This is a genomic window from Streptomyces sp. NPDC008163, from assembly GCF_042956885.1.
GTDB lineage: Bacteria > Actinomycetota > Actinomycetes > Streptomycetales > Streptomycetaceae > Streptomyces > Streptomyces drozdowiczii_A.
On record NZ_JBIBHG010000018.1, the window covers coordinates 1 to 103,123 of the forward strand.

Below are 103,123 nucleotides of genomic sequence, written 5' to 3' on the forward strand. Positions count from 1 at the left end.
CCCCGCGGAGCGGGTACCCCATCGCTGCGCGATGGGAAAGCGAACCGGGTTGCTTCGCAACCCGGTCGCAGTGCTGGAAAGCCGCTTCGCGTCTTTCGGATCTCCGCTTCGCTCCAATCCACGGGCCTCCGCTCCGCTACGGCCCGAACTGCGGGGCGGGTCCGCTTCGCTCCCCCGCCCTGGTTCCGGCTTCGCCGGAACGGCTGGCTACACGATGATGATGCATCACCGCTGGTCTGTGTAGCATCCTGAGAACACGGACACCCCCGAACCATGACACCCCATCACCCCGGCTCGAGTGCCGGCCCCCGAGCGACAGGCGCGGATTCCGCTGCGCTCCACCCGCACCGAACAGTCCGTCACCCACATCCGGCAGTGTCTCACCCGCAGTTCGAGACGGCCTGAAACTTCCCCGGGTGGAACACCGACCCGCTACGATGATACCCGTGCATCGACCGCACATGAGCCGCATCATGAATCACTGATGTGCTGTGTAGCATCCCGAACAGATCACCACCTCCTCCAGAGCCTTCGACCCCCCTCTTGGATTCCCGGAGATCCGATATGCCGAGTGCACAGAAATCCACGCTCCGACCTCACCAGATCTAAGCTGTCGATGCTGTCGTGCGCGGCCTCGATATCCCGCCGGGGAAGAAGATTCCGCAGGCCGGTCTACGGGCTACTGTGGTGGCCGCCTGCGGCACGGGGAAGACGTTCATCCCGCGCACTCCGCGCTCCGGCTGGCCCGTAACGGGCGGGTCCTGGTCCTGCTGCCGACTCTCGATCTGCTGACGCAGACGGTGCGGGAATGGCAGGCCGCCGGCCACCACGGGCCGGCCGTCGCGGTCTGTTCGCTGGAGGACGACCCGCACCTGTGAGACCTCAAGGTCCGCTCCACGACGTCCGCGCCGCAGCTGGCGTTGTGGCACGGACGCGGACCAGTCACCGTATACGCCAGCTACGCCTCTCTCCGCCGGAGCCTGAACCAGCCAGGAGCCCCGCGACATCAACACCGGCGCCCATCCCACCCCGCGACGCACCCCGACATCAACCGACCGAACATTCCGCATGCTCAGACGGCCCCACGACGGCCAAGGAAGACAAAGGAGGTACGAGGAACGCGACACCGCCTGATACAGCTTCACGTCACGTCAATGTCCGGGGAACTGTCACCATGATCGACCCGGCCAATGAGCCTTGAACAGCATCGCATCAGTGCCACACGAAGCCGAACATTCCAGTGACATCACAACCGAACTTCACAGGTGGTTCGGTGCCGGGGCCCGGGGCGTCTGCGGAGGTAACGAGCTCAGGCCGAAGTCCGAGGCGGATGTGAACAGGGCGAGGTCGGCGAAGGCGCGGGCGGCTTCCGGGCGGTCCATGTCCAGGGCTTCGTTGGCGTGCCGGGTGAACTCGCGGGCACTGGCCATGTCGTTTGCGCCCGGCTCGGGCTGCTGAGTGTCCATGGCGGGCTCAACGAGCTGGCCTGCATCTCGGCACGAGTCCCAAGCCGCGATGGAGAAGTGGGAAGGGCGCTCTTCCCCTCCAGGGAAGGTACGCGTGCACAATGTGCAAGGGGCCTCGGTGGGTCCGCGGAGCAGCCGTCGGCGAGCGCCGGCCAGAAGGTCTCGGCGACCTCGCCACGGCGGCCCGGACGGATGCGCGGACGAGGGCCTGGTCACCGGGCCAGACTGGCCGCGTGACGCACGCACCCCGGGTCTCCGGCAGTGACGGCGAGGTGGACACCGGACCCGAGCCCGGCCACGACTACGCGAACTCGTGAGACGAGCGTCTGAGTTGGCGAGTGAGCGCCTGAGCTGGCGGCTCAAAGTCTTGGGCGCACGGCCCTTGATCGACCTGGATTGCTCGAGTGCGCAGCAGTCGGCCTGGATAAGCTAGGTCTTTGATCAGACGTGAGCCGGGGGCGGGTACTTGCATGTCGGATGAGAGTGGCAATCAGTCCCCACCAGATGACCCGTTGGCGCTTGTATGGGCTGTCATGGGCCTCCTGGTCGGTGGCGTTCTCGCCTTCAAGGTGCTGTCCGCTATGGGCGTGCGTGAGGGCGAACACCTCTCTCTGACGGAGCTCGCGATCATGCTGGCCCTCGGCCTGGGTCCGTTCTGGATGATTGCGACGGCTGCAGAGCATCTACGTAAAGACGTCGGAACTGGAAAAATCACCTTCGCTACGTACTGGACGACGATCGGAGGGATCTGCGTCGCTGCACTCGCGCTAGTCGGCGTCACAAGCATTGACGACCTCGTCGGCCTGGCCGAATAGCACAGAACCACCAGCGCATCGATTGAGGTGGTGACTGAGCCTTTGGCGCACAACGTCGCCCAACTGCTGCGCGAAAAACTGGACGCTGCAATCGCCAGCTGAAGCGCTCATCCGCCAACGGGGGCGTTCAGTCGCAGCTCGTGGGCGGGCCGCTGGAAAGGCAGCTGCTCGACGTCACCGGCTGAGACCCGGGCATCCTCGCCTTCAGGGCTTGCCTCGCCGCCCCGCACAGCGCGGGCGGGCCCGCCCGCGAGCCGTCTCAGGCACCGGGCGGGCCGTTCGTCCGGGGGCGACGTCCCCTGACGCCGGCCGCGCACCCTGGCCAAGGGCCAGTGCTTCCGGGAGCGAAGCTGCTCTGGGGCAGTGGCCGTTCCTGCGGTGCAGGGTTCGGCGGTCACCGCCCGCCGAACCACACGCCCGCTCCGAGCGCGCTGACCGCACTGCCGATCATGGCGAGCAGCCGGTAGGGGACGCGCTCGACAACCACGTGCACTCCGCCCCAGTGCAGTTCCAGGAACGAGTGAGCGGGCTCGCGCAGCGGGCGTTCCAGTGTCATGAGGGCCTCCGGATCGTGAGGTGGTGGATCCTCTGCCGTGAACGATCCGTGACTTCCACGGTGTACCTGAGAGCCCTTCTGGGGCAAACCCTGAGAATAGGAGCACGCAATGCCTGTCAGTGAATTCAGCGAGAGCCATTCCGTCGTCGCGAGAAATAAATACTTTGAGATCCTTCGGCGACTGTGTTTCAAAGCCGATCGAAGCCCACTTCGGACCCCTGCGGCAGTTCACCCTCGCCAACTCGAACCACCCCAGTCACACCGTCCAGACGCGGAACCTGCATTCCTAACTGCGTCGGCGCAACCAGAACGCCCGCCATCCTGCTGACGGCACCGGCAACACTGATGCCATGACCGTTGATCGTGAAGCCCTTCAGGCCAGCTGGAAGCAGACCCGTGGCCACCTCGACTCTGCTCGGGCCCACCTCACGGGCCTGCCGGACATCGATCTCTCAGCAACGTTGGAGTTCTTGGAGCACAACGAGCTGGGACTCGCCTTCGACTGCCTGGTCGATCTCGGTGACGACCTCGACCTGCCCCTCAGTTTCTGGCGGCACCTGGACCGAGCAGCCCGTGAGATGCGCACATCCGCCGACTTCTGCCGCCGTCACCTCGCCACTGCCTCCGAGCAGGAGTGACCCGCCAACCCGGCGAGCCTCGCCAGTCACAGCACTAGGCCGTTTCTTTCGGATCATCAGATCGTTGGTCTGGGTGTGTCGTTGACTGACGCCCAGTGGGCTCGCATCGAGCCGTTGCTGCCGGACCGCTCGGCGGGGTGGGCGGTGGCGGGATCACAGGCCGATGATCCAAAAGAAACAGCTTAGGGCCGGACGTCGCCGCCCCTAACCATGCTCAGCGCCGGAGTCGAGCGGCGCATGCGGCTCGTGTGGCCCTGGGCCTGGACCACGATGCGGACGGGGAGGGCTGGCTTTGTTCACGGGTTTGGGCTCTGGCGCAACCTTCGCGGTGGCGAGCCGAGGCTCGGTGCCCGAGGCCGAAGCGTCCCGGGAACCGGCAGGTCAGGGGCTTGCCAAGAGGGAGACGGATGCCCGGTGGGCGTAACTCCACAGAAGTTGGACCAGAACCCGAAGTCGTCGATAACCGGTGTCGGCTCTCAGGTTCTGGCTCAAGTTCTGTGGTGCCGTCACCCCGAGTGGTCCGTCTGCCCTCGAATATTCGAGGCGGCGGAGCACTGAGGCTCGTATGATCCCCGGCGGGATGGGGCTCGTAGCGCAGTGGCTGTCGCGCCTTCACCGCAGGTGGGAGGACGCCGGTTCGAATCCAGCCGGCCCCATCCTGCTTGTTCTCCGGAAGCTTCCTGCGACATTCAGAAGCACCCCGGCCGATACTCAGAGTGGCCAGCCATAGAAGTTGTGCCAGAGTCTGAGAACGGGAGGCACCAGGCGGTTCGGGCTGCTCGGGGGCGCCGCACTCCGGCCTTGCCCCCAGTCACGACCCTTCCGCCAGCCGTTGGATCGTCCTCCAGCGCGGGGCCTCGTCGTCAGGGACGTCCGGAGACGCGAAGTGGAAAGGCACGCGAAGGTGGCCGGCCAGCGCCCGGCCGGCCTCGGCCGCGGCAGCACCAGGAGGAGGGCCGTCAGATCGGTGGTACACGGTCGCCAGGTGGCCTTCCCCATCTGGGGCGTCCAGGACCGCGACCAGGAGCACGAACCAGTCGTGCACCGTATCGCCGTCCCAGAGCGCCTCCACTGCCGCCACGCGGCCTGGGAGAGCCGCGGCGCGGGCTGCGAGCGAGGGGAGGTCCAGCGGATCGGGCAGGGTGGGCTGTACACGGTCGCCCAGAGCCTCGTATCGCGCGTGGACCACCCGCTCGGCTTCGTGCAGGCCCACTCCCAACGGGCGCAGCGCCTCCCAGACGGACCTGACCGCCGGCAGCCAGCGGTCGCGCAGCACATCAGCATCGACCTCTCGGCGGGTCCGTTCCTCCAAGTAGGCCCACCAGCCGCTCACTGGGCCACCAGTCGCGATCTTCTCAGGGTGCGCGTCATGGGCTCGAACGTACGTCAGGGCTCGGTGCCCGCCCCGGCCACCCCCCGCCCTGGTCTCCTGGGCTGCCCGCCTCCCGAATCGGTGACGAAGTGCTGTCCGGTCTCGGGCTCTGGCACACTTCTGTAGAGTTACGCCCACCGGGCATCCGTCTCTCTCTTGGCAAGCCCCTGACCTGCCGGTTCCCGGGACGCTTCGGCCGCGCTGACCGGACCGCCCCCGTGAATCGCGGACTGCGGGATAGAGGAGCACGCTGGATGGATGAGCGCGCCTATCGTCATCCACCGTCCGTCCGCGACCGGTGGGCGGCGGGTCACCATCCGCGGGCAGATCGTCGGACTCGCTCACGACGACGTCGACGTCGTGGAGTTTTTGCGCCGTGCCGGCCTGCCCGACGCCGAACAGCTCCTCGACGATCCCTCGTGGGTGCAGTGGCGCGGCGGCCGCGCGCACCGGTACGAGGCCGCGTGATGCCTTCGCATGTGCGGCGGATGTTCCTCCAAGTCGCCGAACGCGTCCGCTCGACGTACACCAGACGTATGGGAGACGAGCAGCAAACGTGGCGGCCCGGGGAGATCGTGCCCGAGAGCGGAATCTACGAGTGCGACTGCGGGGCCGGCCACCACTGGAGCACCGACGTCAAGGGCCACCGCTTCCCTCCGCTTCCAGCCGGCTGTCCTGGTGGGGCGTGGGCGCTGAAGACGGACGCCCACCCGGACACCTGATGTGACACTGCGGCCTCCGCTGGAGCCGATGCTCGCCCAGGCCCGCGACGCCCTCCGAGCCCCGGCCCGGGAGGCGCGGCCGCAGAGCTGAAGTTCGACGGCTACCGGGCCCTGCTGTTCACCACTGACGCCCAGGGTGGGCAGCTGCTGGTGCAGTCGCGGCACGGCACGATGCTGCGGTCCCGCTTCCCCGACCTCGTCTCCGCGGCCGGCCAGCTGTCTGCCGTCCTGGTTCTCGACGGCGAGCTCGTCGTGCTCGACGAGAACGGGCAGCTCTCCTTCCCAGCGCTGCAGCGCCGCGCAGCGACGGTACGCGGTACTCAGGGCTCTTGTCGCCGCCCTGCCGACACACTTCATCGCTTTCGAAGTCCTCCAGATCGAGGGCCGCGAGCTTGCTGGACGAGCCGTACGCCGCGTCCTTCTGGAGGCCCTGTTCGTCGAGCGCGGGGTGACGCCGCCGTGGACGCTGTCGGAGTGGCTGGGCAAAAGCGCTGGCTACGGGGCCAGGCATGGCGGGGGTTCTCATCGTGTGCGCGTGAAGGGTTGGTTGCTGGGGGCCGGCGGGGCCAGGTCGCTTCGGGGGCGTCCGAACCAGGCTGCGAGGGTTCCTTCGAGTGCGGGAAGAAGGAGAGTCGAGGCCCCGCCTACGGGTGCGGCCCAGGCAATATGGCCGTCGGGGCGGATCAGGATGGCGTCGGCCGGCCGGTCGGTGTTGTCTGCCGTGTGTATGTCGATGCGGTGTGCCCAGCGCTCGGCGGCTTCGCGCAGGTCCGGGCGGTCCGCGAGATCGAGAAACAGAGGTCGGGCTGGGCGCATGAGTTGCGCGACGCTGGTCGTGCCGTGTGCGGTGTCCAGGGCCAGGTCGGGTGCGAAGGTACCGTTCAGAGCGTGCCTCGCACTGTCGGGCTGTGGGTAACGGATGTCAGCTCCTGCGACCAGTGCTCCGATACGACGCAATGGGGCTTCATCGCTGAGCACTTCCTGGAAGACCTCACGAAGTGCTTGCGCGGCGGCGTCGTGTCCCCGTCGCAGCGCCATCTGGGCCCGGGTGTGCAGCAGTGTCCGCTGGGCTGCTGCACGGCGTTCGCTGTCATAGGTGTCCAAGAGCCCGGGGGGAGCCCAGCCTTGGACTTCGGCGGCGAGTTTCCACGCGAGGTTCGCCGCGTCGATCATGCCGGCGTTGAGCGCGACTCCTGTCGCGGGGAACTGGTGGGCCGCGTCGCCTGCCAGTAGGACGCGCCCTTCGCGGTAGCGGTCGGCCTGCCGGTCCTGGAACTGGTACCGCGACAGGCGAAGCGGTTCGCCCAGGGGCAGACGTACACCGAGGATGCGGCGGATGCTGTCGTGCAGCTCGTCCAGCGTCATCGGTTCGTCGTCCTGGTAGGTGCTGTCCTTCTCGTCCTCGGTAGTGGATATCAGCAGTACCTGGGAAGTGAGCCATCCGAACCCGAACGCCCCCCGGTCGGTACGCGTGAATCCCTGGCGCAATCTGCCCAGTCCGGGAACGTCGAGGTCCCCGTCGTCCCGCCTTACGGCTTCATCGGCGAGCGTGACCTGGCTCAGCCGGTTGACTTCGGGGCTGGTGGTCCCGGGAAAGGCAATGCCTGCCATCTCGCGCACAGTGCTGCGCGCGCCGTCACAGGCGACCAGGTATGTGGCCCTCACCCGGTAAGGACCGTCCACGCCCCTGACTTCGGCGCTCACGCCGTCCGGGTCCTGCATGACTGCGGCCACTTCGTGACCGCGGCGGATCCGGGCGCCCAGATCCGCAGCGCATTCCTCCAGCAGACGCTCAAGCCGTGGCTGCGGGATCTGGACGGCCTGCATCGGCGGATCAGCCAGGTCACTGAGGTCCAGGTGCACGCCTCCGAAAGGAAACCGGGGGGCAGGGTGCGGATCCGTGGCGGCTGCTTCAAGGTGGGTCAGCATGCCCCGGTAGCGCAGCAGTTCCAGGATCTGCCCGCCGAGGCCATTGGCCCGCGGTGTCTCGCGCAGCTGCTGCTGTCGTTCCAACAGGAGAGCATCGGCGCCGGCTCGCCGCAGCTCACCGGCCAGCATCATGCCTGTGGGCCCCGCGCCCACGATAATCACATCAGCGTCCATGCATCCGTCCTTCCACGAGGAACACGACGGGTGCCGTGCCCTTTGGCGCATCGCCCGGACCGAGTCCGGGGGTGGACCGGTTCGTGATGTCAACGCCCCCTTCACCGTTGCCGTGTTCGAGGCGTGACCGCGTCCGTAGTCATGCGGGCCAAGAGCCGTGCCGTGCCCGGTCATGGCCCACAGATGGGCGGTGCGCCTGAGAACCTAAAGCAGTTTGCGGCTGCGTTAGGAGGACAATAGGGCGCACCGCCCGACAAACGCAAGTGACACCTGCATTAATCTGCCCGAGACAACGAACCACAGGGCGCCGATACCGACGTAGCGCCTGCGTCGGCGCCAGCAGGTGGGAGTGATGGACGGCGGCGGAAAGGGGCGGGATTGGATGGGGCAACCGGGGCGGTCTGCCACCACTTGCCGCGGCCGCAATGCGCGGACAAGCATCACCAGGCGGGGCCGGGGAGGGTGGATCGTCCGTCGGCGTACGGACTTTTCTCCCCTGGTGCGTACGGACGAACGGGCCCGGCGCTGATCTTGTGATGCTCGGACGTCCGAAATGGGTGGACGCGACCGGGATACTGCTTGTCAGCGCTCGCGTGCTCGCCGCATGGACTCGGCGAACGCCTGGACCTGCGGCCGCAGCGGGAGCGGGTTGGCATCGATGCACCGTCGGCGAAAGCTCCAGCGGTTGCTTCAGCTGAGGTTGTAGGTGAGGATCACCACTCCGCTGGCCAGGACGGTGTGGTCGCGTACGGCGAAGCGGCGGCGCGAGGCCTGACTCCGGCCGGTGAACAGCGGGATGCCGGTACCGGAGGCGACGGGGTTGACCTTGACGACGATCTCGTCGATCTCCTCGAACAGTTCGCCTGCCAATGCGGCGCCTCCGACGAGCCAGAGGCCGCGGCCGGGCTCGGCCTTGAGCTTGCGCACCGTGGCGGCGGGGTCGTCGGCGACCACTTCCACACCTGGGTCGGGGCTGTCGGCGAGGGTGCGGGAGAACACCAGGTGCCGCAGGTGCGCATAGGCGTTGGTGATGCCGGCGTCCAGGCCGAGCTGGTAGGAGCGGCGGCCCTCCAGCACGGTGTCGAACCGGGTGCCGGGATCGGTGACGCCGAAGGCCTGGCGGGCGCCGGTGGGCAGCGTTTCGGGATAGTTGGCGATGGCGTAATCCAGGTAGTCCTGGCCGACGTCGAAGAGCGTGCCGGTGGGATCGACGCCGCCGGATTCGGCGATGTGGCCGTCCAGGGTGGCTGCCACGAGGTAGGTCAGAGTACGCATACGGTTGTTCCCTCGGTTTCGTGAGAAGTGCAGGATTCGCGGGGCAGACTGCGCGGTGGTGTCCGTCTGAGCCGCCGTCGCTCGGATAGTGGGTGCGGGGCGAGGAGTATCCGGCGGGAAGTCTGCCGTCCGCGGTCGGTGTTGCCGTCAACAGCTCTTCGCGGATGCCCTGTTCGAGGTGGTGACCACCGCATCCGGCTCGGCGGGAAGGTGCGTCGCCCTCGAGCCTTCCGCGGGCTGCGACTTCGTCAGCCACAGGCCGGTGAGCACGGCGGCGCCCACGGTGATGGCGCCGGCTGCGGTGAAGGCGCTGTTGAGACCGGCCTCGAACGAGGCGCCGCCGGACTGCCGGCTGCGGACGACGGCTCCGAGCACTGCCACACCGAGCACCGCGCCGATCTGGCGGGTGGTGCTGCTGATCCCCGAAGCCAGGCCACTTTCCTGTGGGCTGACGGCTTGGATGGCGGCTCCCGTCAGAGGGGACAAGGTCAGGGCGAAGCCCGTGCCAACCAGGGCCAGGCGCCACCACACGTTCGCATAGCCGCTGTGGGCGTGCACCTCGCCGAGCGCCAGTAGGCCCACGCCGGCCAGGGTCAGGCCGGCGGTGATCACGACGCGGAAGCCGTACCGGGCGGCGAGCCGGCCCGCGATCGGGCTGACGACCACCATCGCGAGGGACATCGGCAGTGTCTGGAGACCGGCGCGCAGGATCGAGCTGCCCTGGACGTACACGAAGTACTGGGAGAAGAAGAACGACGAGCCCGTCAGCGCGAACCCCACCACGACCATGGCGGCGTTGGACACAGTGAACAGCCGTTGGCGAAACAGTCGCAGCGGCATCATCGGTGCGGGGCGACGCGCTTCGACGGCGACGAAGGCGGCGAGGAGGACCGCCGCGGCGGCGAAGCTGCCGAGGATGACCGGCGAGGTCCAGCCGCGCGCACCGCCTTCGATCAGCCCGTAGGTCAGCATTCCCACCGCCAGGACGGACAACACGGTGCCCGGGACGTCGATAGCGGGGGCGTTCGGATTGCGGGACTCACCCAGGTGGCGCAGTCCGGCCAGCAGAAGGATCGCCCCGATGGGCAGGTTGACCAGGAAGATGGCGGGCCAGCCGAAGGTGTCGGTCAGCACGCCGCCAGCGACGGGGCCCGCGGCCAGGCCGATTCCGCTGAACCCGGCCCACAGCCCGATCGCCCTGACGCGTTCCCCCGGCACCGGGTACGCAGCGGTGAGCAGAGCCAGCGACGCGGGCGCCAGCGCCGCGGCCCCGACGCCCTGCAGCGCTCGACCGGCAATCAGCCAACCGGCCGAGGGTGCGAGGCTGCACAGCGCCGACGCGGCGGTAAACACCACGACCCCGCTCAGGTACACCCGCTTGCGGCCGAACCGATCGCCGAAGATGCCGCCGGACAGCAGGAGCATCGCGAGCAGCAGCACGTACGCGTCGACGATCCACTGCAGGCCGGTCAGCTGAGTGTGCAGCCGGTGCTGCATATCGGGCAGCGCCGCTCCGACGATCGTGTTGTCCAGCAGGACCATGAACTGGCCCAGGCAGGTCACCGTGAGCAGCACGCCCCGGTTCGCTCGACCGCCTGCGGCCACTTGCGATGCAGTCACGCGGGTTCCCCTTCGTTGGTGATTGCGCCCAGTCGCTGCACCCTGCCGCGGTCAACGCGCGGCGATGCAGCCGAGCGCACTAACGCAGCCAGCGACTGCATTAGATGACTGTAGAGAGGGTCGACCACAAACGCAAGTCCAGGCTGCGTTAAGATGACGGGCATGAGCGAGCAACAGCGAGCCCGGCGGCCCGGCGGGCGCAGCGCCCGCGTCGGCGCGCAGGTGCACCAGGCCGTGACCGACCTGATCAACGAGTGCGGCTACGGAAATTTCAGCATCGGCGAGGTCGCGGTCCGCGCGGGCGTGGCCGACAGCAGCATCTACCGCCGGTGGGGCGATCTGGAGACCCTGCTCAGCGATGTGGCGCTCACCCGCCTCAACGCGCAGTCGCCGATGCCCGACACCGGAAGCCTGAGCGGTGACCTGCGCACCTATGCGGCCCAGGTGGCCCGCGAGATCACCGGACCCGACGGCCTGCTGCTCGTACGCCTGGCCGTCGCCCTGTCGCACGGCGGCCGGCCGGGCCTGCGGGCTGCTGACGCCCTCCGCGCCGAACGAACCCAGCAGTTGCAGGCCATGCTTGACCGCGCGGGCGAACGAGGCGAGCAAGCACCCGACGTTCTCGACGTGCTGGACCACATCCTGGCCCCGATGTACATCCGCGTCCTGTTCGACGTGAGCCCGCTCTCCCCGGACTACATCGACAGGCTGGTCAACCGACTGCTGTGAGCCCCAGCTCGGTGGTGGACTCGGGGGTGCTGAGGATGCCGTCGCATGCGTCGACGACCATGTTCGCGGCCCTGATGCTGTCCGAGAGTGCGCTGTCCGGCCGGATCGGCACCATGAGAGCGTTCGGCCGTGGCCCTGACAAGTCGGGGCCGGGAGCCGGCCCGGACTGCACGGGCAGAGCTGACCGCTCCTGCCGTGAAATCTCAGGCTAGGCGCTGGTCGGGGCGACGTCGAGGACGGCCTGGACGAGGGCCCGCAGCTCGGCCGAGCGGTTCTCGTCCCGCCACATCAGCGCGTACGTGATCGGATCCGCGTCCTCGAACGGCACGTAAGCGATGTCAGGCCGGACGTAGTACCTCCCGGCTCTGACCGTGGCCACCGTGGCCCCCTTCCCCGCGCCGACCAGCGAAAGTACCCCCTGCCAGCCGCCGGCTGTGGGACCGCGCGCGATGTACCGTCCCAGCGGTGTGCGCTGCGGGAAGAGCTCCTCGCTCCATGCCGTCGAGATCCCCCCGGTGGTCACCAACGGCAGCAGTGCGAGATCCTCCAGCGTCACCGTGTCCTTCTGGGCCAAGGGGTGGCGGGCGGGCACCACGAGTGCACGGGGCTCGCAGAACACCACCGGACCCACGACCACGTCCGGTTCTTGAACGGGCGGCTCGGCGATCAGGAGGTCGACGTGCTTCGCCCGCAGTGCCGCGATGGCGGTGTCGTTGTAGGACACGTCCAGAAGTTCGACCGTGCAGTGGGGATACCGGGCGGACAACAGGTCTCCTGCCTGCAGGACGATCTCACCGGACCACGCAGCGGTGAAGCCGACACGCAGGAGACCACGGATGTCCGCGCAGGCGCCCTGGGCATCGGCGACCGCTCGCTGCATCTGCCGGTACGCGGGCAGCAGATCGTCGCGGAACTGCCGGCCGACCTGAGTCAGGGCAACGTGCCGGCTGCTGCGCTCGAACAGTGCGCCGCCGATGCGCCGCTCAAGCGCCTTGACCGTCTGGCTGACCCTGCCGGGAGAGACCTTCAGCCGCTCGGCGGTCCGTGCGAAATGCAACTCTTCGGCCAGCGCAAGGAAGGTCTCGATCTCGTACCGTTCCACCGCGCCCCCCGTCCGCAACCGCACAGCTTACTGTCACCCGCGCTGTACTCCGCGAGCTGTCAAGGCTCCGCCCAGCGACCGAGCGGCGTCGCCCGGCGCTCTCGGACTAGGCACCCGCGATGGCGACCGCCTGCCCGCTCACCCGCACTCGCGGGTCCGCCGCCGACGCCTCCACCCGGAGCAGGCTGGGCCGGCCGAGGTCCTCCCCCTGGCGGATGCTGAAGGCACCGGAGGGCGGGAGGGCTCCGAGGGTGCGCAGGTAGCCGCCGAGGGCGGCGGCCGCGGCGCCGGTGGCGGGATCCTCGACGACACCGCCGATCGGGAAGGGGTTACGGGCGTGGAAGAGGTCCTGGGTCTCGCGCCACACCAGTTGGAGGGTGGTCCAGGCGTGACGGCGCATCACCTCGGCCAGGGCGTCGAAGTCGTAGTCGAGGGCCGCGAGGCGTTCGCGGCTGGCCACGGCCAGGACCAGGTGCTCGTTTCCGCCGAATGCGACGTGCGGTGGGAGCGCCGTGTCGAGGTCCTCCGGGGACCAGCGCAGGGCCGCGAGGGAGGCACGCAGTTCCTCCTGGTCCGCGGGGCGGGAGGAGGTGGGGACGCTGGTGAGCGTCGCCGTCACGGTGCCCCCCGTCTCCGCGGATGTGTCCAGGGCGATCTCGCCGACCGGCGTGTCGAAGACGAGCGGTCCCGGGCCGATCCGATCGGCAAGGGCCACCGCCGTGGCGACCGTCGCATGGCCGCAGAAGGCGACCTCGGCGAGCGGGCTGAAGAAGCGCAGCCCGAACCGGCGCGCCTCGTGGTCCGCGGCGGTGACGAACGCGGTCTCGGAATAGCCGACTTCGGCGGCAGTCGCGAGCATGGCCGCATCCTCCAGCGCGGAGGCGTCGAGGACGACACCGGCCGGATTGCCGCCTGCGGGAGAGGTGGTGAAGGCGGTGTAGCGCAGGATTTCGGGGCGCGTCTTCAGGTTCATGCCCTTACCGTTGCACCGCCCGGACATCCGCACAAACGATGTATACCGATCGTGGGCATCGCTGTTTCCGATGGCATTGCTATCGTCGACCGCATGGACACCCGGCTGTTGATCACCTTCACCACTGTCGCCCGGACCGGGAGCCTTACGGCCGCTGCGGAGCGCCTGCACCTCGTCCAGTCCACCGTCACCGCCCAGGTCAAGGCGCTGGAGAAGGAACTCGGTCTGCGCCTGTTCGACAGGCTGCCGCGCGGGGTGGTGCTCACCGGCGCGGGACGCGAGGTGATGACGCACGCCGAGGCGGTGCTGGAAGCCGAGTCCCGGCTGCGGGTGGTCGCCGCCTCGTCCGGCGGCACGAGCGGCCAGGTGACCGGACGGGTGGTGCTCTCGGCCGGCGAGACACTGGTGTCCGCACGGCTGCCGGGAGTCATCGCCGCGCTGCGGCGCAGCCACCCCGGGATCGAGGTGGACCTGCGCACGATGGGAACCACTGCCGCCGTCGCCGAGCTCCGCACCGGCGAGCTGGACCTCGCCCTGCTGCTGGAGGACGAGGCGGCCTTCCGGGACATCGAGTGCACGCCGCTGGCCCGCGAACCGCTGGTGATCGTCTGCTCCCCCGACCACCCCGCCGCCCGCCGCGCCACCGACCCGCCCGCCGGCTGGACGGAACTGGCCCGCGAGGACTACTTCTTGCACGAACAGGGCTGCTCGTACAGCGACCGCTTCATCGAACGGCTGCTCATTGCCGCCGAGGACGCGCCGCCCCGCATCACGCGCTTCGGCAGCCTGGAGGCCGCCAGATCCTGCGTGACCGCCGGCCTCGGACTCAGCTTGCTGGCGCGCGCCAACGTCGCGGAAGCACTCGCGTCGGGCCGCCTGACACAGGTGCCCGGCCCGCAGCTTCCCGACGTCACCGTCCAGCTGGCCCGCCACCGCCGACGCTGGCTCTCACCCGCCGCAGCCGCGCTCACCGCTGAGCTACCACGCCATTTTCCGCGCTGAGCGCTGCTGCGGCCGACGCCGTCCAGTTCGGCTACATCCGCATCCGCAGGTCGCCGGGCCGATTCGCTTCCCTCTCCGTAGAACGCTGTTGCCGGGACGGCAGTGCCCGGTGCCGGGGTCGAGCCGCTGCAAGCCCGTCAGGGGCCTGGAGGCCGCCGTCATCTACGCCCGCGAACACCGCCACCTCCGTGTCCCGTTCACCTTCCGGGTGCTCGCCGCCGTCGACGACCCAGAGGCGGAAGGCGCGGGGTGGCCGGCCTCGCTCGCCAACTTCACGCTGGGGCAGTGGGATGCCGAGTTTGAACAGCGGCGTGCGGAAGGGCTGCCGGTGGAGTCGTCGGCCGGGGCGCTGTCGGGCGAGCGGCGTGAGCAGCTGGAGGAGATCGACGATGGCGAGCCGCCCCGCAGTCACGCCACGACAGCGGTCGAGGCGCTGAGCAGAAGAAAGAGCGCGAGAAGGGCGAATGTCGTCGCGGTTACCAGGTTCACCACCAGCCCCGTGCGTCGCCCCTGTGCAAACCCTCGCCCCAGCCATCCGGCGCACAGGCCGATCAGACTGTCCCAGACAAATCCTACGACGAGGAAGAGCAGTCCCAGGATGAGCAGTTGAGCCCACAGCGGACCGTTTGCAGGGGTCGTGAAGCGAGGCAGGAAGGCCGCAAAGAACAGCACGGTCTTCGGATTGAGCACATTGGTGAGCACGGCTCGGCGCAGGACCCGGCCTCCGGGCGCCGTGCTGGAAACCGCGGGCGGCGCCGTTCGGGCCGACCGGACCGTGGTCACCGCCAGCCAGCCGAGGTAGAGACCGCCGGCCAGTTCCACCATGTGCTGAGCAGCGGGGATCGAGCGGAGCAGAGCGGCGAGTCCCAGTGCGGCGGCCATGACATGAGCGACCATCCCCATGGCCATCCCCAAGGCCGAGAGCAGGCCGGCTCGCGGGCCGCGTTCCAATGCCACGGCCACGATGTAGGCGGAGTCCGGACCCGGAGCAATGGTGATGATCGCGACCGCGGCGAGAAAGGCGGGCAGAAGCGTGAGGTCGGGCATGTTTGCCTCCCTGCTCGGACACCCCAACGCGTAACGTACATTTGATTCTCAACACGTTACCGAGGACGCGAGGCAGTTGCAACGCCCAGTGCCCGCTCTACGCGTTACACTTGCGCCATGGCAGCCACCTTCACCGAGCTCCCCGTAGAAGAGCTGACGGAGTTCATCAATGCGTGGGGCACGCTGCCGCGTGAAGCCGCAGGCCGTAGCGCCCCTTCGCAGCACGTCGGCATCGCAGCGCACCTCGGCCTGCCCGCGGACGTCGACGCGAAGCTGACTGCCGGGGCACTCACCCGGACCGCCGACCGCCTGCATGCCGTCTTCGCCGCGGAGAGCAGCGAAAAGGGCGCGCAACAGTTGACGGACATGCTTGCCGACACGGGAGCCCGCCCCGTCCTGGAGGTTGCGGCCCATGGCTCCCTGAACGCCGCGTGGCGCGTCAATGACCTCGACCAGCTGCTTCTGGCGTCCTCGGCCCTCGCCCTGCGCGCATACGTGGCCGCCCACGGCTTCAACCGCATCGGGATCTGCACGGGTGACCGTTGCGTGGACGTCTACATCGACCGCTCCCCCGGTGGCCGGCGCCGGTTCTGCTCTGTGACCTGCCAAAACCGCACACGCGTGGCCGCGTTCCGCAGACGTAGAGCAGCACCCGACGGATGAAGGCCGGGCCGGCGCGGGGCTGAACACGAGCGGCACGCATCACCCACGTGGTCGTGGTCCTCGGCGAGCTGAACCAGTCGGCAGTCACGGGACGGTGGCGCGGGGAACGTACCCCCTGAGCTCTGTGCCGCCGAGGCTGTGGCTCCGCCACTCGCACCGGGGTGGCGGACGCTTGCGGTGCTCACTCGGAGACGTCGGCTCCGTCCCGGGCCGCGTCCATTGAGTAGGTCAGGAACACCGTCCTCGTAGCGTGGCGGTCGTACGCGGCTCGCGGCCGGTAACTGTCCTCGGCTGTCCGCCGGCGGACGTTGGGCCACCTTTTGGCTCCGGCAGCTCGGCAAAGTTCGGCCAGAAGGGCGCACGTCAGGCCGGAGAGAGGCCGGCATCCGGACAGCCCAGCCCTGGGCAGCGCAGATGAGCCGGAAGGAGCAGACGCTTGCCGGGGTCGAGCCAGGGACCTGTCAGGGGTCTGTCAGGGATCTTCCTCATGTGCCGGGCCCTCCCCCGGCGGGAGTCTGAGAGGCATGGAGAAAAGCGGGGGACGACGGCGGCTGAGACGCGTACTCATCACGTTCACGGTGGTGCTGGCGGTGCTGGTAGCAGCGATCGGGAGCGGCTTCGCCTGGCTGTGGACGCGGGCCGACGTCAACACCGTCGGGAAAGTCCGGTTCAGCAGGCCGCTGGCTGTGCCGCCCCTGGCGGAATCGACCGTGGAAGCGGACGGCACACGGGTCTTCGACCTGCGGATGCAGTCGGGCACGACCGAGTTCAAGGACGGCGTCCGAACCCCGACCTGGGGCTTCAACGGCAGCTACCTCGGGCCGACGCTGCGCGCCGAGCGCGGCGAGCGGGTCGAGGTGCGGGTGCGCAACGCCTTGGACGAGGCGTCCAGCGTGCACTGGCACGGCATGCACCTGCCCGCCGCGATGGACGGCGGGCCGCACCAGATGGTGGCGGCCGGCGGAGAGTGGGCCCCTCATTGGAAGATCGACCAGCCGGCCGCCACGCTCTGGTACCACCCTCATCCTCACGGGGCGACCGAGGACCAGGTGCAGCGCGGTCTGGCCGGCATGTTCCTCCTCGACGACGCACGCTCCAAGCAGCTGAAGCTGCCCGCCAAGTATGGCGTGGACGACGTCCCGGTCATCGTCCAGGACGTCACATTCGACGGGTCACGCTTCGACCACGACCACGCCTTCCTCGCCAACACCGGCTTCCTGGGAAAGCAGACACTGGTGAACGGCACGCTGGACCCGTATCTGCAGGTTGATGACGAACGCGTCCGACTGCGGCTGCTGAACGCCTCCACCGCCCGCATCTACACCTTCGGTTTCGACGACGACCGTCCATTCGACCTCATCGGGACCGACGGCGGGCTGCTCGAGAAACCGACGCCGATGAACCGAGTACAGCTCTCCCCCGGCGAACGGGCTGAGATCGTCGTCCGGATGCGGCCGGGCCAGCGGACCGTGCTGCGCAGCTATCCATGGCGCGAGGGCGGGGCCTGGGAGAAACGGTTCAACGGCGGCGACGACTCATTCGACGTCATGGAACTGCGCGCCGCGCAGCGGCTGCGCCCGTCGCCCGCGCTCCCGGCCGAGCTGGGCAAGCTCGAACTGCCGGACCCCAAGGACACCACACAGGGAAGGTTCTTCGAATTGCGCAGGTCGGGCATCAACGGCAAACCGATGGCCATGGACCGGGTGGACGACGTCGTGACGCGAGGGACGACCGAGACATGGACGCTGCGTAACGGCGGTGACATGACCCACAACTTCCACGTCCACGACGTGCAGTTCAGGGTGCTGGAGGTGAACGGCCGCGAGCCCGAGCCCGCGTTGCGTGGTCGCAAGGACACCGTCGCAGTACCGATGGGAATCACCATGAAGATCGTGCTGCGGTTCGACGGGCCCGCCGATCCGGACACCCCGTACATGTACCACTGCCACCTGCTGGACCACGAGGACCACGGAATGATGGGTCAGTTCGTCGTCGTCGAACCCGGACAGCATGCCGGCAGCCCCAAGACACATGCGGGACACTGAGGCTGCCCCCCGGACGCTTCACGCCGAGGCGTCTGGCGTAGCGCATGCGCGGGTCAGCGGGCGGTGAGGAAAACGCATGGGGCCTTGCGCCACCGCGCGCCGTACCCGCCGAAACCGGCCTGACGGGGCGGAGAGCAGTCGGCATGCCTGGAGATGGGCGGTCCGGTCGGTGGCGGCGCGGCGGCGCCCCCGGACGGCTGTGATCGAGCGAGTGTCGGGCATCGGGCTGAGTCCCGCGGGTGGAAGGTCGCAAGCGAGAGCCGCCGGGGTCGGGGCGGGCCGGTTGGGAAGTGACGGATGGCCAGGCGTCTGAGGGGCGCGGCTGAGCGCTATTTCAGGGGCTGAGGCGTTCGATGCCTTCCTGGGCTTCCCGGATCACACTCCGGTGCCCGCCTTGTTCACCGATGTCCACGGCGTGCATGTAGTGCTCGCGGGCCTGTCCGTGGTCGCCTTCGCGTTCCGTGCAACGGGCGAGCAGCACGAGGCTGTGTCCTGCGAAAGAGCCGTTCCCCGAATCAAGACCGGCTTGCGCAGCCTGCGTGTAGTGCTTCTGTTCTCGTTCGGGGTCTTGCTGGTCGCGCGCCAGTTCGGCCATTTCGCGATGGGTCCAGCCTGCGGCTGCGTAGCAGCGATGCTCGTTCGCCACCGTCAAGGCTTGCTCGAAGAAGTTCTTGGCGATTGCGGGCGAGTGGGCACGGCGCCAGTAGAGGCCGAGGTTGTACAGGCACCATGCCTGCAGCGAGAAGTCATTGATGTCCTGGGCGACGACGTAGGCCCGGGTGAAGTACGTCAGTGCTGTCTCGTGGTCGTCTCCTCGCCAGCGGCATGATCCCAGTCCGTCCCAGGCCCAGCCCTGCTGACGTCTGGCCCGGTGCCGGGTGGCGAGGTCGAGGGCCTCCCAGTAGTCCTGCTCGGCCTGCGGCAACGCGCCGATGCCGCGCATTTGTCCTGCGCGCTGGAGCAGGCTTTCGATCTCGGCGACCTCGGCGTCCGAGGCGTGTCGTGCTGCTGCGGCAGCGTTCTCCAGGAACGCCACGCGTTTCGCGAGCGCGTCCCGTTCGCGGATGAGGTCGGGAAGTTGAGCCGCGGTAACGAGTTCGGCGTGCGCCTCTGATCCGCGTGATTCGTCTGATTCCTGTGATCCGTCTGATTCCTGCGATCCGTGTGATTCCTGCGATCCGTCTGGTCCGCCTCGTCCTTCTGAGCTGTCCGGTCCTTCTGGTCCCGGCGGCTCCGGTTCCGCGTGTGACGGCGACTTGTAGCGGTCCTTGGCCTTCTGGATTTCTACCCACCGGTTGCGCCACCGTTCGACCCGCGCGTCGTCTCTGCGCACCGCACGGCCGTCCTCGAAGGCGAGCAGGGTCCGCACCAGCTCGATCAGGAAGTCGCGGCTCGGCAGGCGTTTGCCCGCCAATGCCTCGCTGACGGCCGCTGTCGACAGGGGCCGCGAGCTCGATGCCGCCTTACGGATCTGGCTCAGTGAGGGCTTGCCGCAGGAGATGCGCAAATGGCGCAGTTGCTCGGCGAAGGCACGCAACTGCTGCTCGTATTCGGTCGGGACCGGTGGTACGGCGTCGCTTCTCGGTTCCGTCACGTGCGCCCCCTGACGATGCGTGAGGACCACGGTAGGTCCGGTTGCGCGGGGCGGCACCGAAAACTGCCGAACAGCTGCGAACGGGTTCGCTGTTCGGCCGAACAGGGGCGGTGTACGGCGCGTGAGCAGCATCGTTCGCGTACGCACGAGACCATTCGGTCCGTGGCGGGACGGGGCTGAGGCAGCGCTCCACTGGTGGACATGAGAAACCACGACATCACCCCGACCACCGAAGCATCCTCCGCACCCGTCGCCGGGGAAGACATGATCCGTCCCGCACCCGAGCGCCCGGCGAGCACGCCGGCCTCGATGAGGGGGCGTGTGCTGGACCTGATCGCATTCGTCGTCCTGCTCACGGTGGCGGCCTGCGTGTTCGCCATCGCCGGGCCGGCTGCCTTCACCACGGTCACCAGCGTGGGCATGGTCATGTATTCGACCTGGCGCTCGACCCAGCAGCGCCCACCCAGCCGCTGAGCGCCGGTTACGTGCCGCCGCCCGGGCGGCGGCCCTCGTCCAGCGGGACGGCGGCGGCTGCCCCTGATGACAGCGAGGTGAGCTCAGGCCCGCCTCCCGCGCTGGGGTGTGCCCGGGCAGCCGGAGCGGCGTCCGGGCACGTACCCAACCGCGCGGTGGCCGGGCGTACGTCGAAGGCGTGCCACACACGCGAACGTGGCGGCACCTCACCGCTTTGAGCCGGTTCTCCCTTCGAGTAGGGGTCAGCCATGGCGGGTGATCTGCCGGGAAAGCCCCTCGAAGAAGTCCTGAAGGCCGGCCGCAGCAAGGTCGAACTGGTCGGACCACGAAGCGGTGGTCGACCTCCAGACCCGTCCGGAGTCTGCCAGTGCGAACAGATGGCCGCTCCCGTCGCCGGCGAATACCAGGGCAGGCTCTTCCCCGTCGATCTGCACGGCCCCGTACGCGCGGAAGTGGTCCGCGACCAGCGCGGCCGGGTGGACGAAGCAGCCGTTCTCCACATCGGGCAAGGAGACCTCAGCGATCACCCAGTACATCGTGGTCAGGTCCGAGGGGATGGGCGTCAGCTCCACAAGCGCCTCGGTGGCCTGATGGCTCGCCGCCGAAGCGCGCACCACCACGTTGCTGCCGGGCTCGAAGCCATGCCGTGCGTGGAACGCCTCCATCAGCTTCGGGAGCGCCGCGTCCGCCTGCCTGCACCAGCCGCGAAGCCACTCGGCATCAAGCCTTTCGTCAGCCACGGTCACTCCCTCTTGCTTCCGCCGCGGGAGAAGGGGGTGGCGACGCCTTTCACCCCTCAGGCAGTTCCGTGCTTGAGGCCCAGGCCGCCACGGAATCCCATGTCGTCAGGCCCCTCGGGCACCGATGCGTCCGGGCGCCAGCGGTCGACGGGCACTACGCCCGGCTCCAGCAGTTCCAGCCCCGTGAAGAACGCCTCGATCTGCTTCTGAGTGCGCAGCACCACGGGCTTGGAGACCTTGTTCTGCCGGTAGAAGGCCGATGCCTCCGCTGCCCTGACGGGGTCCGCGTCACCACAGGCATGGGACAACGCGACATACGATCCGGCCGGAAGTGCGTCCACGAGAACCCGCAGGACGCCCGCCGGGTCCTCCTCTTCGTCGAGGAAGTGAAGGATCGCGGCCAGGACCAGGCCCACCGGACGTGTCATGTCGAGTGTCTCGGTCACCTCGGGTGATTCCAGTACCGCGCGCGGGTCACGCAAGTCGGCTTGCAAATAGGTCGAGCGGCCCTCCGGTGATATCGGTGTGAGCAGCGCCTCGGCGTGCCGCAGCACCACGGGGTCGTTGTCCACGTAGACGATCCGGGCCGAGGGCGCCATGCCTTGAGCGATTTCGTGCAGGTTGGGCCGGGTGGGGATGCCGGTGCCGATGTCCAGGAACTGTGTGACACCGCCCTCTTTCACCATGTGCCGTACGGCGCGCGCCATCCATGCCCGGTTCTGCTGCGCGCTGCGCTGGATCTCCGGCCAGCGCTGGGCGATGCCTTCCGCGACGGCTTGGTCCACCGGGTAGTTGTCCTTGCCACCGAGGAGGCTGTCGTAGACCCGCGCCGGGTGCGGCTTTCCCTGTTCGAATGACCCGCTGGGGAACACACGATCTCCTTCACGCGATGGCACGTTCGGTTCACACAACAAAGCTCTGGCCAGAGCCATTTGAACATACTGGCCCGTACGAACCTCCCTTTGCTCCTGGGTGGTTTCCGCCTGACTCATCACGTCGCAGGGGCGGGTGCCTGCCCTCGCGGTGCGGCCTCGCGGACCTCGGGACGACCGATGACTGGCGTCGGCTTCTGCGTAAGGATGACCACATGACGCAGATCGACAACCCGCTTCCTCGTCAAGTCGCCGACGCATACGTCGACGCCCTCATCGTGCTTGACCCGATCACGGGTACTTTCCTCGGTGTGCCGGAGAGTGCCGGCCGCTTGCCCGACACTTCGCCGGCCGGTGCGGACGGCCTCGCGGCCCTCGCGCGGGAGACCCTCGCTCGCCTCACCGAGGCCGAGCGCCTGCCCGGTGCCGACAGCGGGTCCGAACGCCGCTGCGCTCGGCTGTTGCGCGAACGCCTTACTGCGGAACTCGCTGTTCACGACGCCGGTGAGCACCTGCGCGCCGTAGGCAACATAGCGACGCCGCCGCACTTCGTCCGTGATGTGTTCACGGCGATGCCGACGCGGACCGAGGACGACTGGGCAGCCGTCGCCGAGCGCCTGCGGGCCGTGCCCCGGGCGCTGGCCGGGTACCGCGAGTGCCTGGCCCTCGGTCTGCGGCGCGAGCTGTACGCGGCTCCCCGCCCCACCGCCACGTTCGCCGGTCAGCTCGATCAGTGGGTCGACTCCGACGGCCAAGGGCGAGGCTGGTTCGAAGAGTTCGCGGCCGGTGGTCCCGACGCTCTGCGCGGTGAGCTGGACGAGGCGGCCCGTGCCGCCACTGCCGCCGTCGCCGGGCTGCGGGACTGGATCCGCGCGGAGTACGAACCCGCCGTGCAAGGCGCCCCGGACGCCGTCGGCCGCGAGCGCTACGCCCGCTGGGCCCGTTACTACAACGGCACCGACCTCGACCTCGACGAGGCGTACGCCTACGGCTGGTCGGAGTTCCATCGTCTGCTCGCCGAGATGCGGGCCGAGGCCGAACGCGTCCTCCCCGGCGCCGACACCCCCTGGACCGCGCTGGCCGGGTTGCGCGAGCACGGCCGGCACATCGAGGGCGAGGAGGAGGTCTGTGCCTGGCTCCAGGGCCTGATGGACCAGGCGATCAACGCCCTGGACGGCACGCATTTCGAACTCGCCGACCGGGTCAGGCGTGTGGAGTCCCGTATCGCGCCGTCCGGCGGCGGCGGAGGCCCGTACTACACCCCGCCCTCCGAGGACTTCTCGCGGCCCGGCCGCACCTGGCTGCCGACCATGGGCGAGACCCGCTTCCCGGTGTACGACCTGGTGTCCACCTGGTATCACGAGGGCGTTCCCGGCCACCACCTCCAGCTCGCCCAGTGGATACACGTCTCGGGAGACCTCTCCCGCTACCAGGCGACCGTCGGCATGGTCAGCGCCAATATCGAGGGCTGGGCCCTCTACGCCGAGCGTCTGATGGACGAACTCGGATTCCTGAAGGAGGCCGAGGAACGGCTCGGCTATCTGGACGCGCAGATGATGCGCGCCTGCCGGGTGATCGTCGATATCGGCATGCACCTGGAGCTCGACATCCCGGCCGACTCCCCGTTCCGTCCGGGTGAGCGGTGGACGCCCCGCCTCGCCCAGGAGTTCATCGGCGCGTACAGCAGCCGCCCGGCGGACTACGTGGAGAGCCAGCTCATCCGCTATCTGACGATGCCCGGGCAGGCGATCGGCTACAAGCTCGGGGAACGGGCCTGGCTGCTCGGCCGGGAAAGGGCGATGGAGCGCCGGGGCGATGCCTTCGACCTGAAGGCCTGGCACATGGCCGCCCTCTCTCAGGGCTCCCTGGGCCTGGACGACCTGATCGACGAGCTCTCCCGGCTCTGACGGGCGGGCCCAGTCGCGCCCCGAACGCGGCGATCCATGCCGCTCGTCGCCGAACCGGCCCGCGAGGCCCTCGCCGCCCACGTGGACGCCCACCGCGCTGGGCGTCTCCGAGGCCGGCCTCTCGAAGCGGTGGCCCCGTACGGACACCGGCGCCCTTGTGTCCGCGTCCGTCCTCGCTGAGCTGCGTCATCCTGTGGCGATCCTGCCGAGGGGCGCCCGAGGGCGCCTGTCCGGCATGAGTGGACGGGGCGCGCCGCCGTCACCGCTCGTCGGCGTCGACGAAATGGTTGTCGTGGTCTTCGTGAAGCCGGCTCAACTCCTCCTCGTTGATGGTGGCGAGCTGTGCGAAGTACTCCTCCCGGGGCACACCTGGCGAGAGTGCCATCAGGAGGGTGGCTGGTTCGGCGCGTTCCTTCCGCAGGGCGTGGACGTCGCCCCTCGAAGCGTGCGCGGTGTCGCCGGGCCGCAGTGTTCGCCATGCCTGCCCGTCGAAGTAGTCGACTTCGCCTTCTTCCACGATGAAGGTCTCGCTGAAGGTCGTGTGGAAGTGCGGGGCAGGTCCGCGGCTGGAGGGCGACATGCGCCACCGGTAGATGCTCACCGTCCCGCTGGTCTCCGCCGGAGCGGCGAGGACTTCGATGGTCGATCCGCCGACGCCCAGCCGGATCGTTCGCGTCTGTCGGGCTCGCTCGGATTGCTGGGAACGCCGGGCACTCGATTCCGTGTCGGTCATGGCCCGAGTCTCAGGGTTCGGCCGTTCTGCTCGCGCTCACTTCGGCGGTGGCCTAACAATGCGGGGATGATCCGCTACCGATTGGGTGCCGGCGCTGCGAGTGTGCGGTGGGCGATGTCACCGATCCACGAAGTGGTCAGTCTTGCGCAGCTGTTGACCGAACCGCGGCGTCACGCCATGTTCCGTCCGTGGCTTCGCCGTCGCCACCTCCATCTCTCGCACCCGGACCTGCGGGCGCTCACCGTCTTCATGGCCGACGGCGCGTATCGGCCCGACTTCCTCGACCCCTCGCCGATGACCAGTGAGCCCACGTTCGAGGAAGGTATGGATGCCCTCCTCTCCGCACCGGCGGACCAGACGTACGCGGAACTGGTCGACGCCGTGCGGGGACGCGGAGCCGCCATGGGCCGCCGACTGCTCGACGACCCCGAGCGAGCCAGGTCCGAGGCCGCCGGTGCGTTGCGCCGCCTCTGGGACACAGTGGTGGAACCGGAGTGGGTGGGCATGCGGCAGGCGCTGCGTGCCGAGTTGCTGGACCGCGCCATCCAGGTAAACCGCGAGGGACTACGCGCAGTCCTTCCGCGCCTGCACCCCTCCGCGGCGTGCGAGGACGACACCGTCACCGTCGAGAAGCCGGTGGACATCGACGTCGACTGCCCGCAGGGGCTCATCCTCGTTCCGTCGCTGTTCATCACCGACCGGGTGCAATGCACCACCTCGGACCGATGGACTCCGGCCATCTATTACCCGGCGTCCGGACGGTACCTATGGGCGGCACCCCCCACCCCGAGATCCCTCCACCGTCTCCTGGGCGCGACCCGGGCGAGAATTCTTACCGCGCTCACCACGCCGCTGCAGACGACGGCGGTGGCCGCACTGGTGAACGTCTCCGTTCCGACGGCCAGCGAACACCTGGCAATCCTGCGGGACGCCGGGCTGGTCGATTGCAGCCGGGCCGGCCGCACGGCCGTGTACGAGCTCACCGAGGCTGGGCGCACTCTCCTGACTGCGGCCTCGCCACGGCCATGACAGGCCGGGGAGCTACGGCGCCCCGGCAAGGCGCGGCGCCTGGCGCGACCAGGGCCGTCGGCGGGAAAGAGTCATGCTGCACCGGCTCTGCCTCCCGGGGGCTACCGCACTGTGGGCAGGGAGCGCGGCGGACGCGACCGTACAGCCGGTGCTCCATCCCCGCGCCCAGGGGAAGCAGGTCGGTCTTCCGGCTGTTGCCCGTCACAAGGGCTTCGGCGACGCCGAGAGGTCGACTCGGGTGATAAGGAGCGGAGTTCGACGCGTTCAGCCGCCTCGCACGATCACGGCTATGCCGCCGACGGGCCGCTCGTCGCGGTACTGGGCGATCTGGAGGGGTGCGAAGGCTTCGCTGCCCACCTCGTCGGTGACGACGAGCAGCAGTTCCATGGCGCGCTGCTCCATCGGGCCCAGCGTGAGCGTGTGGTCGGTGATGACCCACCGGTTCTTGGGTGTCGGTGCCCACCGGACGAGATCCGCGACGGGTGTGGTCGGGCCGCCGGTGCGGTGCGCATTCCCTGCGGCCGAGCGGGCTCTTCGATCGCACGTTGCGGAATTCTCGAAATGGCCTGTGCCACCAGCATCGCGCCGTTCCGTGCACCCGGCAACTCAGTCGTGGGCCGGCCGCCGGCCGTGCCGCCACGGGTGCGGTCCGCGTCGGCACGTCGGTCAACTGCCTTGTAGGCGAGTGCTGTTCGTATCTGCCTCGTCCGGGTTACGGGGCCTCGTCCTTCATGAAGTGGGCGGCGGAGTCGGTCAGATCCGATGGGGCGGCCATCGCCGTGCCCAGAACGAATGCCGTGGTGAACAGAACGGTTGCGATGAGCTTCGTCAAAGTCTCTGTATTCCTCATAACTGACGGGAAGGCCGACCGCCTGGTCTAGGCGCGGCGAATCGTTCCTGCCTGCCTCTTCATCACGCGGACGATCGTTTCTGCGTGGGGCGGTTCACCGAAGAGCGGAGCGAAGGGGCCGGAGAACCCTTTCTCCTCGCCGGTCCGCACGGGCTCGGCGGACGGGTACTCGTCGGTCCAGAGCGGTCGCAGCCCGAGCGGGTACCGAATCTCCTCGAACTTGTCCGCGTGCGAAGTGTGCGCGCATTCGGTGCCGGCGCTCGGCACCCGGGCGGGCCACGCCTCCCGTTCGATGTCCTCCAGGCGTCTGCGGAAGTCGACATGCAGCTCGTCCATCGTGTCGAAGAAGCTCTCCAGCAGAGAGCACATTCCATACCTCCTGTAGCCACGCCGGCCGTCGGCCCCCACTGCGCCGATTTCGATCGTGATCGTTTACGGGATTCCAGAGTCCCCAACGACTCCCGCCCCCTGAAGGAACGTTCCAATCGGGTGATGCCGAGGCACGGGCGACCTCCTGACCTTGGACAGCAGCCGTGTATACATCGCGTGTATACATATTGCGTATAGTGCTCGGACCGGCACTCCGAAGGAAGGCGAGACATGACATACGCGGCGCCCCGACAAGAGCCTGCGCAGCGCAGGGAGTGGGCGCGTCCGCTGCTTCCGTTTCTCCTGGCGGCGGCCGGGGGGCTCCTCTTCGGGATCCTGACCAACCTGACCCAGGGGTGGCTTCCCGGCAGTTGGGGCCAGATCGCGAACTCGGGGGCCGTGTGGTGTGTGGCCGCCTTTACGGCGGGAGCACTGGCCCGGCGCGGGTCGGCCCGGGCGCCGGTGCCGGCCGGCCTGCTGGCCGAGACGTGCCTCGTCGTCGGTTACTACGGCTATGCGGAGTTCGGCCGCGACGGCATGGGGAGCCCGTTCTTCCCCCTGGTCTGGCTGGCTCTGGCCTGCGTCGCGGGGCCTCTCATGGGCTTGGCCGGCTCCTGGTGGCGCCGGGGCCGCACCCCCGGCCGCCGGATCACAGGTCTGGCCGCCCTCCCCGGGGTCTTCGGCATGGAGGGCATCCACTACGCCTGGACCCTCCACTACGCCGCCGAGGCCACCGCCTGTTTCGTCCTCCTCGCCGTACTCCCCTGCCTGGGCCGCTCGTGGCGCGAACGCCTGGCGGCTCTGGCGGTCGCGACGGCCTTCGCGGTGGCGGCGTACGGGTTGGTGGAGCTGCCGCTGAACGGCCTGTCCGCATGAGCACCACCGGTACGCACCGCCGCCACCGGGCCGGTCAGTGCCGGGACGGGACGGCGCACCGGAAGCCGGGGGCGTGGCCCTTGTAGCGGGGCATCTCGGGATAACGGCACAGGTCGCGCTCGACCGGCTTGCCGTCGGCGGTGATCAGGGTGGCGGGCAGCGTCTCGGGGGCCTTGCCGTGCTCGACCCAGGCGGTCAGCGCGGCAAGGCCGTCTGCCGAACCGTCCTGGCCGTCGAGCCCGCAGTGGCTGGTGCCCGGGGCCAGGAAGACGCGGTAGAAGGTGTCGACCGCCTTGGTGCCGCCCAGTTCCCGCTCGACCCGCTCGCGGTACTCGACGGTGCCCCGGGTCGGGATGAACTGGTCGTCCTGGCCGTGCCAGGTCAGCAGCCTGCCGCCGGACCTGCGGAACCCGGACAGGTCGGGATCGTCCGTGCCGATGAGCTTGTCGTACTCGGCCCGGGACTGCTGGAACAGCCGGGTGAACTCGCTATAGGTGATCTTGGACACGTCGTAGGACGGGTCCTTCTTCAGCCAGTTGGTGACCCAGAACTCCGGGACCGAGAAGGGAGCGCCCACGACGGTGCCGTCCGGAGTGGTCGCGGTGCCCGCCAGGCCCTTGAGGCCGGCCGTGACCGGGAGGCCGGACCACAGCCTCTTGCCGGTGGTGGTGCGCGGGCCGTCCCAGATCTTTCGGACGACGGACGCGTCGGCGGCGGTGACGGTCAGCTCCTTGCCGTCGCACACGACCTTGGTTCCGATCAGGCGGCGCGGGTCGAAGTCGCATCGGGACGGGTCATCGACCAGGCCGTCCTCGGCACCGTCGAGCGTGTCGCAGGACTTGACGGCGGCGTTGGTGAAGGCGTCCAGCTCGCAGCCGGTGGGGTAGGTCTTCTCGTTGTTCATGACGACCTGTGGCCACAGCGTGGCGACCTCGAACTCGTCCCAGTTGACCGCGGGCGCGTCGGCGAGGATGCCGTCGTAGTCGTCGGGGTGGCGCTGCGCCTCCGCATAGCCCTGGCGGCCGCCGGTGGAGCAGCCGGTGAAGTAGGAGTACGCGGCGCGCTCGGCGTAGACCGAGGCGACGGCCTGCTTGCCGACCACGGCCGCCTCGTGCTGGGAGCGGTAGGAGAAATTCTTCAGCGACGTGGTGTTGACCGTGCCGTCACTCTTCAGCGCCCAGCTCACGTCGAGGACGTCGCCGACACCGGCGTCCGTGGTGGTCGCCGCGTAGCCGCTCCTGACGGCGTTGCCCATGCCGACACCGTTGTCCCCGGCGAGGTAGGCGCTGCCGCCCAGTGCCTGGAAGCGGCCGTTCCAGCCCTTCTCCGGCAGCCAGTTGGAGATCGTCACGTGGTCGCCCTCGCCCGGGTGGGTGAGGGTGACGGTCACCTTGCAGAAGGCGGGGACGTCCTTGGCCTCGCCGCCGAGAAGGCCGGTGCCCTTGATCGTTCCGCCCGCGTCGCGGACCGCCGTCACGGACTCCACCTCGGCGCCCGCCGGCGCCTCGACCGGAGGCTGGGCGCAGTGGAACGCCGTGGTCGATGCGGGCGGCCGGCCCTCGGCGGAGGCGGCCGGCAGCCAGACCGCCGCGGCCAGGGGCACACCGGCCGCGATCGCGGTCAGAAGTCGTCGTTTCATGAGCGTCCGTCCAGGAAGTAGGGGCGTACGGGGCGAGGTGTCGACACACGTGTGCCGAAGGGAGGAGCGGAACCGGCGACAACGGGAGCCACGGGGGCACCGTGCGGCGGAGGATGAGCGGGACAGTATCACCGGTTAGACCGGTGACGAAAGAGGTGGGGGCCGGCGCTCCGGCCACCGGTCCGGGGGCCGGAGCACTGGTCGCCGACGGCGCCGCCGGGTGGGAGGGCCCTGGCGCGCACCCCTGACCGCGGGCGGAGTACCGTGCGTCTACGCGTCGCCGGTGGCGGCACGCCGGGACCGGGCAACCCCTCCGGGCAGGGGTACCGGCTCGAACGATGGCGCGTTCTTGCACCTCGGCACGGTCACCTGTCAAAATGGTGACGTGAATCTTGACCATGTCTTCGTCTGCGGGAACCCGGCGCTCGACTTCGCGGCCACCCTCCGGGCCCGGCGGTCGACGCGCTTCGAGATGTTCGTGACTCCGGACCGGCTCAACGCCTGGTACCTGGAGTCCGGGCTCGTGGACACGATCACCCCCGGCACCGAGGACGACGTCCGGGCAGCGGTCACCGTGCGCGAGGCCGCCTACCGGCTGATCACCGGCCGGCGCCTCGGCGAGGGGTTCGACCGCGAGGCACTCGCCGTGCTCAATGCCGCCGCGCGCGGGCTTCCGGTGACGCCTCAGCTCACCCCGGCGGGCCGGCACACCGAGGCGACGCCCGCCCAGGCCCTGGCCACCGTCGCCCAGCGAACGGTCGAGCTGCTCAGCGGCCCGGACGTGCCCCTGCTGAAGGAGTGCGGCAACCCCGAGTGCACCCGCGTCTACATCGACCGGTCCCGGGGCATGCGACGGCAGTGGTGCGGCATGGAGTCCTGCGGCAACAAGTACAAGGCCGCCGCCTACCGGGCCCGCAAGAAGTCCGCGGCGGCGGACGCCGCGAGCTGACCGGCCGCCGACGGGATGACGGGCAGGTTGCCGGGTGCTCCCCGCGTTCGACCCAACCCGCCTGACAGGAACCGGGATTAGGGTGTGTGCGGCTCGCAGCGAGCGGGCCGCCCCGGGCCACGTACGGCGGCCCCGGGATGCCGAAAAACCGGGGGCGGACACACATGGCGGACGAGACGGGCACAGCCGTAAGAGGCACACTCCGGACGGAAGCCGCCGGCTCCCTCCCCCCGCCGGACCGACGCGTCCTCGCCGTCGCCGGCGGGGTCTTCGCCGTACTCATGGCGCTGTCCACGCGCTACGGCTTCCACATCGACGAGCTGTACTTCCTCGACTGCGCCCGGCACCTCCAGGCGAGCTACGTGGACCAGCCGTTGCTGGCGCCGCTGCTGGCACGGGTCTCGCTGGAGCTGTTCGGCGTGTCGGAGGCCGGGCTGCGGCTGTGGCCCGCGCTCGCCGCGGCGGGCACGGTCGTCGTGGGCGGGCTGACGGCGCGGGAGTTCGGCGGCGCCCGGCGGGCGCAGCTCCTCGCGGCGGTCGCGACCGCCGCCATGCCCGTGCTCCTGGGCGGCGCGCACGTCGCCAACACGACGGCGTACGAGGTGCTGGCCTGGGCGGGGATCGCGCTCGTGGTCGTACGGATCGGCCGTACCGGCGACACCCGCTGGTGGCTCGCGGCCGGGGCGCTCGTCGGGATCGGCGCCGAGTTCAACCACCTCGCCGGGATCTTCGGGGTCGTCCTGATGGCCGCCGTCCTGCTCGGCCCGGCCCGCCGTACGGCGGCCGACCGGTGGCTCCTGGCGGGGGCCGCGCTCGCCGTGCTGCTCGTGCTGCCGGACCTGTGGTGGCAGGCGCACCACGACTGGGCGATGTTCGAGATGACCCGGGCGCTCAACGAGAAGAACGGCGGCCCGGGGCACATCCCCACCTGGATCGTCGGCCAGCTCGCGACGGCCGGGTTCGCCACGGCGATCGTGTGGTTCGCCGGCCTGCGCTTCCTGTGGCGCTCCGGCCGGCCCCTGTGGCGGTGCCTGGTCGCCGCGTACGCCGTGCTGTTCGTGCTGTTCGCCGTGACCACGGGCGCCCAGATCTACTACCTGGGCGGTCTGTACGTGTGCCTGCTGGCGGCCGGTGCCGTCGGGCTCGACGGGTGGCTGCGCGCCCGCCGGGACCGCCTGCGGGACCTCATGATCGCGACGGCGGCCTCGACCGCGGTGCTCGCCGTCATCGTCCTGCCCGTCCTGCCGCCGGGCGCGGTCGCCTGGACGTACGGCGTCAGCACGAACGCGGGCGAGACCCTGGGCTGGCCCCAACTCGTCGGCACCGTGAGCCGGGTGTGGGACGGGCTGCCGCAGGAGCAGCGCGCACACGCGGTGATCTACACGGCCGACTACGGGGAAGCGGGCGCCCTCAACGAACTCGGGCGCGGCACCGGCCTGCCGCACGCCGTGAGCGCCCACAACACCGACTGGTGGTGGGGCCCCGGCGACCCGGCCGCCACCACCGTCGTGGCCGTCGCCCCCGGACCGGAGCACGCCCCGGGCTACGAGGCCCAGCTGCGCCGGTACTTCCGGCACGTCGCCGTGGCCGCCGGTCTCACCAATCCGTACGGCATGCACAACGTGGAGTCGGGCGGTCACGTCTACGTCTGTACGGGGCCCCGTCACGCCTGGGGTGAGATGTGGCCGCAACTCCGCCACTACGGATGAGGCGTGCGGGACACGGCCTAGCGTGGACCCATGCATCCCTTTTCGCGTTCCTGGACAGCTCTGCTCGACGCCGTGGCCGCTCTTCCCGACGAGGACTTCGGGAAACCTTCCGGTTGTACGGGATGGCTCGTCCGGGACCTGGTGTGCCACCTCGTCATCGACGCGCAGGACGTCCTGATCACCTTGGTCACCCCCGCCGACGAGCCCGCCACGGCCGACGCGCCCGGCTACTGGACGTTGCTCCCCGAACCCCCGACGGGCGACGACCCGCTCGACGCGCTGATCCCACGGCTGGCGAAGGCGTACGGCGAACCGCGCTGGCTCAAGCACCACATCGACGACGTCGGCACGGCCGCCGTCCGTGCCGCCGGTCTCGCGGACCCGGCCGCCCGGGTCCGTACGCAGGACATGGTCCTCACGGTCGCCGATTACCTCTCGGCGTACGTCCTCGAAGGCACCCTGCACCACCTCGACCTCGTGGCCCACCTGCCCGCCGCCCCCGAACCGCCCGCGGAAACGCTGGCCGTGGCGCGCACCGCGCTGGAGGCCGTCGCCGGCGCGGCGTTCCCCGCCACGTTCTCGGACAGCGACGCCCTGCGCATCGGCACGGGCCGCGGCACGCCGACTCCCGCGCAGTCGGCGGAACTGGGCGCCCTGGTGGCGAAGCTCCCGCTCATTCTCGGCTGAAGGCCTCGCGTGGGGGCGCCCCGGCTCCACGATCATCTTGCGCCGGTCGTCGGGGGACGGTGCGCGGCGTACGTACCCCGCCGCTTCCAGCCGGTCGATCAGGCGGGTGGTGGGGCCGGTGGTCAGCCCGGTGCGCGCGCTCTTCTCCATAGTGGCCTTCGTGGGGCGGCGCGGAGTGCGGTGCGGTCTCCCGGAGTGCGCCGAGGGGACCGAACGGTGCTGCTACAGGCCCAGGTCGAGGGCGACGCACGAGTAGAACTTCCATGAGTTCTCGGGGGTGTAGGCGTCTCCCCCGGCACCCGGCGTGGCTTCCACCTCCGCCGTCATGTCCTCGCTGCGGATCCGCTCGGGGAGCTTGCCGAAGCGCATGTGCCTCACCGCCGCGTCGGCGTCCATGGCGACTTCCTTGTTCATGGCTCTGCCCCACTTCCTCGGTCGGGGATCATGTCGTGTCCGTCGCCCCGGGCGGCTACAGCCAGCATGCACCACCGTGCGTCACCCGTCAAACCGGTGACGAAGGGCGGAGCCCGCGCCTGGTGGCGTGACGTGCGGCACTGGAGACCGGGCGACCGGACATCGGCAAGGTCTTCCCCCCGACCCACCGGACCCCGGCACGCGGTCCACGCCGGTACTCCCTTGCCAACAGCCTCCTTCGGATCACCCGGGCCGCCGCCGCAGCGGCGCCGCCACGCGCATGGCGTCACCTGTTGGACAGGTGACGATTCTCTGTGCAAGGGTCACCATGCCCTCGCGGCCCGGCACTTCCGTACGGCAGGTGCAAGCGCCACCGCAGGCAGTGCAAGCCGGACAACGTATGAACGCTCAAACGTATGAAGGAAGGTTTGACATGATCAACAGGCGCACTTTCAGCAAGGCCGTCGGCCTGGGCACCGGCGCGACCGCGGTCTCGCTGTCGGGCCCGGGGAGCGACGCGTTCGCCTCCACCGCCTCGCACGGGCGGCCGGGCGGCGGCTCGCAGGTTCCCACCGTCCCGGCCGTCACCCCGGGCACCCACACGTCCTTCGACGAGATCAAGCAGGTCAAGGCAGGTGTCCTGAACGTCGGCTATGCCGAGGCCGGCCCCGCCCACGGCCCGGTGGTCATCCTGCTGCACGGCTGGCCGTACGACATCCACAGCTACGTCGACGTCGCCCCGCTCCTCGCCGACCTGGGCCATCGCGTCATCGTCCCGTACCTGCGCGGACACGGCAGCACCACCTTCCTGTCCGACCGCACTCCGCGCACGGCCGAGCAGTCCGCCATCGCGCTGGACGTCATCGCCCTGATGGACGCCCTGAAGATCGAGAAGGCCGCGCTGGCCGGCTTCGACTGGGGCTCGCGCACCGCCGACATCATCGCCGCCCTGTGGCCGGAGCGGGTCACCTCCATGGTCTCCACCAGCGGCTACCTCATCACCGACCGCAGGATGCAGGCCGCACCCGCCGACCCGGCTGTCGAGCGCACCTGGTGGTACCAGTGGTATTTCGCCACCCCGCGCGGCAAGGCGGCCATGGAGGCCGAGGAAAGCCGCCTCGCGCTGTGCCGCTACGTGTGGACCCTGGTCTCCCCCAACTGGGACTTCGACGACGCCATTTACAACCGCACGGCGGAGGCGTTCAAGAACCCGGACTACGCGGCCATCGTGCTCTTCAACTACCGCTGGCGCATCGGCCTGGTCGACACGGATCCCCGGTACGCGCGCCACGAGAAGCTGCTCGCCGCCCAGCCCGCCATCCACGTGCCCACCGTCACCCTCGACGCCGCGCTCGACCCCTTCACCCCGCCGCCCGGCGACGGTTCGGGCTACCGCTTCCACTTCACCGGCCCCTACGCGCACCGCACGGTCGCGAACATCGGCCACAACCTGCCGCAGGAGGCGCCCACCGCATTCGCCCAGGCCGTGGTCGACGCCGGCCACCTCTGACGGGGCGCGGGTCCGCCTCGCCCACGGCGAGCGTCTGCGGCGGTTGCGAGCCACGTCGGAGGCCCGGGTGCAGATCGCCGGGCGGCCGGTCCTGTCGCACCGCGCATCGGCACGCACCTGTACCGGCTCCACCCCAAGCTGGGCATCACCTCGCGGGCCGCACTGCGGAACGTGCTCTCCGCGCTCGATGGACCCGCGAGCGGCTGACCGAAAATGTCGTACTCGGGCCGGCGGCCCTTCCCCGAACCGCTCTCGGGTCCCCGGTCAGTCAGCGCTTCAGCCGGTGGGGATGCGCCGGGTAGACGCCCAGGATGCGCACCTCGGAGGAGAAGAACCGCAGTTCCTCCAGGGCCAGGGCGACCCGCTGCTCGTCGGGGTGGCCCTCGGCCTCGACGTAAAAGCGGCTGGCGTTGAGCCCCGCGCCGATCTGATAGCTCTCGATCTTGGTGAGGTTCACCCCGCCGGTGGCGAAGCCGCCGAGTGCCTTGTAGAGCGCGCTCGGGATGTTGCGCACGCTGAAGAACAGGCTCGTCATGGTCGGCTGCCCCGGGTCCGGGGCGGGAGCGGGCGTGCGGGACAGGACGACGAACCGCGTGGTGTTCTCCGGGTCGTCCTCGACTCCGGCGCGCAGGACGTCGAGACCGTGCAGCCCGGCCGCGGCGGGGGGCGCGAGTGCCGCGTGCCGCGCGTCGCCCAGCTCGGCCACCTCGCGCGCCGCGCCGGCGGTGTCGTCGCAGACCAGGGTCCGCCAGCCGCCTTCCCGCAGCAGCTTGCGGCACTGCCCCAGGGCGTGCACGTGGCTGCGGACGCACTCCACCTGGTCGAGGATGGCGCCGGCGACGCCCATCAGGTCGAAACGGATGGCGAGGAAGTACTCGCCGACGATGAACAGCCCGGACTCCGGCAGCAGGTGGTGCACGTCGGCGACGCGTCCGGCCGCGGAGTTGTCCACCGGAATCACGGCAAGGTCCGCGTCGCCGAGGGCCACGGCGTCGAGGGCCTGCTCGAAGCCGGTGCAGGGGTGCTCAGAGGCGTCCGGGAACAGGGCGCGCGCGGCGGTCGCCGAGTTGGAGCCGGGTTCACCCTGATATGCGACGGTCGTCACCGCGTTCAGCCTTCCTGAGGAAAATCCTGTCGTGGGGCGGCAGACGTTCTGTTGCGTACCGCGCCCGCTGAAGTATCGGTGAACTCGCCTCTCTCACTCTCACCTGGGGTTGCCTCCCGGGAGAGCCCGGCCGGCTACGCCGCCGGGCTCTCCCCCGACCCCAAGGTCCACCCGGACCTCATGCTCCGGCGGCCGCCCACCGCGTCCTCGGGCCGCCTCGACGTCCCCTCAGCGCCCCGGCCAGGCGAGGTCGTCCACGGCGAGGAACGGTTCGGCGGCCAGCCCCGCCGGGGTGGCCCCGGTGAACGCCATGACGTCGCGGTGCAGGTGGGACTGGTCGGCGTACCCCGCGTCGGCGGCCACCCGGGCCGGGCCCTCGCCCGCGACCAGGCGGTGGGCGGCGTGGTCGAAGCGGACCAGGGTCGCCGCGCGCTTGGGCGGCAGGCCGAGCTGGGAGCGGAAGCGGGACCACAGCCGCTTGCGGCTCCAGCCGACGTCGGCGGCGAGCTCCTCGACCCGGGGCAGGCCGCGCCCGTCGGTGAGCCGCTGCCAGGCCCGCGCCACCTCCGGGTCCACCGGGGCCCCGGCCGCGTACCTGCGGGTGATCAGGGCGTCCGCGAGCGCGAAGCGGGCCTGCCAGGACGGGGCTTCGCCGAGCCGTTCGCGGATCCGGGACGCCTCGCGGCCCCACAGGGCATCCAGCGGGACGACGGCACCGTCGAGCTCGGAGGGCTCCACACCGAGGACCGCGCGGGCGATCACCGGGGAGAGCCGCACCTGCACGCACTCCACGTTCTCCCCGCGCACCCGCACCGCTCCTCCGGCCCCGAGGCCGGGCCCGGCGACGAGGCACCCGCGCCGCTGCTCACCGGTGGCGCGGTCGAGGACGGGCGTACCGGCGCCGAATTCGAGGAGCAGCGTGACCGCAGGGTGCGGGACCATGCGCAACGCGTCCAGGTCGTGCACGCCGAACCCGGCCATGGCGACTCCTGCCACCCGGCTCGGCCGCTGCGGACGGGCGACGTCCCACACAGCCGTACCGTGCATGAACGTGGGCACCCCTCCATGCTACGAGGACGCCACGACGGGGAAGCCGGACCGGCCGGAACATTCGTTCAATACGCGGGCGGCGCCGGTCGGGACAGTGGGGGCATGACTGCTTCCGGGACCACCGATTCATCGCTCCTCACGCTGGACGACGGCGACACCCTCCATGTGTGCCAGGACGGACCGCGCGAGGCCCCCACGCTCCTGCTGATCCACGGCTCGGCATCCTCGGCGCGTTCGTGGGACGCGCTCGTGCCCCTGCTGACGGCGTCCGGGGCCCACCGCGTCGTCCGGGTCGATCTGCTCGGGCACGGCCGGTCGGACAAGCCGGACGAGGACCGTTACGCGATCCCGGACCAGGCGCGGCGGGCCGGCGAGGTGCTGGACCGGCTCGGTGCCGGGCGGGCCGTGGTGGTGGGCCATTCCAGCGGCGGGGTGACCGCGACGGCCCTCGCCGAAGAGCGCCCCGAACTGGTGTCCGCGCTCGTGCTCGTCAACACCGGGCCGAGCCTGGGCGCGTTCATCGCCACCGGCTCCGGCGCCGCCGCCCCCGCGCAGTGGCCGCCGAGCGACGAGCAGATCCGGCAGTTCGCCAGTACGGGCTTCAGCCGCCCCGGCTACCGGGTGCCGGACGCGCTCCTCGGCGAGGTGCGCGCCATGACGCCGCACTCCTTCGCGGCCACCATGCGGGCCACCCGCGCCTATCTGGAGGAGCGGGCGCTGCCGGAGCGCCTGGCGGTGCCCGGAAAGCCGCTGCTGGTGCTCTTCGGCGAGGACGACCGCCGCTGGCGCTCCTCGTCCGCCGCCGACTACCGCGCCGTCCCGGGCGCCCGGGTGGAGCTGCTGCCGGGTCTTGGGCACTCGCCGATCCTGGAGGACCCGCCCCGGGTCGCCGGGCCCCTGCTCGACTTCGCCGCGCTCCACGGGTGAGGGGAGGGCGTCGTGCGGATTCTCGTCTCCGGGGCCGGGATCGCCGGTCCGGTGCTGGCCCACTGGCTCACCCGGTACGGCTTCGAGGTGGCCGTCGTGGAGCGCGCCCCGGCGCCGCGCACGACCGGCGGCCACGCGGTCGATCTGTTCCGGCCCGCCGTAGACATCTCGGAGCGGATGGGGCTGCTGCCGCGCATCGAGGAGCGGGCCACCGGCACCGAACGGCTGAGGCCGTCCTCGAAGAGGTGCGGGCCGCCGCCGAGGAAGACCGGGAAGACGGTGACGGCGAGGCGGTCGACCTGGTCGGCCGCCAGCAGGGCCTTGATGACGCTCGCGCTGGAGAGCACGAGGATGTCGCCGCCCTCGGCGGCCCTGAGGTCCTCCACCACCTCGGCGGCCGGCCGGTCGGCGACCGTCGTCCGCTCCCACGGGGCCTCGCCGAGGGTGGCGGAGAGCACCACCTTGTCGGTGTCCACGAGCCACTTGGCGAAGCCCTCGTCGCGCGGGTCGGCGCCCTCCATGCCGATGACGGTCGGCCAGAAGCCGAGGAAGCCCTCCGCGTTGACCCGGCCGAGCAGGGCCGTCGTCGCGGGCTCCCAGAGGCTGGTGAGGTGGTCGCGGGCCACGTCGGTCACGGCGTAGGGCATCACCCAGCTCATGTCCTGCGGGTTGTCCGGCGCCGCGTAGCGGCCGTCGAGGGAGAGGGCGATGTTGGTGACCACCCGGCGGCACCCGGCCCGGTGTCCTGGCCGGCGTCGTCGGCGAGCCGGCCGAGCGCCGCCGCGAGGTCGCGCAGGGGGCCGGGCCGCAGGGCGTAGATCCTGCGCTGACCGGTGCGCCGCGATGTCACGACACCGGCGCGCTCAAGCGTCTGGAGGTGCTTGGTCGTCTGCGGCTGGCGTGCGTCCGCGAGCTGGGCGAGCACGCCGACCGAGCGGGGCTGTTCGGCCAGCAGACCGACCAGCCGCCAGCGCGCCGGATCGGCGAGTGCGGTGAGCGCGGCCAGGAGGGGATCGTCTTCCATGACAACGAGTATTCTCCCAAACGAATATTCTTGTCAAGGAATGTATCGAGCCTCTTTGATCCTGCCGCGTGTGGCGCACACCACATTCGAGCCATGTCACATCCGCACCCCCCGCCCCCATCCCCTGGTCGTCAGCACACAGCGAGGGAAGGACCGGCCATGAGCACACAGCGGAAGACCCGTACGGAGAACACCCACCACGTGGTGGTTCTCGGTGCCGGATACGCGGGCATGGCCGCCGCCGTGCAACTGGCGGCCCGGACCGGGAAGCGGAGCGGCGCGGTGCGGGTGACCGTGGTGAACGCGGGGGAACGGTTCACCGAGCGGATGCGGCTGCACATGACCGCCGCCGGCCACCCGCTCGACTCGCTGAGCGTCCCGGAGATGCTGGCGGGCACGGGCGCACGGTTCATACGGGGCTGGGTGACGGCGGTGGACGCCGGGGCCAGGACCGTACGCATCGACGACGAGCGCGTCCTGTCCTACGACACGCTGGTGTACGCGCTGGGCGGGACCGCCGACACCTCGGCGGTCCCGGGCGCCGACGACCACGCGTACACGCTGAACGGCGCGCAGGACGCGCAACTGCTCGCCGACCGGCTGAACGCCCTCGACGGCGAAGGCGGCGGAGGCAGCGAAGGCGACGGAGGCCGCGAGCGCGGCACCGGCACCGTGGTCGTCGTCGGCACCGGACTCACCGGCGTCGAGTCGGCGGCGGAGATCGCCGAGCAGTACCCCCGCCTCGACGTCGTCCTGCTCGGCGGCGAGGAGCCCGGCGCGGCGATGAACGCCAAGGCGGCGGCACATGTGAGGGCCGCGCTCGACCGGCTCGGCGTGCGGGTGCGCAGCGGCGTTCGCGCGGCGAAGGTGCTCGCCGGTTCGGTGGAGCTGGCGGGCGGCGAGAGCATCGCGGCCGACGCGGTCCTGTGGACGGGCGGCACCCGGGTGGCACCGCTCGCCGCAGCGGCCGGCCTGGAGGTGGACGAGCACGGACGCGTCGTCACCGACCGCGCGCTGCGCTCCGTTTCGCACCCCGAGGTGTACGTGGTCGGCGACGCGGCCGCGATCCGCCAGGGCTACGGGGTCATGCACGGCACCTGCCAGGGCGGCATGCCGACCGGGGTGCACGCCGCGCTGTCCATCGACCGGGTCCTCATGGGCAAGCAGCCGAAGCCCTTCCGGTTCGGCTACTACCACACGCCGGTGAGCCTGGGCCGGGGCGACGCGGTCGTGCAGTTCACCCGGCCCGACGACAGCCCGCGCCGGATCTGCCTGGTGGGGGCGGTGGCCGTCCGGTACAAGGAGACCGTGACAGCCTCGCCCTGGCCGACGTACGGCCGTATGAAGAAGATGCCCGCGTCGGGAGCGTTCTGGCCGCGCGGAGGGCGCTTCACCCGTATCCGAGGAGACAAGTGAACAGCACCACCGACCGTTCCCCTCATCCCGGCCAGCACGTCTTCCTGGAGTACCGGCGGCTGCTGTTCTCCGTGGCGTACCGCGTCCTCGGCACCGCCGCCGATGCCGAGGACTGCGTCCAGGACACCTGGCTCAAGTGGTCCGCCGCCGACCGTTCGCAGGTGGCCGACCCCAAGGCGTATCTGACCCGGATCGTGACGAACCAGGCGCTGGAGCGGCTGCGTTCCGCGAGGTACAAGCGGGAGACGTACGTCGGACCGTGGCTGCCGGAGCCCATCCTGACCGGCGGCGGCCCCTCCGAGCCCGTCCCGGACGCCGAATCGGCCGCGCTGGGCGCCGAGTCGGTGTCGATGGCCATGCTGGTGGTCCTCGAAACGCTCAGCCCGCTGGAGCGCGCGGTGTTCGTGCTGAAGGAGGTGTTCGCCTTCAGCCACGCCGAGATCGCCGAGGCGGTGGAGCGTTCCGAGGCGGCGGTGCGGCAGGCCGCGCACCGCGCCCGTGAGCATGTGCGGGCCCGGCGCCCGCGCTTCGAGGCGGACCGGGCGCGGCAGCGCGAGGCGGCGGAACGTTTCCACGCCGCCGCGACGGGCGGTGACGTCAACGCGCTCCTCGAACTCCTCTCCCCCGACGTCACCCTGTGGACCGACGGCGGCGGCAAGGTCCGCCAGGCGCTGCGCCCGGTGACCGGCGCGGCGACGGTGGCCGGCTGGTTCTCGGCGATCGGCACGGTCGCCTACCAGGGCGTCGAGCCGGCGGACATGCGGGCCGAACTCGTCGAGGTCAACGGCGGTCCGGGCATGGTGTTCAGCGGCCCGGACCGTGTCATCGCCACGGTGACCTTCGACTTCGACGCGCGGGGGCGCATCACCGCGATCCACAACGTGGCCAACCCGGACAAGCTGCGGGCGGTCGCCGAGGGGGTCACGTACGACGTCGGGGCACGGTAGCCGTCGCCCTCGCCCGATCGGGTCGAAAACCGGCGGCGCCGCTCCGCCTGCCGCGCCCGCCGGTGCCACGGCTACAAGATCGTCAACGAGTCGCCACCGGCTCGGCGGAGCGCGCCCGTTCGTCACGGCGCCACGTCACCGACACGGCCGGGCCCCGGCCCGGACACGTACGAAGGAGATCCCGTGATCGCACAGGGCAAGCGGATCCTCGGCTCCCTGGCCATGGCATTCACCGCCGCGGCCTCGCTGACCGTCGCCGTCCCCGTAGGGTCCGCCTACGCCATCGACCACGTGGAGTGCGTCGGCGGCGCGGACTTCCTGAAGATCTACTCCCACCTCGACGGCCGTCAGAGCGTCGACTGCTACGCCAACGCGGGCCGGACCGACTTCGGCGGCTGGTGGGCCGACCGGATCGTCACCGGCAACAACGACCTCATCTACTACGACGTCAACGGGGACTCGGTCCGGATCAACCGCTGGACGGACATCACGTTCCCGAACAACCCGCCCCGGATCAAGAGCATTCAGATCCTCTGAGCACCCGGAAGAGCACCCGGGGCGAACCGACGGTCACCGCCGTGCGCGAGCGGCGGTGACCGTGGCCGTCACACCACGTCGAACTCATTGCCCTCCGGGTCCCGCATGGCGGTGGCGTAGAACTCCATGCCGGGCAGGTCCCTGACCTCCGTCACCGTGGCACCGGCCCCGACCAGCCGCGCCACCGTGGCGTCGACCCGCTCCTTGCGGACGTCGAGCGGGACGTCACGGCCCCCGCCCACCTTGAGGTCGAAGTGCCACCGGTTCTTGACCGCCTTCACCTCCGGGACCTTCTGGAACCACACCCGCGGCCCGTGCCCGGCGGGGTCGACGATCGACTCCGGTACGTCCCCGGCACCGGGCGGCAGTTCCTCCTCGGGCACCCCCATGTCCTCCCAGTAGGCACGCCAGCTGGCATGCCCCTCCGGCGGCGGCTCGGGGACGTACCCCAGGGCCTCGGTCCAGAAGGCCACCATCCGCCGCGGATCGGCACAGTCGATCGTCAGCTGCACCGTCATCCCGGGCACCGTCTGGGTCTCCGTCTCCATACCCGGAGCATCCCAGGGGGGTCTGACAACGCAGCGCCTTGACCTCAAGTCCGCTTGAGAGGTGAGGCTTGTGCCATGGATACCGAAGAAGCGCGGCGGCGGCTGCGACACCTGACCGACCGTGCCGAGATCACCGATCTCCTGGACCGCTACCTCCGTTCCCTGGACCACGGAGTCCTTGACGACGAGTGGGCTCGCGCTTTCCACACCGAGGACGTCACCGCCGAGATGCCCGTGGGCACCGTCCACGGGCGCGATGCCGTGCTGGACCGGGTGCGAAAGGGCATGGCGCTCTTCGACCGGACCGTGCATTTCGGTACGAACGGTGTCATCGAGATCGACGGCGACCGGGCGACGGTTCGTGGTGCCCAGCTGAGCACCCATGTCCTCGCGGGCGGCCCGGACGATGTCTTCGTCTCCGCCGGGCACGCGGAGACCGAGCTGGTCAGGACGGCCGACGGCTGGCGGATCTCCGCCAGCGCGCTGCGGATCGTGTGGACACAGGGGACTCCGCCGCGGCTGCCGGAGGAGTTCGCGCCGACCGCCGCCGTCTGACGCCCGCCCGGTGTGGCGGGGGTCACGGGAACCCGCCGCACCGGGCGGAGAGGTAGAGGTGTGAGATGTGATGATCAGGAGGACCGGGAGCGTATGCGCACACGCATCAGGGCGGGCGACCGCCAGGCGTTCGCCGCGCTCTACGAGGAGTACGCGCGGCCGGTCTACAACCATGCCTACCGGCTGACGGGCGACTGGTCGGCGGCCGAGGAGGTCATGTCCGAGACCTTCCTCGCCGCCTGGCGCACCCGGCAGTCCGTCGAGCCGGAGGGCGATTCGCTGCTGCCGTGGCTGCTCGGCATCGCCACCAACAAGGCGCGCAACGCCAACCGGGGCACCGGCCGGCGCCTCGCCTTCCTGGCCCGCCGCCCCGCCCCGGAGCCCGTCGCGGACATCGCCGACGCCACGGCCGGCCAGGTGGACGACGCCCGGCGGCTCGCCGCCGTCCGGCAGGCGCTGGACGGACTGCGCCGCCAGGACCGCGAGGTGCTGGCCCTCTGCGTCTGGTCCGGCCTGGATTACGCGGAGGCCGCCGAGGCGCTCGGCGTCCCGGTGGGCACGGTGCGGTCGCGGCTGTCCCGCGCCCGCGAACGGCTGCGGCGGCTCACTGACGACCGGCTGGCCCGGGAACGCAACGACAACGCCGGGGAACCCCGCCCCCGTCGCGGAGAGGTACAGGGCAGGGCCGCGTTCGTGGCCCTGCCCATCCAGGAGGAAGCCCGATGAACGACCGTCCCTCCGGCCCCACCGGGGCCGAACGCGAGGAACTGGCCCGGCTGCTGCCGGCCCCGGCCGAACGGGATCTGCCCCCGGGGCGCCATCTCCACCACAAGGAAACACTGATGCAGCTGATCGACCAGGACGGCGACCGCGCCACCGCCCGCCCCCGCCTCCTGCGCCCCGCCGTCCTGCTGCCCGCCGCCGGGCTGGCCCTGGGCGGGGTCCTGTTCACCACCCTCGCCGTGACCGGCCGGGACGAGGCCCCCCGCACCGCCGCCACGGCCCCGGCCCCGCGTGGCGCGACCGTGCTGCTGGACCGGATCGCCACGGTCGCGTCGAAGAGCGACGCGATCGAGGTCACCGACGCGCAGTACGTGTACGTCAGGACGTTGCAGGCCGAGAACACGGGCACGTTCGGCGGGCCGGTGAAGCTGGGCAGGCCGGGTGAGCGCGAGGTCTGGATGGCGCAGAAGTCCGGACCGGTGATCCACGAGGGGCTGATCCACCAGGACGGCAGGTACTACCCGATCGAGGTCGGCGTCCCGGACGGCGAGAAGCCCGTCGGCTACCCGGCGGGCCTCAACCGGCCCACGTACACCTGGCTCGCCTCCCTGCCCACCGACCCCGACGCCCTCCTCCGCAGGCTCGGCGCCGAGATCACCGCGGACCAGGACGCCCGCGACACCCCGGCCGACGAGCGGGACCCGGACCAGGACGCCTTCGAGGCCATCGGCGAGCTGCTGCGGGAGACCCTGATGCCGCCGAGGACCGCGGCCGCGCTGTACAAGGCCGCGGCCAGGATCCCGGGCGTGAGCGTGGACTCGGACGCGGTGGACGCGGCCGGCCGGCACGGCATCGGCGTGGCCCGCGACAACGAGCGCGCCGGCTGGCGCACCGCCTGGATCTTCGACGCGAAGAGCCTGGCGTACCTGGGCGAGCGGACCTACCTCGTCCGGGACACCGCCATGGGCCGGAAGGGCACCGTCACGAACACCTCGGCGGTCCTGGAGCGCGCGGTGGTCGACGCCCTGCGCGAAAAGCCTTCGACCACGGCGTGACCCCGGGCCCTACCCTGACGGCATGACAGACGCGGTACGGGGAAGCGGCGAGGCGGCGCCCTGGCGTCCCGAAGGGGAACCGGGCGGGGCGCCCCTCGCCGTGCCGAACGCGCTCGGCGGGCTGTGGGCGGTCCGGCACGGGCAGAGCACCGCCAACGTCGCCTTCGCCGGGGCGGGCGCGGCGCCTCTGGAGGGCCGGGACCGCGACGTACCGCTGTCCGCCCTCGGTCAGGCACAGGCACGGGCGCTCGGGCGGTGGCTCGTGGAGTACGCCGGTGAGCTGGACCTCGTCGTCTGCTCGCCGTACGTACGGGCCCGGCAGACCTGGCAGGCGATGGCCGGGTACGCGGCCGGTGAGGGCGTCGCTCCGCTTCCGCTTCTGGTGGACGAGCGGTTGCGGGACCGGGAGATGGGCGTCTTCGAGCTGTACCCGCCGGCCGCGCAGGCGGCGCGGGACCCGGAGGAGGCCGCCCGCCGGGACCGCCTGGGCGAGTGGTTCTACCGCCCGCCCGGCGGGGAATCGCTCGCCGATGTCGCCCTGCGGGTGCGCGGGTTCCTCGCCGATCTGGAGCGGGCCGCTCCCGGGCGGCGCGTGCTGCTCGTCGCGCACGACGCGGCGGTCGTCGCCGTCCGCTTCGCCCTGGCGGGCCTCGGCACGCCGGCTCCCGAGGCCGTGCCGCCGGTGCCCAACGCCTCGCTCTCCCACTGGGAGGGCGACGGCCGCCGCATGGACCTGCGGCTGTGGGGCGGGACCGCACACCTGGAAAGCGAGGGGACGGCATGACGGGCGACGATGTGCTGGAGATCCTGGACCTGCTGCGGGAGGCCGGTGCGGAGGTCTGGGTCGGCGGGGGCTGGGGCATCGACGCCCTGGTGGGGCGCCGGACCCGGGAGCACCGGGATCTGGACCTGATGCACCGCCTGGAGCAGGAGCCGGCGGTCCTCGCCGCTCTTGCCGCGGCCGGGTTCGCCGAAACGCTCGACTGGCGGCCCGTGCGGTTCGTCGTCTCGGATGCGAGGGGACGTCAGATCGATCTGCATCCGCTCGTGTTCGGCGTCGGCGGGGGAGCCCTCCAGGAGTCGCTGGAGCCCGGGGAGCCGTTCGTGTATCCGGCCGACTGCTTTGTCACGGGCAGCGTCGGGGGCCGCCCCGTGCCCTGCCTGTCCGCCGCGCAGCAGGTCTTTTTCCACCAGGGTTACGAGCCCAGGGACCGGGATCTCCACGACATGGCGCAGCTCCGCGAGGCGTTCGGGATCAGCACGCACTTCTGATCCCGGAGTCGGGCGGGACCGACCGTCCGACCGCGTACGAGACGCGCTCGAAGGCGGCTTGAGGCCCGCTCGCGAAGTTCCCCGGCGAGCTGCGTGAAACGCCGTTGCGCACGGGACCTGGTGCTTGAATGGCCGCGATCAATACGGTATTCGACCCAGGGGGCGAACTCCGCCATGCGGAAGTCGTATTACGCAGCACACGTCTACATGATCGTCGGAGTGATCTCGGGGCTGTTCTACCGGGAGTTCACGAAAATCAAGGACTTCCACGGCGATACGCAACTGGCGCTCATGCACACGCACCTGCTGGCGCTGGGCATGCTCGTCTTCCTGATCGTCCTCGCGCTGGACAAGGTCTTCGGACTGTCCGGCTCGAAGCTGTTCACCGCGTTCTTCTGGTTCTACAACATCGGCATCGCGATCTCGACGGCGATGATGGGCGTCCACGGCATCCTGACGGTGCTCGGCCGCGACGAGGACCACATCGCGGAGGCCGTGCCGCTGACCGCCGGGCTCGGCCACATCCTGCTGACCGTGGGGCTGATCCTGCTCTTCATCCTGCTCGGCAAGCGCGTCAACGAGCACGTCAAGCCGGCTGCCGCACCGAACGAGCCGACCGCGGAGACGGCGGGCGCCGTCTGATCCCGCGCCCGGGGACCTCGATTATTACGGCGTAATAATCGAGGTCCCCGCGTCGCGCGACCGCTCGCTACCGCGCGGGCGCCTGGAACGCCACCTCCGGATTGCCCGGCGTCGGGCCGTCGAGCAGACGCTGCGGTACGCCCTTGAGGTGGAGGTCGAAGAAGGCGGCGACGTAGTCGCGGGTGATGGCGCCGGACCGGTCGGCGGGCAGCGGTGCGGAGGGGTCGTCAATGCCCAACTGCGCACCGAGCAAAGGCAGGTCGGTGAACGTGAAGTGGCCGGCTCCGGCCACCGTGAGCCACCTCTTCCAGCCGTCCAGGCGCGCCCAGTCGCGGTCCCACGTGGTGTCGGAGGTGCCGCCGGACGCGTGGTCCGCCTCGGTGCCGAGCATCATGAACGGGCGGCCCCGGAGCCCTGCGGCGGGGACCGGATCGAAGAAGGTCCCGTCCATGTTCACGCCCGCGCGCACGCGCCGGTCGGCGGCCATCGTGGACGCGGCGGAGTTGCCGCCGATGGAGTGCCCGGCCATGCCGATGCGCCGCCGGTCGATCATCGAGGCGTACCGCCAGGCGGGGTGAGCGCCCGTCAGCCGGTCCAGCAGGAACGGGACGTCCTTGGCCCGGTTCCGTGCGACCTCCGCATATCCCTCGTAACCGGCCCGCTCCACGTAGTCGCAGGCGGCGCAGGGCAGGGCGCGCCCGCCCGGGAAGACGGTGGTGAGGGATTCGTGGGCGTGGTCGACCGCCGCGACGACGTACCCCCGGGACGCCAGGTCCGTCGCGAGGGCCGTCAGCGTGGAGCGGCCCTGCCCGAACCCGGGCGACAGCACGACGAGCGGAAACCGCCCGCGCGCGGGCGCCGCACCGGTACGCGCGTACGTCTCGGTGGCCCCGATCACCCCGGGCGCGACGGCGCCACCCAACCCCTTGGACTCCAGGAGCAGTTCCGCCTCCCGCACGCTCATGTACGGGGCACGCACCCCGGTCCCGGCCCGCGCCGGATAGAACACGGACACCAGCAGCTCGCGTGCGCCCGCCTCCGGTGCGTACGGGTCGGCGCGGCCGGTGTCCCGCAGGTGCACGGTGTCCTCGCCGACGGCGTGCGGCCCGGACGGGGCGGGGAGCCGAAGCCGCGGGGCGGGGACGCCGGACACGGTCGCGCCGGAGGCGGGTTGCGGGGCGGCGACGGCCGGGACGGCGGCTGTGGCCCCCAGGGCGAGGACGAGGAGCGAGGCGGCCAGGGCGCGGTGACGAGTTCTCATGCCCCGAACGCTAGGCGGGGGTCCGACACCCCAACATCCGTCCCTGGGATGCGACGTGGTCCCTCCACGGTCGCATGGGCGGGGCGCGACTCGTACTACGGGCCGACGCCCTTCACAAAGAGTTGTTCGCAAAGATTTCTTCGCGAATGACTCTTTGCGAAGAACTCTTTGCGGTCTATCGTGTGCCGCATGGCTGATGTGGCGAAGGGGCCGGACGACCCGGCCGTCGACAAGGACTCCGTCGTTCTGGACGCCAAGGGACTGCGCGCCCTGGCCCACCCGGTTCGCGTACAACTGATCGGACTGCTGCGGAAGTACGGTCCCTCCACGGCGACCCGGCTCGCGGAGCGGCTGGGGGTGAACTCGGGGACGGCCAGTTACCACCTGCGGCAGCTGGGCGCGACGGGCTTCGTGGAGGAGGACGCCGGACTCGGCAACGCGCGCGAGCGCTGGTGGCGTTCGGTGCACCGCACCATCTGGTTCAACGACCCGGAGCTGGCCGACCGGGAGCCGGAAGCGGTCCTGGCCTATCTTCAGTCCGTCGCGGCCATCCACACCCTCCGCCTGCAGCAGACGCTGAACGAGCTTCTGACGATGCCCCCGGCATGGCGCAACTCCTTCGACATGAGCGACTGGGCGCTGCGGCTCACGCCCGAGGAATCCGGTTCCCTGGAGCGGGAGTTGAAGGAGGTCGTCGCGCGCTACCGGCGGGACGACCCGGGTGCCGCGGCAAGCGCCCCCGAAGGTGCCGAGCGGGTCGCCGTGATCGCGTATGTCCTGCCCGAACTGGACGCGCCCGGCGCGTCGCCGTACCCCGTGCCCCCGGAAGCGGAAGACGGACCCGCGTCATGACCGGGGGCTCGTCGGAGAGCGGCGGCATATCGGCCACAAGGTCCTTACGGCCGCTCGTCGGGGTGCTGGCGGCCATGGCGATGTCGCTGACCGGCACACGGATCTCCGTCGTGGCGCTGCCCTGGTTCGTCCTCGTCACGACCGGCAGCCCCGGCCGCACCGGGCTCGTCGCCTTCTGCGAGATGGCCCCCTACGTGGTGGTCAAGGCGTTCACCGGACCGCTGGTGGACCGGACCGGGCCGCGGGCCGTTTCCTGGACCACCGACCTGGCCAGCGCGACCGCCGCCGTCGCGATTCCCGTTCTGCACGTCCTGGTCGTGCTCTCCTTCCCGCTGCTGCTGGGGCTGGTCGCGCTGATCGGGGCGGCCCGGGGCCCCGGCGACCTGGCCAAGGAAGTGATGGTTCCGGAAGCGGCCGAGCGCGGCCGGGTGCCGCTGGAGCGCGCCACGGGCCTGTCCGGTGTGATCGAGCGGCTCGCCTCCACGGTCGGCATGGCGCTCGGCGGCGCCCTGGTGGCACTGCTGGGCCCGCTGGCCGCGCTCGCCGTCAACGCGGGCTGCTTCGCCCTGGGGTCGGTGGTCATCCGGATCGCGCTGCCGCGTGGTGCGGGGCGCACCGCCGACGATGCCCCCGACGCGCCCGAGGAGTCGGAGCCGGGCTACTGGCGGCGCTTCGGTGAGGGCTTCAGTTTCTTGCGCGGTGAGCCGCTCCTGCTCACGGCCATCGTCATGATCGGCGTCACCAACCTGCTGGACGCGGCGTTCACCTCGGTCCTCGCTCCGGTCTGGGCCAGGGAGTTGCCAGCGCGGCCACAGCCCGTCCGAGATAGGCCGGGGTCTCCGAGTAGGCGAAGTGCGCGTCCTTGGCCGCGCCGTCCCGCCAGTTGGCCTCGGTGACACCGAAGCCTTCCAGCATCGCCTCCGAACGCAGGAAGCCCGGCGTGATCGCCACGGCGGCGACGCCATGTGCCTTCAGCTCGGCAGCCTGAGCGACGGCAAGGCGGATCACCGCCGACTTGGCGAGATCGTAGAAGAACGAGCCCCGGTAGCGGGCGGTGTTACCGTCCGTGACCTCCACCACGAGACCGCTCCTGCGGGCGACCATCAGCGGCAGCGCGAAGCGGCTGGTGATCACATGGGTCTCCACGGCCCGCCGCATGAGCCGGAGGCCCGTGTCGAGGTCCTGTTCCCACAGCGGACGCTCCCAGTCGGTCAGTGGATCTCCGCCCCAGACGGAGTTGACCAGGATGTCGAGCCGCCCGCCCTGTTCGGCCGCGATCCGGTCGACCAGCGCGCGCACCTCGTCCGGGCGGCTGTGGTCCGTACGGACCGGGATGCCGCGTCCGCCGACGGCGGCGATCATCTCGACGGTCTCCTCGATGGTCTCCGGACGGTCCAGGTCGGAGCGTCCGGCCGCGCTGCTGCGGCCGGTGACGTACACCGTCGCGCCCGCGGCCCCGAGTTCGACAGCGATGCCCCGCCCGCCGCCTCGGGTGCCACCGGCGACCAGGGCCACCCGCCCGGCCAGCGGTTGTGCGTCGATGGTCATGCTTCCTCCGTATCGGAGCGTCGGTAAGGGGACAACAGGTGGTCGAGCTCCGCACGGACTCGCTGGGCGAGCGTTCCCCTGCGGTCGAGGGCCCACAACAGGCCGGCACCGGAGGTGATCGCCTGTACGGACCCCGCCAGGGCCCTGGTATCCGTTCCGGCGCGGAGTTCCCCCGCGCGCAGGGCCTCCGCGAGGAGCCCTTCGACGGCCCGGCTCTGGGCCTGGTGGATGGTCAGTGCGTGCCGGCGGAACTCCGGATCCGTCAGATCGATGCACAGAAATGCCAGATGGTTGGCGTATGTCTCGGGCGTGTCCATCAACGCCATCGGCTCTAGGATCAGCGCCGCGAGCGCGCCGAGCGCCGATTCGTGCGCCCCGCGTCCCGTGCCGGACCGCGCCTCCGCATCCTTCGCGGACCGCTCGGCGAGGGCCAGAAGCAGCCCGCGCTTGGAGCCGAAGCGCTGCACGAGCGTTCCGGGCACCAGCCCCACCTCACGCGCCACCACGGCCAGGGTCAGCCCCGCAGGACCCACCCGGCCGATCACCTCGGCCGTCGCACGCAGGATCACCGCATCCTCGATCCCTCGGGGGCGCCCCATCGCTCACAGCTCCTCATTAATAAATGCTCGTTCATTCATTAAATACCTCGGCCGGCTGGAAGACAACCCGGACCGCGGCAGGGGGTTTTCCCCACCGGACATCCGGATGATCGCCTCATCGTGGCGGCCGGGGCCGTTCGGACATCGTGAGGTCACACGGAAGACGGCCTCGCGGTGACGGGGTCGCGCGACGGAGGAGACCCATGATCAAGCACAAGCGGACGCTGTCCGGCGCAGTCGCCCTGGCCGTGGCTTTCGGCGTGGCGGCGGGAACGCAGTCGGGCGGTGCGGCGGTCGCGGCGGAGCGGCCCGCCGCAGCGGCCACCGCCCGGCTCCCCGCCGTCCTGCACCGGCTGACCACCGTCGACGGCGCCCCCGGGGCGCTGGCCGAAGCGCGCGGCCGACGCGGCAACACCGTACTGACCGGCGGTGTCGCGGACATCGACAGCGGGGCGCCGGTGCGCGGGGACAGCCGCTTCCGGATCGGCAGCATGACCAAGCCCTTCGTGGCCACGGTGGTGCTCCAGCTCGTCGGCGAAGACCGCGTCGCCCTCGACGCGCCCGTGGAGCGGTACCTTCCGGACGTCGTCCGCGACCACCCCGGCGACTGGCGGGGCGTCACCGTACGGCGGCTGCTCCAGCACACCAGCGGCCTGCCCGACTATCTCGACTTCCTCAACCCGCAGGACGTCCTGGCCGACCCGCTCGCCCACCACGACACCCGCGACCTGGTGGACCTGGCGCTCGACCAGCCCCGTACGTTCCGGCCCGGGCACGGCTGGGACTACTCCAACACGAACTACCTGCTGTCCGGGATGCTCATCGAGAAGGTGACGGGCCGTCCGTACGGGGAGGAGATCCGCCGCCGCATCATCGAGCCGCTCGGCCTGACGGCGACCTCCGTGCCCGGTGACGACCCGGCGATCCCCGGCCCGCATCCGCGCGGTTACGTACGCCCGGGCGAGGAAGCGCCGCTCATGGACGCCACCGCGATCAACCCGTCGGTCGCGGGCGCGTCCGGCGAGATGGTCTCCAGCGCCTCCGACCTCAACCGGTTCCTGGGGGCCCTCCTGGGCGGCCGGCTGCTGGAACCGGCGCAGCTCGGGGAGATGATGAAGGCCCGTCCGGTGGGCGACGGCCGGGCGTACGGCCTGGGCCTGGAGCGCCGGTGGCTGCCGTGCGGCGGCTCCTACTGGGGCCACGGCGGCGACATCTTCGGCTTCCAGACCGCCGGGGGCGCCACCGTGGACGGCCGGCAGACCTCGGTCATGGTGAACCTCGACCCGGGCGGCACGGAGGCCCAGGACGACGATGTCGAGGCCGCGGTGGAGGCGGGGCTGTGCGGGGCGCGGGGCTGACGGTGCCCAGCGGGCGCCCGTAGCCTGCTCCGTATGTCTGGTACCACCACGCCCGCACCCCGCGACGACAGCCCCGAGGACTCCCTGCGGGAACAGCTGCGGCAGACGTTCGACGAGGACGCGGAGCTGTACGACCGGGCCAGGCCGGGATATCCGGCGGCGCTCTACGACGACCTCGCGGAGCTCGCCGGGGCGCGGGCCGGCAGCCGTGTTCTGGAGGTGGGCTGCGGGACCGGGCAGGCCACGGTGCCGCTGGCCGGGCGGGGGTGCCGGATCACCGCCGTCGAGGCGGGTCCGAGCATGGCCGCGGTCGCCCGGCGCAATCTGGCCGGGGCGCCGGACGTGGAGGTGGTGACGGCCGCGTTCGAAAGCTGGCCGCTGCCTGCGGAGCCGTACGACACCGTGCTCGTCGTCACCGCGTTCCACTGGATCGACCCCGCGGTGCGCGTGCCGAAGGCGGCCGAGGCACTGCGGGCGGGCGGGGCGCTCGCCGTGGTGCGCACCCAGCATGTGCGGGGCGGCACCGAGGAGTTCTTCGTGGAGGTCCAGCGCTGCTACGAACGCTTCGACCCCGCGACGAAGCCCGGGACGCGGCCTCCCACCGCCGCCGAGGTCGGCAACGCGGACCACGCGGAGGAGGTGGCGCACAGCGGCCGCTTCGGCCCGACGGTCTTCCGGCGTTACGAGCACGACGTCACGTACACCACGGCCCAGTACCTGGACGTCCTCCGCACGTACTCCGGTCACCGGGCGCTCCCCGAGGCCGCCCGGCGCGGGCTGCTGGACTGCATCGCGGAGCTGATCGACGGGCGGTACGGGGGCCGGGTGACGAAGCGCTACCTGATCGAGCTGGGAGTCTCGCGCAGGCGCTGAACGCTCATTCGCTCAGGCCCGCGATCCCCCAGCCCCGGCGGGCGGCCTCGGCCAGGACTCCGCCCCAGTCGGTCAGGAGGCGCACGAAGGCGTCGACGTCGCTGAACCGGGACGCCACGTCGCTCTCCCCGGATGACGCGCGGAGCTCGTCGAGCCGGGGCCGTACGCGCTCCCAGGTCGCGTGCAGTCCCCGTACGCCCTCCGGGGACTGCGCGACCAGCAGGCCGTAGCCCCCGGAGAAGAAGGCGTGGCCCTCGCCCGGCTCCTCGTCATCGAAGTCCGGCCCGTCCCAGAACAGCCCGCCGAGCAGCGCGTCCAGCTCCGCCCGCACGTCCGCGTCGACGTGGTCGCGGGCCTTCTCCCACGCCTGGCCCGCCCAGAAGTGCGGCTTGTACGAGCCGAGGGTGCCCGGAAATTCGTACACGCCGAAGTGCGCGCTGTGCGGCCCGCGCGGCCACTCCCACCCGCCGCCGGTCCCGTGCTCGTCGCAGTCCCACAACCCGGTCGCCTCGTCGTACCAGGCGTTCCGCAGCCGCACCAGCCGTTCCGGGGGCGGGACCTCGGCCAGCCAGGACCAGTCGGCGATCAGTGTGGTGAGGTCGACGCCCATGGCCCGACCCTACGCGCCCTCCGGCGAGGTCACCCGGGCCAGGGCCACGCCCCCGACGATCAGGGCGAGTGCGGCGATACGGCCCGCCGAGACCGGGTCCTTGTGGACGAGGATGCCCAGGGTGATCGCCCCGAGCGCGCCGATCCCGGTGAAGACCGCGTACGCCGTGCCGACCGGCAGGTTCCGCATCGCCAGGGACAGCAGGTAGACCGCGCCGGCGGCGAGCACGAAGCAGACCAGGGTCGGCAGCGGGCGGGTGAAACCGGCCGTGGGCTTGATGCTCTGCGACCAGGCGACCTCCACCAGCCCCGCCGCGAGGAGCAGCAGCCAGCTCACCACGCTCCCCCGATCTTCCGGGCCGCCGCCAACGCGGCCTCGCGGGACGCGTCGTGGGCGGAACGGCGGGCGGCGAGCGCGGGATCGACGCGGGCGTTGACCAGCTCGGTGCCGAGGAAGTCCATCGCCTCGTCCGGGATGGCGAAGTGCCCGGCGAAGAAGTCGCGCAGGTAGCGCTCCTGGTGGTCGTACGGGTGGCGCGGCGTGCCCGGCCCGTACGCCCCGCCCCGTGCGTACGCCACGACGAAGCGGCGTCCGGCCAGGGACATCTTGGGGAAGGTCACCTGGTCGATCCATGCCTTGAGCGAGGCGGGGACCGAGAAGTTGTACATGGGCGTGGCGATGAGGACGGTGTCGGCGGCGACGAGTTCGGCGAGCAGCGGCTCGACGACCGCCCAGGCGGCGGCCTGCTCCGGCGTGCGGACCGCTTCGCGGTAGCGGCCGGGGTCGGTGATGCCGTGCTCCAGGATGTGGTCGCACAGCTCGGTCCACGCCTCGGTTATCTGCGGGACCGGAGTGAGTGCGAGGTCGCGATGGAGGTACGTGGAGCCGGGGTGGGCGGTGCGCCAGGCACCGGCGACGGCGTCGCCGAGCTCGCGGCTGAAGGAGTGGCGGCGGGCGCTGGCATCGAGGTGGAGGAGGGTCGGGGATGTCATGGAGGCGTTCTCCCTCTGGAGCAGGGTCAAACGGACGGCGTGTCCACTTACAACGACGATCGCGACCCTACCAACGAACCGGACGCGGTGTCCGCTTGTTTCGGGGACTGCCGTAGGCTGAGGCCGTGGTGGAGATGAGGGAACGCGCGGACGCGGCACGCAATCGCGCCAAGGTGCTCGCGGCGGCGGCCCGGCTGTTCGAGACCGGGGACCCCCTGACCGTCACGATGGAGGACATCGCCCGCACGGCCGGCGTCGGCCGGGGCACGCTCTACCGTCGCTACCCGGACGTGACGTCCATCGCGGCGGCGCTCCTGGACGAGCACGAACGCCTCCTCCAGGAGGAACTGCTGCGCGGCGCCCCGCCCCTGGGCCCCGGCGCCCCGCCCCACGAACGGCTCGCCGCCTTCTTCTCGGCCATGGTCGACCTGCTGGACCGGCACAGCCACCTGATCCTGGGCGCCGAATCCGGCGCGAAGCGCCTCACGGTGGGCGCGTACGGCTTCTGGCGCGCCCACGTGCTGACCCTCCTCCGCCAGGCGGGCACCCCGGACCCGGAGGCCTTGGCGGACACCCTGCTCGCGCCGCTGGCCGCGGAGGTGTTCCTGCACCAGCGGGAGCGGGGGGTCACGCCGGACCGGATCAAGGCGGGGTTGGGGCGGCTGGCGGAGGTGGCGACGGGGGCGGGCACCCCCGGCTGAGTCGTCCTCAGCGCTCCGCCGATCGCCGGGGCCGGAGGATCACTTCGCTGCCGATCGGAGTGAATCCGGAGGCCAGAAAGGCCCGGAGCGACCGGGCGTTGCCCGGGGACACGGCGGCGAAGAGCGGTTCGCCCGCCGGCACGAGCGTGAGGGCGTCCGTCAGGAGGCCACGTCCGTGGCCGTGGCTGCCGTGGTGAGGGGCATGCAGTTCGATGCTCAGTTCATGCCGTCCGGCGAGGCCGTCTGCCAACGTGATCAGCCCCCGCTCGTCGCCGTAGACCTTGATGTCGGTCCTCAGCTCGCGGGCGTGCAGGACGCGTGGGTGATCGTGTGCCTCGTCCCCCAGCTCGGCGAGTCGGGGCGTTCCACCGGCGCCGCGGGCCGTCAGGGTGGCGTCGGTGACGCCGATGGTCCCCTCGGTGCCTGCGAGGTGGCGGAGGATGCCGGGGGCCAGGGAGGCACCGAAGCCGTCGGGTCTCAGGGCGAGCACTTCAGCGGGGTCGAGTGCGGTGGCGATCACCGCGTGCCCCGTGAAGGCGACCGATGCCTCCAGGCCGCCGGACAGCGGCGGCAACACCGTCACGCCGCCGTCGCAGGGCGGAAAATGACCGTGCGCGGCGTCGGTGAAGTAGGCGAGGAGCGGGTGCGGCTCAGTCACCGCTGGCCACTCGGGTGGTGAGGAAGTCCAGCAGAGCGGCGTTGAAGGACTCGGCCTGCTCGGCGCCGGGCAGGTGGCCGGCCTTTTCCACGACGGCCAGGGTCGCGTGGGGAACGAGGTCGCGGATCGCCTCGGCGTCCGCGACCGGGGTGTAGACGTCGTCCGCACCGACCACGACCAGCACCGGCTTCCGGACCGCCGCCAACGTGTCCCGGTAGTCGGGGCGTTCGGCCCGCCCGCGCAGGGCTGCCGCCGCGCCGTGGGGATCCGTGGCACGCATCATGCCCAGGACGCGCCCGGCGACCTCCGGCATCGCCGCGACGTTGTACGCGGCGAGCATCTTGTCGATCACCTCGTTCGCGTAACCGTCCATGCCCTCGGCGAGAAGCCGGTCGGCCAAGCGGTTACGGAACGCCTTGCCGTCCTCGGTCTCGGCGGGGGCGGAGGTGTCGGACAGGACCAGGGCGCGCACTCGCCGCGGGTGCAGGCGCTGGAACTCCATGGCGATCTGACCGCCCATCGAGACGCCGCCGACCACGGCCCGCTCGATGCCCAGGTGGTCGAGGAGCGCCGCGAGATCATCGGCGAAGTCGGAGAGGAACACCTTCCCCCGGGTGACGCTGCTGTCGCCGTAACCCCGCAGATCAGGGGTGACGACCCGATACCCCGCCTCGGCCAGCGCCTCGCTCTGGGGCGCCCACAGTGTGCGGTTGAACGGATGCCCGTGAACCAACAGGACCGGCAGTCCTGCGGAGGGCCCGAGGTCGTCGTAGTGAATCGTGGCACCGCGCAGCGCTATGGCGTTCATGCCGGGCACCTTAGCCGGGTGATCGAGGGGGACGCGGAGGCGTTCCGCCTGTCGGCAGGGCCTGGACCGGCGACACGGTCAATCACCGCACCAACGGCAACGTCCTCGGCCAAGGCTGAGCGCTCAGCCGCTGCCCGTTCAGCGCTCGATCACCCACCCCGGCACCCAGCTCCCCGCCGCCCCCCACTCCCCCGCCGCGCCCGCGTACGACCGGAGCGTCGCCAGGCCGGGGTGCGGGTTGTCGCGGTGCCAGAGGAGGGAGTGGGGGTAGACCGGGGTCGGGCCGGTGATCGGGATGCGGCGGAGGGCGTGGGTCTCGGGCCAAATGAGGCGGGAGTGTTCGCCCATGAACGTGGCCAGGGCCGGGGTGTCCGCGATGGTGTCCAGCAGGACGTCCGAGCCGAAGTTCGGGCCCGTCGCCTCGATCGTGAGGGCGAACTCCGCCGACAGGTCGTCGTAGTAGGCGCCCCACTCCGTGCCCGGGGCGACGCCGGGCATCCAGATGCGGTGGCCCGCCAGGTCGGTGAGGGTCACCGAGGGGGCGTCGGCCAGGGCGTGGGCGGGGCCGGTGAGGAGCTGGAGGGGTTCGTCCAGGACGCGGGCGGACGCGATGTCCTCGGGGAGGGGGTGGCCGGGGGCGGCCACCGCGCGGAACGTCGCGTCGAGTTCGCCGGTGCGGAGCGCGGCCACGGCCGTGTCCATGCTGACCAGCATCATCACGTCGAGGGGGATGGCGGGGTGCGCCCGGTGGAAGGCGCGCATCAGGCTCGACTGCGCGGTGCGGGACGCGATCACGTCGACGCGGAGCGGGCGGTGCCCGGGGCGTACGGACGCGCTCGCGCGCTCGGCCGCGCGCAGCAGTTCGTGTGCGTGGGGCAGGAACGCCCGGCCGTCGATGGTGAGCTCGGCGCCGCGCGGGGCGCGCGTGAAGAGGCGTACGCCGAGGGCCGCCTCCAGCGTGGCGATGCGCTTGGAGACGGCCTGCTGGGTGACCGACAGGTCGGCCGCGGCCTTCTGGAAGCCGCCCGCTTCCGTGATGGCGACGAACGTGCGCACTGCTTGGAGGTCCATGGCAGGGCAGCCTAGTGAACAACCGCTGGTTGTGCTTCTGCCCGTCGATGGTTGTTTGACCTGCGGTTCCGTCGAGCGGTTAGCTCTCACCCGGCTATTTCGGGTTGTACGGGTGAGGCGGCATGGGCAGAAGAGCGTTGGGGCGGCCGTTCGGCTGGCTGTGGGCCGCCTACGCCGTGAGTGCGTACGGGTCGGGCCTCGGGTTCGGCGCCCTGCCGCTGCTCGCCGTGCTGGTGCTGGACGCCGGGCCCGCCCAGGTGTCCGCGTTGGCGGCGGTCGGGCCCGCCGTGGGGGCGCTGATCGCGATGCCACTCGCGCCGTGGGTGGAGTTCCGGCGTAAGCGGCCCGTCATGATCGGGATGGACCTGGTCCGGTTCGCGGCCATGGCGTCGGTCCCGGTCGCGTACGCCTTCGGGCTGCTCGGGTTCGTCCAGCTGCTGGTCGTGTCGGCCGTGGTCGCCGCGGCGAAGATCGCGTTCGGCGCGGCGAGCGGCGCGTATCTGAAGACGCTCGTCCGGCAGGAGGACCTGCTCGTCGCCAACGCGCGCTTCGAGTCCACGAACTGGAGCTCCATCGCGGTCGGCCCGCCCCTCGGCGGCGCGGCGATCGGGGTCCTCGGGCCGGTCACCACCGTGGTGGCCGACGCGCTCAGCTATCTGCTCTCCGCGCTCGGCATCACCGCGATCCGGGGCAAGGAGGACGCGCCGGGCCCGGCGGACCGGAGCCCGCTGCGGGCGGGCGCGCTGCTCGCCGGCTGGCGGCACATCCTGGGGCACCCCGTGCTGCGGGCGCTCTACCTCAACCAGGTCCTCGTCGGCGGCCTGATCATGGCCACCGAACCGCTGCTGGCGGTCCTCCTGCTGCGCCGGCTCGGGTTTCCGCCCTGGCAGTACGGTCTCGCCTTCGCCGCTCCGTGTCTCGGCGGCCTCATCGGCTCCCGGCTGGCCCGCCGGGTCGTCGCCCGCTACGGCCGCGACCGGGTCTTCCGGACCGTGGGCACCCTGCGCGCGGTCTGGCTGATCGGGCTGGTGTTCGTACGACCGGGTGTCGTCGGGCTCCTCACGGTCATGGCCGTCGAGCTGGCCATCATCGTCAACATGAGCCTGTACGGGCCGGTGCTCTCCACGTACCGGCTGGAACACACGCCCAAGCACCTCGTCGCCCGCATGCTCACGGCCTGGTCGATCGGGCAGCAGGCGTCCATCGCCGTGCTCACCGCGCTCGCCGGGCTGCTCGCGGACGTCACCGGACCGCGCCCGGCCCTCGCGGTGGCGGGGGTGCTCATCCTGGGCACGCCGTTCCTGCTGCCGGGGCGGCGGAGCCGTACGGCACACCCCGGGGCCGGGGTCGTCCCCAGCCGTTCCTGAGGACCCGGGCGAGGCCCCGGTCCGCGGAGTGCGGCACGGGACCTCGCCGGTCGCGGGTGTCCTCAGCGCGACGCGTCACCGAAGCTGATCGGTGCGCCGGATCCGTTGACCGCGCGAAGGGCGCCCGGAAGGGCCTCCACGCTCCGGCCGTCCCAACCGGTGAGGGTGATGTCCACGCTTTCCCCGGGCAGCAGCGTCACCAAGCCGCGGTCGGCACGGGCCTCGGGGTGCAGGCGGTCGGCCTGGAGCAGCAGATCCCGTACCAGGGTGTGCGCGGTCACCGTCACCTGAGCGCCGCCCTCCTGCGGGGTGACCTTGACGACGGCCTCGGCCGGCGGGTACGCGAACTCCCGGTCCGGGACCGCGAAGTGCAGCGCGCGCAGGCCGTCCGCGTCGGCGACGAGCAACTCCCGTCGCGGGTCCTGCGCCGTGGTCAGGGCGGCGGGGATCTCCAGATCGGTCACCCCGCGCGCGGGGACGTCGAGTGCGACGCGCTGCTCGGCCCCCACCGCGCCGTTGACGTCGAGCCGGCGCAGGGAGACCTCACAGCTCCAGGGCGTGCCGCTCTGGTTGACCGCGGTCAGGGCCGGGCGGCCGTCGATGTGCCTGAAGGTGAGAAGGCGGTCGGCGAAGAGGCGGCCGAGGGCGTGGTAGAGCGGCTTCTCGCGTTCGTCGCCGTCGATGGCGGCCCAGCTGGTGACCGGCCAGCAGTCGTTGAGCTGCCAGAGGATCACTCCGGCGCAGTGCGGCCAGTGAGCGCGCCAGTGCTCGACACCGGTGGTGACGGCGCGTACCTGGTTGACCTGGGTCAGGTAGTGCCAGGTGTCGTAGTCGGTGGGGGCAGCGAAGTGCGGGGCGAGCCCCCGGGCGAGCTTGCCGTTGCCGTCCTCGGCCTTCTGGTGGTGCAGGACGCCGGGGGAGTCGGGCGTCAGGGGGTCGTCGGTGACCGCACGCCTCAGCGTGGCGTGGGCCGGAGGAGCCTGCCAGCCGAACTCGGCGACGAAGCGGGGCACGTCGTCGCGGTAGGCGGCGTGGTCGAGGCGGTTCCACACCTCCCAGGAGTGGCTGGTCCCGTGGCCGGGATCGTTGGGGTGCAGGTCGCGCGAGCCGGACCAGGGGCTGCCCGCCCAGTAGGGCCGCGTCGGGTCGGTGGCGGCGACGACGCGCGGCAGGACGTCCAGGTAATAGCCTTCGCCCCAGGTCGCACCGGCCAGCTCGGGCTCCCAGTCCCAGTCGCGGAAGCCCCACAGGTTCTCGTTGTTGCCGTTCCACAGGACCAGAGAGGCGTGCGGCATGAGGCGGACGACGTTCTCGCGGGCCTCCGCCTCGACCTCCGAGCGCAGCGGCTCCTCCTCGGGGTAGGCGGCGCAGGCGAAGAGAAAGTCCTGCCAGACCATCAGGCCCAGCTCGTCGCAGATGTCGTAGAAGGCCTCGCTCTCGTAGACGCCGCCGCCCCAGACGCGTACGAGATCCACGCCCGCGTCCGCGGCCCGGGTCAGGCGGCGCCGGTAGCGGGCGGCGTCGACGCGCGTGATCAGGGCGTCGTCGGGGATCCAGTTCACGCCGCGCACGAAGGTCCGCACGCCGTTGACCACGAGGGTGAAGCCGCTGCCCGCGGCGTCGGGGGACGTGTCCAGCTCGACGGTGCGGAAGCCGACCCGGCGCTCCCACCGGTCCAGCGCCTCGGTGGGCGCTTCGGCGTCGGTGAGGTGCAGCGTGCAGGTGTACAGATGCTGTTCCCCGTAGCCGCGCGGCCACCAGAGGTCGGGGTCCGGCACCTCGGCCTCGACGGTGGCCGTCGTGGAGCCCGGCGGCAGGTGGACGCCCGTCTCGACGCCCGCGATGTCCAGCACGGCGTGCAGGTCGCGCTCGGCGCCGCGCGCGGAGCGCTCGACCCGCAGGTGCAGCCGTACCCGCCCGGTGCCGTCGGGGGCCACAGTGACCTCCGGGCGGACTTCGGCGATCCGGGCCACCGACCAGTGCTCCAGGCGTGCCTGCCGCCAGATACCAGCGGTGACCAGCGTGGGCCCCCAGTCCCATCCGAATGAACTCGCCATCTTGCGGACGAAGTTGAAGGGCTCGGGGTAGGCGTTCGGACGTGGTCCCAGCAGGTCCCGTACGCGTTCCGCTTCCTGGTAGGCGGAGGTGAAGTCGACCTGGAGAGGCGTCTCCCGTCCGGGGTCCGTCCTGCCGGTGATGTCGTACCGGTAGGAACGGTGCATGTTGCGTGTGGTGCCGAGCAGCCGGCCGTCGAGGCGGACCTCGGCGACCGTGTCCAGACCGTCGAACACGAGATCGGTGCGCTCGTGTCCGGTCGCGTCCGCCGTCGTGTTCAGACCGGTGCGGTAGGACCAGTCGGCACGGCCGACCCAGGCGACCTCCGTCTCGTTGAGGTCCACGAAAGGGTCCGGGATCAGCCCGGCGTCCAGCAGGTCCGTGTGCACGCAGCCCGGCACGGTCGCGGGCAGCCGGGCCGCCTCGCGCAGGGCATCGGGAGCCTCGTCGGGGACGTGCCGGGCCGGGTCGAGGCTCAGGGTCCAGCCGCTGGTGAGGGGCGTGCTGACCTTCATGCGTACTCCTTGATCGCTCATTTGGTCGCGCCGGCGGCGAAGCCGTTGTAGATGAATCGCTGGAGCGCCAGGAAGACGGCGAGGCTGGGCACGATGACGAGTGCCGCACCCGCGGAGATGACTTCCCAGTGGGCGCCGTAGGGGCCCTTGAAGCGGAACAGCGAGGTGGAGATGGTGCCGAGGCCGTCACTCGGCATGTAGAGGAAGGGGATGTAGAAGTCGTTGTAGACGGCGACGCCCTTGACGATGACCACGGTGGCGACAGCCGGCTTCAGGAGCGGCAGGATGACGCGCCGGTAGATCGTGAAGGAGTTCGCGCCGTCCAGCCGGGCCGCCTCGTCGAGCGAGACCGGGATGGACCGGATGAACTGGAGGAAGATGTAGATCGACACGATGTCGGTGCCCATGTAGAGCAGGACGGGCGCCCACCGGGTGTCCATCACTCCCATCCCGTTGACGATCTGGTAGGTCGCGACCTGCGTGGTCACGCTGGGCACCAGCGAAGCGACCAGGAACAGCCCCATGACCAGCTTCTTGAACGGGAAGTGGAAGCGGTCGATGGCATAGGCGGTCATGGACCCGATCAGGACGGTGCCCAGGACCGAGAAGACCAGGATGAACGTGGTGTTCCCCAGGGCGCGCAGCATGTGGCCGTCGGTGAAGGCGACCGCGTAGTTGTGCACGTTCAGCCAGTTGCCGGGCAGGGCCAGCGCGCCGTCCTGCGCCATCTCCCCGCTGCTGCGCAGCGAGGTGAGGAGAACGGCGGCGAGAGGCACCAGGACCACGGCGCTCGCGAGGACCAGGGAGAGGTACTTGAGGAATGAGGCGATGCGGCTGCGCAACGGCGTGTTCGCCCTGCGGGGGGCCGGAGCCGACTCGGTGACCGTGATCATGACCGCTCCGCCTTCTCGTCCGGGAAAAGCGCCCGCTGCAACCAGGTGATCAGCAGGACGAGCACCAGCAGGACGACGGCCGCGGCCGAGGCCAGGCCCGTCTTGTTGAAGTTGAACGCCAGCTTGATGGTCTGGATGACGAAGGTCTGGCTGTTGTTGGCGCCGCCGGTCATCACGTACGGGATCTCGAACACCGACAGAGCTCCGGAGACCGCGAGGATGACGCTGAGCGAGAGGATGGGGCGGATGCTCGGCGCGATGATGTGCCGGAACTGCTGCCAGCGGCTCGCCCCGTCCAGCGCGGCGGCTTCGTACAGCTCCGGCGGAATGGACTGGATGGCGCCGATGAACAGCACCATGTTCAGCCCCATGAAGCGCCACACCGAGACACCCGCGAGCGAGGTGTTGACCAGGTCGGGGTCGCCCAGCCACAGGTGGGGGCCGGCGCCGAACCAGTGCAGCACCGTGTCCAGGGTGCCGCCGGGCTGGAAGAAGTAGAGGAACACGAAGCCGATCGCCACGCCGTTGATCAGGTAGGGGAAGAAGAGGATGCCCTTGAAGAGGTTGCGCAGCCGGGTGTGGAAACTGAGCACGGTGGCGAAGTAGAGCGCCAGGCCGATCTGGACGGCTGATCCGGCGAGGTAGAAGAGGCTGACCCAGAAGACGCGGAAGAGCTGCGGCCTGGTGAACAGTTCCGTGTAGTTGTCCAGACCCACATAGGTGCTCGTCGGGCTCAGCCCGTCCCAGTCGGTGAGGCTGTACGAGAAGAGGCTGACCACCGGCACGCAGGTGAACGTCACCAGGAAGGCGAGCGGCACGGCCAGGTAGAGCCACGGGGTGAACCAACGGTTTCCGCGGCCGCGGCGCGCCCGGGCGGGGGGCTTGTGCCGCACGGCCTTACGAGGGAGTGCGGCGGGCACATCCGGCGGCGCCGGGTTACGAGCGGGAGGTGTGCGGCCCGCAGTGCGCGGTGCGCTCATCCGGTCCTTCTTCCGATCGCCGCTGCGGTGAGCGGCACAGGTGGGCTGCGTACGGTGGGGGCCCGCCGGTGGCCGGCCGCGCCCGGAGATGTCGTCGGCGCTCCGGGCGCGGCCGCTGCGGGAGTCCCCGGTCTCTGCGGGTGGCCGGTCAGCCGATGGCCGCCTGGGCCTCCGACCACCTCTGGTTGAGGTCCTTCAGGACGCTGTCCAGGCTGCCCCCGGTGGTGCCGCGCGCCGTGTCGACGATGCGCTGCGGGTAGTCCTGGGCGTTCAGACCGACCTCGGACGCCTTGTCGATCTCGTCCACCTGGGCCGTCTTCTCGTTGACGAGGTGGACGAACTCGACGCCTGCGGCCTCGAAGGGCTTCAGGGGGGCGGGCAGTGCGGTGCCCTTGACCGAGGAGATGGACAGGGCCGCCTGGGCGTCACCGGACTTGTTGATGTACCAGTCCAGCCAGGCCCTCGCGGCCGCCTTGTTCTTGGAGTGGGCGCTGACGCCGTACTGGTAGTCGGGCCGCACCACCGAGCAGAAGTGGCCGTCCTTCTGGGTGGGGAAGGGCATGAAGCCGATGTCGTCGGGATTCCTGCCCGCCTCCTTCGCGGCGGCCTGCATCTGCACCACGGCCCAGGAGCCGAGCCACATGGTGGCGACCTTGCCGGTGCCGATCAGCTTCTTGGAGTTCTCCCAGTTGGTGGTGGTCGGATCGGCTTCGGCGAGCTTGTCGTGCACGATGTCGTACAGCAGCGAGTCCACGGTGTGCAGATCCTGCCCGGCCGCCCAGGGTTCCTTGGTGGTGGCCAGTTTGTCGTTGGCCGCCGGGTCGCAGCTGGGCGAACCGAGGGCGTTGCCCCAGTTCGTCATCGGCCACCCGTCGTGGTAGTTCGTGTAGTAGGGCGTCGCCCCGGTCTTGTCCTTGATGGCCTGCAGCGCGTCGATGAATTCCTTCGGTGTGGTCGGCCAGTCGGTGACGCCGGCCTGCTTCCAGACGGCTTTGTTGTAGACGAAGCCGTTGGCGGTACCGATGTTGGCGATGCCGTAGACCTTGCCGTCGACGGTGGCGCGGTCGGTGAAGTCGTACGTCTTCGACAGTTCGGCGGCGGAGCCGAGGGGAGCGAAGAAGGTCGGGTACTGCTTGAGCGGTACCGCGTTGGGGATGGACAGGACGTCGCCGTAGTTCTCGCTGTTCAGGCGGATCTTGACGTCGCCCTCGTAGTCGGTGAGGCCCTGGAACTTCACCGTGACGTTCGGGTACTCCTTCTTGAACCGCTCGGCGTAGCCCTTGAGCGTGCCGTCCTGCACCTGGTCGGTGCGGTTGGTGAGGACCGTGATGGTGCCGGAGACCTTCGCGGAGTCCTTGGGCGCGGTGGCCGTGTCGGACGAGGAAGATCCGCCGCCCGATCCGGCACACGCCGTGAGGGTCAGTGCGAGGACGGCTCCGCCGGCGGCCAGGACTGTTCTTCGCATGCCGGATCCAACTCCTTGTGCTTGAGCTGTGCTTGATGGGACACGCCGCACGGGAGGCCACGCGGCGACGGTGTCCCGTCGTCGGGCGAAGGCGGCTGACAGGTGCCCAACGTAGAGGGAACATCGACCTGTGTCCATAGAACGTTTTAGTTCATCTTTTACGAGGTGGACACGGGGAGGACTTACGAACGACGGGGAGTCGTCCAGATCGTTCGAGTAGCGGCCGAGGCGGTCAGGGCATGGGGTGCCGCTGGAAGAAGTCCCACATGAGGTCGTTGGCGCTGATCTCGTGGGTGACCTTCCCGTTGCCGTTGTCCTGGGGCGAGTCCGGCCAGGTGTGCCCGCCGTCGGAGACGGTGTACAGCTCCACGTCGCCCTGGCCCCGGCAACTGCTGTAGACGCTGCGCTGTACGTGTGCGGTGACCTGCGTGACCGCGGGGCCCGCGGTGCAGCCGTTCAGTGCCGCCCAGCGCTGTTGCGCCACGGGAACCGAGTAGCGCCAGGCGGTGTTGTCCCCGCCGCCGTCGTAGGGGTTGGTGGTGTCCTGCCTGCCGTGGAAGGCGATGACCGGCACCGACCGCGAGGGCGTGCAGCTCGCGGGATCGGGCCGGCCGCCGTTCGCCGGGTCGGGCCGCCCGGCGCGCAGACCGGCAACCGGTGCGATGGCGGCGATCCGGTCGGACAGCAGGCAGCCCAGCGCCGAGGTCATACGGCCGCCGCCGGAGTAGCCCGTGGCGTAGATCCGGCTGGGGTCGAGACAGGCGGACCCGGTGAGTGTGTCGATGACCTGACGCAGGAAGCCGACGTCGTCCCGGGTGGCGCCGGACGTCACGTACGGCACGTTCCAGATGTAGCCGCTGCCGCTGGGCGTCGCCCCGGTCGGCGCCGCGACGACGAACCCCTTCGCGTCCGCGACGGGCGCCAGGTTGCTGTACGACAACTGCCCGGGGCCGGTGGACTGGCTGCCGTGGAGGTCGAGGACGAGCGGCAGCCTGGCGCCCGCGGCGCGCTGCGGCACGTGGACGCGTACCTGATACGTCTTGCCGCCGAAGGTGACGGGGGTGTCGTACTGGCCGCTGCCGAGTGCCGGTGCGCACGAGCCCGGTGGCGGAGTGGTGCCGTCGGGGAGGTGCCAGGTCTGCCAGGGGTTGGTGTTGCGGTCCCAGATCTGCAGGCGGGTGCCGTTGGCGGTGCTGCCGCCGGGGACGTCGAGGTACCGGCCGGACTGGGGGTTCTTCAGGTGTCCGTCGGACTCGGCGCTCCACTGCTGGGCGCCCGAGCCGTTGCAGTCCCACAGTTGCAGCTTGGTGCCGTTGGCGGTGCCCTGTCCGGTCACGTCCAGGCACTTGCCCAGGGCGCGGATTGTGCCGTCCGTTCCTACCGTCCACTTCTGCGCGTTCGAGCCGTTGCAGTCGTACAACTGCACCGCGGTCCCGTTCCCGGTCCCGGCCGCGGCCACGTCGGCACACTTGCCGCCCACCCCCACAACCGGCCCTGCGGCAAGCGCGGAGGCGGACGCGGCGGGTGGGGTGCAGACGGCGAGCAAGGCGGTGATCGCCAGGGCGGCGGCTGTGGCCGCCATGGATGTACGCATGGTGAGGAGCCTTTCCGTTGAGGGGCGGAGGGGTGCGCGGGCCGGGCGGACGCGGGGAGTTGCGGGGCCGGCGAGGGGTCGCGTCACCGTAGGACGGGGAAAGAGCCGTGTCCATAGACCGTTCAAGTAGAGGGAGCGCTCCCACCTGGTCACCGCAGGGCCCCGATCAACCTTTCACCAGCAGAGAAGCGCCGAACGACCGGTTCGACAGGTCGATCAGAGGAACTAGTGCGTTTTATATAAGAGTCGTCGAATGCATTGACACGCCCCGCACCCCGCCCTAGCTTCCAGGCGTCGCTCCTCCCCCATCCGCCGCGCAGGACATCGATGTCATGCGCGCCCCCCGAGAGGGCCCCCCTTTGAGATCGCAGATCTTCACGCGCAAGCACCTGGCCGCACTCACGGCCCTTCCTCTGGCCGTCGCCGGCTGGCTGGCCGCCGCCCCCTCACAGGCCGCCGTGCCGCCCGCGCCGACAGCGAAGGCCGCCGGTCCTTCCACGCCCCAGGCGGTGGTCGACTACCTGAAGCAGATCAGCGGCAATCACGTGGTGAGCGGTGTCCACAACAAGGAGCCGCTCAGCAATCCGTCGCAGTACACCGCGCAGGCGCACTCCCTCACCGGTAAATGGCCGGGCCTGTGGGGCGGTGAACTGGGATTCCGCGCCACCGACGTGGCCAACCGCCAGACTCTCGTCAACCAGGCCAAAACCGAGTGGGACAACGGCTCGCTCGTCAGTCTGACCTGGCACATGTGCCGCCCGGACGTGGCGAGCTGCGAGTTCGAGGGCGGCATCAACGGCAGCCGGCTCTCGGACTCCGAGTGGCAGCAACTGATCACCGACGGCACGTCTCTGAACACCGCCTACAAGAACAAGCTGGAAGGGGCCGTCTCCTACCTGCGGCAGCTCAAGGACGCCGGCATCCCGGTCCTCTTCCGCCCGCTGCACGAAATGAACGAGGGCTGGGCCTGGTGGGGCGGCCGCTCCGGTGCCAACGGCAGCGCCCGGCTGTTCCGGATCACCCACGACTACCTGACGTCCAAGGGCCTGGACAACATCGTCTGGGTGTGGAACGTCAAGGACACCGACGCCAACAACGGCTCCGCAGGCGTGTCCGGCTTCTACCCGGGCGACGACTACGTCGACGTCGCGAGCCTCGACCCGTGGAACAAGGGCTATCCGACGAACGACTGGTACCAGGCTCTGGTCAACGTCTCCCACGGAAAGCCCATCTCCCTGGCCGAGGTGGGCACTGTCCCGACACCGGCCCAGCTCGCCGCGCAGCCGCGCTGGGCCTGGTTCATGATCTGGGCCGAGTACCTCACATCCGCCAACTCCGCCTCCGGCCTCCAGACCACCTTCAACGACTCCCGTGTCCTGAGCCAGGGTCAGGTCAGCATCCCGGCCGGCGGCGGGGGCCCCACCACGCCGCCCACGGACCGCACCGGACCGGTTGTGGGGGTGGGCGGCAAGTGTGCCGACGTGGCCGCGGCCGGGACCGGGAACGGGACCGCGGTGCAGTTGTACGACTGCAACGGCTCGAACGCGCAGAAGTGGACGGTAGGAACGGACGGCACAATCCGCGCCCTGGGCAAGTGCCTGGACGTGACCGGACAGGGCACCGCCAACGGCACCAAGCTGCAACTGTGGGACTGCAACGGCTCGGGCGCCCAGCAGTGGAGCGCCGAGTCCGACGGACACCTGAAGAACCCCCAGTCCGGCCGGTACCTCGACGTCCCCGGCGGCAGCACCGCCAACGGCACCCGCCTGCAGATCTGGGACCGCAACACCAACCCCTGGCAGACCTGGCACCTCCCCACCTGATCCGGCCGCATCTCCCCGAGCCCCGGGCCCGTACGGCACCGAGCTCCCGCTCGGTGCCGTACGGGCACCGCCGCCGGCTAGCGAGCGTCGGCCGGGTGCCGGCCGGCGGCGAGGAACGCGGCTCCGACCAGACCGGCGTCAGCACGGAGGGCGGCACGCTCGACCCGCACTCCGGCAGCGAACGGAAGCGCGGCGTAGGCGGCCAGGTGCTCCTTCAGCGGCGGGAACAGCACGTCGTGCGCCTCGGCCACACCGCCCCCGATCACCGCCACCTCGATCTCGACAAGTGTCGCGACCGCCGCGATGCCCGCGGCCAAGGCCCGCCCGGCGGTGTCGAAGGCGGCGAGAGCGGCACCGATTCCGGCTCGCGCGTCCGCGGCCAGCGCCGCGCCGTCGGCCGGGCCCGACGGGCGCCAGCCGCCCCGAAGAGCCTGCCGGGTGAGTGCCGTACCGCTGGCCAACTGCTCCACGCAGCCGCGCGACCCGCAGGCGCACTCGTCACCGAGGAGGTCCACACATATGTGCCCGAGGTGCCCGGCGTTACCGGTGGGGCCGTTGCGGACCTCCCCGTCCAGCACGAGTCCGGCGCCGACACCGGTGGACACCACCAGGCACAGGGCGTCCCGGCAGCCGCGCGCCGCGCCGATCCAGTGCTCCGCGGCGGTCATCGCGACCGCGTCCCCGCACAGCAGGACCTCAAGGCCGGTCACCGCGGGCAGGGCACGCACCTGTTCGACCAGGGAGAAGTCCCGCCAGCCGGGAATGTTGACCGGGCTCACCCGGCCCCGGGCGATGTCGACGGGACCGGCGCTGGCGATCCCCAGCGTCTCCACCCGCCCCCACTCGGGCGTCGCGGCCAGCTCCTCCAGCACCGCGCCCACAGCCCCGAACACCCGCGGAGCGGCGTCGGACGCCGGGGTCCGCCGCTCGGCCCGGCACAGCACCGTGCCGCGGGTGTCCAGCACGGCACCGGCGATCTTCGTGCCACCGATGTCGAGGGCGGCCAGGAGGCGGTCGTGGACCGGCTCCCGAGAAGTGGCCGGTGTGTCAAAGGTGCCGATGGCCATGACTGTTCTCCGTCCGGAAGGAAGGGCCTCCGCAGAAGCGCGGGAGCGGGAGGTGGCGAGAGTGGAGTATAGCGTTTTAGTTGCGCAGAACCGGGACAGGACTGACTTTCAGATGCATCATCACTAGAACGTTCTACCAACTGGGAGTGACATGATCCGCAGCATGACCGCCGACCGCCGCCGGGCCGCCGTACTGGCTGCCGGCTGTGCACTGCTGACCGTCCTGACGGCCACCCACCCCGCCGGCGCACGGGCGCCGGGCGCGGAAGCCGCCGCCGGGGTCCGGCAGTGGACGACCGATGCCCGTACCACCGGGGCGCAACTGGGCGCGCCCGCCGCCGTGACACCGGCGTCCGGACCCGCCGACACCACCGTCTACGTCGAGCCGGACCTGCGCTTCCAGAAGCTCACCGGCTTCGGCGCGTCCATCACGGACTCCTCGGCGGCCGTGCTCCATCGCCTCGGCAAGAAGGACCGGGACGCGCTGATGAAGCAGTTGTTCAGCCCCCGGGAGGGCAACGGCTTCAGCATGTTGCGCCAGCCCCTGGGCGCTTCGGACTTCGCCACCTCGCAGTACAGCTTCGACGACATGCCGCCCGGGCGGACCGACTTCGGCCTCACCCACTTCTCCGTCGCCCACGACCGCGCCCAGATCCTGCCCCTCATCCGGCAGGCGAAGGCGCTCAACCCGCGTCTGCGGATCATCGCCAGTCCGTGGAGCCCGCCCGGCTGGATGAAGACCAACGGCTCGATGATCGACGGCAAGCTCATCGACGACCCGAAGATCTATGACGTCTACGCCCGCTACCTGGTCAAGTCCGTCCAGGCGTACGCGGCGGCCGGCGTCCCGGTGGACTACCTCACCGTGCAGAACGAGCCCCAGGCCCTGCTGCGCGCGGACTATCCGGGCACCGACCTGCCCGTGGCGCAGCAGGCGAAGGTGATCGAGAAGCTCGGTCCGGCGCTGAAGGCCGCAGGTCTGCGCACCAAGATCCTCGGCTTCGACCACAACTGGGCCGAGCACCCCTTCGACGTGCGGGCCCACGTGGACGCGGGTGAGGACCCGGAGCTCACCTACCCCCACGACCTGCTGAACTCCCGCGCGGGCAAGTGGATCGCGGGCACCGCCTACCACTGCTACTACGGCGACCCCAGCGCCCAGACCGCGCTCAAGGCGGCGTTCCCGGACAAGGACATCTTCGAGACCGAGTGCAGCGGCGGTGGAATCACCCGGACCATCGGCGCCATGAACAACTGGTCGCGCAGCATGATCTTCTGGAATCTCGCCCTGGACGAGAAGCACGGCCCGCACACCGGCGGCTGCACCGGCTGCGACGGCGCGGTGACCGTCGACTCGGCGAGCGGGGCCGTCAGGTACAACACGAACTACTACACGCTGTCTCACTTCTCCCGCTTCACCCGCCCCGGATCCGTCCGGATAGCGGCGAACGTCGCGGCCCCGGAAGGCGACACCGCGCCGCTCCAGACGTCCGCCTTCAGCAACCCGGACGGCAGCACCGCCCTGATCGTGCACAACCCCGGCACGGACGACCGGACGACCGAGGTCGTCGCACCGGGAGTGCGGCTGACCACCGAGGTCGCGGCGGGCGCGACGGTCACCTACACCTGGGGTCGCCGCTGAACCCGCAGGATGCCGGGCCGGCGGACCGGGGGAAGTGCGGTAAAACGCTTGAGCGGTGGATCGGCTCCGGAACGATCAACCGTGCCTCGGTCCGCCGGGACGGCAACGGCTAGGGTGGGGAAGCGCGGTGCTCGCACGCTCTATCACCACCGGCCCGTCCGGCACCCGCCCCAGGCACGACCACGACACAAAGGCGGAACTCCGGTGAGTCAGACGGCAGCGTCCCCCAGCGACCGGCGCAAAGCGACGATCAAAGACGTTGCCAGGCTGGCGGGCGTCTCGCCCTCCGCGGTGACCATCGCGGTGCACAACAAGCCGGGTGTTTCCGCGAAGACGAAGGAGCGCATCCTCCAAGCCGCCCGGGATCTCGGCTGGAGCCCGAACCAGGCCGCCCAGTCGCTGTCCGGGCAGGGCCTGCACACGGTGGGCCTGGCGATCGCCCGGCCGGCCCGGATGCTGGGCCTCGAACCCTTCTACATGGAGTTCATCTCCGGTATCGAGAGCGTCCTGACCCGCCACTCCTGCTCCCTGTTGCTGAGGCTGGTGGAGCCCGAGGAGGAGATCGAGGTGCACCGGGAGTGGTGGCAGGCCAACCGGGTGAGCGGCAGCATCCTGGTCGACCTGAGGGTGGACGACCCGCGCATCCCGGCGCTCTCGGAGATCGGCCTGCCCGCCGTGGCCGTGGGTCATCCCTCCCTGGCCGGCCCCTTCACGTCGGTATGGACCGACGACGCGGCCGCGACCGCGGAGGCGGTCCGCTACCTCGCCGCGCTCGGCCACCGGCGCATCGCCCGGGTCAGCGGACCGGCGGAGCTGGGGCACAGCGCCATTCGCACCAGAACCTTCACCGAAACGGCCGAGGAGCTGGGCCTCCAGGCGCGCACGGTGGTCGCCGACTTCTCGGCCGACCAGGGCAGCCGGGCATGCCGCACGCTGCTGCTGGCGGCGGAGCGTCCGACGGCGATCGTCTTCGACAACGACCTGATGGCCGTCACGGCACTGGGCGTCGCCTCGGAGTTCGGCCTGTCGGTGCCCCACGATCTCTCGCTCCTCGCCTGGGACGACTCCCAGTTGTGCCAGCTCACCCGGCCCACGCTGTCGGCGATGCAGCACGACGTGTTCTCCTTCGGAGCCGACGTCACGGAGACGTTGTACGACGTCATGACGCACCGGGAAGCCACCTCGCACGCGGCACAGGTCCCCCGCCTGGTGCCGCGCAGCTCCACCGCTCCTCCGCCCCGGGACGCCACGAGCCGGTGACACGCCACGCTCTTCGCCCGCGCGTACGGCGTCGGGCGCGGGGAGGTGGCGTCCTCCCCGCGCCCGGTCGGGCCGGTCGCTACGACGCCTTCGGCGCGATGACCGAGAACGCTCCGCCCTGCGGGTCGGCCAGGACTGCCATGCGGCCGGCGACCATGTCGAAGGCGGGGGCCAGGACCGTGGCGCCGGCGCGGACGGCGGCCGCCTGGATGTCGTCCACGCTGTCCACCGCGAAGTACGGCTGCCAGTGCGGCGTGACGTTCGGCGGCACCTTGCTCATGTCCATCATGCCGCCCACCGCCCGCCCGTCGACCTGGAACTCGACGTAGCCGTCGGCGCCCTCCATCTCGGAGGGGGTCGCCGTCACCGGCAGGACGGCGGAGTAGAACGCGGACGCCGCGTCCGGGTCGGGGGTGGTCAGCTCGCTCCAGATCAGCGCGCCGTGCTCGTTGACGATGGCCGCGCCGCCGAAGGTGCCGGGCTGCCACAGTCCGAAGACGGCGCCCGCAGGGTCGGCGATCACGGCCATGCGGCCGAGGTCCATGACGTCCATCGGAGGGACGACGACCGTGCCGCCGGCCTCGGTGACGGACCTGAGCGTGGCGTCGATGGCGTCGGTCGACAGATACGTCGTCCACGCCGTCGGCGGCATCGGGTCCGGCACCGTGCCGTCCGGGTTCATCGCCTTCATGATCCCGGCGACGGGCTTGCCCTTGAGCGTACAGACGGAGTAGCCGCCCTGTTCCGGCGGGCCCACCTCGCCCTGCCAGCCGAAGAGGTCGCAGTAGAAGTCGAGGGCCGCCTGCTGGTCGGGGACCATCAGGTCGATCCAGCACGGGGTGCCGGGCCGGTAGGGATCGTTCATTTCGGGCACGGGTGCCTCCGGGAGGCTGCTCGGGGGTGGACGGGCCCTCCTTACCCGGCCCCCGCGCGAGCGGAATCGACCCGTACGGGTGACAGCCCGTTCAGTACCAGGGCCGCTCGTCCGCCGTGGGCAGCGGGCGGAGGGCCGGCCAGCGCTCCAGCAGGCGGGTGGCCAGGGCGGAGGCGAGGTGGCCGAGGGCGTGGAGGCGGTCGTGGTCGCGGGCCAGGTCCGCGACGACGCCCAGGCGGTGGACGAGGCGTTCGCGGGCGGAGACGTACCCCCACTCGAAGTCCTCGGCGGGCACCCGGGCGAGCTGGTCGGCCGTGCCCCGGTGCGCCCGTTCGACCAGCGCGTCGCCCTGGATCAGCCAGCCCGCGCACGCGTCGGCGAGGTCCCCCGGCACGTCCTTCCCGGTGAGGTCGCGCCAGGTGCTCCGGTAGACGGCCTCCACCTCCTTGAGCGGTGCGGCGGTGACCGACAGGGCGCACCAGCAGGTGGGGAAGCCGATGCGGAAGTACGCGAGCTCGACCAGGCCGTTGCCGAGTGCGGCCCGCTCGAAGTCCACGAAGCGGACGCCGTCCGGGGTGCGCAGGTCGTTGCCGGGGCAGGGGTCGCCGTGGAGCAGGGCGTGGTGCCCGGTGGGGTCGAGCCGTTCCAGGAGCCCGGCGAGTTCGTCCGGGACGGCGGCCGGCACGGGCACGTCGAGCGCCCGGGCGAGGGCGAGGAAGGACTCCGCGTCGGCGGCCGTGGGGCCGGACCAGGCCGGGAGCGCGCCCGCGTCGGCGGGCCCGGTCAGGGCGTGCAGCCGGGCGAGCGCGTCGGCGTATCCCGGCATCCAGTCGTCGGTCCGGCCGAGGTCGTCCACGTACTCGAGGAGCATGACCCGCGCGGCCGGGTCCGTGGCGAGCAGCGCGGGGGCCACGGAGCCGCGCCCCGCCAGCCGCAGCCCGGCGGCCTCCCGGGCGAAGCGCGCGTCCGCGTCGGCGCCGGTGTCCCCGTCGTCGGTGATCTGCTTGACGATCACGGGCCGCGCGTCCCCCGCCCGCACCCGCCACACCCGCGACCGGGGGCTGCTGTCCAGGGGCTCCGCCTGCGCGGGGATGCCGCCCATGGCGGAGAGGAGGGGCGCGGTCAGCGGAAGGGAGTGCGGCATGGGCACGAGCGTAGCCGCGGGCTTCACCGAAGCTCGCGCCCTTTTTGCCGGTAGAACAGCTCCGGGTCGCCCTCGTCCAGGCCGTGGAGGAGGCCCGCCGGGGTCCAGCCGGCGCGTTGGAGCAGGCGTTGCATCGGCTGGTTGGAGACGTTGGTCGAGGTGAACAGCTTCGGGGTGGTGCACGTGGCCGCCGCGGCTTCCAGCAGCCGGTGCCCCACGCCCCGGCGCCGGGCCTCGGGGGCCACCATCAGGAGGGTGACGAAGCCCTGCTCGAAGAACGTGTACTCCAGCACGCAGTACCCGAGCGGCGGCCCGGACGCCGCGTCCCGCGCCACGTACGCCACGCCCTGCCGGCACCACGTCTCGATGCTCGCACGCCGTCCGGGGTCGATCCCCGCCAGCGCGTCCGCGTCCGCCGCGAGGGCGGGGCGCACGAGGACGGCGTCGTTCTTCTCCGTATCCGTGTCGATGTCCATGGGGCCATGCTGGACTGTTCCGGGGAGCCTCGGGCCGCGGGCGGCCCCGCGTGCGGGCGGGGAGCCTGGTCGCCGCGCAGACTGGACGTTTCCCAGGACCATGTCGAGGGCGGCGGAGTCATGACGAACGAACCCGTGGCGGAGCTTCATCCCGACTACAGCAGTGCCGGTGCCACGGCGACCCCGTGGGCCGAGGCGGAGGCCGTACTCGAACGGGCCGAGATCTTCTGGCTCTCGACGGTCCGGCCCGACGGGCGGCCGCATGTGACGCCGCTGCCGGCGGTGTGGCTCGACGGGGCGCTGCACTTCTCGACGGGGCTCGACGAGCAGAAGGGCCGCAACCTCACCCGGAATCCGAACTGCGTCCTGACGACGGGCAACAACGCGTACGCGCGGGGGCTCGACGTCGTCGTCGAGGGGCCCGCGCTGCGGGTCGCCGAGCGCGGGACGCTGGAGCGGCTCGCGGAGCTGTGGATGGCGAAGATCGGGTGGCCGTACGACGCGGTCGAGGGCGGTTTCCGGCACCGGCCGGAGGGGCCCCAGCCGGAGACCTCCGGGGAGCCGGGCGCGGTCGTCCCGGTGTTCGCGGTCCGGCCGACGAAGGTCCTCGCGTTCGGCCGGGGCGAGGCGTTCAGCCAGACCCGCTTCCGGCCCTGACGTCCGGACCGTCCACCCGCGCAGGCTGCCGCAATTGCGCCCCGCCGCCGCGTGCGCCCCCGTACTCTGGACTCCGGCACTTGACCTTCCTGTTGCATTCCCTTTGCGCAGAGGAGAGTTGACTTGAGCAGGCACCGCCGCACCGGCAGAAGCTGAGGGGTCAGGCAATGGAGATCGCACAAACGCTCGCGCTCATCGCGGCCACCGTGACGACGGGGCTGGTCAGCGGGCTGTTCTACGGCTTCGCCATCTCCGTGATGCCGGCGCTGCGCGGTACGGGGGACCGTACGTTCATCGATGTGATGCAGCGGGTCAACGTGGCGATCCTCAATGGATGGTTCGTGCTCGGCTACATCGGGGCCCTCGTGTTCACGGGGCTCGCGGTCGGGCTCCAGTTCGGCGGCGGGAACCGGGACGCGGTGGTGCCGACCGTCGCGGCGCTCGTCTGCTACATCGCGTCGATGGGGGTCACCAGCCGCCTGAACATCCCGTTGAACAACGCGCTGGAGGCGGCGGGTCCGGTGGACGGGATCGCGCGGCCCGAGGCGGTGCGGGCGGCGTTCGAGGGGGCCTGGGCGCGGGGGAACGTGCTGCGGACCCTGCTGTGCGTCGCCGCCACCGGGCTGCTGTGCTGGGCCCTCGTCCTGAACGGCGGGAGCTGAACGCGCGGGAGGGCCGGTACGGGGCCCGTGCCCGTACCGGCCCTCCCGGAAGGCGTCGGCTCAGCGGCCGACGGACAGCAGCGCCTCCGCGCGGCCGTGCAGCTTGGCGGCGTACGCTGCGCAGCCCAGGGCCGCCGTGTTGAGGAGCGTACGGAAGATGTTGACGGTCTCCCAGGTCCCCTTGAACTTGTCGACCAGGGAGAAGTCGTGGATCTTGGCCGGGTTGCCGAGGTCGGCGAGCTGGTTGTTGAGCGGGATCTCGACGCCCATCGTGAGCATCAGGACGACGAGGTAGAGGACGGCGGCGAGGCCGGCCCACAGGGCGATCGTCCTGCGTCCCCGGCGGAACTCCAGGAACGCGGCGAGGCCCGCGGCGACGATGGCCCCCATGAAGATGAGCGCGAACAGGCCGTTGCCGTCGATCTCCGCGTTGAACTGCTGCATCGAGGTGACGTAGGTGCGGTCGTCGGTGTTGGCGAGGCCGGGCATCACCGAGACGTCGTAGGCGAAGAACAGGCCGGCCATGAGCCCGAGCGTGATCACCGAGATCATGTGCAGCCAGCCGGCGGCCTTGTTCGGGCGGTCCTCCCGCGGCGGCACGGGGGCGGCGGGCTGGCCCCAGGGCTGCTGATACGGCGCCTGCGCGCCGGCGGGGCCCTGCTGCTGCGGGTACGGATTGGGTGTCATCGGTACGTCCTCGCTCTTGTCCGGTTCGTAAGTAGGGTGCCGAGGCGCGCTGTTGACGAGGATAGAGGTGCTTTTGCTCCCGCCGCGGGCGCGGAGGCCGCCCTGGACAGGATCACGAGCGTTCCTCCAGCGAACGTCGAGCGAGACTCGAACGGGCGTGCCAGGGTGCGACGGGTCAGCTGATGCGCATCCGCGCCATCATGCCCATCGCCGAGTGGTCGAGCAGGTGGCAGTGGTAGACGTAGGTGCCCCGGTACGAGTCGAAGGTGGCCTGGAGTCTGACGGTCTCGCCGGGCAGCAGGCACACGGTGTCCTTCAGTCCCGCCTCGGCCCCGGTCGGCGACTTCCCGTTGCGCTCCAGGACGCGGAACTGCACCAGGTGCATGTGGAAGTTGTGCGGCACGTCGGTGTTGGTGTTGGTGACGGTCCAGACCTCGCTGGCGCCGTACGGGATGTCGGTGTCGATGCGCGCGGGATCGTAGACGCGGCCGTTGATGGTGCCCTGCGGTTCGCCGCCGACGAGGGCGACGTTCAGATCGAAGGAGCGCCGCCCGGTCACCGGCGGGAGCGACGGCAGTGTACGCAGCACGGACGGCACCCGGCTCGGGTCGGGCGCCTTGCGCACCACGTCGAAGCGCATGACCTTGCCCGTCCGGTCCGGGTCGCCGGGGCCGAGGGTGTTCTCCAGGACCAGCTGCGTGCCGACCGGGTAGCGGGAGAAGTCGATGACGACGTCCGCGCGCTCGGCCGGTGACAGGAGCAGCGAGTCGGTGGTGAAGGGGCGCGGCAGCAGGCCGCCGTCCGAGCCGATCTGGGTGAACGGCGAGCCGTCGGCCAGCCGCAGCGCGAAGAACCGCAGGTTGGACGAGTTCAGCAGCCGGAAGCGGTACTTGCGGGCGGCGACCCGGAGGTACGGGTACGGCTTGCCGTTCGCCAGGATCGTGGAACGGCCCGCCGCGTCGTCCAGGATGTACAGCAGCTGCCCGTCGTCGCCGAAGTGGGCGTCGCGCAGCGCCACCGTGACGTCGTAGCGCCCGGCCGGCAGCGGCAGCGCCTCCTCCACGTCGTCGGTGAGCAGATAGCTGCCCGACAGGCCCCGGTAGCAGTTCTCGGACTCCGAGTGGTGGGCGTGGTCGTGGTACCAGAGCGAGGCGTGCGGCTGCTGGTTCGGGTACGTGTAGGTGCGGCTCGTCCCGGAGGCGAAGGTGTTCATCGGGTCGCCGTCGCTGGTGACGGGCACCGAGGCGCCGTGCAGATGCACCGAGGTGTCCACGCCCAGCTGGTTGTGCTGGCGCATCACCACGGGGCGCCCGGAGCGGGCCCGGACGATGCCGCCGGGGAAGTGCCCGTCGTAGGTGAGGACGTCGGTGCTCAGGCCCGGCAGGATCTCGGCGCGGGTCCGGCGCATGGTGATGTCGTAGACGTCGGCGCCGCCGCGCGTCGCGCCGGGGGTCAGCACCGGCAGCAGGGGCAGCGGCACCTGGAACGGCTGAACGGCGGGGCCGACGGGGACGGCCCCGCCGGTCTCGGCGGCCTCCTCGCGCGGAGCGGCGCCCGCCGTCATCAGCGGGGTGAACGCCGCGCCGGTGAACAGCCCGGCGCCGGTGACGCTCAGGGCGGTCATCAGAGTGCGTCTGGTCACCATCACGGAACTCCTGCTGCTGGATTCGGCGGACGCGCCGAGTGCAGCAGAGGCGGCTCGCACGCTTCTCGGGGGCTGCTAGGGCGGGCACCAGGAAGGCCGACAGGTGGCGAATATCCCTTTTGGCGCTTGAGAACGTGTCCAGGCTCGGCCCAGATCCGCCAGGGAACCGGTTGCGGTCGGCTTGCGCTCCGCTCCGTATACCTGAGCCGTCCGCTGCCCCACGCCCCTGCCCCCTGCCCCCTGCCCCCACCGGAAGGCCGACCGTGGATCTTCGTTACTGGCTGCCGCGTGCCGTAGACGTGGCCGAACACTGGGGAGAGCGCTTCGGCCCGTACCGGGAGCATCCCTCGCACCTGGTCGGGGACGAGGAGTTCGCCGCCGCGTTCGCCACGTTCTCCAAGCGGCTGGACGACAACTATCCGTTCTTCCATCCGCGCTACGCGGGGCAGATGGTCAAGCCGCCCCATCCCGCGGCGGTCGTCGGGTACGTCACGGCGATGCTGTTCAACCCGAACAACCACGCCGCCGAGGGCGGCCCGGCCACCACCGAGATGGAACGCGAGTGCGTGGACCTGTTCGCCGGCATGTTCGGCTTCCGGGGCACGCCTCTGGGCCATCTGACGACGAGCGGGACCATGGCCAACCTGGAGGCGCTGTACGTGGCGCGCCAGACGCACCCCGGACGCGGCATCGCGTACAGCGCCGAGTGCCACTACACGCACGCCCGTATGTGCGGGGTGCTCGGCATCGAGGGCCACCGGGTGCCCGCCGACGGCCTGGGCCGCATCGATCTGGACGCCCTGGAGAAGCTGCTCGCGGCCGGCCGGGTCGGCACGGTGGTGGTGACCACGGGGACGACGGGGCTGGGAGCGGTCGACCCGGTGCACGAGGTGGTGCCGCTGGCCCGGCGGTACGGCGCACGGGTGCACGTGGACGCCGCCTACGGCGGGTTCTACGCGCTCCTCGGGCGCTCGGACCGGCCCGAGGGCATCGACGTACGCCCGTGGCGGGCCATCGCGGACTGCGACTCGGTCGTCGTGGACCCGCACAAGCACGGCCTCCAGCCCTACGGGTGCGGGGCGGTGCTCTTCAACGACGCCGCCGCCCGCAGCCACCTCGCGCACGACTCGCCGTACACCTACTTCACCGAGGCCGCACTGCACCTGGGCGAGATCAGCCTGGAGTGCTCGCGGGCCGGGGCGGCGGCCGCCGCGCTCTGGCTGACGCTGCAACTCCTGCCCCTGACCCGGGACGGCTTCGGCGAGATCCTGGCCGGCAGCCGCCGCGCGGCCGTCGGATGGGCGGAACGCATCGAGGCGTCCGAGGAGCTGGAGACGTACCAGGCACCGCAGCTGGACATCGTCAGCTACTTCCCCGCGACCCGGCCGCTCACGCTGTCCGCCGTCGACGCCGCGTCCGGCAGGCTGCTCACGGACGGCATGCACGCGGAGCGGGACCCCGTGTTCCTCAGCGTGCTGCGGACCGACGCGGCGGACTTCGCGCGGCGCAGACCCGACGTGGCGGCCGACGCCGGCACGGCCCGGGTGATGCGCAGCGTCCTGATCAAACCCGAAGCCGAACTGCACCTCGACCAGCTGCACGCCCGGGTGGAGCAGCTGGCGGCGACCGGGCGCGTCCGACCGCCGCGCCCGGCACACCCCTCATCGAACGGGAGGAGAACTTCGTGACCCACCTGTCCACGTTCCCGCCGCCCTTGCCGGCCGCACCCCGGCCGGTTCTGCGGCGCGCCCGACGAGCCGAAGCCGGCGCCCTCGCGGCGCTGCTGGCGGAGACGTTCCACGACGACCCGCTCACCCGCTGGATCACCCCGGACCCGGAACGCAGGGCGCGGGTGCTGCCCGGTCTGTTCGGGGTGTTCCTCGACATGTCGTTCGCGTACGACGCGGTGACCTGCACCCCGGACCTGGACGCCGTGCTGCTGTGGACGCCGCCGGGCGCCCAGGCGGAGCTGGAGGCGCGGGGCGAGGAGTTCGCCGGGCGATTCGAGGACGTCCTCGGTGTCCGCGAGGCCGCCTCGCTGGCGCTGATCGCCGAGCTCCAGGCGTCCCGGCACCCGGCCGCCCCGCACTACTACGCGTCGTTCGGCGCGGTGCGCGGCGGCGCGCGCGGCCGGGGGCTGCTCGGCGCGCTCGTCGCCGAGGTGCTGCGGGAGGCCGACGCAGCGGGCTGCGGGGCGTACGCGGAGGCCAGTTCGCCCGGCGGCGAGGCGTCGACGCGCGGGCAGGGCTTCGTCCGGCTGGGCGAGGACATCGTGCTGCCGGACGGCGGGCCACGCCTCCGGCCGATGTGGCGGGAGCCGCGATGAGGGGCGACAGCCGGCTGCAGATCTACACGCCGGGTCAGGTGGACCGGGGTCTCGTGCCGGCCGGACAGCTCGGGCCGCTGCGCGAGGTGCTGGAGTGGAGCCGGACCTTCCTGGTGTCGAGCCATCCCGAGCTGGGCCGCAGCGGTCCGGTGTGCCCGTACACCCAGCCCTCGCTGCGCGCCGGCCGGTTCCTGCTCGCCGTGCCCGCGCAGAGCACCCCGGCCGCGCTGCCGGGTGCCGTGGAGGCGCTGCGCACCTGGTACGAACGGCTGGCGGCGGAGCTTCCGGAGGACGAGCGGGAACTCCTCACCGTGCTGATGGTGCTTCCGGAGCTCGACCACGCGGACCCGGCGGACCTGGACCTGTTGCAGGCGGACGCGAAGGACGACTTCGTGGCCCAGGGGCTGATGATCGGCCAGTTCCATCCGCTGTGCGCCGAACCGGGTCTGTGGAACGAGGACTTCGCTCCGCTGCGCTCACCGGTGCCGCTGCTCGCGGTGCGCCGGCTGCTGGTGTTCGACCTGCCGTTCCTGGTCGGCGCGGACCGGCACATCGACCACTATCTGCGCCGGTTCGCCCCCGACATCCCGGCGCGGGTCCGCGACCAGCTGGTCAACCGCGTCGTGTCCTGAGGACGTGAAACGTGAAGGGGGCTCCGTGGCCACGGAGCCCCCTTCACGCGGTGCCGGCACTCACGAGGTATGGAGGGCCGGGCGTACGGTCTGCCGGCTGCTCTCCAGCGTACGCAGCCACTCGCCGGGGTCGCCGCTGCGCAGCAGGGCGGTGCCGACGAGGAGGCCCTTGTAGCCGGCGTCGAGCAGCCGCGCCGCCGTCTGCGGGCTGTCGATGGCGCTGGCGCTCACCGGGCACGGGGTGCCGCTCGCACGCAGGGCGGGCAGCAGCTCGAAGCTGCGGGCGAGGTCGCCCCGGTCGCGTTCCCGGGTCTTGATGTCCTTGTTGTTGACGGCGATGACGCACTCGTCGGCGTGCGGCACGGACGCGATCTCGGCCTCGGTGGTGGCCTCGACGAACGGGGTCAGGCCCGCGCTGAGCGCCGCGATGGTGAGCCCGCGCAGCGCGGAGGCGGAGAGCAGTCCCGCGGTGAGCAGGACGGCCGACGCGCCGAGCTCCCGCGCGGTCTCCAGCTGGTCCTTGCGGGTGATGAAGTCCTTCTGGAGCAAGGGGAGTTCGGTCAGCCGGGCGACATCGCGGAGCAGTTCGCGGGTGCCGCCGAACCAGCGTCCCGTGACGACCGAGATGCAGGGCGCCCCGGCTTTCTCGTACGCGGTGACGATCTCCGCGGGGGTGTGTCCTGAGATGAGGTCGAAGCCGAACGCGTCGCGTCGCTTGACCTCCATCACCAGGGGCTGCGGGGCCGACAGCAGGGACTCGATGAAGGGAAGGCTCATGGCTGCTCCGTAGGCCGTGTGGTCGGGGTGTCCGTGGCGGAAGGAGTGCGGGGGGAGGGGTGGCCCGGCCCGGTGTCCCAGGCGTGGGCCAGCGCGGCCACCTCGGGTGCGCCGAAGCGGCCGTCGCCGCCGCGGGCCGCGGTGTCGACGTCGATGCCGCGCAGCCGGGGGTGGCGCAGGACCCGTTCGTACGCGGACCGGTTGGTCCGGTCGAGTCCGCCGGCGAGCCAGAACGGCAGGGTGAACCGTTCGGCCAGGCGGAGGACGGTCTCCTCGTCCAGGCGCTGCCCCGTGGAGCCGACGCGGCCGTCGGCGGTGGTGGCGTCGATGAGGAAGAGGTCGGTGCCGGCCCGCTCGTACGCCCCGATCAGGGGGCGTTCCGGGCAGGTGCCGTCGGCGACGTGCAGCACCTTGACGATGACGGCGTCGGGCAGTGCCGTGCGCAGGGCGCGGACGGTGGCGGGCGGCTGGTAGGCGTGGAGCTGGACGGTGCGGATGCCGGTGCGGCGCAGGATGCCCGCGACCGCGTCCGGGTCACCGAGGAAGGTGACCAGGACGGGGTGCAGGGTGCCGGTGGCGCGGACGGCCGCCGCGAGGGCGGCCACCTCGTGCTCGGGCAGGTCGGCGGGGCCGCCGGGGACGCCGTGCCACAGGCCGACGAGCCCGGCGCCGGCGCCGGCCAGCACCTCGATGTCGCGGGTGCTGGTGGCGCCGCAGACCTTGAGGGTGTGCGGTGGGGACAGGGTGGTCATCGGCCCAGGCCCAGCTTGGACGCGATGCGGTTGTACTGGATCTCGTTGCTGCCCGAGTAGATCGTGCCGCCCACGGCGTTGCGGACGTCGATCTCCAGTCCGTACTCGCTCATGTAGCCGTGGCCGCCGAAGACCTGGACGGCGGTGAGCGAGCCGGCGAGGTTGGCCTCGCTGGTGATCAGCTTGGCGATGGCCAGGTCCTCGGTGACGTCCTCGCCCTCCTCCAGGCGTTCGGCGGTGTCGTACAGCCACTTCCTGGCCGACTCCAGGCCGATCTTGGCGTCCACGATCTTGTTGGCGACGGACTGGTAGGAGCCGATCGTCTTTCCGAACGACCGGCGGCTGCGGGCGTACTCGACGCAGCGGTCGAACCGGTGCTGCATCTCCCCCACGTTCACGATGAAGGAGAGCAGGATCTCCCGCTTCATCACGTAGTCGAGGACGATGAAGCCGCCGCCCACCCGGCCGAGGACCCGGTCGCGCGGGATGCGGCAGTCGTCGAAGTACAGCTCGCTGAGCGGGGAGGTGCGCAGGCCCATCTTCTTGACGGGCCTGCCGACGGTCAGGCCCGGCGTGTTCCGGTCCACGAGGAACGCGGTCACGCCGAGGGCGCCGCCGTCGGGGTGGGTGCGGGCGTACACGACGAACACGTCGGCGACGGGCCCGTTGCTGACGAAGCACTTGCTTCCGTTCAGCACGAAGTCGTCGCCGTCGCGTTCCGCGCGCGTGGCCATGGCCATCGCGTCGCTGCCGGACTCCGACTCGGTGATCGCATGGGCGCCGATCGCCTCGCCGGAGCTGATCCGGGGAAGGTACTCCGCCTTCTGCGCGGGCGTGCCGAAGCGCATGAGGGGGACGCCCGTGCTGGCGAGCGTGGTGGTGACGCAGAAGTTCAGGCCCGCGTCACGGCAGTGCTCGCCGAGCCCTTCCAGGACGTACATGGTGGTGAGGAGGGACTGGCCCAGGCCGCCGTGCTCCTCGGCGAAGGGCAGGGCGAGGATGCCGGCCCGGCGCACCAGTTTCCACTTCTCCCAGGAGAACTCCGCTCGTTCGTCCTGGGCGATGTGGTCGGCGCTGAGTGCCTCGCCCCACCGGGCCAGGCCGGCCCTGAGGTCGGCCTGGTCGGTGTTCCAGCGGATCACTGGGACCCCTTTCAGAGGTGCGGGTGCCGTGCGGATCAGTAGGCGGAGGAGGTGTGCGCGTCGAGGCTGTGCACCTCGTCGCCCTGGAGCGCCGGGGTGAAGACGCAGACGAGCCGCAGGTCCTCGTGCGGGGAGGCGACGAGGTAGTGCGCGTCGTGCTCGTCGAGGGAGTACAGCCGGCCCGGCGTGATGGGGTGCACGGTGCCGTCGAGCTCGACCACCTCGCCGGAGCCCTCGATGCAGTAGCAGGACTCCAGGTGGTTGCGGTACTCCAGGCGGGACTTGGTGCCGGCTCTCACCGTGGTGTCGGTGATCGAGTAGCCGACGCCGTCGGACTCGGTGAGGAAACGACGGCTGAGCCCGTTGCCCCAGTCGACGCTCTTGACGGTCTCCAGGTCACGGATGATCATGGTCAACTCCTTGTTCGGATAGGGGTATTGGCCGTACTGGTCTCGTCCGGTCCGGGCTGGAGCGACCGGACGAAGTCGCGCAGTGCCGTGGTGGCGGAGCCCTCCTCATCGAGGGCCTGCTCCACGCGCGCCACGCCCGCGGAACCGACGATCGCTGCGTCGGCCCCGCTCGCGGCGACCGCCGCGACGTGGCTGCGCGTACTGACCCCGAAGCCGACGGCGATCGGGGAGTTCGTGTGGGCCCGCAGCCCGGCGACGACCGGGGCGAGCGCGGCGTGCCCGGCGGGCGGCGCGGTGCCGCTGCGGCCGTAGTGCGCCACCAGATAGACGTACGCGGAGGACTCGCGGGCCGCCCGGGCCCGGGTCTCCTCCGGGCTGGTCGGGTAGCAGGTGGTGACGACGGCGGTGCCGGCCGCCTCGGTGGCCTCGCGGTAGGCGTCGCGCAGCCGGGGCGGCAGGCCGTGCACCAGGAGGCCGTCGGCGCCGGACGCGGTGATGTCCTTGACGGCCGCGCCCAGGTCCCGGTGCTTGAGGGAGTGGCTCCAGTCGGCGAGCAGCGCGATCCGCAGCCGCCGCAGCCCCGGCCGGACGCGGGCGACGAAGCCGAGGACGTCGTCCAGGCCGGTGCCCCGGTCCAGGGCGCGGCGGGCGGAGCGGCGTACGACCGGCCCGTCGGTGAAGGAGTCCGGGAAGGGCACCGCGAGTTCGAGGCAGTCGACGCCCTCCTCGTCGAGCATGTGCACGACCTCGGCGAGCTCGTCCAGCGGCGGGTCGCCCGCGTTGAGGAACAGCGTGAGCCCGGGCCGGCCGGGTCCGCTCCCGGTGAAGAAGTCAGCCATGGCGGACCGCCCCCGCCGTCGCCGCGGTCCGCCGGGAGCGCAGCCGCTCGACCAGGGCCGCGGCGGCCCCGCTGGTGACGGCGTCGTCCGTGGCGTCGAGCGCGTCGCGCCAGGTGGTGTGGTGGCCGGCCGCGAGGGCGAGCGCGGCGGCGTTGAGGCGGACGGTGTGGGTGGCCGCCGGATGGGCGCGCCCGGCGAGCACGGCCAGGAAGTGGTCGACGGCCGCGTCCTTGGGCGCGGGGGCCAGCGCCTCGAAACCGCCGTCCGCCGGGATCAGCGCGCCGGGCTCCAGGACCTGGTCCTCGCCCCGCGCGATGTGCACGGTGTTGCGGGCGAAGCCGAGGAGTTCGTCGGCGCCCCGGTCGTTGCTGGTCAGCCACACCGTACGGCCGGTGACCGTGGCGGCGAGGCGGCGCAGGTCGTCCAGGGGCATGGTGTGCGAGACCCCGGTGACCTGGGCGGTGACCGGCAGATCGGCGAGGAGGGGGCCGAGCGCGTTGAGGAACCGCCCGAACGGCTTCATGCTCACCGGTGCGATCAGGCGGGCGAGCCGGGCGAGCTCGACCGGGTAGACGAACGGCCCGGTGAAGGCGATCCCGTCCCGCTCCAGGTGCTCCTCGGTCTGCTCGTACGAGGAGGTGAGGCGGACCCCGAGGCGTTCGAGGAGGTCGACGGAGCCGAGGCTGGAGGTGTAGGCCCGGGAGCCGGACTTGACGACACGCACCCCGGCGGCGGCCGCGACGAAGGCCGCCGCGGTGGAGACGTTGAAGGTGGCGGGACCGCCTCCGGTGCCCACGACGTTGACGGTCGCGGGCCAGGCCGGCCCGGGGCGCGCGGGGCGCCGTTCCAGGAGGGTGCCGTGCAGGGCGGCAAGCGTCGCGGGGTCGGGGAGCCGGGTGGTCAGCGAGGCCAGCAGGGCGACGGCCTGCTCCCTGGGGAGCGTGCCGTCGCCGAGCCGGTCCCACAGAGACCGCCAGGTCTCGTGCTCGGCCACCGTGCGCCGCGCCAGCAGGCCGGTGAGCGCGTCGTGCATGGTAGGGCCTTTCGTTTGGGTCAGGCCGGATCAGGGAGCGGGCTCTGGTGCCGTGCATCGCAAGGCGGAGGATTGAATCAACGCGGAGCGTTGGTGATGGACGACAACGCCGCGAGGCGCGGTGCCAGGGCCCGCGAGCCCGGCATGGCCCAAACGAAAGGCCCCTAGCCGTTCACCCCCTGGCGCGCGTTCGCCACGAAGGTGTCGATGGCGGTGACGCTGCGGAAGTTGTTGGGGTCGAGGTCCGTGTCGTCCACGGCGAGACCGAAGCGGTCCTCCACCCAGGCGATCAGCTTGAGCAGGCCCAGCGAGTCGATGGCTCCGCTCGACAGCAGGTCCTGGTCGTCGGCGAGTTCGTCCTGCGTGAGGTCCGGCAGGAACTCCTCGATCAGGAACTGCTTGATGGTGGCCGTGTTGCTCATGACGTCCTTCCTTCTACGGTGGTCAGCCGGCGGGAGTGGTCCGGCGCCGGGGACGGTCCGCGCAGCCGGTCGAGCGCGGTGCGGTCGACCTTTCCGGTGGCGGTCTTGGGCAGCGGTTCATCGGTGATCCGCAGAACGCCGGGCACGGCGGCCCTGGGCAGGGCGCGGGCGCAGTGTTCCTTCAGGAGCAGGCTGTTGAGGCCGCTGCCGGGGGCGCGCCGCACCCCGGCGACGAGCCGTTTGCCGGTGAGCGGATCGGGCTGCGCCGCGACACCGGCCTCCAGAACGGCGGGGTGGCTCAGCAGCACCTGCTCGATCTCGGCGGTGTTGACGGCGACGCCGCGCACCTTGACCTGGAAGTCGCTGCGCCCGGTCAGGTACAGCAGCCCGTCGGCGTCGCGCCGTACGAGGTCGCCGGTGCGGAACCAGGTGCCGTCGTCGTGGCCCAGCGGGTGGCCGGTGAACCGGCCCCGGCTGCGGGCCGGGTCGAGGTAGCCGGCGGTCTGGAAGGGCGTCTTCACGTGGAGCTCGCCGGCGCCGGGGCCGGTGACCTCCTGGCCGTCGGCGTCCAGGACGAGCACGGAGACCCCGGGGAGCGGGGTGCCGATGGGCAGCGGGCCGAAGACGATGGCCGTGGTGTCGACGTCGTACGTGAAGCTGTCGTTGGTCTCCGTGCAGCCGTAGATGTTGGTGAGGCGGGCGGCGGGCAGGACGTCGCGCAGCTCGGCCAGGGTGCGTTCGGGCAGGACGTCACCGGTGAAGGCGGCCCGGCGCACCGAAGGCAGCAGCACGCCGGCCCGGCGGGCGGCGTCCAGCACGAGCCGGTAGAACATCGGCACCGCCTGGACGATCTCGACGTCGTGCCGGAGCAGCAGGTCGAGCAGATGGCGTCCGTCGACGGCCTTGTCCGGGTCCACGAGGACGACCCGGCCGCCGTGCGCGAGGGTCGTCCACACGTCGAGGAAGCACAGGTCGAAGTTGAGCGGCGCGTAGTTGAGGACGGTGGTCCCCGGCGCGACGGCGAAGGCGGGCCCGGCCCAGGTGACGAACCGGTCCACGGCGCCCTCGTCCAGCGGGACGGTCTTGGGCAGCCCGGTGGAGCCGGACGTGGTGAGCATGAAGGCGGTACGGGGAGGCACCGGGTACGCCGCCGAGCGGGCCTGGACCGGCACGCTCCGCGGTTCACCGCCCGGGGCCAGCACGTGCCGGCAGCCGGCCTGGGCGAACAGCTGGGTCAGCAGCTGCTCGCCGAGGTGCGGGGAGGGCAGCAGGAACGGGCGGTGGGCGAGCAGGCAGCCGAGGACGAGCGCGAGGGCGTCGGGCGACTTCTCGGCGAGGATGCCGACGGGTTCACCGGCCGGCAGCCCGAGCAGCGCGAGGCGCTCGCGTTCGCGGCCGGCGCTCTCGTACAGCTCGCGGTAGCTGGTCTCCTCACCGTGCCAGACCAGGGCGGGCGCGTCGGGGCGCTCGCGGACCTGGGTGAGGAAGCCGGGGAGCAGTCCGGTGGTGGCGCCCCGGCCGGTCATGGCCGCCGTCCGGCCAGCCGGGCCCAGCCGCTCTTCACGGCGATGCCCGCGGGGGTGCGGCAGGTGAAGCGGACGAGGGTGCGGTCGGCGTCCGGTGCCAGTTCGATGCGGAGCGGCACGTCCGGGACCACGGGGGCGGAGAACCGGCCGCTGACGTCGAGGACGCGGGTGACGTCGCCGTCCGCGTACCGGTCGGCGATCTCCTCGACGGCCAGGGCGAGCACGCTCATCCCGTGCGCGATGACGCTGGGGAAACCGGCGTCCTTGGCCGCCCGGTCGTCCAGGTGGATCGGGTTGAGGTCGCCGGAGGCGTGGGCGTAGCCGCGGATCCAGGCGGGGGTGAGCACGTGCTCGGCGGCGGCCGGTTCACCGGCGCCGCCGGAGGGTGCGGGCGCGGCCGGTGACGGGATCTGGCCGAAGGGCTCGATGGCGGCGGCGCCCACCAGCAGGGCGCTGGTGAGGAGTTCGGCGCGCGGGGTGCCGTCGGCGCCGGTGAGACGGGCCCGGACGGCGACGCGGGTGCCCCTCGGTTCGCGGCGGGCGCCGACCACGTCGAGGCCGACGGTGATCTGCTCGCCGGGCAGCAGGGGCTGCTCGATCCGGATGTCCTGGCCGAGGTGGACGACGGAGACGGGCTCGGGCTCGGCCGCCGCCAGGTCGCGTACGGTCGCGTCGGCGAGGGTGTGCGCGAGGACGAAGGCGTGCACGGGCGAGGCGCCGGGCTGCTCGGCGGCGGGCAGGTCCGCGCGGACGGCGGTCCTGAAGGCGGCCACCTCGTCGGCGGTGAGGGTGCGTATCGCGGTGCGGGGCCGGGCGGTGGACTGGGCAGTGGTCTGGGCGGTGGTCGTCATACCGGCGCCACCACCATGCTCGCGTTGTGGCCGCCGAAGCCGAAGGAGTTCGACAGCGCGGGTCCCAGGGCGACGGGCCGTGGACTGGTGTGCACCACGTCGATCTCCATTCCTGGCTCCAGGTGTTCGTGGTTGGCGGTGGGCGGCACCTCTTGGGCGCGCATGGCCTGGACGGCGGCGATGATCTCGACGGCGCCGGCCGCTCCGATGAGGTGGCCGATGACGCCCTTGGAGGCGGTGACCGGCGGGCCGTCGGAGCCGAAGACCTTGGCGAGGGCCGTGGCCTCGGCGCGGTCGTTGTGCGGGGTCGAGGTGCCGTGCGCGTTGATGTGCGTGATCTCGTCGGGGGCGAGCCCGGCGGCGGTGAGCGCGCCGGTCATCGCGGAGACCGCACCGGCCCCGTCGGCCAGCGGCATCGACAGGTGGTACGCGTCCGAGGTGGCCGCGTACCCGGCGATCCGGGCGTAGGTGCGGGCGCCCCGGGCCAGTGCGTCGTCCAGGCGTTCCAGGACGACGAAGCCGGCCCCCTCCCCCATGACGAACCCGTCGCGGTCCCGGTCGAACGGGCGGGAGGCGTGCGCCGGGTCGTCGTTGCGCCCGGAGACCGCGTTCAGGTTGCCGAAGGCGGCGAGGGTGACCGGGGTCAGGGTGGACTCGCAGCCGCCCGCGATCGCCACGTCGGCCTGGCCCGACTCCAGGAGCGCGGTGGCGTGCCCGATGGCGTCGACGCCGCTGGCGCAGGTGGTCGCGATGGTGGTCGCGGGACCGGTCCAGCCCAGGCGCATGGCGATCTGGGCGGCCGCCGCGTTCGGCATGGTGAGGAGCGGCATCAGCGGGTTGACCCGGTGCGGGCCCACCTCGCTGTAGTGCGCGGACTCGCGGTCGCTGGTGGCGCGGCCGCCCACCGCGTTGCCGACGACGATCGCGGTGCGCCCGGGCTCGGGCACCGGGGCGCCGGCGTCGCGGTGGGCGGCGAGCGCGGCCGTGGTGCCGTACAGCGCGAAGGGGTCCATGCGCCGGGCGTCCTTGGCGGACACGAGCGCGTCGGGGCCCTGTGTGTCGAGTCCGCTGACCCGGCAGCCGATCCGGACCCGGTGGCGGGTCAGGTCCAGGTGGTCGAGCGGGGCTGCGGTGGAACGGCCGGCGCGGAGCGCGGCCCACAGGGCCTCGGGGGTGCACCCCGCCGGGGTGACCACACCGATCCCGGTGATCACCACCGGGGTGCGGCGGGAGGCTGCGGCTGTCATCTTCGGTCTCGTCTCCGTCCGGTGTCCCGGGGCCTGGACCGGCCGGTCAGGCCGGGATGATGCCGCACTCGCGGGCGGACTTGATGAAGGCGTCGGCGGCGAAGTCGATGTCCTCGGGCGTGTGCCGCGCGGTCACCGCGATCCGCAGCCTGGCCAGGTCGTTGGGGACGGCCGGGGTGACCACGGGGATGCCGATGACGCCGTTGCGGCGGCAGGTGGTCGCCAGGTCGTACGCCTTCTCGTCGGAGCCGGCGATCAGCGGCAGCACCGCGGTCACGCTGTCCTGCGTGCGCAGCCCCTGGGCGTTGACCAGGGCGCGCAGGCGGGCGGACTCGCGCTGGATGTGGGTGACCCGCTCCGGTTCGCGCTGCAGGATGCGCAGGCTCTCCAGGGCGGCCGCGGCCTGGGCCGGGGCGAGGGCGGCGGAGAAGAGGAACGGCCGGGCGGCGTAGCGCAGGTGGCCGATCAGTTCGGCGGGTCCGGTGACCCAGCCGCCCATGGAGGGGATGCCCTTGGAGAGGGTGCCGAGCTTGATGTCGGCCTTCACCCGGTGGTCGAAGTGCTCCTCGATGCCGCGCCCGGTGGCACCGATGACGCCGAGCGCGTGGGCCTCGTCCACCATGAGGAGCGCGTTGTGCTCGTCGCACACCTTGCGCAGCTCGGGCAGCGGGGCGATGTCGCCGTCCATGGAGTAGACGCTGTCGACGATGACGAGCCGCACCCCGTCGGGCGAGGCGGCGGCCAGGCGCCGGTCGAGGTGGTCGACGTCGTTGTGCCGGAACCGGGTGACGGTGGCGCCGGAGAGCCGGCAGCCGTCCACGATGGAGGCGTGGTCGTACTTGTCGATGAAGACGGTGTCACCCGCGCCGACGAGACCGCCGACGGTGCCCACGTTGGCCGCGTAGCCCGAGCTGAAGACCATGGACGCCTCGCGGTCCGCGAAGCTCGCGACCTCGGCCTCCAGTTCCTCGTGCAGCGGAATCGTCCCGGCCAGGGCGCGCACGCCGTGGTTGCCGCTGCCGTAGAGGTCGAGCGCGGCCTTGGCGGCGGCGACGACGCGTTCGTCACCGCCCAGACCGAGATAGCTGTAGCCGGACATCATCAGCAGCCGTTGTCCGTCGAGATCGGCGTACGCGCTGTCCCGCTCGACGGTGTAGGAGACGAAACTGTTGCGGCGCTCCGGCTCGGACTCCAGTGCCGCCACGCGCCTGTTCGTGACGGCCAGCTTCGGCGCCAGCCGTTCCCAACCTCCGGTTGCGTTCACGTGGGTCTCCTCAGACTGATTCAGTCGGCCGGCGGACGGCCTATTCATGACAGGATTTCTACGCCGCGCTCCGCAACGGAGCCGCAACAAGGGAGCCGGAGCCCTTCTTGAATTACGCTCGAAGCCGCTCGGGATTCACTAGAAATCCCCTGGTGAACGCATGGAGAAGGGAAGAAACATGACCCCCGGATTCAGCGGAACTTGGGCTTCCACTCATTCCCCCCGGTATGTTCCCGGGCTCAATTGACACGGCCTGAACACCCCTGCGAAGGTCACGTCGACATCACGGGGAATGGCGAGAACTGAACGGCGCAACGTGAAAGCAACGGCGCCGTGTTCCCCGCTCGGTTCCTGATCCGCCGCAGGGGGAGTGTCGACGTGTTGATCCGGCTCGTAGGACTTGTCAGCATCGAGCACGAGGCGGAACCGCCCCGGCACCTGTCGAGCGCGCAGGCCCAAATCGCCTTCGCCCGGCTCGTCCTGGAGCGCTCCGCAGGCACCAGCCGCGACCAGCTCGCGGACACGCTGTGGCCGCAGGGGCTGCCCGACACCTGGGCGTCCGCGCTGCGCAGTGTCGTCAGCCGGGTGCGGTCCTTCGTCACCAGCGCGCACCAGAAGCCCGGCGAGACGCCGCTGGTCGCCCAGAGCGGGCGCTATCTGCTGCATCTGCCGAGCGACGCGCTGACCGATGTGGAGACGGCCGAGGCGTCGGTCTCCGAGGCCCGGCAGGCGTGCCGGGAGGGCGCGCACGCGGTGGCCCTGCAACTGGCCTCCGGCGCCGTCGCCAATCTGCGCGGCGCCTTCCTGCCCGCCCACGAGGGCGAGTGGGTGAACACCACCCGCGAGCGCATCGAGGCGGTACGCCTGAGCGCCCTGGAGCTCTCCAGCGCCTCGGCCGCCGCCCTCGGCAACAGCCACCACGCCCTGCGGTACGCCGACGAGGCGGTGCGCAGGGCGCCGTTCCGGGAGAGCGCGCACCGCTGCCGGATGACGGCGCACGCCGCCGCCGGCAACCGGGCCGACGCGCTGCGCGTCTACCAGCAGCTGCGCGAACTCCTGTCGGACGAGCTCGGCATCGAGCCCGCCCCGTCCACCCAGTCGCTCTATCTGGGCCTGCTCCGCGAGCCCGACCCGGCGCGCGAGGCGCCCCGCGCGGTGACCCCCTACGGCGGTCCGGCCGCCATCGACCCGCTCCTGATGAGCGCGTACGAGCCCCTGCTCCCGCCGGCCGCGTAGGCCCTGGCGCGGGCAGGGAAACGTCCGCGGAATGCTCCTGCGAAATCCGGTTCGCAGGAGCATTCCGCGGACGTTTCATGCGGAATCCATTTCCCGTGGGGGGCTTTCCGGGGAAAGCCCCCCACGGGGTGGATATCAGGTGATGGTGACGCCGCTGTCGATGCTGATGACCTGGCCGGTCATACAGTCCTGGTCGAGGAAGAGGGCGGAGCTGCGCGCGACCTCTTCCACGGTCACGAAGCGGGGCACCGGTGCCTTCTTCTCCATCGACTCCACCACGTGGTCGGGGAGGGTCTGCGTCATTCCCGTGATCATGAATCCGGGCGAGAGCGCGTTGACCGTGACGCCCCGCCGCCCGCACTCGGCGGCCAGGGTCCGGGTGAAGCCGATCAGGCCGGCCTTGGACGCGGAGTACGCCGTCTGTCCGGCCGTCGCGATCAGACCCGAGGGCGAGACCACGTTGATCACCCGGCCCCACCGCTTGCGCAGCATGTGCGGGACGCACACCCGGGCCGTGTGGAAGGAGCCGATCAGGTTGGTCTGGATCACCGCCGCCCAGTCCTCGGGCTTCTGCATCGCCATGACCTGGTCACGGCGGATCGCACCGTTGTTGACGAGGACGTCGACCGGGCCGAGCCGCTCGGCGATCTGCGCGTGCATGGCCGTGACGGCCTCGTACGAGCCGACGTCGCCGGTGACCAGGACGGAGTCGTTGGTGAGCTTCTCCTGCACCGCGAGCGCGGCGTCCTTCGCGCTGTTGTAGTGGACGGCCACCTTGCAGCCGAGCGCGTCCAGTTCGATCGCCAGCGCCTGGCCGAGCCCGCCGGAGGCGCCCGTCACCAGGGCGACGGGGTGCTCGGGCCGGGTGCCGGCGGGCTTCTGCGTACTCATCGTGTCCCTCCGCGCCATTCGAGGAGCATGGAGCCCCAGGTCATGCCTGCGCCGAAGCCGGCCAACAGGACCAGGTCGCCGTTCTCGATGCGGCCCTCGTCCAGTGCCTCGGCCAGGGCGATCGGGATGGAGGCGGACGCCGTGTTCCCGTACTTGTGCAGGTTGGCGACCAGGGCCTCGGGCCGCAGACCGGTGTGGCTGAGGATCGAGTTGATGATGCGGATGTTCGCCTGGTGCGGGATGACGTGGCGTACGTCGGCCGCCTCGACCTTGGCGTTCTTCAGCGTCTCCCGGACCGTACGGACGGTGTACCGCACGGCGTTCAGATAGATCTCGTTCCCGTTGATCTGCGCGTAGTGCAGACCCTGGCGCACCGTTTCCTCGGTGGTGGGCATACGGCTGCCCCCCGCGAGGACCTTGAGGCTGCCGGTGCAGCTGCCGTCCGCGCCCAGGTTCCAGGCCAGGACGTTGCTGTCGGCCGCCGGGACGAGCACGACGGCTCCCGCGCCGTCCCCGACCAGGATCGACAGGTCCCGGTCGGCGGGGTTCGCGGTCAGCGTGTGGGTGTCGGAGCCGATGAGCAGGATCGGCCGGGGGTCGATCGCGATGAGGGCCATCGCGGAGACGAGCCCGTAGACGAAGCCCGCGCACTCGGAGTTGACGTCGTGCGCGCTGCCGGCGATGCCCAGTTCGTGGTGGACGAACGCGGACGTCGCCGGCGAGGGCTGCTCGGGCGTGGCGGTGGCGACGATCAGATGAGCGATGTCGCCGCCGCTCAGGCCCGCCTTGGCGAGGGCGCGCCGGCCGGCCTCGACGGCCAGCGAGGCTGTCGTCTGGCCGGGCCCGACGGCGCGCCGTTCACTGATCCCGCACCGGCTGGTGATCCAGTGCTCGTCCACGCCGAAGCGCTCGGCGAGCTCCGCACTGGTGACCACCTTTTCGGGGACGGATATGCCCCATCCGGTGATGTCGAAGCCGTTCATGCGCGCCCGCTCAGGCCTGCGCCGGCACGAGCGCCAGGATGCGGTCGTAGACGTGGCGCAGGGTCGTGGTGTCGTCCAGGTCGGCGAAGAGCGACTCGTCGGCCGGGATGTCCGGGTAGCTGTTCTGGAACCCGTACAGCCACTCCATGAGGTCCAGCGAGTCCACGTCCGGGATGTGCTGGAGCGGGTGGTCCGGGTCGACCTTCTGGGCACCGGACACGGCCTCGAGCTGGCTCGCCAGTTCTTCGATGGTGGGCAGAGACATGAGGTGAGGTCCTTCCTCCGCGGGGCTTGGCCTTTTCGAGACGCATGGAACCCGTACGCACGCAACCGGCGCGCAACAGCCGGAGCGCCCGCCGTGTTGCACGTCTCTTGCGACGCGGGGGTTTTCTTCGTCTCGCGATGACATCGCAGGCACCACGCCATGAGCATGAGCCCGACGGGAGTTGAGGACGAAGATGACCACGGTTGCAAACCAGTCGGTCCCCGAGGTCGACGCGATCAGGCACCACTACGAGGTGAGCAACGACTTCTACCGCCTCCTGCTGGGCCCGACGATGATGTACTCCGGCGGTTACTGGGAGGAGGGCGAGGGTCTCACCGAGGCCCTCGACGAGGCCCAGGAGCGCAAGCTGGACAAGTTCGTCGAGCTCGCGGGAGCGGCCGGCGTCCGCCGGGTCCTGGACGTGGGCTGCGGGTGGGGCACCATGCTCAACCGCGTCACCACGGTGCACGGCGTCGAGCAGGCGGTCGGGCTGACGCTCAGCCGCACGCAGGAGCAGTTCATCGCCGGCCTGGACAACCCGCGGATCACCACGCGGGTGGAGTCCTGGGAGGACCACACCACCGACGACCCGTACGACGCGGCGTTCTGCATCAACGCCCTGGAGCACTTCGTCTCCTCGACGCTGCCGCCGCGCGAGCGCACCAAGAAGTACCGGGTGTTCTTCCAGAAGGTCGGCGCCGCCCTGAAGCCGGGCGCCCACTTCGTGCTGCACACCATGACCGCCGAGGCGCTGCCGATGAACCGGCAGCTGCTCGACGACCTGAAGTTCCTGCAGCGCTCGGAGTTCGAGAACTGCCACATCCCGCACCTGCACGAGCTGACGCAGGCCGCCGAGGGCCTGTTCGACGTGGTCGAGATCGTCAACGAGCGCGAGTCGTTCGCGGTGGCCTGCCGTGCCTGGCTGAAGCTGCTCGCCGAGCGCCGTGACGAGGCCGTCGCCATGGAGGGCGAGGAGGTCGTGGCCCGCTTCGAGCGCTACCTCGACATCTTCGCGTACACGCTCGAGGACAAGTTCTTCAACAACTTCCGCGTCACCATCGCGCGCCGCTAGGAGGCTGACGTGACGAGCACTCTTGAGCCGCCGCGCAGCGACGAGGACAGCCGCCCGGCCGGCGGCGGCGGACCGCAGCGGCATCTGCGCGTCGCCGTCATCGGCAGCGGGTTCTCCGGCCTCGGCATGGCGATCCGGCTGCTGCAGAAGGGCGTGGACGACTTCCTCGTCTTCGAACGCGCCGATGAGGTGGGCGGCACCTGGCGGGACAACTCCTACCCGGGTGCTGCCTGCGACGTGATGTCCCACCTGTACTCGTTCTCGTTCGCGCAGAACCCGGAGTGGAAGTCCACGTTCGGCAAGCGCGACGAGCTGTACGCGTACCTGCGGGACACCGCCGACCGGTTCGGGGTGCGTCCGCACATCCGCTTCGGCCACGAACTGCTCGGGGCCCGCTGGGACGAGACGACCCGGCGCTGGCACATCGAGACCTCGCAGGGCGACTACACCGCGCAGGTCCTGGTGAGCGGCACCGGTTATCTCAGCGAGGCGGCGGTCCCCGACATCCCGGGCCTCGCCGACTTCCAGGGCACCGTCTTCCACTCCTCCCGCTGGCGCCACGACCACGACCTGAGCGGGCGCAACGTCGCCGTCATCGGCACCGGCGCCTCGGCCATCCAGTTCGTGCCGAAGATCCAGCCCGAGGTGGGGCGCCTGGACCTCTACCAGCGCACCCCGCCGTGGATCGGCCCGAAGAACGACAAGGCGACGAGCCCGCTCCAGTCCAAGCTGCTGCGCGGGGTCCCCGGCTACCAGAACTTCCGGCGCAACTTCAACATGTGGGGCCGGGAGATCCTGGCGTTCGTGATGAAGCGGCCCAAGGTCGCCGGGAAGATGCAGAAGATGGCCAGCGACCACCTGAAGAAGTCGGTCGCCGACGAGACGCTGCGCGCGAAGCTGACGCCGGATTACGTGATGGCGTGCAAGCGCCTGCTGTTCTCCAACACGTGGTACCCGGCGATCCAGCAGCCCAACGTGGACCTGGTCACCGACGGCATCGCGAAGGTCACCGCCCACTCGATCGTCACCTCCGACGGGGCGGAACGGGAGGTCGACACGATCATCCTGGGCACCGGCTTCAAGGCCACGGACCGTCCGGTCGCCGGGCGGATCACCGGCCGCGAGGGCAGGTCGCTGCGCGAGGTGTGGCAGGAGCACGGCATGGCCGCGCACCGCGGCACCACCGTGGCCGGCTTCCCGAACCTGTTCCTGCTGCTCGGCCCGAACACCACCCTGGGGCACTCCTCGCAGGTCGTGATGATCGAGGCGCAGATCGGTTACGTGCTGGACGCGCTGAAGGTCATGGACCGGAAGGGCCTGGCCTCGGTGGAGGTTCGAAGGACGGTCCAGGACGACTGGAACGAGCGGCTGCAGGCCCGCCTCGATGGCACCGTGTGGAACGCAGGCAACTGCAAGAGCTGGTACCTCGACGCACACGGGCGCAACCCGTCGATCTGGCCGACGTACACCTGGCGCTTCCGCCGCCAGACCAAGCACTTCACGCCCTCCGAATACCAGCTCGCCACCCTCGCGGGCGCCGGCCTGCCGGCCCTGAACCACACGTAATGGACGGGAGACAGACCGAATGAGAAGCAGCAGCACCCCCATCACGCGGCGCAGCATCCTCGGGGGCATGGCGGCCGCCACGGTCATCGGCTGGAGCACTTCGCACCAGGCGTGGGCACGTGAGTCGGACTCCTTCGCCCATACGGCGGCGAGCCTGCCGGCGCTCGACGGCACGCTGGAGACCTCGGCGGGTGTCACCTCCACGTTCAACCACGACTTCGGCCACATGGTGTCCGGCGCGTGCTGGGCGGTGCTGCGTCCCGGCTCGGTGCAGGACATCGTCAAGATGGTCAACTACGCCCGGGCCAACGGGCTGAAGATCGCGATGAACGGCCGCGGCGGGCAGAACGGCGACGAGGAGTCGCACTCCTGCTACGGCCAGGCGCAGGTGCCGCAGGGCGGCATCGCGATCGACGCGCGCGGTCTGACGAAGATCGTACGCATCGGCTCCTCGTCCGCCGTGGTGGAGGCCGGCGTCACCTGGGCCCAGCTCACCGACGCGGCCCTCGCCCGCGGCCTGACCCCGCCGGCGCTCACCGACTACCTGCACCTGTCGATAGGCGGCACGCTCAGCGTCGGCGGCATCGGCTCCACCGTGGCGCGGTACGGGCTGCAGATCGACACCGTGAAGTCGATCGACATCGTCACCGGCGCGGGCGAGCTGATCACGGCGAGCCCCAGCTGCCACGCCGATCTGTTCAACACGGCGCTCGGCGGCGGCGGCCAGGTCGGCATCATCGTGCGGGCCGAGGTCGCCCTGATCCCGGCACCGCCGAAGATGACCGTCTTCACCCTGTACTACAACGACGTGGCCACGTTCCTCGCCGACTCCGAGAAGCTCCTGGCCGAGAAGCGGTTCGAGGGCCAGGTCGGCGAGATCGCCCGCACCCCGGACGACTCCGGCTGGTGGTACAAGCTGGAGGGCCAGGCGTACTGGAAGGGCGGCACCCCGCCCAACCGCACCGCGCTGCTCACCGGCCTGCACGACGAGCGGGCGTCCGCGACGATCGAGGACCTGTCCTTCCGCGAGGCCGTGTTCCGTACCGACGGCGACGAGGCGTGGCTCAAGGAGAACGACTTCTGGGGCCAGCCCAAGCCGTGGCTGAGCCTGTTCGTCCCGGCCTCGAAGGCGAAGGCGTTCGCGGATCTGCTGACCGCCGAGCTGAACGGCGAGGACCTGGGCGCGGGCTTCCTGCTCTACTACCCGTACCCGACGTCGAAGCTGACCCGCCCGCTGTCGGTGCAGCCCTCCGAGCCGACCGCGTACCTGTGCGACGTGCTCCGCTTCCCCGCCCCGGGCGCGGACATCGCGCGGATGCTGGACCAGAACCGCCGCCTGTACGACAAGGCGGTCGCGCTGGGGGCCAAGCGGTATCTGGTGGGCGCGATCCCGAACATGACCTCGGCGGACTGGCGGACCCACTTCGGCGCCCGCTGGAAGGTCCTCGTCGCGGCGAAGCGGCGTTACGACCCGGCGGGCATCCTCACCCCCGGTCAGGGCTTCTTCGGCTGATCCGGGACGCCCCGGCCGGCGAGACCCGGACCGCCATCCGGAACACCCCGACAGGAGAATCGGCATGACTGTTTACGACTTGATCGACGAGGCGATCGTGGACGCGCCGCCGGAGGCGGTGTGGGAGGCGTTGATCGCCGAGTTCCGCGGCGCCGGCCGCTGGTGGGTGCCGGCCAACACCTTCGCCACCGTGTCCGGTTCGCCGGACGAGGTGGGCGGCGAGGTCGCGGTCACGGTGCACACCAAGGGCGTCGACAAGGGCGGTCCGAAGCTGCGGTTCACCGCACGCACCCGGGCCGTCGAGCCCCAGCGGCTGCTGTCGGTCGATTACGTGGCCGGGGTGTTCCGGGGCACCAGCGACTTCGTCCTGGAACCGCTGGACGGGGGCCGCACCAAGGTCGGCATGCACTTCGTGGGCCGGCCGAACGGCTTCCTGAAGCTCCTCGCGAAGGTCGCCGACATCGGCGCGGAGCACTCCACCGCCACCAGCAAGGCGTTCGTCCGGCTCGGCGAGATCCTCGCGGCGGAGAGCGCTCCGGCTGTACGGACCGGTGAGGCGGCCGGGGCCCGGAAGCTGGAGGGAAGTACCCGATGAAGACGGTGGCCGCCGCGCCGGCGACCGAGACGCAGGTGCGCACCGACGACGGGGCACGCCTCGCGGTGTCCGTCCTGCCGCCGCTCACACCCCCGACCGGCGTGACCGTGGTGCTGGTCCACGGCTGGGGCGCGTCGCGCCGGGTGTGGAGCACGGTGGCCGACCGGCTGATCCGCATCGGTCACCGCGTCGTCTCCTACGACCTCCGGGGCCACGGCGCCTCCTCGCAGGGTGCCGAGCCCTTCGGGATCGCCCGGCTCGGGGCGGACCTGGCCGCGGTCCTGGCCCATGTGGAGGCGCCGGACGCGGTCGTCGTCGGGCACTCCGGGGGCGGGTTCGCCGCCCTGTCGTACGCCGCGTCGGACGACCGGAACGCCGCCGCGCTGAGCGGCCTGGTGCTGCTGGCCACGGCGGCGCACGACCAGGACACGCCGGACAGCGAGGTCCGCATGATGGGCAGCGCGCTGTTCCAGCGGGCCGTCTCGCGGCCGGCCCTGGGCCGCAAGCTCCTCGGGCAGAACATGCTCGGCCCGAAGGCGGACCGGCGGCTGAGCGAGGTGAACCGCCAGATGTTCGCGGCGGCCGGGCCCGCGGTGCGCGCGGAGGCGTTCCGTTCCTCACGGGGCATGGACCTGCGCGAGGCCCTGGTGTCGGTGACCGTGCCGGCGGTGGTCCTCGCGGGCACCGCCGACAAGGTGATCGCACCGAAGCTCGGCCGGGTCGTCGCGGAGGCGATGCCCCGGGCACGCTTCGAGGAGGTGCCGGACGCGGGGCACATGCTGCCCCTGGAGGCGCCGCAGACGGTGGTGGGCGCGGTCAGTGAACTGACGCGCGATCACGGATAGCGCGGCGCACGTGGAAGGGCGGCCGGTCCCGGGCGGGGGCCGGCCGCCCTTCCACGTATGGATCAGGCCCGGGCCCGCAGGGTGAGCGCCCGGCCCAGACACGCCAGGGCTGCTGTGCAGGCCAGGGTGCGGGCGGCGTTCGCCGGGGTCCAGGCGCCCCGGAAGCGGTCGCGGATCACGGCGATCTCGGCGCCCGACGCCTCCGCGGTCAGCTGGGCGAGCCGGCGGTTGAGGGGGATGTTGACCTTCATCGTGACGGCGACGGCCGCCGAGTACAGCGCGAGCGCCGCCCAGGTCCAGCGGGCGGCGCGGGTGTGGCCGAGGCGGCGCAGGGAGACGCCGGAGACCCCGGTGGCCAGGAACGCCCCGAAGAAGACGAGCCCGAAGAAGCCGTTCTCGATGGCGTCGTTGATGTGTCCCATGGCGCTCGCGAAGGCCGCGTCGTCGGTGCGGTCGAGCCCCGGCATGACGGACACGTCGAACGCGAAGTAAAGCCCCGCGCTCAGCCCCATCGCGATGGTGGCCGCGTACAGCGAGGCTTCGGTGCGTCCCCCGGGCAGGGCCGGCAGGGAGGTGGTCGGCGCGGTCATGGCTTCTCCTCGGGGCGCGATACGGGGCGTAGTACGGGGGCGAGCAGCCGTTCGTAGCGGCGGCGCAGCACCGTCCGGCCGAGCAGCCGTACGGGCGGTGGGATGGTGGCGGTGACGTGGGCGACGGAGGCCGGGTCGGCCCCGTCGAACATCCAGGGCTGGAGGCGGCCGAGCACGCCGGGCGGCGCGGTCCGCAGCAACCGCCGTTCCACGGACGCGTAGCGCGTGGCGCCGAGCGCGGTGAAGGCGGGGAAGGCGATGCGCTCCTCGGCGGCGAGGTGGTCGCGCAGGACGGCGGCGAAGGTGTCGGCCGCGGGGCGCAGCGCGCCGGGGTCGGCGCCCGGGCGGAGCGCGGCGCCGACGGCGTCCATCGCCGCGTCGAGGCGTTGGTGGTCGCCGTCGATGGCGTCGGCGGCCCGGTCGAAGCCGGGGACGGCGCGCCGGAGTTCGGGCCAGAGGACGGCGTCCTCGCTGTGGTGGTGCCAGTCGATCACCTCGCGCAGGCTGTGCCACCAGGTGACCGTCCCGCCGGTGCGGGCGCCGGGCCCGGAGCGTGCGACGGCCACGAGGCGGGCGGCGTCGCGGCGCATCGCGATGTGCATCAGCGCGAATCCGTGGAAGTGTCCGGGCAGCGAGGGAAGGTGTTCGCTCGTCATCGGTTCGGCAGCGGTCATGGGTGCCTCCTCATGCGAGGGGGGTACGGGGACAGGGACGGGCGGCCGCGGTGTGCGGCCGCCCGTCCCACGGGTCCCGGTGTCGGTCAGGCGTTCCAGACACCGCTGGCGGCGGCGTCCCGGGCGAAGTCGGCGAAGTCCTTCGGCTTGCGGCCGGTGGCCTCCTCGACCCCGTGCACCAGGTGGGCGTTGCGGCCGTCGAGGATCAGCCCGAACAGGTCGGCGAACTCGACGGGCAGCCCGTTCTCCTCCAGGGCCTGGCGGTACTCGTCCACGCTCACGGGGATGTACGTGATGGTGCGGCCGGTCGCCTTGCCGAGCTCCTGGGCGATGTCGCCGAAGCTGAGCAGACGCGGGCCGGACAGCTCGTACGTCTTGCCGATGTGCTTGTCGTCCGTGAGCGCGGCGACGGCGACGTCCGCGATGTCGTCGGCGTCCACGAAGGGCTCCACCGCGTCCCCGGTCGGCAGGACGATCTCGCCGGCCATGACCAGGTCGTGGAAGAAGCTCTCGCTGAAGTTCTGGTTGAACCAGCTGGCGCGGACGACGGTCCAATCCGCGCCCGACTCCTTCACCTTGTCCTCGCTGATGACCGCGCCCTCCTCGCCGCGCCCGGACAGCAGCACCAGGCGGCGCGCCCCCTTGGCGACGGCCACCTTCGCGAACGCGCCGACGGTCTCGGCGGCCCCCGGGAAGGCGAGGTCGGGGTAGTAGGTGATGTAGACGGCGCTCACCCCGTCGAGGGCGGCGTCCCAGGTCGCGGGGTCCTCCCAGACGAAGGGGGGCGTGCCGGAGCGCGATCCGATGCGTACGGGGAGCCCTTTGGCGGACAGCCGATCGGCGACCCGCCGCCCGGTCTTGCCCGTGCCGCCGATCACAAGGGTCGTGTTCGTCATGTTCGTCCCGTCTGTCGTGGCCTGCGTGGTGGTGTGGTGCTCGTCGTTCTCGTCATGAGGGAGTGGTCGCGTGCGGACGGTGGTGGGGGTCCGCACGGTGGCGGCGGTGGCGGCGCTCTCCGGTGGGGGGTGGCTGCGGAAGGACCGTCGGGTACGGCCTTCATCCGCAGCGTAGGCAGCCCCTCGCCGCACGAGCCACGTCACCGGGCCTCGTCTCTAGCGGTTCTCCAGGGGGTCTCTGGGCGATCACCTCGTAGGGCTGAGGGGTCAGTAGCGGTAGTGGTCGGGCTTGTACGGGCCGTCGACCTCGACACCGATGTACGAAGCCTGCTCCGGACGGAGCGTCGTGAGCTTCACG

General features: G+C 71.1%; 104 protein-coding genes and 8 pseudogenes. 50 read left to right on the forward strand and 62 right to left on the reverse strand.

Features of this window, described 5'->3' with window-relative positions:
• Positions 1-1,259: 1,259 nt before the first annotated feature.
• Positions 1,260-1,466: a hypothetical protein gene (locus ACFZAT_RS31030; protein ID WP_391268859.1), complete on the reverse strand. Its 207-nt coding sequence runs from the start codon at positions 1,464-1,466 to the stop codon at positions 1,260-1,262.
• Between the two features lie 533 nt (positions 1,467-1,999).
• Here ACFZAT_RS31030 and ACFZAT_RS31035 point away from each other — a divergent pair.
• Positions 2,000-2,281, forward strand: coding sequence for a hypothetical protein (locus ACFZAT_RS31035; protein WP_391268860.1), 282 nt, complete (start codon positions 2,000-2,002; stop codon positions 2,279-2,281).
• Positions 2,282-2,675: 394 nt separating this feature from the next.
• Here ACFZAT_RS31035 and ACFZAT_RS31040 read toward each other — a convergent pair whose 3' ends face one another.
• Positions 2,676-2,837 carry a hypothetical protein gene (locus ACFZAT_RS31040; RefSeq protein ID WP_387130863.1) on the reverse strand — a complete coding sequence of 54 codons (162 nt, stop codon included), beginning with the start codon at positions 2,835-2,837 and terminating at the stop codon, positions 2,676-2,678.
• Positions 2,838-3,025: 188 nt separating this feature from the next.
• Between ACFZAT_RS31040 and ACFZAT_RS31045 the strand changes: the two are divergent.
• Together ACFZAT_RS31045 and ACFZAT_RS31050 are read left to right on the forward strand one after the other, a co-directional pair.
• Positions 3,026-3,127: pseudogene (locus tag ACFZAT_RS31045) on the forward strand (IS630 family transposase); the annotation flags it as partial.
• A gap of 60 nt (positions 3,128-3,187) precedes the next feature.
• Positions 3,188-3,475, forward strand: coding sequence for a MafI family immunity protein (locus ACFZAT_RS31050; protein WP_391268862.1), 288 nt, complete (start codon positions 3,188-3,190; stop codon positions 3,473-3,475).
• 811 nt (positions 3,476-4,286) lie between these two features.
• On the opposite strand, the gene ACFZAT_RS31055 is transcribed toward ACFZAT_RS31050, so the two are convergent.
• On the reverse strand, positions 4,287-4,808 hold the full coding sequence (locus ACFZAT_RS31055; protein ID WP_391268864.1) for a hypothetical protein: 522 nt from the start codon (positions 4,806-4,808) through the stop codon (positions 4,287-4,289).
• Between the two features lie 297 nt (positions 4,809-5,105).
• Here ACFZAT_RS31055 and ACFZAT_RS31060 point away from each other — a divergent pair, with 297 nt between their 5' ends.
• The 3 genes and pseudogenes from ACFZAT_RS31060 to ACFZAT_RS31070 all read left to right on the forward strand — a co-directional run.
• Complete coding sequence (locus tag ACFZAT_RS31060; RefSeq protein WP_391268866.1) at positions 5,106-5,315, forward strand: hypothetical protein; 210 nt, start codon at positions 5,106-5,108, stop codon at positions 5,313-5,315.
• A 107-nt stretch (positions 5,316-5,422) separates the two neighbouring features.
• A complete protein-coding gene (locus ACFZAT_RS31065; protein WP_333732571.1) occupies positions 5,423-5,569 on the forward strand; it encodes a hypothetical protein in 147 nt (48 codons plus the stop codon).
• Positions 5,570-5,656: 87 nt separating this feature from the next.
• Positions 5,657-5,857: pseudogene (locus ACFZAT_RS31070) on the forward strand (ATP-dependent DNA ligase); the annotation flags it as partial.
• Positions 5,858-6,091: 234 nt separating this feature from the next.
• On the opposite strand, the gene ACFZAT_RS31075 reads toward ACFZAT_RS31070, so the two are convergent.
• The 3 genes from ACFZAT_RS31075 to ACFZAT_RS31085 all read right to left on the reverse strand — a co-directional run bounded on the left by ACFZAT_RS31075 (position 6,092) and on the right by ACFZAT_RS31085 (position 10,489).
• Complete coding sequence (locus ACFZAT_RS31075) at positions 6,092-7,846, reverse strand: FAD-dependent monooxygenase (RefSeq protein ID WP_391268869.1); 1,755 nt, start codon at positions 7,844-7,846, stop codon at positions 6,092-6,094.
• A 516-nt stretch (positions 7,847-8,362) separates the two neighbouring features.
• Complete coding sequence (locus tag ACFZAT_RS31080; protein ID WP_391268871.1) at positions 8,363-8,947, reverse strand: dihydrofolate reductase family protein; 585 nt, start codon at positions 8,945-8,947, stop codon at positions 8,363-8,365.
• Positions 8,948-9,094: 147 nt separating this feature from the next.
• Positions 9,095-10,489, reverse strand: a complete 1,395-nt coding sequence (locus tag ACFZAT_RS31085; RefSeq protein WP_391269027.1) for a DHA2 family efflux MFS transporter permease subunit — start codon at positions 10,487-10,489, stop codon at positions 9,095-9,097.
• A gap of 240 nt (positions 10,490-10,729) precedes the next feature.
• Here ACFZAT_RS31085 and ACFZAT_RS31090 point away from each other — a divergent pair, with 240 nt between their 5' ends.
• Positions 10,730-11,296, forward strand: coding sequence for a TetR/AcrR family transcriptional regulator C-terminal ligand-binding domain-containing protein (locus ACFZAT_RS31090; protein WP_391268873.1), 567 nt, complete (start codon positions 10,730-10,732; stop codon positions 11,294-11,296).
• On the opposite strand, the gene ACFZAT_RS31095 is transcribed toward ACFZAT_RS31090, so the two are convergent.
• The 3 genes from ACFZAT_RS31095 to ACFZAT_RS31105 all read right to left on the reverse strand — a co-directional run bounded on the left by ACFZAT_RS31095 (position 11,280) and on the right by ACFZAT_RS31105 (position 13,371).
• Positions 11,280-11,408 (reverse strand): hypothetical protein, encoded by a 129-nt coding sequence (locus tag ACFZAT_RS31095; RefSeq protein WP_391268875.1) that lies wholly within the window; start codon positions 11,406-11,408, stop codon positions 11,280-11,282. The genes ACFZAT_RS31090 and ACFZAT_RS31095 overlap by 17 nt on opposite strands.
• A gap of 96 nt (positions 11,409-11,504) precedes the next feature.
• The gene (locus ACFZAT_RS31100; protein WP_391268877.1) at positions 11,505-12,398 is read right to left on the reverse strand and encodes a LysR substrate-binding domain-containing protein; all 894 of its coding nucleotides are present in this window, start codon (positions 12,396-12,398) and stop codon (positions 11,505-11,507) included.
• A 106-nt stretch (positions 12,399-12,504) separates the two neighbouring features.
• Positions 12,505-13,371 (reverse strand): PhzF family phenazine biosynthesis isomerase, encoded by an 867-nt coding sequence (locus tag ACFZAT_RS31105; RefSeq protein ID WP_391268879.1) that lies wholly within the window; start codon positions 13,369-13,371, stop codon positions 12,505-12,507.
• A 93-nt stretch (positions 13,372-13,464) separates the two neighbouring features.
• Here ACFZAT_RS31105 and ACFZAT_RS31110 point away from each other — a divergent pair, with 93 nt between their 5' ends.
• The gene (locus ACFZAT_RS31110) at positions 13,465-14,373 is read left to right on the forward strand and encodes a LysR substrate-binding domain-containing protein (RefSeq protein WP_391268881.1); all 909 of its coding nucleotides are present in this window, start codon (positions 13,465-13,467) and stop codon (positions 14,371-14,373) included.
• Positions 14,374-14,482: 109 nt separating this feature from the next.
• Positions 14,483-14,749: pseudogene (locus tag ACFZAT_RS31115) on the forward strand (helicase associated domain-containing protein); the annotation flags it as partial.
• Between the two features lie 32 nt (positions 14,750-14,781).
• On the opposite strand, the gene ACFZAT_RS31120 reads toward ACFZAT_RS31115, so the two are convergent.
• Positions 14,782-15,420, reverse strand: a complete 639-nt coding sequence (locus ACFZAT_RS31120; protein WP_391268883.1) for a LysE family transporter — start codon at positions 15,418-15,420, stop codon at positions 14,782-14,784.
• 117 nt (positions 15,421-15,537) lie between these two features.
• On the opposite strand from ACFZAT_RS31120, the gene ACFZAT_RS31125 reads away from it, so the two are divergent.
• Together ACFZAT_RS31125 and ACFZAT_RS31130 are read left to right on the forward strand one after the other, a co-directional pair.
• Complete coding sequence (locus ACFZAT_RS31125; protein ID WP_391268885.1) at positions 15,538-16,083, forward strand: CGNR zinc finger domain-containing protein; 546 nt, start codon at positions 15,538-15,540, stop codon at positions 16,081-16,083.
• Between the two features lie 524 nt (positions 16,084-16,607).
• Positions 16,608-18,128: a multicopper oxidase domain-containing protein gene (locus ACFZAT_RS31130; protein WP_391268887.1), complete on the forward strand. Its 1,521-nt coding sequence runs from the start codon at positions 16,608-16,610 to the stop codon at positions 18,126-18,128.
• A gap of 334 nt (positions 18,129-18,462) precedes the next feature.
• Here ACFZAT_RS31130 and ACFZAT_RS31135 read toward each other — a convergent pair whose 3' ends face one another.
• Positions 18,463-19,722, reverse strand: a complete 1,260-nt coding sequence (locus ACFZAT_RS31135) for a tetratricopeptide repeat protein (RefSeq protein WP_391268889.1) — start codon at positions 19,720-19,722, stop codon at positions 18,463-18,465.
• Between the two features lie 201 nt (positions 19,723-19,923).
• Here ACFZAT_RS31135 and ACFZAT_RS31140 point away from each other — a divergent pair, with 201 nt between their 5' ends.
• Positions 19,924-20,196 (forward strand): hypothetical protein, encoded by a 273-nt coding sequence (locus tag ACFZAT_RS31140; protein ID WP_391268890.1) that lies wholly within the window; start codon positions 19,924-19,926, stop codon positions 20,194-20,196.
• Positions 20,197-20,438: 242 nt separating this feature from the next.
• Here ACFZAT_RS31140 and ACFZAT_RS31145 read toward each other — a convergent pair whose 3' ends face one another.
• Positions 20,439-20,936 carry a hypothetical protein gene (locus ACFZAT_RS31145; RefSeq protein WP_391268891.1) on the reverse strand — a complete coding sequence of 166 codons (498 nt, stop codon included), beginning with the start codon at positions 20,934-20,936 and terminating at the stop codon, positions 20,439-20,441.
• Positions 20,937-20,992: 56 nt separating this feature from the next.
• Positions 20,993-21,808, reverse strand: a complete 816-nt coding sequence (locus ACFZAT_RS31150) for an SAM-dependent methyltransferase (RefSeq protein WP_391268893.1) — start codon at positions 21,806-21,808, stop codon at positions 20,993-20,995.
• 215 nt (positions 21,809-22,023) lie between these two features.
• Between ACFZAT_RS31150 and ACFZAT_RS31155 the strand changes: the two genes are divergently transcribed.
• Positions 22,024-23,715, forward strand: coding sequence for a DUF885 family protein (locus ACFZAT_RS31155; protein WP_391268895.1), 1,692 nt, complete (start codon positions 22,024-22,026; stop codon positions 23,713-23,715).
• A gap of 259 nt (positions 23,716-23,974) precedes the next feature.
• Here the strand turns inward: ACFZAT_RS31155 and ACFZAT_RS31160 are convergent, their stop codons facing one another.
• Complete coding sequence (locus ACFZAT_RS31160; protein WP_391268896.1) at positions 23,975-24,448, reverse strand: cupin domain-containing protein; 474 nt, start codon at positions 24,446-24,448, stop codon at positions 23,975-23,977.
• Between the two features lie 66 nt (positions 24,449-24,514).
• Here ACFZAT_RS31160 and ACFZAT_RS31165 point away from each other — a divergent pair, with 66 nt between their 5' ends.
• Positions 24,515-25,477: a DUF5937 family protein gene (locus ACFZAT_RS31165; protein ID WP_391268898.1), complete on the forward strand. Its 963-nt coding sequence runs from the start codon at positions 24,515-24,517 to the stop codon at positions 25,475-25,477.
• Between the two features lie 264 nt (positions 25,478-25,741).
• Here ACFZAT_RS31165 and ACFZAT_RS31170 read toward each other — a convergent pair whose 3' ends face one another.
• Together ACFZAT_RS31170 and ACFZAT_RS31175 are read right to left on the reverse strand one after the other, a co-directional pair.
• Positions 25,742-25,879 (reverse strand): hypothetical protein, encoded by a 138-nt coding sequence (locus tag ACFZAT_RS31170; protein WP_391268900.1) that lies wholly within the window; start codon positions 25,877-25,879, stop codon positions 25,742-25,744.
• Between the two features lie 475 nt (positions 25,880-26,354).
• The gene (locus ACFZAT_RS31175) at positions 26,355-26,696 is read right to left on the reverse strand and encodes a hypothetical protein (protein ID WP_391268903.1); all 342 of its coding nucleotides are present in this window, start codon (positions 26,694-26,696) and stop codon (positions 26,355-26,357) included.
• Positions 26,697-26,927: 231 nt separating this feature from the next.
• On the opposite strand from ACFZAT_RS31175, the gene ACFZAT_RS31180 reads away from it, so the two are divergent.
• A complete protein-coding gene (locus ACFZAT_RS31180; protein WP_391268904.1) occupies positions 26,928-27,572 on the forward strand; it encodes a DUF6518 family protein in 645 nt (214 codons plus the stop codon).
• A 34-nt stretch (positions 27,573-27,606) separates the two neighbouring features.
• Here ACFZAT_RS31180 and ACFZAT_RS31185 read toward each other — a convergent pair whose 3' ends face one another.
• Positions 27,607-29,211, reverse strand: a complete 1,605-nt coding sequence (locus tag ACFZAT_RS31185; RefSeq protein ID WP_391268906.1) for a tannase/feruloyl esterase family alpha/beta hydrolase — start codon at positions 29,209-29,211, stop codon at positions 27,607-27,609.
• A 385-nt stretch (positions 29,212-29,596) separates the two neighbouring features.
• Here ACFZAT_RS31185 and ACFZAT_RS31190 point away from each other — a divergent pair, with 385 nt between their 5' ends.
• The 3 genes from ACFZAT_RS31190 (at position 29,597) to ACFZAT_RS31200 (ending at position 32,556) form a co-directional block, all read left to right on the forward strand.
• Complete coding sequence (locus ACFZAT_RS31190; RefSeq protein ID WP_391268907.1) at positions 29,597-30,160, forward strand: ABATE domain-containing protein; 564 nt, start codon at positions 29,597-29,599, stop codon at positions 30,158-30,160.
• Positions 30,161-30,441: 281 nt separating this feature from the next.
• Positions 30,442-31,869, forward strand: a complete 1,428-nt coding sequence (locus ACFZAT_RS31195) for a glycosyltransferase family 39 protein (protein WP_391268909.1) — start codon at positions 30,442-30,444, stop codon at positions 31,867-31,869.
• 30 nt (positions 31,870-31,899) lie between these two features.
• A complete protein-coding gene (locus tag ACFZAT_RS31200; protein ID WP_391268911.1) occupies positions 31,900-32,556 on the forward strand; it encodes a maleylpyruvate isomerase N-terminal domain-containing protein in 657 nt (218 codons plus the stop codon).
• Positions 32,557-32,604: 48 nt separating this feature from the next.
• On the opposite strand, the pseudogene ACFZAT_RS31205 reads toward ACFZAT_RS31200, so the two are convergent.
• Together ACFZAT_RS31205 and ACFZAT_RS31210 are read right to left on the reverse strand one after the other, a co-directional pair.
• A pseudogene (locus tag ACFZAT_RS31205) lies at positions 32,605-32,706 on the reverse strand (MarR family transcriptional regulator); the annotation flags it as partial.
• Between the two features lie 72 nt (positions 32,707-32,778).
• Complete coding sequence (locus ACFZAT_RS31210) at positions 32,779-32,970, reverse strand: hypothetical protein (RefSeq protein WP_391268913.1); 192 nt, start codon at positions 32,968-32,970, stop codon at positions 32,779-32,781.
• A gap of 433 nt (positions 32,971-33,403) precedes the next feature.
• On the opposite strand from ACFZAT_RS31210, the gene ACFZAT_RS31215 reads away from it, so the two are divergent.
• The gene (locus ACFZAT_RS31215) at positions 33,404-34,480 is read left to right on the forward strand and encodes an alpha/beta fold hydrolase (RefSeq protein ID WP_391268915.1); all 1,077 of its coding nucleotides are present in this window, start codon (positions 33,404-33,406) and stop codon (positions 34,478-34,480) included.
• Between the two features lie 268 nt (positions 34,481-34,748).
• Here ACFZAT_RS31215 and ACFZAT_RS31220 read toward each other — a convergent pair whose 3' ends face one another.
• Positions 34,749-35,585, reverse strand: coding sequence for a prephenate dehydratase (locus ACFZAT_RS31220; RefSeq protein ID WP_391268916.1), 837 nt, complete (start codon positions 35,583-35,585; stop codon positions 34,749-34,751).
• A gap of 228 nt (positions 35,586-35,813) precedes the next feature.
• Positions 35,814-36,644 (reverse strand): helix-turn-helix domain-containing protein, encoded by an 831-nt coding sequence (locus tag ACFZAT_RS31225; RefSeq protein ID WP_391268918.1) that lies wholly within the window; start codon positions 36,642-36,644, stop codon positions 35,814-35,816.
• Positions 36,645-36,737: 93 nt separating this feature from the next.
• On the opposite strand from ACFZAT_RS31225, the gene ACFZAT_RS31230 reads away from it, so the two are divergent.
• Positions 36,738-37,562 carry an alpha/beta fold hydrolase gene (locus ACFZAT_RS31230; protein ID WP_391268921.1) on the forward strand — a complete coding sequence of 275 codons (825 nt, stop codon included), beginning with the start codon at positions 36,738-36,740 and terminating at the stop codon, positions 37,560-37,562.
• Positions 37,563-37,613: 51 nt separating this feature from the next.
• Positions 37,614-37,811 (forward strand): annotated as a pseudogene (locus ACFZAT_RS31235) (FAD-dependent oxidoreductase); the annotation flags it as partial.
• On the opposite strand, the pseudogene ACFZAT_RS31240 reads toward ACFZAT_RS31235, so the two are convergent.
• A pseudogene (locus ACFZAT_RS31240) lies at positions 37,790-38,284 on the reverse strand (dihydrofolate reductase family protein); the annotation flags it as partial. The pseudogenes ACFZAT_RS31235 and ACFZAT_RS31240 sit on opposite strands and share 22 nt — an antisense overlap.
• A 5-nt stretch (positions 38,285-38,289) precedes the next feature.
• Positions 38,290-38,586: pseudogene (locus ACFZAT_RS31245) on the reverse strand (ArsR/SmtB family transcription factor); the annotation flags it as partial.
• Positions 38,587-38,745: 159 nt separating this feature from the next.
• Here ACFZAT_RS31245 and ACFZAT_RS31250 point away from each other — a divergent pair.
• The 3 genes from ACFZAT_RS31250 (at position 38,746) to ACFZAT_RS31260 (ending at position 41,486) form a co-directional block, all read left to right on the forward strand.
• The gene (locus ACFZAT_RS31250) at positions 38,746-40,002 is read left to right on the forward strand and encodes an FAD-dependent oxidoreductase (RefSeq protein ID WP_391268923.1); all 1,257 of its coding nucleotides are present in this window, start codon (positions 38,746-38,748) and stop codon (positions 40,000-40,002) included.
• Positions 39,999-40,949: an RNA polymerase sigma-70 factor gene (locus ACFZAT_RS31255; protein WP_391268925.1), complete on the forward strand. Its 951-nt coding sequence runs from the start codon at positions 39,999-40,001 to the stop codon at positions 40,947-40,949. The genes ACFZAT_RS31250 and ACFZAT_RS31255 overlap by 4 nt, the downstream gene beginning before the upstream one ends.
• A gap of 183 nt (positions 40,950-41,132) precedes the next feature.
• Positions 41,133-41,486 (forward strand): beta/gamma crystallin domain-containing protein, encoded by a 354-nt coding sequence (locus ACFZAT_RS31260; RefSeq protein ID WP_018105894.1) that lies wholly within the window; start codon positions 41,133-41,135, stop codon positions 41,484-41,486.
• Between the two features lie 68 nt (positions 41,487-41,554).
• Here the strand turns inward: ACFZAT_RS31260 and ACFZAT_RS31265 are convergent, their stop codons facing one another.
• Positions 41,555-42,034, reverse strand: coding sequence for a VOC family protein (locus ACFZAT_RS31265; protein ID WP_391268928.1), 480 nt, complete (start codon positions 42,032-42,034; stop codon positions 41,555-41,557).
• A 75-nt stretch (positions 42,035-42,109) separates the two neighbouring features.
• Between ACFZAT_RS31265 and ACFZAT_RS31270 the strand changes: the two genes are divergently transcribed.
• The 6 genes from ACFZAT_RS31270 (at position 42,110) to ACFZAT_RS31295 (ending at position 46,281) form a co-directional block, all read left to right on the forward strand.
• Positions 42,110-42,589 (forward strand): nuclear transport factor 2 family protein, encoded by a 480-nt coding sequence (locus ACFZAT_RS31270; RefSeq protein WP_391268930.1) that lies wholly within the window; start codon positions 42,110-42,112, stop codon positions 42,587-42,589.
• Positions 42,590-42,682: 93 nt separating this feature from the next.
• Positions 42,683-43,315, forward strand: a complete 633-nt coding sequence (locus tag ACFZAT_RS31275) for a sigma-70 family RNA polymerase sigma factor (RefSeq protein ID WP_391268932.1) — start codon at positions 42,683-42,685, stop codon at positions 43,313-43,315.
• Positions 43,312-44,367 (forward strand): CU044_5270 family protein, encoded by a 1,056-nt coding sequence (locus tag ACFZAT_RS31280; RefSeq protein WP_391268934.1) that lies wholly within the window; start codon positions 43,312-43,314, stop codon positions 44,365-44,367. The genes ACFZAT_RS31275 and ACFZAT_RS31280 overlap by 4 nt, the downstream gene beginning before the upstream one ends.
• Before the next feature lie 22 nt (positions 44,368-44,389).
• Positions 44,390-45,151, forward strand: coding sequence for a histidine phosphatase family protein (locus ACFZAT_RS31285; RefSeq protein ID WP_391268935.1), 762 nt, complete (start codon positions 44,390-44,392; stop codon positions 45,149-45,151).
• A complete protein-coding gene (locus ACFZAT_RS31290) occupies positions 45,148-45,639 on the forward strand; it encodes a nucleotidyltransferase domain-containing protein (RefSeq protein ID WP_391268937.1) in 492 nt (163 codons plus the stop codon). Before ACFZAT_RS31285 ends, ACFZAT_RS31290 begins: the two co-directional genes overlap by 4 nt.
• Before the next feature lie 174 nt (positions 45,640-45,813).
• Positions 45,814-46,281 carry a DUF2871 family protein gene (locus tag ACFZAT_RS31295; RefSeq protein ID WP_391268938.1) on the forward strand — a complete coding sequence of 156 codons (468 nt, stop codon included), beginning with the start codon at positions 45,814-45,816 and terminating at the stop codon, positions 46,279-46,281.
• 67 nt (positions 46,282-46,348) lie between these two features.
• On the opposite strand, the gene ACFZAT_RS31300 is transcribed toward ACFZAT_RS31295, so the two are convergent.
• Positions 46,349-47,542 carry an alpha/beta hydrolase family protein gene (locus tag ACFZAT_RS31300; RefSeq protein ID WP_391268939.1) on the reverse strand — a complete coding sequence of 398 codons (1,194 nt, stop codon included), beginning with the start codon at positions 47,540-47,542 and terminating at the stop codon, positions 46,349-46,351.
• Between the two features lie 189 nt (positions 47,543-47,731).
• Here ACFZAT_RS31300 and ACFZAT_RS31305 point away from each other — a divergent pair, with 189 nt between their 5' ends.
• Together ACFZAT_RS31305 and ACFZAT_RS31310 are read left to right on the forward strand one after the other, a co-directional pair.
• Positions 47,732-48,394, forward strand: coding sequence for a helix-turn-helix domain-containing protein (locus ACFZAT_RS31305; RefSeq protein WP_391268941.1), 663 nt, complete (start codon positions 47,732-47,734; stop codon positions 48,392-48,394).
• Positions 48,391-49,191, forward strand: a pseudogene (locus tag ACFZAT_RS31310) (MFS transporter); the annotation flags it as partial. The gene ACFZAT_RS31305 and the pseudogene ACFZAT_RS31310, both read left to right, overlap by 4 nt.
• On the opposite strand, the gene ACFZAT_RS31315 reads toward ACFZAT_RS31310, so the two are convergent.
• Together ACFZAT_RS31315 and ACFZAT_RS31320 are read right to left on the reverse strand one after the other, a co-directional pair.
• Positions 49,157-49,942, reverse strand: a complete 786-nt coding sequence (locus tag ACFZAT_RS31315; protein WP_391268943.1) for an SDR family oxidoreductase — start codon at positions 49,940-49,942, stop codon at positions 49,157-49,159. The pseudogene ACFZAT_RS31310 and the gene ACFZAT_RS31315 sit on opposite strands and share 35 nt — an antisense overlap.
• Positions 49,939-50,541 (reverse strand): TetR family transcriptional regulator, encoded by a 603-nt coding sequence (locus tag ACFZAT_RS31320; protein ID WP_391268945.1) that lies wholly within the window; start codon positions 50,539-50,541, stop codon positions 49,939-49,941. The genes ACFZAT_RS31315 and ACFZAT_RS31320 overlap by 4 nt, the downstream gene beginning before the upstream one ends.
• A gap of 203 nt (positions 50,542-50,744) precedes the next feature.
• On the opposite strand from ACFZAT_RS31320, the gene ACFZAT_RS31325 reads away from it, so the two are divergent.
• Together ACFZAT_RS31325 and ACFZAT_RS31330 are read left to right on the forward strand one after the other, a co-directional pair.
• Entirely contained in the window at positions 50,745-51,899 is a 1,155-nt protein-coding gene (locus ACFZAT_RS31325) for a serine hydrolase (protein WP_391268947.1), read from the forward strand.
• A gap of 33 nt (positions 51,900-51,932) precedes the next feature.
• Positions 51,933-52,772, forward strand: a complete 840-nt coding sequence (locus ACFZAT_RS31330; protein ID WP_391268948.1) for a methyltransferase domain-containing protein — start codon at positions 51,933-51,935, stop codon at positions 52,770-52,772.
• 4 nt (positions 52,773-52,776) lie between these two features.
• Here the strand turns inward: ACFZAT_RS31330 and ACFZAT_RS31335 are convergent, their stop codons facing one another.
• The 3 genes from ACFZAT_RS31335 to ACFZAT_RS31345 are packed head-to-tail and all read right to left on the reverse strand — an operon-like array spanning position 52,777 to position 54,374.
• Positions 52,777-53,382 carry a hypothetical protein gene (locus tag ACFZAT_RS31335; protein ID WP_391268950.1) on the reverse strand — a complete coding sequence of 202 codons (606 nt, stop codon included), beginning with the start codon at positions 53,380-53,382 and terminating at the stop codon, positions 52,777-52,779.
• A 9-nt stretch (positions 53,383-53,391) separates the two neighbouring features.
• Positions 53,392-53,718, reverse strand: coding sequence for an SMR family transporter (locus ACFZAT_RS31340; RefSeq protein WP_391268952.1), 327 nt, complete (start codon positions 53,716-53,718; stop codon positions 53,392-53,394).
• Entirely contained in the window at positions 53,715-54,374 is a 660-nt protein-coding gene (locus tag ACFZAT_RS31345; RefSeq protein WP_391268953.1) for an NAD(P)H-dependent oxidoreductase, read from the reverse strand. Before ACFZAT_RS31345 ends, ACFZAT_RS31340 begins: the two co-directional genes overlap by 4 nt.
• 134 nt (positions 54,375-54,508) lie before the next feature.
• On the opposite strand from ACFZAT_RS31345, the gene ACFZAT_RS31350 reads away from it, so the two are divergent.
• The gene (locus tag ACFZAT_RS31350; protein WP_391269030.1) at positions 54,509-55,075 is read left to right on the forward strand and encodes a TetR family transcriptional regulator; all 567 of its coding nucleotides are present in this window, start codon (positions 54,509-54,511) and stop codon (positions 55,073-55,075) included.
• A 7-nt stretch (positions 55,076-55,082) separates the two neighbouring features.
• On the opposite strand, the gene ACFZAT_RS31355 is transcribed toward ACFZAT_RS31350, so the two are convergent.
• The 3 genes from ACFZAT_RS31355 to ACFZAT_RS31365 form a co-directional block, all read right to left on the reverse strand.
• Entirely contained in the window at positions 55,083-55,733 is a 651-nt protein-coding gene (locus ACFZAT_RS31355; RefSeq protein WP_391268954.1) for a hypothetical protein, read from the reverse strand.
• A complete protein-coding gene (locus ACFZAT_RS31360; protein WP_391268955.1) occupies positions 55,726-56,541 on the reverse strand; it encodes an alpha/beta fold hydrolase in 816 nt (271 codons plus the stop codon). Before ACFZAT_RS31360 ends, ACFZAT_RS31355 begins: the two co-directional genes overlap by 8 nt.
• Positions 56,542-56,679: 138 nt before the next feature.
• On the reverse strand, positions 56,680-57,612 hold the full coding sequence (locus ACFZAT_RS31365) for a LysR family transcriptional regulator (RefSeq protein ID WP_391268956.1): 933 nt from the start codon (positions 57,610-57,612) through the stop codon (positions 56,680-56,682).
• A gap of 122 nt (positions 57,613-57,734) precedes the next feature.
• Between ACFZAT_RS31365 and ACFZAT_RS31370 the strand changes: the two genes are divergently transcribed.
• Positions 57,735-58,979, forward strand: coding sequence for an MFS transporter (locus ACFZAT_RS31370; RefSeq protein ID WP_391268958.1), 1,245 nt, complete (start codon positions 57,735-57,737; stop codon positions 58,977-58,979).
• Positions 58,980-59,041: 62 nt separating this feature from the next.
• Here the strand turns inward: ACFZAT_RS31370 and ACFZAT_RS31375 are convergent, their stop codons facing one another.
• From ACFZAT_RS31375 to ACFZAT_RS31395, 5 genes are all read right to left on the reverse strand, one after another.
• A complete protein-coding gene (locus ACFZAT_RS31375) occupies positions 59,042-61,549 on the reverse strand; it encodes a glycoside hydrolase family 2 protein (protein WP_391268960.1) in 2,508 nt (835 codons plus the stop codon).
• A gap of 17 nt (positions 61,550-61,566) precedes the next feature.
• Positions 61,567-62,442, reverse strand: a complete 876-nt coding sequence (locus ACFZAT_RS31380) for an ABC transporter permease subunit (RefSeq protein ID WP_391268962.1) — start codon at positions 62,440-62,442, stop codon at positions 61,567-61,569.
• Positions 62,439-63,422 carry an ABC transporter permease subunit gene (locus tag ACFZAT_RS31385; RefSeq protein ID WP_391268964.1) on the reverse strand — a complete coding sequence of 328 codons (984 nt, stop codon included), beginning with the start codon at positions 63,420-63,422 and terminating at the stop codon, positions 62,439-62,441. The genes ACFZAT_RS31380 and ACFZAT_RS31385 overlap by 4 nt, the downstream gene beginning before the upstream one ends.
• 148 nt (positions 63,423-63,570) lie before the next feature.
• On the reverse strand, positions 63,571-64,887 hold the full coding sequence (locus ACFZAT_RS31390) for an extracellular solute-binding protein (RefSeq protein WP_391268965.1): 1,317 nt from the start codon (positions 64,885-64,887) through the stop codon (positions 63,571-63,573).
• A gap of 232 nt (positions 64,888-65,119) precedes the next feature.
• A complete protein-coding gene (locus ACFZAT_RS31395; protein WP_391268966.1) occupies positions 65,120-66,481 on the reverse strand; it encodes an RICIN domain-containing protein in 1,362 nt (453 codons plus the stop codon).
• 359 nt (positions 66,482-66,840) lie between these two features.
• On the opposite strand from ACFZAT_RS31395, the gene ACFZAT_RS31400 reads away from it, so the two are divergent.
• On the forward strand, positions 66,841-68,304 hold the full coding sequence (locus ACFZAT_RS31400; RefSeq protein WP_391268968.1) for a glycosyl hydrolase: 1,464 nt from the start codon (positions 66,841-66,843) through the stop codon (positions 68,302-68,304).
• A 77-nt stretch (positions 68,305-68,381) separates the two neighbouring features.
• On the opposite strand, the gene ACFZAT_RS31405 is transcribed toward ACFZAT_RS31400, so the two are convergent.
• Entirely contained in the window at positions 68,382-69,371 is a 990-nt protein-coding gene (locus ACFZAT_RS31405; protein ID WP_391268970.1) for an ROK family protein, read from the reverse strand.
• Between the two features lie 163 nt (positions 69,372-69,534).
• Here ACFZAT_RS31405 and ACFZAT_RS31410 point away from each other — a divergent pair, with 163 nt between their 5' ends.
• Positions 69,535-71,013 (forward strand): glycoside hydrolase family 30 beta sandwich domain-containing protein, encoded by a 1,479-nt coding sequence (locus ACFZAT_RS31410; protein WP_391268971.1) that lies wholly within the window; start codon positions 69,535-69,537, stop codon positions 71,011-71,013.
• A gap of 204 nt (positions 71,014-71,217) precedes the next feature.
• Positions 71,218-72,273, forward strand: coding sequence for a substrate-binding domain-containing protein (locus tag ACFZAT_RS31415; RefSeq protein ID WP_391268973.1), 1,056 nt, complete (start codon positions 71,218-71,220; stop codon positions 72,271-72,273).
• Positions 72,274-72,352: 79 nt separating this feature from the next.
• Here the strand turns inward: ACFZAT_RS31415 and ACFZAT_RS31420 are convergent, their stop codons facing one another.
• The 3 genes from ACFZAT_RS31420 to ACFZAT_RS31430 all read right to left on the reverse strand — a co-directional run bounded on the left by ACFZAT_RS31420 (position 72,353) and on the right by ACFZAT_RS31430 (position 74,767).
• Positions 72,353-73,138, reverse strand: a complete 786-nt coding sequence (locus tag ACFZAT_RS31420; RefSeq protein WP_391269032.1) for a VOC family protein — start codon at positions 73,136-73,138, stop codon at positions 72,353-72,355.
• A 100-nt stretch (positions 73,139-73,238) separates the two neighbouring features.
• Positions 73,239-74,291, reverse strand: a complete 1,053-nt coding sequence (locus ACFZAT_RS31425) for a phosphotransferase (protein WP_391268975.1) — start codon at positions 74,289-74,291, stop codon at positions 73,239-73,241.
• A 23-nt stretch (positions 74,292-74,314) separates the two neighbouring features.
• Positions 74,315-74,767: a GNAT family N-acetyltransferase gene (locus ACFZAT_RS31430; RefSeq protein WP_391268976.1), complete on the reverse strand. Its 453-nt coding sequence runs from the start codon at positions 74,765-74,767 to the stop codon at positions 74,315-74,317.
• Positions 74,768-74,887: 120 nt separating this feature from the next.
• On the opposite strand from ACFZAT_RS31430, the gene ACFZAT_RS31435 reads away from it, so the two are divergent.
• A complete protein-coding gene (locus ACFZAT_RS31435) occupies positions 74,888-75,424 on the forward strand; it encodes a pyridoxamine 5'-phosphate oxidase family protein (RefSeq protein ID WP_391268978.1) in 537 nt (178 codons plus the stop codon).
• Positions 75,425-75,591: 167 nt separating this feature from the next.
• Positions 75,592-76,086, forward strand: a complete 495-nt coding sequence (locus tag ACFZAT_RS31440) for an anthrone oxygenase family protein (protein WP_391268980.1) — start codon at positions 75,592-75,594, stop codon at positions 76,084-76,086.
• Between the two features lie 60 nt (positions 76,087-76,146).
• Here the strand turns inward: ACFZAT_RS31440 and ACFZAT_RS31445 are convergent, their stop codons facing one another.
• Both ACFZAT_RS31445 and ACFZAT_RS31450 read right to left on the reverse strand, forming a co-directional pair.
• Positions 76,147-76,773 (reverse strand): anthrone oxygenase family protein, encoded by a 627-nt coding sequence (locus tag ACFZAT_RS31445; protein WP_391268982.1) that lies wholly within the window; start codon positions 76,771-76,773, stop codon positions 76,147-76,149.
• A 175-nt stretch (positions 76,774-76,948) separates the two neighbouring features.
• Entirely contained in the window at positions 76,949-78,418 is a 1,470-nt protein-coding gene (locus ACFZAT_RS31450; RefSeq protein WP_391268983.1) for a multicopper oxidase domain-containing protein, read from the reverse strand.
• A 263-nt stretch (positions 78,419-78,681) separates the two neighbouring features.
• On the opposite strand from ACFZAT_RS31450, the gene ACFZAT_RS31455 reads away from it, so the two are divergent.
• Genes ACFZAT_RS31455 through ACFZAT_RS31465 form a run of 3 tightly spaced genes read left to right on the forward strand, consistent with a single transcriptional unit; the run spans position 78,682 to position 81,376 of the window.
• Positions 78,682-80,106, forward strand: a complete 1,425-nt coding sequence (locus tag ACFZAT_RS31455) for an aminotransferase class V-fold PLP-dependent enzyme (protein WP_391268984.1) — start codon at positions 78,682-78,684, stop codon at positions 80,104-80,106.
• Positions 80,103-80,744, forward strand: coding sequence for a hypothetical protein (locus tag ACFZAT_RS31460; RefSeq protein ID WP_391268987.1), 642 nt, complete (start codon positions 80,103-80,105; stop codon positions 80,742-80,744). The genes ACFZAT_RS31455 and ACFZAT_RS31460 overlap by 4 nt, the downstream gene beginning before the upstream one ends.
• Positions 80,741-81,376 (forward strand): DUF6875 domain-containing protein, encoded by a 636-nt coding sequence (locus ACFZAT_RS31465; RefSeq protein ID WP_391268989.1) that lies wholly within the window; start codon positions 80,741-80,743, stop codon positions 81,374-81,376. The genes ACFZAT_RS31460 and ACFZAT_RS31465 overlap by 4 nt, the downstream gene beginning before the upstream one ends.
• Before the next feature lie 60 nt (positions 81,377-81,436).
• Here the strand turns inward: ACFZAT_RS31465 and ACFZAT_RS31470 are convergent, their stop codons facing one another.
• From ACFZAT_RS31470 to ACFZAT_RS31520, 11 genes are all read right to left on the reverse strand, one after another.
• On the reverse strand, positions 81,437-82,153 hold the full coding sequence (locus ACFZAT_RS31470) for an indole-3-glycerol-phosphate synthase (protein ID WP_391268991.1): 717 nt from the start codon (positions 82,151-82,153) through the stop codon (positions 81,437-81,439).
• Positions 82,150-82,905 carry an N-(5'-phosphoribosyl)anthranilate isomerase gene (locus ACFZAT_RS31475; protein ID WP_391268992.1) on the reverse strand — a complete coding sequence of 252 codons (756 nt, stop codon included), beginning with the start codon at positions 82,903-82,905 and terminating at the stop codon, positions 82,150-82,152. The genes ACFZAT_RS31470 and ACFZAT_RS31475 overlap by 4 nt, the downstream gene beginning before the upstream one ends.
• The gene (locus tag ACFZAT_RS31480) at positions 82,902-84,047 is read right to left on the reverse strand and encodes an acyl-CoA dehydrogenase family protein (protein ID WP_391268994.1); all 1,146 of its coding nucleotides are present in this window, start codon (positions 84,045-84,047) and stop codon (positions 82,902-82,904) included. The genes ACFZAT_RS31475 and ACFZAT_RS31480 overlap by 4 nt, the downstream gene beginning before the upstream one ends.
• Positions 84,048-84,082: 35 nt before the next feature.
• Positions 84,083-84,457: an ectoine synthase gene (locus ACFZAT_RS31485; RefSeq protein ID WP_161209518.1), complete on the reverse strand. Its 375-nt coding sequence runs from the start codon at positions 84,455-84,457 to the stop codon at positions 84,083-84,085.
• A 2-nt stretch (positions 84,458-84,459) separates the two neighbouring features.
• On the reverse strand, positions 84,460-85,296 hold the full coding sequence (trpA, locus tag ACFZAT_RS31490) for a tryptophan synthase subunit alpha (RefSeq protein ID WP_391268997.1): 837 nt from the start codon (positions 85,294-85,296) through the stop codon (positions 84,460-84,462).
• Entirely contained in the window at positions 85,289-86,329 is a 1,041-nt protein-coding gene (locus ACFZAT_RS31495) for a hypothetical protein (RefSeq protein WP_391268999.1), read from the reverse strand. Before ACFZAT_RS31495 ends, trpA begins: the two co-directional genes overlap by 8 nt.
• A gap of 164 nt (positions 86,330-86,493) precedes the next feature.
• On the reverse strand, positions 86,494-86,751 hold the full coding sequence (locus tag ACFZAT_RS31500) for a phosphopantetheine-binding protein (protein WP_391269001.1): 258 nt from the start codon (positions 86,749-86,751) through the stop codon (positions 86,494-86,496).
• Positions 86,748-88,277, reverse strand: coding sequence for an AMP-binding protein (locus ACFZAT_RS31505; protein ID WP_391269003.1), 1,530 nt, complete (start codon positions 88,275-88,277; stop codon positions 86,748-86,750). Before ACFZAT_RS31505 ends, ACFZAT_RS31500 begins: the two co-directional genes overlap by 4 nt.
• A complete protein-coding gene (locus tag ACFZAT_RS31510; protein ID WP_391269005.1) occupies positions 88,274-89,128 on the reverse strand; it encodes a MaoC/PaaZ C-terminal domain-containing protein in 855 nt (284 codons plus the stop codon). The genes ACFZAT_RS31505 and ACFZAT_RS31510 overlap by 4 nt, the downstream gene beginning before the upstream one ends.
• The gene (locus ACFZAT_RS31515; RefSeq protein WP_391269007.1) at positions 89,125-90,375 is read right to left on the reverse strand and encodes a beta-ketoacyl-ACP synthase II; all 1,251 of its coding nucleotides are present in this window, start codon (positions 90,373-90,375) and stop codon (positions 89,125-89,127) included. Before ACFZAT_RS31515 ends, ACFZAT_RS31510 begins: the two co-directional genes overlap by 4 nt.
• A 46-nt stretch (positions 90,376-90,421) precedes the next feature.
• Positions 90,422-91,639 carry an aminotransferase class I/II-fold pyridoxal phosphate-dependent enzyme gene (locus ACFZAT_RS31520; protein ID WP_073969547.1) on the reverse strand — a complete coding sequence of 406 codons (1,218 nt, stop codon included), beginning with the start codon at positions 91,637-91,639 and terminating at the stop codon, positions 90,422-90,424.
• A 378-nt stretch (positions 91,640-92,017) separates the two neighbouring features.
• Between ACFZAT_RS31520 and ACFZAT_RS31525 the strand changes: the two genes are divergently transcribed.
• Entirely contained in the window at positions 92,018-92,875 is an 858-nt protein-coding gene (locus ACFZAT_RS31525; RefSeq protein ID WP_391269009.1) for a BTAD domain-containing putative transcriptional regulator, read from the forward strand.
• Between the two features lie 135 nt (positions 92,876-93,010).
• Here ACFZAT_RS31525 and ACFZAT_RS31530 read toward each other — a convergent pair whose 3' ends face one another.
• The 3 genes from ACFZAT_RS31530 to ACFZAT_RS31540 are packed head-to-tail and all read right to left on the reverse strand — an operon-like array spanning position 93,011 to position 95,014.
• The gene (locus tag ACFZAT_RS31530) at positions 93,011-93,766 is read right to left on the reverse strand and encodes an SDR family NAD(P)-dependent oxidoreductase (RefSeq protein WP_073969549.1); all 756 of its coding nucleotides are present in this window, start codon (positions 93,764-93,766) and stop codon (positions 93,011-93,013) included.
• Positions 93,763-94,749 carry a ketoacyl-ACP synthase III gene (locus ACFZAT_RS31535; RefSeq protein WP_330315567.1) on the reverse strand — a complete coding sequence of 329 codons (987 nt, stop codon included), beginning with the start codon at positions 94,747-94,749 and terminating at the stop codon, positions 93,763-93,765. Before ACFZAT_RS31535 ends, ACFZAT_RS31530 begins: the two co-directional genes overlap by 4 nt.
• A 10-nt stretch (positions 94,750-94,759) precedes the next feature.
• On the reverse strand, positions 94,760-95,014 hold the full coding sequence (locus ACFZAT_RS31540; protein WP_073969551.1) for a hypothetical protein: 255 nt from the start codon (positions 95,012-95,014) through the stop codon (positions 94,760-94,762).
• 193 nt (positions 95,015-95,207) lie between these two features.
• On the opposite strand from ACFZAT_RS31540, the gene ACFZAT_RS31545 reads away from it, so the two are divergent.
• The 5 genes from ACFZAT_RS31545 to ACFZAT_RS31565 all read left to right on the forward strand — a co-directional run bounded on the left by ACFZAT_RS31545 (position 95,208) and on the right by ACFZAT_RS31565 (position 100,605).
• Entirely contained in the window at positions 95,208-96,086 is an 879-nt protein-coding gene (locus ACFZAT_RS31545) for a class I SAM-dependent methyltransferase (protein ID WP_073969552.1), read from the forward strand.
• A 9-nt stretch (positions 96,087-96,095) separates the two neighbouring features.
• Positions 96,096-97,652 (forward strand): NAD(P)-binding domain-containing protein, encoded by a 1,557-nt coding sequence (locus ACFZAT_RS31550; protein ID WP_391269014.1) that lies wholly within the window; start codon positions 96,096-96,098, stop codon positions 97,650-97,652.
• Between the two features lie 19 nt (positions 97,653-97,671).
• Positions 97,672-99,165, forward strand: a complete 1,494-nt coding sequence (locus ACFZAT_RS31555) for an FAD-binding protein (protein WP_391269016.1) — start codon at positions 97,672-97,674, stop codon at positions 99,163-99,165.
• Between the two features lie 64 nt (positions 99,166-99,229).
• Entirely contained in the window at positions 99,230-99,760 is a 531-nt protein-coding gene (locus ACFZAT_RS31560) for an SRPBCC family protein (RefSeq protein ID WP_391269018.1), read from the forward strand.
• Complete coding sequence (locus tag ACFZAT_RS31565) at positions 99,757-100,605, forward strand: alpha/beta fold hydrolase (protein WP_391269021.1); 849 nt, start codon at positions 99,757-99,759, stop codon at positions 100,603-100,605. Before ACFZAT_RS31560 ends, ACFZAT_RS31565 begins: the two co-directional genes overlap by 4 nt.
• A gap of 62 nt (positions 100,606-100,667) precedes the next feature.
• Here ACFZAT_RS31565 and ACFZAT_RS31570 read toward each other — a convergent pair whose 3' ends face one another.
• From ACFZAT_RS31570 to ACFZAT_RS31585, 4 genes are all read right to left on the reverse strand, one after another.
• Positions 100,668-101,195, reverse strand: a complete 528-nt coding sequence (locus ACFZAT_RS31570) for an anthrone oxygenase family protein (RefSeq protein ID WP_391269023.1) — start codon at positions 101,193-101,195, stop codon at positions 100,668-100,670.
• Positions 101,192-101,869, reverse strand: a complete 678-nt coding sequence (locus ACFZAT_RS31575) for a hemerythrin domain-containing protein (RefSeq protein ID WP_391269024.1) — start codon at positions 101,867-101,869, stop codon at positions 101,192-101,194. Before ACFZAT_RS31575 ends, ACFZAT_RS31570 begins: the two co-directional genes overlap by 4 nt.
• 86 nt (positions 101,870-101,955) lie before the next feature.
• Positions 101,956-102,765, reverse strand: coding sequence for an NmrA family NAD(P)-binding protein (locus ACFZAT_RS31580; protein ID WP_199879221.1), 810 nt, complete (start codon positions 102,763-102,765; stop codon positions 101,956-101,958).
• Positions 102,766-103,032: 267 nt separating this feature from the next.
• Positions 103,033-103,123: adenosylhomocysteinase (locus tag ACFZAT_RS31585; protein WP_391269035.1), on the reverse strand; the 91-nt coding region annotated here is incomplete at its 5' end.

Bases quoted from the DNA above. Each gene is read 5' to 3' on its own strand.
- ACFZAT_RS31030 (WP_391268859.1), bottom strand. From the start codon at position 1,466: ATGGACACTCAGCAGCCCGAGCCGGGCGCAAACGACATGGCCAGTGCC.
- ACFZAT_RS31035 (WP_391268860.1), top strand. From the start codon at position 2,000: ATGGGCCTCCTGGTCGGTGGCGTTCTCGCCTTCAAGGTGCTGTCCGCT.
- ACFZAT_RS31040 (WP_387130863.1), bottom strand. From the start codon at position 2,837: ATGACACTGGAACGCCCGCTGCGCGAGCCCGCTCACTCGTTCCTGGAA.
- ACFZAT_RS31050 (WP_391268862.1), top strand. From the start codon at position 3,188: ATGACCGTTGATCGTGAAGCCCTTCAGGCCAGCTGGAAGCAGACCCGT.
- ACFZAT_RS31060 (WP_391268866.1), top strand. From the start codon at position 5,106: ATGAGCGCGCCTATCGTCATCCACCGTCCGTCCGCGACCGGTGGGCGG.
- ACFZAT_RS31075 (WP_391268869.1), bottom strand. From the start codon at position 7,846: ATGACCGGGCACGGCACGGCTCTTGGCCCGCATGACTACGGACGCGGT.
- ACFZAT_RS31080 (WP_391268871.1), bottom strand. From the start codon at position 8,947: ATGCGTACTCTGACCTACCTCGTGGCAGCCACCCTGGACGGCCACATC.
- ACFZAT_RS31085 (WP_391269027.1), bottom strand. From the start codon at position 10,489: ATGGTCCTGCTGGACAACACGATCGTCGGAGCGGCGCTGCCCGATATG.
- ACFZAT_RS31090 (WP_391268873.1), top strand. From the start codon at position 10,730: ATGAGCGAGCAACAGCGAGCCCGGCGGCCCGGCGGGCGCAGCGCCCGC.
- ACFZAT_RS31105 (WP_391268879.1), bottom strand. From the start codon at position 13,371: ATGAACCTGAAGACGCGCCCCGAAATCCTGCGCTACACCGCCTTCACC.
- ACFZAT_RS31110 (WP_391268881.1), top strand. From the start codon at position 13,465: ATGGACACCCGGCTGTTGATCACCTTCACCACTGTCGCCCGGACCGGG.
- ACFZAT_RS31120 (WP_391268883.1), bottom strand. From the start codon at position 15,420: ATGCCCGACCTCACGCTTCTGCCCGCCTTTCTCGCCGCGGTCGCGATC.
- ACFZAT_RS31125 (WP_391268885.1), top strand. From the start codon at position 15,538: ATGGCAGCCACCTTCACCGAGCTCCCCGTAGAAGAGCTGACGGAGTTC.
- ACFZAT_RS31130 (WP_391268887.1), top strand. From the start codon at position 16,608: ATGGAGAAAAGCGGGGGACGACGGCGGCTGAGACGCGTACTCATCACG.
- ACFZAT_RS31140 (WP_391268890.1), top strand. From the start codon at position 19,924: ATGAGAAACCACGACATCACCCCGACCACCGAAGCATCCTCCGCACCC.
- ACFZAT_RS31155 (WP_391268895.1), top strand. From the start codon at position 22,024: ATGACGCAGATCGACAACCCGCTTCCTCGTCAAGTCGCCGACGCATAC.
- ACFZAT_RS31160 (WP_391268896.1), bottom strand. From the start codon at position 24,448: ATGACCGACACGGAATCGAGTGCCCGGCGTTCCCAGCAATCCGAGCGA.
- ACFZAT_RS31165 (WP_391268898.1), top strand. From the start codon at position 24,515: ATGATCCGCTACCGATTGGGTGCCGGCGCTGCGAGTGTGCGGTGGGCG.
- ACFZAT_RS31170 (WP_391268900.1), bottom strand. From the start codon at position 25,879: ATGGAGCAGCGCGCCATGGAACTGCTGCTCGTCGTCACCGACGAGGTG.
- ACFZAT_RS31175 (WP_391268903.1), bottom strand. From the start codon at position 26,696: ATGTGCTCTCTGCTGGAGAGCTTCTTCGACACGATGGACGAGCTGCAT.
- ACFZAT_RS31180 (WP_391268904.1), top strand. From the start codon at position 26,928: ATGACATACGCGGCGCCCCGACAAGAGCCTGCGCAGCGCAGGGAGTGG.
- ACFZAT_RS31185 (WP_391268906.1), bottom strand. From the start codon at position 29,211: ATGAAACGACGACTTCTGACCGCGATCGCGGCCGGTGTGCCCCTGGCC.
- ACFZAT_RS31195 (WP_391268909.1), top strand. From the start codon at position 30,442: ATGGCGCTGTCCACGCGCTACGGCTTCCACATCGACGAGCTGTACTTC.
- ACFZAT_RS31200 (WP_391268911.1), top strand. From the start codon at position 31,900: ATGCATCCCTTTTCGCGTTCCTGGACAGCTCTGCTCGACGCCGTGGCC.
- ACFZAT_RS31210 (WP_391268913.1), bottom strand. From the start codon at position 32,970: ATGAACAAGGAAGTCGCCATGGACGCCGACGCGGCGGTGAGGCACATG.
- ACFZAT_RS31215 (WP_391268915.1), top strand. From the start codon at position 33,404: ATGATCAACAGGCGCACTTTCAGCAAGGCCGTCGGCCTGGGCACCGGC.
- ACFZAT_RS31230 (WP_391268921.1), top strand. From the start codon at position 36,738: ATGACTGCTTCCGGGACCACCGATTCATCGCTCCTCACGCTGGACGAC.
- ACFZAT_RS31250 (WP_391268923.1), top strand. From the start codon at position 38,746: ATGAGCACACAGCGGAAGACCCGTACGGAGAACACCCACCACGTGGTG.
- ACFZAT_RS31265 (WP_391268928.1), bottom strand. From the start codon at position 42,034: ATGGAGACGGAGACCCAGACGGTGCCCGGGATGACGGTGCAGCTGACG.
- ACFZAT_RS31270 (WP_391268930.1), top strand. From the start codon at position 42,110: ATGGATACCGAAGAAGCGCGGCGGCGGCTGCGACACCTGACCGACCGT.
- ACFZAT_RS31275 (WP_391268932.1), top strand. From the start codon at position 42,683: ATGCGCACACGCATCAGGGCGGGCGACCGCCAGGCGTTCGCCGCGCTC.
- ACFZAT_RS31280 (WP_391268934.1), top strand. From the start codon at position 43,312: ATGAACGACCGTCCCTCCGGCCCCACCGGGGCCGAACGCGAGGAACTG.
- ACFZAT_RS31285 (WP_391268935.1), top strand. From the start codon at position 44,390: ATGACAGACGCGGTACGGGGAAGCGGCGAGGCGGCGCCCTGGCGTCCC.
- ACFZAT_RS31290 (WP_391268937.1), top strand. From the start codon at position 45,148: ATGACGGGCGACGATGTGCTGGAGATCCTGGACCTGCTGCGGGAGGCC.
- ACFZAT_RS31295 (WP_391268938.1), top strand. From the start codon at position 45,814: ATGCGGAAGTCGTATTACGCAGCACACGTCTACATGATCGTCGGAGTG.
- ACFZAT_RS31300 (WP_391268939.1), bottom strand. From the start codon at position 47,542: ATGAGAACTCGTCACCGCGCCCTGGCCGCCTCGCTCCTCGTCCTCGCC.
- ACFZAT_RS31305 (WP_391268941.1), top strand. From the start codon at position 47,732: ATGGCTGATGTGGCGAAGGGGCCGGACGACCCGGCCGTCGACAAGGAC.
- ACFZAT_RS31315 (WP_391268943.1), bottom strand. From the start codon at position 49,942: ATGACCATCGACGCACAACCGCTGGCCGGGCGGGTGGCCCTGGTCGCC.
- ACFZAT_RS31320 (WP_391268945.1), bottom strand. From the start codon at position 50,541: ATGGGGCGCCCCCGAGGGATCGAGGATGCGGTGATCCTGCGTGCGACG.
- ACFZAT_RS31325 (WP_391268947.1), top strand. From the start codon at position 50,745: ATGATCAAGCACAAGCGGACGCTGTCCGGCGCAGTCGCCCTGGCCGTG.
- ACFZAT_RS31330 (WP_391268948.1), top strand. From the start codon at position 51,933: ATGTCTGGTACCACCACGCCCGCACCCCGCGACGACAGCCCCGAGGAC.
- ACFZAT_RS31335 (WP_391268950.1), bottom strand. From the start codon at position 53,382: ATGGGCGTCGACCTCACCACACTGATCGCCGACTGGTCCTGGCTGGCC.
- ACFZAT_RS31345 (WP_391268953.1), bottom strand. From the start codon at position 54,374: ATGACATCCCCGACCCTCCTCCACCTCGATGCCAGCGCCCGCCGCCAC.
- ACFZAT_RS31350 (WP_391269030.1), top strand. From the start codon at position 54,509: ATGAGGGAACGCGCGGACGCGGCACGCAATCGCGCCAAGGTGCTCGCG.
- ACFZAT_RS31360 (WP_391268955.1), bottom strand. From the start codon at position 56,541: ATGAACGCCATAGCGCTGCGCGGTGCCACGATTCACTACGACGACCTC.
- ACFZAT_RS31365 (WP_391268956.1), bottom strand. From the start codon at position 57,612: ATGGACCTCCAAGCAGTGCGCACGTTCGTCGCCATCACGGAAGCGGGC.
- ACFZAT_RS31370 (WP_391268958.1), top strand. From the start codon at position 57,735: ATGGGCAGAAGAGCGTTGGGGCGGCCGTTCGGCTGGCTGTGGGCCGCC.
- ACFZAT_RS31375 (WP_391268960.1), bottom strand. From the start codon at position 61,549: ATGAAGGTCAGCACGCCCCTCACCAGCGGCTGGACCCTGAGCCTCGAC.
- ACFZAT_RS31380 (WP_391268962.1), bottom strand. From the start codon at position 62,442: ATGATCACGGTCACCGAGTCGGCTCCGGCCCCCCGCAGGGCGAACACG.
- ACFZAT_RS31385 (WP_391268964.1), bottom strand. From the start codon at position 63,422: ATGAGCGCACCGCGCACTGCGGGCCGCACACCTCCCGCTCGTAACCCG.
- ACFZAT_RS31390 (WP_391268965.1), bottom strand. From the start codon at position 64,887: ATGCGAAGAACAGTCCTGGCCGCCGGCGGAGCCGTCCTCGCACTGACC.
- ACFZAT_RS31395 (WP_391268966.1), bottom strand. From the start codon at position 66,481: ATGCGTACATCCATGGCGGCCACAGCCGCCGCCCTGGCGATCACCGCC.
- ACFZAT_RS31405 (WP_391268970.1), bottom strand. From the start codon at position 69,371: ATGGCCATCGGCACCTTTGACACACCGGCCACTTCTCGGGAGCCGGTC.
- ACFZAT_RS31410 (WP_391268971.1), top strand. From the start codon at position 69,535: ATGACCGCCGACCGCCGCCGGGCCGCCGTACTGGCTGCCGGCTGTGCA.
- ACFZAT_RS31420 (WP_391269032.1), bottom strand. From the start codon at position 73,138: ATGAACGATCCCTACCGGCCCGGCACCCCGTGCTGGATCGACCTGATG.
- ACFZAT_RS31425 (WP_391268975.1), bottom strand. From the start codon at position 74,291: ATGCCGCACTCCCTTCCGCTGACCGCGCCCCTCCTCTCCGCCATGGGC.
- ACFZAT_RS31430 (WP_391268976.1), bottom strand. From the start codon at position 74,767: ATGGACATCGACACGGATACGGAGAAGAACGACGCCGTCCTCGTGCGC.
- ACFZAT_RS31435 (WP_391268978.1), top strand. From the start codon at position 74,888: ATGACGAACGAACCCGTGGCGGAGCTTCATCCCGACTACAGCAGTGCC.
- ACFZAT_RS31440 (WP_391268980.1), top strand. From the start codon at position 75,592: ATGGAGATCGCACAAACGCTCGCGCTCATCGCGGCCACCGTGACGACG.
- ACFZAT_RS31445 (WP_391268982.1), bottom strand. From the start codon at position 76,773: ATGACACCCAATCCGTACCCGCAGCAGCAGGGCCCCGCCGGCGCGCAG.
- ACFZAT_RS31450 (WP_391268983.1), bottom strand. From the start codon at position 78,418: ATGGTGACCAGACGCACTCTGATGACCGCCCTGAGCGTCACCGGCGCC.
- ACFZAT_RS31465 (WP_391268989.1), top strand. From the start codon at position 80,741: ATGAGGGGCGACAGCCGGCTGCAGATCTACACGCCGGGTCAGGTGGAC.
- ACFZAT_RS31470 (WP_391268991.1), bottom strand. From the start codon at position 82,153: ATGAGCCTTCCCTTCATCGAGTCCCTGCTGTCGGCCCCGCAGCCCCTG.
- ACFZAT_RS31475 (WP_391268992.1), bottom strand. From the start codon at position 82,905: ATGACCACCCTGTCCCCACCGCACACCCTCAAGGTCTGCGGCGCCACC.
- ACFZAT_RS31485 (WP_161209518.1), bottom strand. From the start codon at position 84,457: ATGATCATCCGTGACCTGGAGACCGTCAAGAGCGTCGACTGGGGCAAC.
- trpA (WP_391268997.1), bottom strand. From the start codon at position 85,296: ATGGCTGACTTCTTCACCGGGAGCGGACCCGGCCGGCCCGGGCTCACG.
- ACFZAT_RS31495 (WP_391268999.1), bottom strand. From the start codon at position 86,329: ATGCACGACGCGCTCACCGGCCTGCTGGCGCGGCGCACGGTGGCCGAG.
- ACFZAT_RS31500 (WP_391269001.1), bottom strand. From the start codon at position 86,751: ATGAGCAACACGGCCACCATCAAGCAGTTCCTGATCGAGGAGTTCCTG.
- ACFZAT_RS31505 (WP_391269003.1), bottom strand. From the start codon at position 88,277: ATGACCGGCCGGGGCGCCACCACCGGACTGCTCCCCGGCTTCCTCACC.
- ACFZAT_RS31510 (WP_391269005.1), bottom strand. From the start codon at position 89,128: ATGACGACCACCGCCCAGACCACTGCCCAGTCCACCGCCCGGCCCCGC.
- ACFZAT_RS31515 (WP_391269007.1), bottom strand. From the start codon at position 90,375: ATGACAGCCGCAGCCTCCCGCCGCACCCCGGTGGTGATCACCGGGATC.
- ACFZAT_RS31530 (WP_073969549.1), bottom strand. From the start codon at position 93,766: ATGAGTACGCAGAAGCCCGCCGGCACCCGGCCCGAGCACCCCGTCGCC.
- ACFZAT_RS31535 (WP_330315567.1), bottom strand. From the start codon at position 94,749: ATGAACGGCTTCGACATCACCGGATGGGGCATATCCGTCCCCGAAAAG.
- ACFZAT_RS31540 (WP_073969551.1), bottom strand. From the start codon at position 95,014: ATGTCTCTGCCCACCATCGAAGAACTGGCGAGCCAGCTCGAGGCCGTG.
- ACFZAT_RS31545 (WP_073969552.1), top strand. From the start codon at position 95,208: ATGACCACGGTTGCAAACCAGTCGGTCCCCGAGGTCGACGCGATCAGG.
- ACFZAT_RS31555 (WP_391269016.1), top strand. From the start codon at position 97,672: ATGAGAAGCAGCAGCACCCCCATCACGCGGCGCAGCATCCTCGGGGGC.
- ACFZAT_RS31560 (WP_391269018.1), top strand. From the start codon at position 99,230: ATGACTGTTTACGACTTGATCGACGAGGCGATCGTGGACGCGCCGCCG.
- ACFZAT_RS31565 (WP_391269021.1), top strand. From the start codon at position 99,757: ATGAAGACGGTGGCCGCCGCGCCGGCGACCGAGACGCAGGTGCGCACC.
- ACFZAT_RS31570 (WP_391269023.1), bottom strand. From the start codon at position 101,195: ATGACCGCGCCGACCACCTCCCTGCCGGCCCTGCCCGGGGGACGCACC.
- ACFZAT_RS31575 (WP_391269024.1), bottom strand. From the start codon at position 101,869: ATGACCGCTGCCGAACCGATGACGAGCGAACACCTTCCCTCGCTGCCC.
- ACFZAT_RS31580 (WP_199879221.1), bottom strand. From the start codon at position 102,765: ATGACGAACACGACCCTTGTGATCGGCGGCACGGGCAAGACCGGGCGG.